Here is a 115343-nt window from a genome sequence, read left to right as displayed (position 1 = left end):
TTTAAACCAAGTAAATATCCGTGTCGCACAGCACGACGCAAGATTCTCCTAAGAACATATCCTCGCCCTTCTTTATCAAAATTTACACCTTGTGCTAAAAGAAAAGCAATACTTCTTGAATGGTCAGCTATGACTCTATGTGAAGCTTTGAATTTGTCATTATATGGTTTATTTGTGATTTCTACACTTTTGTTTATAAGTGGCATAAATAGACTTGTATCAAAATTATTAGTTTTTCCCTCAAGTAATGCAACAATCCGCTCTAATCCCATTCCTGTATCAATACTTGGCTTTGGTAGAGGATGTAGAGTGCCATCTTTATCTCTTTCATATTGCATAAATACAAGATTCCAAATCTCTAAAAATCTATCTCCTTCACCGCCAAAATAGTCTTCTTTTGAGTTAAAATTTTCTTCCCCTTGGTCTATGTATATTTCACTACAAGGACCACAAGGTCCGATATCTCCCATTTGCCAAAAATTATCTTTATCTCCAAATCTTTTAATTTTCTCTTTTGGTAGATATTTTTCCCATATAGCAAATGCTTCATCATCACTTTCATGGACGCTTACATATATTTTTTTAGTATCAAATTTAAGCTCTTTTGTGATAAATTCAAATGCAAAAGAAATCGCATCTTCTTTAAAATAATCACCAAATGAAAAATTTCCAAGCATTTCAAAAAGAGTATGATGCCTTGCTGTATATCCTACATTTTCTAAATCATTATGTTTTCCACCTGCGCGAATGCATAACTGCGAGCTTGTAGCTCTTTTGTTTTTTGGGGCTGGAATCTTGCCTGTAAAAATATCTTTAAATTGCACCATTCCAGCATTTGTAAATAATAAGCTAGGGTCATCAGGAACAAGTGGCATACTACTATAAATCTTATGCCCTTTGTTTTCAAAAAATTTTAAAAATTTGTCTCTTACATCAATCATATCAACTCTTTTTGGCTTTCTTCAAGGAAAGATTTTACAAAAAATGTCCTTAATCTCTAAAATTTATGTTATTAATTATTAATTGCGTTTCATTAAATTTATTTCTAGTAATATTAAACCTTATATCAACATTTTTATTTAACCATTCATTTTTATTATTAAATAAGATTCCATTTCTAATTATTCTATTTTGGCTAAATTTCAATCTTTGGTGTTCTTTGTTTTTACCAAATAAAGTGGAATCTACTATCAAAACATCACTAGCATAAAATTCTATTTTCTCATTTCCAATGCCATATGGCTCATAAGATTCTAAAACTGCTAATAATTCATCATTAATATCGCATAATTTAGTATAAATTTCTTCTTTGTTTTCATTTGCACAATCTATTATGCAATTTTTATCCAATTCTTGCATAAATTTATCTAAATTTTCTAGTGTTAGACTAAGCCCTACAGCTCCACTATGACCACCAAAGCCAAGTAATAAATCTTTGCAATGTTGGATTGAATGTATTAGATTTATCCCACCTCTTGCTCTACCAGAGCCTTTTAAGATTCCATCTTTTAGACTTAGGCAAAATGCACTCATATTGAATTCTTCTGCAAGCTTTGATGCTACGATTCCTAGCACTCCTTCATGCCAATTTTCTCCATAGCTTAAAATAAAGTTTTTATTTTTTTTTGGATTTTTTAGTGCGATTTGCGTGATGTCATTTTGTATATTTTTTCTCTTATTGTTTATCTCTATTAATTGCCTAAATAGCATATCATTCTTTATTAGATTCTGCTCTCTAAAAAAATCTAGTGCGATTTTTGCATCTTCTAATCTACCGACACTATTTAGCGTCGGTGCAATATTAAAGCTAATATTTTGTGTATTTATTTCGCCATAAATATTTTTAAAAGTTTTAAATGCTGCAATGTTTGATTTTTTTATATTTTCAATTCCATGTTTAAACAAGATTCTATTTAGCGACGTTAGTGGCATCATATCAGCTATGATTGCTAAAGATAAAAATGGAGTATAGCTATCAAGCTTGATATTTTTACTAAGTTCATTTTTAATCCCACCACATAGATAAAATGCCACTACTGCCCCGCATATATCTTTTTGTATAAAATTACAATTTTGTTGATTTGGATTTATTATAGCTGCTGCATCTGGAAGTATTTCTTTGCCATTTTCTATTAAAGGTTTGTGATGGTCAGAAATAATTAGAATCTTATTTAAAGATTTGCAAAAATTAGCTACTTCAAATGCACTAATTCCATTATCAACGGTGATATAGACATCTGCATCAAGTTCTTTTACTATATCAATATTTATTCCATATCCATCAATAAAGCGATTTGGAATCTTAAAAATGATATTTTCATATCCCAAATCTTTAAAAAAATTCTCCATTATGCAAATAGAAGTTATACCATCTACATCATAATCCCCAACAACAGCGATTTTTTTATTTTGCAAGATAGAATCTTTTATAATTTTACTTGCTTCTTTCACTCCAAAAAGAGTATCAAAATATGGTATTTGATTTATCTTTTTAAAAGTATTTAAATTTCTACTTTCTAAAATATCAGTAACTTGTTTTAAAACGCTCATCTTTACTATTTTTATATTGTTTTGCTTGTTTTATAAATTCTAATATTATAGGATTTGGATTCTGTAATTTTGAAGTAAATTCTGGGTGGAATTGCACTCCAACAAACCATACATGATCTTTTAGCTCTATTGTTTCAATTAGCCCATTTGATTGACCGCTAATAATTATCCCATTTTCTTCTAGAATCTCTTTATATTTTATATTTGCTTCGTATCTGTGGCGATGTCGTTCATAAATTGTAGATTTGTTATATGCTGCATGGATTTTTGTATTTGGCTTTAAATCGCAAGGATATTCTCCAAGCCGCATTGTTCCGCCCATAGGTGAAGTATGTGTCCTAAACTGCTTTTTACCTTGAAAATCGATAAAATCTTCTATTAGATAAATAACTGGCTCTTTTGTGTTTTTGTCAAATTCTACACTTTGTGCATTCTTCATATCTAATACATTTCTGCAAAATTCTATTATTGCAAGTTGCATTCCAAGGCAGATTCCAAGAAATGGAATATTATTAACTCTAGCGTATTTTGTAGCTAAAATCTTACCTTCAATGCCTCTTTCACCAAATCCGCCAGGTATCAAAATAGCATCAATATCGCCTAATTCAACATTGATATTGCTAGAATCAAGCAGTGAGCTATCAATCCATTTTATATTGATCCTTGTATCAGTGTGTGCTCCGCTGTGAGTTAGGGCTTCTGTTAGGGATTTGTAAGATTCTTTTAAATCAAGATATTTGCCTACAAATGCTATTTTCACATCGCTATTTGGAGAGATTATTCGTTTCACTAAAAAATCCCATTCATCCATCTTAGGAGTTATTTGATAAGTGAGGTTAAAATATCGTGATATTGGGCTAAGGATATTTTCTCTCATTAAATTTAGAGGTACTTTATAAATACTATCACTATCTTCTACTACAATCACGCAATCATCATCTACATCGCAACTTAGAGATAATTTTTGTTTTAAATCTCTTGATAGTGGCTTTTCGCATCTTGCAAGGATTATTTGTGGATTTATCCCTATTCTTCTTAACTCTTGGACAGAATGCTGTGTTGGTTTTGTTTTTAGCTCACCTGCTGCTTTTATAAGTGGTATGAGTGTAACATGTATGCTAATTACCATACCATTTCCAAGCTCGTGCTTTAGCTGACGCATTGCCTCTAAGTATGGCATACCCTCTATATCACCAACTGTCCCACCAAGCTCTACAATTAAAAATTCACTTCCAATACCGGCTTCTTTGATCCTACTTTTGATTTCATCAACAATATGCGGGACTATCTGTATAGTTTTTCCAAGATAAAATCCACTTCTTTCTTTTTCAATGACTGATAGATATACCTGTCCTGTTGTAAAATTATGTTTTTTTGAAAGATTCATATCCAAGAATCTTTCATAATGCCCCAAATCCAAATCTGTTTCTGCACCATCATATGTCACAAAAACTTCACCATGTTCTAAGGGGCTCATTGTTCCAGGATCTACATTTATATAAGGATCGATTTTTAGTATTGAGACTTTATGATTTGCATGTTTTATTAATGTGGCAATAGAAGATGAAGATATTCCTTTACCAAGGGAGCTTAAAACTCCCCCTGTAACAAAGATATATTTTGTTTGCATTTATTTTTGTTTTGATTTTTTATACTCTAAGATTATTGCATAAGCTTCATCTTTTAATCTTAATTTTTCCTTTTTCATTCTATCAATTTCAAATTCATCTATATATATAGCACCTTTTTCAGCTTCTGCGATCTTTTCATCAAGCTCATTGTGTTTATCAAAAATCTTTGTAAAGTGAGCATCTGTCATCTTTAGCTCTGTTATTTCTTCCCTATATTCGTGTAACATAGAATCCTCCTTAAAAATTTATGTGAATTATACTTAAGATTATTTTATGAAATATTTAAACTAGAATCTTTCCTTCTATCCTTGAAGTTTCTACATTGCTTGATGTTACTTTTGCTTTTATTATTGAAAATCTTTGGTATTTTTTAGCTAAAAAGCTTTTGTCTAAAAAGATTCTTGCATTTGAGCCAAGAATCTTTGCTTTTATTTCATCTTTTGTTTGTGTGATTATGCAATCTAATATATCACCTACTTTGTAGAATCTAGCAAATTTTCTATCATTAAATTCAAGCTCTAAATTTGCAATATCTTTTTCTAAAAAATTTAATCTAGCACATATTGCCTCTAGATTTTTGCCTATATAATTTATCTTTTTTTGATTGCAATGTAATATTTCTTTTAAGATTCTATGCACGATTAAATCGCTATATCGTCTAATTGGTGATGTAAAATGCGAGTATGAAGAAAAACCTAGTGCAAAATGTCCGCTATTTTTTGGTGAATATTTTGCTTTTGGCAAATAAGTGATGATTATTTTATCTACAATCTCACTTAAATCTTGTTTTTTTGCGATATTTTGCAATGCGTAGATATTATCTCTTAGGCTTAATTTTTTATTAAACTTAATATTTCCTTCTTTGTCTAAAAATGATAAATCACTAAATAATGATTTTAGGTTGATTTCATCTATTTCATCGTGGATTCTATAGATTCCACAATATTGTTCTAGCATTTTTGCACTCTCTTTATTTGCAAGTAACATACATTCTTCTACTAAATGATTAGAATCTAACTCGCATTTTTGGGTGATATTTTTGATCTCAAAATTAGAATCTAGCTCTAGTTTTATTTCTTTATTTGCAAAATCAAGTCCATTTTTTAGACGATTTTTGCGAATCTTTGAAGTGATAGAAAAAAGCTTAGAAAAAAGATTGTTTTTATCTTTTAATATGTTGTTAAATTCATCATAAGTGTAATTTTTTGATACTTTTATTATACCTTCAAATAGCTCACTTTGTGATACTTGCATAGTTTTTTTGTTGATTTTTAATTTCCAAATAAAGCTTAAGCGATTTTGTCCTTCTTTTAGCGAACATAAATCATTGCTAAGTATATCTGGCAGCATTGGTATTACTTTGTTTGGAAAATACATGCTAAATCCTCTATTGAAAGCTTCTTTATCGATCGTAGAATCTGGTGGGACATAATAGCTTACATCAGCTATTGCCACATAAAGATAAGTGCCATCAAAATACAAAGCATCATCAAAATCTTTTGCATCATCTGGATCAATGCTGATAAATGGCAAATGAGTTAAATCAATCCTATCTGGATAATAGCTAGAATCTAAATTTGATTTAAAACTATTGCAAAAAGATAGAGTTTCATTGCTAAAAGATTCTACTTTGTTGTGCATCAAAAGCACGATTAAAAGATCATTTTTGGCTTCATCTAACATGCCTAAGACATTTAGTATTTTTAGATTTGTCAAATCAATTTCAAATAGGCAATTTAGCGGAAGTGCATTTAGTGATTTTTGTGATACTTTTATAGGAATTATTTCACCATTTTTTAGATTGCATATTTTTAGATTGTTATTAATTTTTTTTAAAATTCCAATACCTTTTGTATTTTCTCTTTTTAGAATCTTAATTATTGTCGCTTTTGGTCTTTTGTCCTTATTTGATTTTTTTCTTGCAAGGACTAAATCATTATTACAAAGATGGGTTTTACCTAGAATCTTATAGTCTTTTTTACTTTCTTTTAATGGCTTTAAAAAATATAAATTTTTATTTTCTATTGCATCGATGTAGCCTATGATAAATTTATCTTTTAGTTTGAATGATTTTTTTGTGTATTCTATTGCATTCATAGAATCTAAGTCTTTAAAAATTTGAATTTTATTTTTTGGTATTTCACTTATTCCAAATATAAGATTTAATAAAAATTTATCCATTTTTATAGCAGCTTTTTTAAAAGTTAAATATCTATGATTTATATCAAATTATTTAAAAAATCTTTTATAAGTGGAATAAAATTTAAAATAAACTATAATCCACGCACATTTACAATATCAATATTAAGGAATATAAAATGGCTTTAATGGTTTATTATGATAAAGATTGCGATTTAAATCTAATCAAAAGTAAAAAAGTTGCAGTTATTGGCTTTGGTTCTCAAGGACATGCACATGCAGAAAATTTACGAGATTCTGGAGTTAGCGTTGTAATTGGTCTTGCAAATAATTCTAAATCAAGGGCAAAAGCAGAGGCTAAAAATTTTAAAGTGCTAAGTGTAAGTGAAGCTACAAGAGAGGCAGATGTCATTATGATTTTAATTCCTGATGAACTTCAAGCAGATGTATTTAATGATGAAATTCTACCAAATTTAGCTCCTAGCAAGACTATTGCATTTGGACATGGATTTAATGTGCATTTTGGGCAAATTGATTTTCCAAAAGATGTAAATATAATTATGGTAGCACCAAAAGCTCCTGGGCACACTGTTAGAAGTGAATTTATAAAAGGTGGTGGAATCCCAGATTTGATTGCTGTTGCAAATGACTATGATGGAAATTCAAAACAATTAGCATTAAGCTATGCAAGTGCTATTGGTGGCGGTAAAAGTGGTATTATTGAGACAACTTTCAAAGATGAAACTGAAACAGATCTATTTGGCGAGCAAGCAGTGCTTTGCGGTGGTGTTACAAGCCTTGTAAAAGCGGGATTTGAAACACTTGTAGAGGCTGGTTATCCTGAAGAGATGGCGTATTTTGAGTGCTTGCATGAGTTAAAACTCATCGTTGATTTGATTTATGAGGGTGGGCTTGCAAATATGAGATATTCTATTTCAAATACTGCAGAATATGGTGATATGGTAAGCGGTCCTAGAGTGATAAATGCAGAATCTAAAAAGGCTATGAAAGAGATTTTGCGCGATATTCAAGAAGGACGCTTTGCAAAAGACTTCATTTTAGAAAGAAAAGCAGGTTATGCAAGAATGAATAGTGAGAGAAAAAATCTTTCTTCCCATAAGATAGAAGAAGTAGGTGGAAGACTTAGAGCTATGATGCCTTGGATTGGTGCAAACAAGCTTGTAGATAAAGATAAAAATTAAAAACTATAACAAAGAAGGGAGAGAGTAAGCATATATGCGGTGGATAATCATAGGCATTGTGCTTTTAGCTATGTTTTTTATATTTAAAATTTCAAAAGTTGATTAAAACAGATATTTGGATTCTTATTGCAAATGAGATTTATATAAAATATTTATATATTCTCTTGCACTTTTTTCCCAGCTAAAATTTTTAGCATTTTTTAACCCCATTTCTATTAGTTTTTCTGCAATATTATTTTCTTCAAATTCTATTATTTTCTCATAAAGACTATTTTTTATATCTGGATTGAAATACAAAGCACATTCTTTGCATACTTCTTTGATACTACTAAATGGAGTTGTTATTACAGGTGTGCCAAGTGCCATAGATTCCAATGGTGGCAAACCAAAACCTTCAAATTTTGATGGATAGATTAGAGCTTTTGCGTGTTTTATTAATTTTTTTAATTCCATCTCATTTACATAGCCACTTTGTGTTAAGATTCCTAATTCCATTGCTTTTTGTGATAAGAATCTAAAATATGGTGAAAAATATCGTATTTCGCCTACAAAAATAATCTTTCTATTTAGTCTAATAAAAGTTTCTAATAAATTATCCAAACCTTTTCTAGGATCATATCCACCCACATAAATATAATAATCACCTCTATTTTTACTTGGTATTTCTATCTTATCTATTCCATGAGGTAATACATGTATTTCTTTAGTAACTTTGAAGTGTTTTTGTATTTGTGTTTTTGAATACAAGCTTGGAGTGAGTATTATTTTTGCTAGTTTTATTTGCTTTTTTATATTTTGTTTATATTTAAAAGTTCGCAATGGATTTTTATCTAGTATTAGTGGCAAAACATCGTGTATCATTAAAACATTATTACTGAAATTTGGCAAGATTCCGCCATTTTGATGATAATGTAAATAATCACAAGATTCTAATGATTTATTCCACCCCCCCCCATTTAAGTCTATAAAAGTGTATTTAAACCCTAAATTTAGATTTATTTTTTTATTATTATTTGTAAATAGGATTATTTCTGCATCTTTTATATGTTTTATTAGATTGATTAAGCTTTTTGCTATGCCTGTATGCGGAGATGTAAGGGCATTTGCTTCAAATGCTATTTTCATTTTGTGCCTTCATTAAGTAAATTTTTTGCATTGTTTGCTATTTCTTTATCTGTTGCTATATCAAAATATTTAAATTGCATGCCACTTTGGCGAATCCCTTTTAAAATATCCCCGCTATTTCTATATTTCAAATCTAGCTCTGCAATCTCAAAGCCATTATTTGTTTTTATAAAATCATTCAACCTTGCTCTTTTTGCTTCATTTGTATATAAAAAGCAGAATCCTTTTGCTCCATTTCTGCTTACCCTGCCTCTTAGTTGGTGTAATGTAGCAAATCCAAGTCTCTCCGCCCCAACAATAATAATTGTTGATAATCTAGGAAGAGAGATACCCACTTCAAATAATGTAGTTGCAATCAAAATATCACCATTATCTCTAAAAGAATCAATGATTTCTTCTTTATTTTTATCTTTGCCATGCGTTGAATAAACATTTTTAAAATTTTTTTGCCAAAATGGCAAGCCTTCTTCTATGGATTGATATGCTATTGTATTGCTTTGTTCTACTAATGGATATATTATTGCAATTTGCATATGTTTTTTAATCTCTTCTTTTATATGTGCTATTAATGTACTAAAGTCATCTTTTGTAATAATTTTGCTTGTGATATCTTTTTTGAATGGTAAATCTTTTATAGTGCAAAAATCAACTATATTAGATTCTATTAATGCCATTGTGCGTGGTATTGGTGTAGCAGAAAATTGAATGCTATGCGGTTTTTTGCCATCAATTTCTAGCATTTTTTCTATCGTCATTCTTTGATTTGTCCCAAATCTATGTTGTTCATCGGTCATAAATAGACTAAAAGATGAAATATCCTTATACAAAAGTGAATGTGTTCCTATCAAAAAATCACAATCTACAATCTGATTGTCCTTGATGGCAAGTCCTACACTGATATTTTTTGGTAAGAATTTTATTGCTTCATTATATATTTGACTTGCAAGTATTGTTGTTGGTGCAAGAAGTATAGATTTTTTTGGATAAGCCATCATTACACAAGAGAGGATTACAATAGTCTTTCCACAGCCTACATCACCCATAACAACACATCTAGTAGCAATTTTAGAATCCAGCTTTTTGCTTAGATAATCAATACATTTTTCTTGACCATTTGTAAGAGAAAAAGGAAGAGATTTTATAAAACTTTTATAATCCCCATTTAAAATACTTGTAGCTTCAAAAAAGTATCTTTTTTTGCGTAATTCACTCATATAATAATATATTTCTACAAATTTAATCGCCTCAAGATATTTACCAAAAAGTCCATTATTTTTATTAAATTCATCTAGATAAAATATATCAGATTCTGGGTGAAAAATGCTAAATATTGATTTTTTTATTTCATCATCAAAATTTAGAGTGTTTAAATTTTCTTGTGAGATAATTTCTCTAAAAATATTATTAAGATTTTTTATTCTTGTTGTAGCAAAATTCAAAGTGATTTGATTGATATTTGTAGTAATTCTTGGCTGGACAATGGTATAGATTCCATATTTGTATTCAAATTTTCCAAAAATATACATTTCTTTATTTTGAATAAAAATTTTATTGTGATATGGTTTTGGATTAAATATTATTATCTCTAGATTCTCATCTAAATCTAGCATATATGCTTGGAATTTAAGTGTTTTACCAAATCCTGCTTTAGAATTTATGATTATTTTTACTGCACCTTCATTTGTAGAATATTTATTTAGAGATTTTAGAATTGTTGTATTTGTATATGATTTTGGAGTGTATAAAATGGCTTCAAATAGGTTGTTTATACCTATTTTAGCTAATCTATTCATTTATCAATCACTATGCTAAAGCTCAAATTATTTATTTCTTTATGTGATTTTATATATTTATTAAGTTCATCTAATGTCAAATCTTTTATTTTTTGTATCAATGTTTTGTCATAATCTAGTGGTAAATTACGATAGAAATTTATATATTTTTTGCTAAGTCTGCTACTTAGTGTCTCATCGCTTAATACTCTTGAGCCAAGAATATATGATTTTGCATCATCTAGCTCTTGTTTTGTTACATTCCCTTTTAAAAAGTCCGCAATAGTTTCTTTTATAGCTTTGATTGCTTCATCTTTATTTTCTAATTTTGTTTGTAAATATCCAAAAGTACTTGAACTAACATTATCTATTGAATTATAAAAATATGCCGAATAAGCAAGCCCTCTTTTTACTCTTATTTCTTCCATCATTCTTGAGCCAAATCCGCTTGCACCCATGATAAAGCTCATTATCTGCGCTTTGTGTAATTCATCTTCATAGTTTTTAAAATCAAATGGTGAGCCAAAATAAATATATGCTTGTTTTGTTGGTTTTGTATCTATTATTTCTTTAGAATCTGCGTTTGGATAGTATTTTGTGCTAGTATATTTTGTGCCATTTTCTAGAATCTCTAGAATCTTTTTTAGTTGTATTTTTGTTTTTTCTATATCCAAGTCACCGCCTATAAGTATTACTGCATTATTTAACAATAATTTATCGCTTAAAAATTCCTCTACATCACTTAAATTTATTTTTTCTATATCATCTATAGTGCCTATTTTTGTTTTAGCAAGCGGTGTTCCTTTGAATAAAATAGATTTTAGATTTTTTTGTGCGATATAATCAAAATCATTTTCTTTAGATAATAAATATCCGCTTAATATCAATTTTGTTTGTTCTAGCGCTTCATTGGTTAGATTTGGATTTGCTATAAGTTCGCCTAATAATTCAATAGCCTTATCTTGTTCTTCTTTCAAAAATTCAATGCTAAGAGATATATTTTCATAGCTATTATTTACATTTAAATTTATTGCTCTTTTTTCTAATTCTTGTGCAAAGCCGTATTCTCCTCTTTTTTTACTACCTCTATCTAACATCGTTGCACTAAATGAGGATAATCCAGTCTTTTTTTCATTTAAACTTCCAGCTCCATTAAATATAATCTCAATAAATCCTATAGGTAAAATATTTGATATTTCTTGAATAATTGGAATCTTGCTATTATTTACTTCCATATAAGTTATTTCATTCATATTATTTCCTTTTGTTAGTCCAATAATTAGTATAAAAATAAATAAAATTCGCAAAAATCGCCCCCTAACACATTTTTAAGATATTATAGGCAGTATCTCTTATGGCAGGTATTTCACCCGCATCTACAATGAGATTTATTAGCTCTTGTGTATTTGCACTATTTTTTGTCCCTGCACTTGATACGACATTTTCTTCCATCATCGTGCTTCCTAGGTCATTTGCTCCAAAATGAAGTGCTAATTGTCCTACAAATTGCCCTTGTGTTACCCAAGAACTTTGAATATTTTTAAAATTATCAAGATAGATTCTACTTGCACTAAGAAGTCTTAAATATCTATTTGATGATGCTTTTTTGATATGTGGAATCTCTCTTTGAAGTGGTGTATTATCTGGTTGAAAACTCCATAAGATAAATGCTCTAAATCCACCGGTTTCATCTTGTAAATCTCTAATCTTATTAAAATGCTCTACTATATCGCTATCATCTTCGATACTTCCAAACATCATTGTTGCTGTTGTTTTCATATCAAGATAGTGAGCTTGTCTATGTATTTCTATCCATTCATCAGAATCTAGTTTTTTTGGTGCAATAACATCTCTTACTCTATCGCTTAATATTTCAGCTCCAGCACCAGGAATCGAGCTAAGCCCAGCTTTTTTTAATGCTTGCAGTGTTTCTTTTATGGATACTTTTGAAAGTTTTGCTATATAATCAATCTCAATAGCACTAAATCCATGTATCGTGATGTTGGGATATTTTTGGTGTATATGTCGGACTAAATCTTCATACCACTCAAGTTTTAGACTTGGATGCACGCCACCTTGGAATAATATCTGCGTCCCACCAATTGCGATTAATTCATCAATCTTAGAATCTATTTCTTCAAAACTAAGTATATAAGCGCTATCTTCATTTATTTTTCGCTTAAAGGCGCAAAACTTGCAATCAACCCAGCATATATTTGTGTAATTTATATTTCTATCAATGATAAATGTAGTAATATTATCGCTATGAAGCTCTTTTTTTATTTCATAGGCTCTTTTGCCTAATTCTTTTAGTGGTGTTGTTTTTATCTCTTGCAATATTTCATCATTATTAACTCTTTTCATAAATATTCCTTGTTATAGCTAGAATCTTGTTCCCATTGTAAATTCAAAGCTAGATGTATTATCACCTTCTTTTGGATTGATGGCAAATGGAAATACAAATACAAGAGGACCTATTGGCGATACCCACTCAAGTGCCAATCCCCATGACATTCTATCTATTTCATTAAATTTATCTCTACCAATCATCCCATAATCAAAAAAGGCAGCAATTCTCATATTTATAGCACTTAAAAATCCATAGCTAGCTTCTATTGAGTTTGCAAAAATATATCTTCCACCAATTCTTAAACCATTTGTATCTCTAGGTGTTAGAGAATATGTTTCATATCCTCTAACCGTGCCAATACCGCCCATATAAAATGTATTTGTAATCGGCACACCTTTTATACCTTTATTACCGATTTCACCAAAGATTCCACCAATTTGTGCTTTATATCTAAGGATCAAATCAAAATCAATTAAATTTTGTAGATGATAATATAATCCAGCTTTTCCAAATAATTTTATATATTTTGCATTTCCACCAAGTCCTGCAAATTCTGAGCTAGCCTCTAGTATCGCACCATTTTTTGGGAAATAATAATCATCTGTATTATCAAAATAAAGTCCAGGTGTAATCGAGCTTTTTAAAACACCATTTATTGGAAAATAATTAGCATATAACAATCCACCTTGTGCTTGATCCTCAAAATCACTAATTCTAGTTTTTGAAAGCTCATATACCACATTTGCAGCTAGAGTGTCTGTAAGATTTCTTCCAAAAGATATATTAAATCCAGTTGAAGTTTCTATATAGTCATAATTATTAAAATAACTTTGATAAAGATTAATAGAAGAGCTATATTCTGAATCTAGGATTCTAGGATTTGTAATTCCAATATTAAATAGTTGTGTATATTTACTATAATTGACATAAAATTGTGTGCTTATTCCTGTGCCAAATAGATTTCTTTCTTTTAGTGAGGCATTTACCATTAGCTTATCATAGCTTCCATAGCCAAGTCCAAACATAATTTCGCCTGTTCGCCCTTCTACTACTTCAACTAATAAATTCATAGAAGTTTCATCAACTCTAATCTCTGATATTTGGACTTTATCAAAAAAACCCGTTCTACGAAGAGCATTTTCACTTTTTCTTATATCTGTTATACTATATATATCACCTGGGGCGATAAGTATTTCTCTTCTTATGATTCTATCTGCACTAACGGTATTTCCTGTGACTATAACATTGTTTATATGGACTTTTTTGCCTATATCTACGCTAAAGATGACTTTGACTTCCGCATTTTCTTCATTTTTATCCAAATCTGGCAGGATTCTTGCATATGCATATCCTTGATCCATTATATGTGATCGTAGAATCTCAATGTCATTTCTAACACTTTCTATATTGAAATATTCACCTTCTTTGATTTTTATTAATTCTTCTAGTGTGGTAATAGGAAAAATATCATCAGTATCGTCATTTTTTCTAATTTCAACACCATTTACTTTATATCTTTTTCCTTCTATTACTTTATATATAAGAGTTGCATCATAATTTAAAAAGTTTGCATTTACTAGGGGATTTGAAATGACTGCGTCAAGATATCCTTTTCTCATATAAACATCTTGGATTCTAAGATTGTCAAATTCTAATTCTTTTAGTTTTAACTCACCATTACTCCACCAAGGAAGCCAGCCTAGCCAACTATGCCTTTCTCTATTTGCACTAAGGGATTCTATTTCATCTTTAGGGAGCGTAGCGCCTTCATAATATGACTTTCTAATGATGATATTTTCACCTTTATTTACATTAAATATAAGACTTATAGAATCTTCGATTTTTATATTATCGACTTCTACTACAGAGCCATATATACCTTTGTCTTCTAGTGTTTTAGTTATGATTTCTTTTGCATATTGTTCTTTGTATATATCATAAGTATCGCCTCTTTTAATATTGATTAATTTTTCAATCTCTGTTGTTTCTTTTTCGTTGCCATAGCCTTTTATTTCTATATTATTAATGGTTGGTTTTTCTTTGAAGTAGAAGTTTAGATTTCCATTGTTGTCATCAAAAGTTACATATATATCATCAAAATAATCTTGTTTATAAAATGCAATGATTGCTTGATTGACTTTTTCTTTATCTAATTCATCGCCAACTTTAATATTAGCAATCTCATTTGCTATTAAATATGACATCCTAATTAAGCCATTGTATGTTATTGACTTTATCTCACTTGCAAATACAATAGAATTTAATAAGCAAATTAGAGTGATAATTCTCATTTAAGTTTTATTTCCTTGAGATGCTAGCATTTATGATATCTAGCTATAAAAATATTGAAAAAAATAATTATAATTTTTAAAAGCTATAATTCTACTACATAATATTTAAGGAATAATTTAAAAGGATTAAAAATGAAAGCAGGAATCATAGGACTTGGTCTTATGGGCGGAAGCTTGGGATTGGCTCTAAAAGAAAGCTCATTATTTAGTCTTATTGTAGGTGATGATTCAAATCCTGTGCATAGAAGACAGGCTATTTATCTTGGACTTGTAGATGAATGCCTTGATTTTAAAGGGATTTTAGATTGTGATGTGATTTTTTTATGCACTCCTGTAGATTCTATTGTAGAGATTATAAAGAATATTAAAAATCTAAGAGATGATCAATTAGTGATTGATTTTGGTGGAGTTAAAAAAGAGATTGTAAAATCTATCCCACAATCATTAAGAAATAATTTTGTTAGTTTGCACCCGATGTGTGGCACAGAAAATTTTGGACCAAAAGCAGCTTTTAAGGACTTATATAAAAATCAAATTATGATTTTTGTAGATATTGCAAAAAGCGGACAATATCAGCTAAATTTAGCTAGAGAAATTTGTATGAAACTTGGTATGAATATAATCAAAATGGATAGCAAAGACCACGATAGACATACAGCATTTATTAGCCACATGCCACATATTTTAAGCTATGCTTTAGCAAATGCAGTTTTAAAGCAAGAGAATCCTCAAGATATTGTAGCTATTGCTGGCGGTGGCTTTAAAGGAATGAGTAGGATTAGTAAAAGTAGCGGAGTGATGTGGTCTGCAATAGCAAAGCAAAATAAAGATAATCTATTAGAATCTATTGATACGATATTAGATGAACTTTGTTATGCAAAAAAATTGATTGAGAATAATCAATTTGATGAATTGAAAGATTGGATGATTAGTGCTAATAAATTAAGAGAGATTCTCTAAAATGCGGAGGTTTTTCTATAATCTGAATGGAATACTTAGATATTTAGCACCAAAAATCTTATTTGATAAACATAAATATTTAGATAAGGTAGAGCAAAGAAGCGATTATAAATACATCATTGATAGAGTGAATTATTACAATAAATTGGATTCTAAAATTGATATGCAAGTAGAGTGGGGTTGTAATAAGAAAATTGCAATTAAAGATTATAAAATACCAAAAAAGCTAATCAATTACTTTTATGATAGTTATGAATATTTGGTATATTTTCCTAAAGATTTAGAATTTATTTTAGAGAGTGGAGATGTAAATTATGATCTTTCATATCCTGCACTTACAAAATCTCGTCCTATAGATTCCAATAATAAAAATAACATACTTTTAAACCTAGATAAAATAAGGCATTTTAGCTTTATAGAAGATAAGATCCCATTTTATAAAAAAGATGATATTTTGTATTTTCGAGGGGGCGTATATCAAGAACATCGTATTAGGTTTTTAAATAAATATTTTCATGATGATAGATGTGATTTAGGACATGTAGGAAGCATTGGAGAATCTAATAAAGATTTTATCAAGCCAAAATCAAGCAAGAAAGAACATTTAAAACATAAATTTATTTTATCATTAGAAGGAAATGATGTAGCAAGCAATCTAAAATGGATTATGAATAGCAATTCTATCGCGGTGATGCCAAAACCAAAATTTGAGACTTGGTTTATGGAGGGGAGATTAAAAGGAGATTATCATTATATTGAGATTGATGATGATTATAATAATGTATTTGAAAAAATTGATTATTATAAAAACAACCCAGAATTAGCAGAAAAAATCATCAATAATGCAAATTCTTATTGTAAAGAATTTATGGATAAAAAGAGAGAAATTATAATATCACTTTTAGTTTTAGAGAAATATTTTAAATTTACTAATTAAGGGTTATTTATGATTTTTCTTATAGCATTTATTGGGGCTATTACACCGGGACCCGATATTTTACTCATACTTCAAACTACGCTTAGATTCGGGATAAAAAAAGCACTAATTACATTGTTTGGTATTGCAAGTGGATGGATTTTTTATCTAGCAATTTTATATTTTGGTTTTGTAAATTTTTTTACAAGCAATTTTGCTCAAATTGTGTTAAGTATATTTGGGGTTATTTATCTTTTGTATCTTAGTTTTTTACTATATAAAAATGATAACAATTTAGATTTCAAAGATTCTAAAATAGTTGGTGGATATAAAAGAGGTTTATTTATAAATCTCTCAAATCCAAAGGCAATTTTATTTTTTAGTATTATTGTTGCTCCATATATGGATAAAAATATGCTATTTAATCTAACACTTTTATTTTTAGGATTGTTTAGTTCATTTTTATTAGTAATTTTTATTGCTTTGTATTTTAGGGGATTTATAACAAACAAATTATTTAATATAATAGATAAAATTTGTGCATTTATTTTTCTTATATTTGTTGTAATTTTACTTATTAGACTTTTTAGGGATTTATTATGAATATATTAATTACAGGCGGAGGCACAGGCGGACATTTAAGCATTGCTAAGGCACTTGCCATCTCTTGTAAAAATCGTGGGTTTAATATCTATTATATTGGTTCTACTAGCGGTCAAGATAGATTGTGGTTTGAAGATAGTGATATTTTTAAAAATTGTTATTTTTTAGAATCTAGTGGAGTTGTAAATAAGAGAGGCTTTGCGAAATTGAAATCACTTTATTTGCAAGTAAAAGCGATATTTTCAAGTATAACAATTCTAAAAAAATATAAAATTGATGCAGTTATTAGTGTAGGGGGCTTTAGTGCTGGAGGAGCTAGTTTTGCTAGTGTTATAAGCAGAATCCCACTTTTTATTCACGAGCAAAATTCTGTGCTTGGCACATTAAATAAGATCTTATCTCCATTTGCAAAAGCAAAATTTTGCAGTTTTGGCTTGGAGGGTTTTATAAAGACTTCATATCCTATTAATAATGATTTTTTCAAATTTGCAAGAGATAGGCAAAATTTAAATACAATTATTTTTATTGGTGGCTCACAAGGGGCAAGTGCTATTAATGCATTTGCATTAAGTATCGCTAGTGATTTAATAGATAGGAATATAAATATCATTCATCAATGCGGAAAGCTAGAATTTAAACATCTTTTTGATGAATATAAAAATATTGGATTTGATGAGATCAAAAAAAATGATGAAGGTGTGAAATTTATCTCTAAAAATGGTGCTACAATAACCCTATTTAGCTTCACTAAAGAATTGATTAAATATATACAAAAAGCAGATTTTTGTATATCTAGAAGTGGAGCTAGTAGCCTTTGGGAATTGTGTGCAAATAGACTTCCTAGCCTTTTTATACCATATCCTTATGCTGCAAAAAACCATCAATATTTTAATGCTCTATTTTTAGGCGATTTATGTAAAATCACTTTACAAGATAAATTAAATAAAGATGATTTTTTTAACTATATAGATAATTTGAATCTATATGAATCTAGCAAGAATCTAAAAAGCATAATTTCGCCAAATGGCGTAGATGAGATAATTGATGTAATTATTTCAAAGATTAATAAAAAAATTTAATAAAATACAAAAATCCCTGTATTGTTAATGCATTAATTAAATCAATAAAAAATGCTCCAACCAAAGGCACAACGATAAATGCCAAATGGCTTGGACCATAATGATTTGTGATTGTTTGTATATTTACCATAGCAGTTGGCATTGCCCCAAGACCAAATCCACAATGTCCTGCAGACAATACCGCTGCATCATAGTTCTTGCCCATAATCTTAAATGTAATAAACATCGCAAATAATATCATCAAACCAACTTGTGCTATTAGAATCACCAAAATTGGCACAGCAAGGGCTACTAATTGTGATAGATTGATAGTCATTAATGCAAGAGCTAAAAACAAAGATAAGCTTACATTTCCAATCACAGAAACCTCTCTATCAAATACTTTATGGACTTTTAGTCCTTGCAAGGTATTTCTAACCAATACTCCAATAAATAAACACCAAACAAATGTAGGTAATGAAAATGCAGTATCTTTTAATGTTCCTGCGATTTGTGTCCCAATAAGTAATGGTATTGCAATAAGTGCTAAAGATTCTATAAATGTATCGCTTGTTATTAGTTTTTGTTTTTTTGGTGTTTCAAATAAGCTTTCATCTTTGTAATCATCATCTTTTATTTCATAATCTTTATTTTCTGCAATATCTGGCTTTAGATTGTTTTTGTTTATCAAATATCTAGCTACAGGTCCGCCAATGATTCCGCCCATAATAAGCCCAAATGTAGCTGAAGCAAGAGCTACTTCTTTTGCAGGAGCAAATAAATATGGCTCTTTAATAAATACATCCGCCCACGCAGCACCGGTGCCATGTCCTCCACTCATTGTAATAGATCCACCAAGCAATCCAAGAAGTGGATTTACACCCATAATTTGTGATAATAAAACACCTATTGCATTTTGTGCAAATAGTAGAATCGTTACACAAAATAGAAATATTACTATGATTTTTCCTTGTTTTTTCAATGAAGCAAAATCAGCACTAAGCCCAATTGAAGCAAAAAAAGCAAGCATTAATGGTTCTTTTATGGATTCATCAAATTTTATTTGCACATTAAATTTTATATTTAGTATAAATAATATAATAGCAGCAATAATCCCACCTACAACAGATTCTGGTATATTGTATTTGTGAAAAAATGCAATCCTTTTTATGATAAATCTACCGATAAGTAGCACAGCAACCATACACACTAAAGTAGCATAAAAATTAAGTTCCATAAATAATTTCCTAACTTAAAATTTATAAAAATAATTATAACTTTATAGAGATTATTTTTGAATTGATTTTAGAGTTTGATATTTTTAGTTATATTAAGTGAGATAATTTTTAATAACAAAAAGTAACAATAAAGATAAATATAAAGTTTTAGATTCTAGCTTAAGCTAGAATCTTTAAGAAGGTTGTTTAGAATTTCACTGCTCCAGTTGTAGCAAGATGGATTATTCTATTTGATCCACTTGGATAAGATTCTTTTAGTGCTTTACAAAATGTCCCAGCATTTCCGTGATTAGATAGATTGATATTTTCAGGTTTAAATTGTAGATTACCAGTTGTAGTATCTAGCACTATTACTGCTCCACAGCCACCAGTTGTATTTGTTGATCCTCCATTTTGTGTTACATTTCCAATTGGTTGGATCCCATTGTTTCCATTTGCACCATTTCCACCAACTTGCCATCTACCTCGATCAAGTCCTCCTGTATCTATCATCCAATCACCCCATGAACTAAATCCAGTAGGAGTTGATGCTGTAGGGTCTAGATTTTCTGCAAAGACTCTTGCAGGGATTGCTTTTAGTGTAGAGGCAATATCACTTCTTGCCATTGCCACTTGTGCATCTGTCCTTGTTGTTACAAATCTAGGCACAGCCACTGCTGCCAAAACTCCTAGTATAACGATAACAAAAACCAATTCAATCATTGAGAAACCACTTCTTTTCATTCTAAACTCCTTGTGAAATAAAATTTCTTTTAACTCTAGTAGAGTAAAAGTAAATAGAATTTAAACATTTTTTTTTTGAATATTTCCTTAAAAGAAAATTATCTATTTGTATATTTTTTTTAGGTATTTGATATTTGAACTAGCATTTAAAAGTAGCATATCAGCGATGATTAATGCAAGCATGGATTCTGCGACTACACTACCACGCACTGCGATACATGGATCATGTCTGCCTTTTAGGTTTAAAATCCTCTCTTCATTCGTTGTTGATATCGTTTTTTGTGGTTTGAAAATACTAGGAGTTGGCTTGAAATGGACTTTTATTATTATTTCATCACCATTGCTAATCCCTCCAAGGATTCCACCGCTATTATTGCTTAGAAAGGCATTTTTTGTAATTTCATCATTATTTTGGCTTCCAAAGATTTTTGAGGATTCTATGCCATTTCCAATTTCAACTGCCTTTACTCCATTTAATCCAAGCATTAAATTACCGATTGCAGAATCTAGCTTGTAATAAAGTGGCTCACCAAGTCCAATAGGTACATTAGATGCACAAAGTAGAGCAACCCCGCCAATACTATCATGATTTTTCTTTGCTTTACTTATCAATTCTTTTTGTTCTTGTTCTGTATCAATATCTAGGCTTTTTATGTCACTTTTTAGGGCATAATCAAAATCTATATTTTTACACTCACACCCACCAATGCTGTATATTCCACTTTTTATTTTTATATTAAATTCATTTAGTAACAATTTTGCAAATGCTCCGCTTGCTACTCTTGCTACGCTCTCCCTTGCGCTACTTCGCCCACCACCACGATAATCTCTAATATCATATTTATAAAAATATGTAAAATCAGCGTGACTAGGGCGGAATAAATCTTTTATATCATCATAATCGCTACTTTTTGTATTATTGTTTTTTATAAAGATTCCAATCGGTGTCCCTGTAGTATATCCTTCAAATACACCGCTTAATATTTCTATTGTGTCGCTTTCTTTGCGTTGTGTTGAATATAGATTTAATCCACCTTTTCTTCTATCTATTTCATGTTGTATAAAGTCTAAATCTACTTTTATATTTGAGGGCATACCATCGATAATACAGCCAATACCGCTTCCATGAGATTCTCCAAAAGTGCTAATCCTTAGCCTCTCTCCAAAAGTATTCATATCTAAAACCTTTCTTTAGTTTTTTTTAGTTTCTCATATGCAGCTTTTGCACAGGCTTGCTCGGCTTCTTTTTTGCTTTTACCATTTTTTGTAGCATATTCTATGCCATTTATTACTATTTTCATTGTAAAGACTTTATTATGGTCTGGACCACTTGAATCTATAAGAATATATTCTGGTATCAAGCTGCAAATGCTTTGTGTTAGCTCTTGAAGTAATGTTTTATAATCTTTAAATAAATTTTCTGGATTTAATTTTTTATATACTTTTTCTATAAGAGCATAACTTATCTTTTTTGCATTATTTATATTGCTATCTAAATATACTGCCCCAATGAGCGCTTCTAGGGCATTTGATAAAATAGAAGGCTTATCTTTACCATTATTTTTGATTTCTGCATTTGAAATAAAGAGATAATCTCCTAGATTTATTGCTCTTGCTAGTTTTGCAAAACTTGCTTCATTTACCATGCTAGCACGAAGTTTTGTCAAATCTCCTTCATTGCTTTTTGGTAGCTTTTTATATACATATTCACCAATTAGCAAATCAAGCACCGCATCACCTAAAAACTCTAATCTCTCATTATTTCTATTTTTATCATAACTTTTATGTGTTAAAGATTCTAATAAGAGATTTTTATTTTTAAAATTATATTTGATACTATTTTGCAATTTCTCTAGTGATTCTTTATTTTCTTCGTATAAGTTTTTCATTTTATACCTTTAATAGAATCTTTTAAAATCAATGCTTGTTCTTTTGCTATTTTATCGCATTGTTCATTTTCTATATGTCCATTATGGCCTTTTACCCATCTAGTTTTTATTTTGTGGAGTTTTGAGATTTGCATATATGAAAGCCAAAGTTCTTTATTTTTTACATTTTTAAAATCTTTTCTTATCCAATTTTCAAGCCAAGAATTGATAGATTCACAAACATATTTAGAATCGCTTACAATCTCCACATCGCAAGGCTCTTTTAATGCTTTTAACCCTTCTATCACAGCAGTTAGTTCCATTTTGTTATTTGTTGTATTTATTAATGAGCCTTTTAGTATTTTTTCATTATTTTTATATCGCAAAATTGCACACCAACCACCAAATCCTGGATTGCCAAGCGATGAACCATCACAAAAGAGAGTAATTTTTTTCATTGTTTAATTCCATGATTTCTAGGATAAGATTGACTTTGCCTAGTTCTGAACAATTAGGACATCTAAATACCTCAAATGGATAAACCCCTTGGCATGAGCTACAACGATATTTAAATCCTAGATTTGCAATTTTATTAGAATATTTATTTATCACTCTAAGAGATTCAAGCTCAAAAATATCACATTTTTCATCATCATCAATAATACCTTTTGCGCGATAAATATCTAGAATCTGTTTATTATTTTTTAGTAAATCTAGAGGTGGATTTTCTATATTCCATAAAATATCAATATAATTAGAAATATTTTTACTCTCAAGCATAATCTCCCAGAATCTTTGAATATTATATGTTTTAAAGTAGTTTAGTATGATTTTTTCTGTGATTTTGCTTGTTTTATTGATATGTAAAATCTCAATCTCTCTTTTGTCTAATGGCATTAAACTATCATTTATTAGTATTAAGATTTGTATATATTTTTTTATTTTATCTACTTTTTCATCAAGTTCTTCAAGGCAAGATATCACAGATAAAGCATTTTTATATTCACCTAGAATCTCATAAGTCTGCACTAATAATAATAATACTTTTGGATTTCGTGGATTATTTTTTAGAATCTCAATAAATATATTTTTTGCTCTTTGCATAAATCCAGCTTTGTAATATGTCATTCCAAGCGATTCTAAAACTTGTATTTTTTCTCCAAGATTCTGTGTTTTATCAAGCATGGTTAGATACATTTTTATTGCTTGCTCAAAATTTCCATTTTGCACATATATATTTGCTATAAAAGTAAGTGTAGAAATAGGATATTTTGATACATCCAATAAATCTCTTATTTTTTCATCAGTGCCATAGTTTTCAAAATTTTTTGCAAAATCAATTAGGTTTTGTTTTTTTGTCTTTTGTTTGTATTTGTTTTTTGTGTAATCAGCAATAGCAACTAAAGTGATTATTGCAATAATAATCATAATGCTAAATAGTGGGTCTTTATAAATTAGTGAAAAATAATCCAAAAAAAGTTATCTCCAATTTATTAAAATTATTGCATTATATCTAAAGTTATGGGGCTTGTTTAATCACTTAAAAGTTAAAGAGAGTTTGTGGCTTTAAAGCCACAATAAAGTTTATAAAGAGTTATTTTGCAGCTTCTAATGCAGCATTATAGTTTGGTTCATTTGTTATTTCATCACAAATTTCTACATAAACTACTTTGCCATTTTTATCCACCACAATAACTGCTCTTGTAAGTAGTCCTTCTAGTGGAGAATCTTCTATTAATAGACCATAAGCTTTGCCAAATTCTTTTTTTGTAAAGTCACTTAATGTATTTAGATTTTTTATATCATTTGTGCTACAGAATCTATCTTGTGCAAATGGTAAATCCATAGAAACTACATTGATTTCTACTCCACTTAATTTTTCAGCATTTTTATTAAATGTTTTTGCCTGAATTGAGCATACAGGTGTATCAAGACTTGGCACTACATTTATAATTTGGATTTTATCTTTTTTGCCTCCAACTTGGATGGAACTTAAATCTTTTGCTTTTAAAAAAATCGCTGGTGCGTTATCGCCTACTTTGATTTGATTTGCAGATAATGTTACTTCATTTCCTTTAAATTTTACCTTCATAATTGTTCCTTTATTGTTGTTTTAGGGTAAGATTATAACTGAAAATATTAGATTTATTAGCAAAGGAAAATACTTTGGGCAAAAAAAGTTACCTTTTGGATACATCTATAATATTAGATGATATAGAAAATTTAATCTATCTTTATGATGGTGGTGAAAATGATATTTTCATTTCAGAGATTGTTTTAGAAGAATTAGATAAGAAAAAAGATCTTCAAAATGAGCTTGGCTATTTTAGTAGAGAATTTTTTCGTGCAATTAATTCAAATGATGCGATTAAGCATCAAAAAGATTCTCTTCAAAATGATATGATTTATAGAATGAATTTTAAAAATAAGTTAGTAGAATTGCCGCTTTATGTGATTTATCGCCCGATATATAAAACAAAAAATCTTGATTATGGTCTAAATGATGGCAGAATCTTAGAGATTGCAAAAGATTATAATTTTATTTTACTTACAAATGATGTATCATTAAAGATAAAAGCCCTTTCTCAAGGTATAAAAGCAGAATCTATTTTTAGAAATATGGTTGAAAATCCAAGTGATATAGAATTTTTGTTTAAGTTAAATTTGCATAAAGATTCTAGTTTGAGCGATTTAGAATCTAGCAAATCTTTTAATACTTTAAAAGATTGGAGCATTATTGAGCTTTTAGAAGAAGATAATACAGATAGTTCGCTTTATCTTACAGGTAAAAAGCATTTTGGTTTTAAGATTGATGGAAAGTTTGAAAGTCAAAATCTCGATTTGATACTAGAAGAAAACTCGCCATATATTCGCCCAATAAACTTAGAACAAAAATTATTATATGCGCTACTTATAAATCCAAAAAATAAAGTAAGTATTGTTACAGGTAGCACAGGTAGTGGAAAAACATTGATGGCATTGCAGGCTGGAATCACTCTAGTAAAAAAGGGTGTTGTAGATGGAATAATTTATATGCGAAATACCATAACTTCAAATGATAAAGAAGCAGAGCTTGGATATAGAAAGGGCGATGAAAGCCAAAAGCTAAATTATTTTATGTATCCGCTTTATAGTGCTATTAATTTTACGATTGATAAACTTCAAGAAAGTTCGCTTGCAAAGAGGATTGAATATAGCGGTGATGTGAATACAATAGAAAAAAGAGATGCTACAGAATATTTTATAAAAAAGCATAATATCGAAGTGATGGATATAGCACATGCAAGAGGTGTGAGCATTGCTAGAAAGTTTGTAATCTTTGATGAAGCGCAAAATGCTCAAGATTCTACCATTAAGCTTATTGGCACTAGGATTGCACAAGATTGTAAAATCGTATTTTTAGGTGATTGGAAACAGATAGACCATCCATATTTAAGCAAGTTTAGAAATGGTGCAGTTACGCTTTTGCAAAAAGCACAAAATAGTGATTTTATAAGTGGAATCCAGCTTAAAAATACGATTAGAAGCGATATTGCACAATGGTTTGAAGAAAATATGTAATTATTCTTTGAATTCTTTAAAATATTCTATTTCTATATCATATAGCTCATATCTTATATTTTTAAATATGAGATAATCACCAAGACTAGAATCTAGCTTTAAGATTTCTTCTATCACTCTTGCACTCTCTTGTGAGCGTTTAAAATTTGCAATACTAATATCTTTTAGATTCTTTCTTGTTGCTTCGCTATTATTACTTTGTTTTGATACATCATTTTTGATATCTCGATAATGTAATAAATCTGTATTTATTCTTGCTTTGTGTCGAAGTTCTTTTAATCTTTTGGAAAGTGTTTTGCTATTTAGAGAATATCGCGTAATATCTTCTACTACGCGTATTCCTTCTCTTAGCCTATTTAAGTTGGCATCGAGGATTCTATATATCATTCTCTATTCAAAGATAGTAATTGCAATAAAGAGATAAATAGATTTAATACATCCAAATATAGACTAATTGCAGCCATTATCGGGCTATCATATCTTCCTCTTATGATATTTTGCGTATCGTATGCGATATATAAGCTAAATACGATAGCACCAACAGCAGCTATTATCACTTGGAGTAGGGGATTGCCTAAAAATATATTTACCAAACTAGCAATAACAATAACAACCAATGCTACAAATAGTATTTTTCCCATATTTGCTAAATCTTTTGTAGTCTTTAATGCAAAAAATGACATAACACCAAAAATAATTGTTGTCATCAATAATGCTTGAGCTACGATACTAGCACCACCTTGCAATCCTAACACACTAGCAAGTAATGGCACAAGTGTGACTCCTGTAATAAAAGTAAATGCAAATAATAGCATCACATTTACAATAGGCTTTGATTTTAGAAAAATAAGCCCTAATAATAATGCAAATTCTACTATGACAAGTCCAAAGAATACGCCCTTAGTCATATAAGATACAAACCCCATTCCAATATAAGCACCGATTGTAGCAAATAGCACTGATGCTGCAAAAAATTTATAAGTTTGTTTTACAAAATTAACAAGAGTATTTTCACTAGTTTCAACCGCTATGTCAGCATCTCTAGTGTAATTTCTATCATATAAAGACATTTAATTCTCCTTTTTTTCAAAACTTTTTGTTTTGGTAAATATTATTATACTATGAATTTAATTAAATTGCCCTATTTAATCTCATTGCATTTACTACAACACTAATTGAGCTTAGACCCATAGCAACCCCTGCAATCATAGGATTTAGTGATAGATTTATTCCAAAGATGTGTGGAATCCCAAGTGCAATAGGAATAGCACAAATATTATAAATAAAAGCAAATGCAAGATTCTCTTTTATATTTAAAATTGTTTTTCTAGATAGCAAAATTGCATTATAAATATTATTTAAATTTGAATTTAGCAGTAAAATATCAGCTTGTTTGATTGCTATATCATTTGCAGCTGCTAGTGAGATTCCAATATCTGCCTTTTTTAATGCAAGTGTATCATTTATACCATCACCAACAAATGCAACTTTTTTATTTTCCTTTTGTAAATTTTCTATAAATTCTAGCTTTTCATTTGGTAATTTTGAGTGATGATAGTTTTTAATGCCACACTCTTTTGCTACCCTTTGCACGCACTCAAATGTATCTCCACTTAAAATAATACTTTGGATATGGATAGATTCTAGGTTTGATATCAATTCTTTTGCATTCTCTCGCATAGAATCTCTTATTTCAAAAATAGCACATAAGATTCCATCTATTGATACAAATACCGAGCTATATTTAGAATCTAGATTACAATCTGCATCTACAAATCTTGCATTTCCTATTTTTATGGTTTTATTGTCTATTATGCCACTTATTCCGCTACCTATCGTAGTTTTTATATCACTTGCTTCTACTTGTTTGTCAATATTTTTAGATGAAATAAAATCTACCAAGGCTTTTGCTATTATATGCTCACTTTTAGATTCTATGGCATAAATGTAAGATAGAAGATCATTAGAATCTATAATATTTTTATTAATGAAATTTACTACTTCTAAATTTCCATTTGTAAGAGTTCCTGTTTTATCAAATACTACTACATCAATCCCGCCTAATTTCTCCAAGCTCTCTCCACTTTTGAAATATATAGCTTTTTTTGAAGCCTTATTTGTAGCTACAAGTATGCTAAGTGGTGTAGCAAGCCCAAGTGCGCAAGGACAAGAAATAAGTAATGTTGAAGTAAGTATGATAAAAGAAAAGTGTAAATCCCCTTTTGTTAAATACCAGCAAATCGCCCCAGCTAATGCAATAAAAATCACAGTAGGCACAAAATAAGCAGATACGATATCAGCTATCCTAGCAATTGGTGCTTTTTTTATCCCTTGCATTAGACTTATGATTTTTCCTATTGTAGAATCTGCAGCTTTTGTGCTTACTTGTAAGAAAAATTGTTCGCCATGATTTATACTACCACTTAAAACTATTTCACCTTTTTGCTTTTCTATCTTTTTGCTCTCACCTGTAATTAGGCTTGTATCAAGAATGCAATTATCATTTAGCAAGATTCCATCAAGGCTTACAAAAGATCCTTTTGGAATAGAGATAATTTCACCTATATTAATATCATTTATATTTGTTTGTATAATTGTGTTATTTTCATATTTTAATGCGCTTTTAGGAGTTAAATTTATAAGAGAATCTAGCACACTTTTTGCATTGGTTGTGGCATTATTTTCAAGCCTTTTTCCTAACATAATAACTGCAATAATTACTCCAGCACTCTCAAAATATATATTATGCAATAGTGAATGAATTTCTTGATTTGAATATAAAATAATCATATACAAGCTATACAAGATAGCAGAACTACTGCCAAGCATGATAAGAGAATCCATATTTGGCACCATTTTTATTAATGATAAGAATCCTCTCTTAAATATTTGTGAGCTTGCATAAAGTATAGGAAGTAGTAATATTATTTCAATAATACAAATTAGTAATTCATTTTCTATATCAAAAAACATACTTCCCATCGAGATGATAAAAAGTGGAATAGCAAAAATGATTGCAAGTAGATATTTGTTATTTTTATCATTATTAGAATCTGTATTTTGTGTTTTATTTGCTTTATATCCTAGTTTTTCTATTTGGTTTATGATAGTTTGTGTATTTGCTAGATTCTCATCATATACGATAAATGCCTTTTTATTTATTAGATCAACTTCAATTTTTTCTATAAAATTTTTTCTATTTAGCGATCTCTCAATTGAGCTAGAACAAGCTGCACAGCTCATCCCATCAATCTTTAATCTTAATTCTTTCATTTTTGTCTCCAAAATTTGCTTATATTTTGTAGCTATACTCTAATGAAAATATGATATTTTTTTTAATAATTACATCTTTTGTGTATATTGTATAAAATGGTATTACAAGTCCTACATCAATAGCGTTTCTTCCAAATTGTTTGCTTAAACCAAGATTTACATTTAAGCCTTGTGATAAAAATTTTTGACTTTTATAATATTCACCACCATATCCAAGTCCAGCATAGATATGAAAAACTTTAAGATTAAGCAAAAAATCAATATTTCCGCTAAAAGTCAATGTATTTGGATTTGAGTTAGCAAGTGGTATTGCACTGCCTATATTAGCATAGATTCTAATTGCATTTAGATTTATATACCTAAAATACCCAAGCTTTGCGTATAAATCTAGTGATATTTGCCTTTTTTCATCATAAGCATATAAGTCTATTCCTCCACCAATTCCAAGTAAAAAATAATCAAGTCTAGTAGGATTTATTTGATAACCACTCAATCTATTATTAGCTTGACTATTTTGTGCGATTTCTCTTCTACTATAATCATACTCTTGTTGTAGTTTAGTAGGTCGTTGCTGCTTGTATATAGATGATGGGTGTAATTTTTTGTGTGGCTCTTGCTTTAATGGAGGGTCTTGTAGCTTATCATAGTTTGTATCATAATCATCCAATCTATAATAACTACTATTTGCATTTAGATTGCTACTAGCAAAAAGAATAAATATAAAAAATATTATTTTATACTTTATTACATTGTCCATTATTTGAACCATATATCAAGCCACTTGGTGATATGCATATGGTGGCTGTTTGTTTTTGTCTTTTTAAAGTGATTTTTATGCTACTACTTAATCTTTGTGGTAGAGTTATATTAGCTCCAGCAACATTTACTTTGCCACAATATGGCAATCCTTTGTTATCAAAATAAACTCTTGCTGTTCCATTTTCGTTGCAATTTTGTGGCAATTCTATGCTATCAATTGTAACATCGTATGTTTCTTGTAATCTTACTTCTTTTGCTATATTGTTTTTACACTCATTTGGTAGATTGTTTTCACTATATCCACTTAAGCATGCTCTATTTTGTGGGTCTTTTGCTATTAGATCCCCACTCATTGGTCTTCCATCAAAATTTGTAGTCCCTGCATTTCTTGCAGTATCTGCATATATACTATAACTATTTTTAACCGTGTTACCATTTAAGTGAAATTGGACTTGCCACATACCTGCTTGCCAATATTGAGCTTGTTGATTTGTGTATGAGGATAAACTACTATCTTGCATAGCAAAGTATCTATCATCAGTTTGTGCTAATGATTTTGCATATTTTATATTTTGTATCATGTAATCAGCAGCTTGTTGAAGCTTTGTTTGTGGTATATACATAACAGACACTGCCGCCATAACACCAAGCATAACCACAACAAATACCATTTCTAGCATAGTAAATGCTTTTCTCATGACATCTCCTTTTTATGATAACAATCTATTATTTTAATATAAATCTTGTAATTATATCCAATTCGTTAATTTATTATTAACTTAATAATAAATTTGTATCTTATTATTATTTTAAAGTATATAAATTCTAAAAATAGGTAGATTTTATTAGTTATTGAAATAACTTATCGTATCATGAAAAGATCTTGAATTTTAAATATGGTGTATTATTTATCTCTGCTTGTAATTCTCTATATTCAAGCATTTGTTTATAGGATTTTGTCACCTCTAAACAACCTGTAAAATCACCATAATCACATGCAAGTTCCATGATATTAATTACTTCTTGTGCTAGATTGCCTATTTGCATATTATGTCCTGCCTCTCTATCGCATTTGTCATCACATCCAATAGCAAGTTCTTCAATAGAATCATATATATCCATATTTAAAGGTGAAATAAGGTTTAATCAACATCTTTATTGTCTATATTGTCATCAAATTCAATTTTATTTACTATACCTAAAAGCGTGCAAGCATACATATCATTTTTATCGCAAGATTTTTTAAGGAGATTAAAGCAGTCTGTATCACTTGTAACTCTAGTGTAAGTTTGTTGTAGATTTATAGAAAAACTCATTAGCCCAAGCCCAAAGATAGAATTTTTATCAATATATTTTTTTCTAACTCTTTTATTGTATTTTCTCTCATGTATTCTTCATATGATATGTCCGCACTAAATACAGAGTTTATACTCAAAAATAAAACTGATATTATGTATAAAAATTTTATTTTTCCTCTTTTATGATGTTGAAATAAAAGTTCGCACATTATAGTTATTTTAGATTTAATGGTAAAGATTCAAATATTTATAAGTATTTGTTACTTTTGTAAAAAGGAGAAATAGATTGCACTAAGCTATGGTGGCGATAAGGTAGATATTGCAGCGGTGTTGCTCGCAAGTAAAATACCAAAAATCTTTGCTTGATTGCACAGCAGTTTTTGAATGCAGTAAAGATCCAGCAGATATATAAAATTTCGATGCTTGATTATATTAAGATTCTAATTAAGCATGATTAAACGCGGCTCGCAGGATATGCCAGAGACACTAACTTTCGCACTCCTTGAGCAAATTGATGCAGAAGTGGAGAAGTTAAAAAAAGAGATAGATGCACTCAATAAGCTAAAAAGGGAGATGTTGGTATTTTGATATTTACACGCCTTTGACTTTAAATTAGATTTTTATATGCATTCAAAAATACTTTTTACACTTGACTTGATATATTCCTCATAACCATATAATGTTTTTTCTTCGTTATAGAAAAAGAGCTTAACACCAATATTTTGATTATTTTTCTCTATTGGAGTTTGATTCTCAAAAATGTTTCTAAATCCTTCAAGCTTTAAGCGTGCAATATCTTGCCCTTGTTTTAAGCCCTTTGGGTCGATAAATATTATAGTATTATCCTTAGTTTCTTTATGTCTTAACCAAAAAATAAAGTCTGGATAGAATCTTTTTTCGCTTTGTGCTTCTTTATCAAAATATGGGATATAAATTTCATCAATATTTTCTATAAGTTTGCTAAAACACCATTCATAAGCTTTTAAAACATTATCATCAAGCTTTATATATTCTTTTAATTCCTTTAAAAACTCAATTTCACTTGGTATTTTAATGCTATAAGAGATTTTATCATCATCTTTTTTAGAAATTAAGGGGCTATAATAATGCTCTTTTAATTCAGCATCAATAGTGTAGTCCATAAATTTAGCCTCTTGAGCTGCTTCTTTGAGTTTTAAGACTTCATCTATGGTGATTTTTCCTGCTTCAAACTCTGCTTTTAACTCTTTATCACTTTTTGCTCTTAAAACTTCTTTTATTTTTTGATTTAATTCCTCAATCATATTATAATCTAGTGTGCTTGTAAAATGATGAAAATGCTTTATCTCATCATTTATTGGTTCAAATTTTTCTAGCACCTTATAGCTTCTTGTAAAAAAGCTATCAAGCATTTTTAGCATTTTTTCATAGTCATGAAACTGCTTTCTGCCTTCTATCACGGCTATATTGCTTTTATTTTTGATTTTTTCTAAAGTCTTAAAGCCCAAAGCTTCACTTTTTAAATTAGCACTTAAAAGCAAAACATCTTCATCATAACTTTGCATAAAATCACAAAGCCCATTATAATCATCTTGTGAAATCTTATAGCTTCTTTCTTGCATAGCTTCTGTCTTATATTTTGGCACATATAAAGGCTTAAAAGTTTGATTTTTTCTAAAGCCTTTTAGGGCTTTTTTTGAGCTAAATTGCTGCATTTTTTCTAAGATATATTTAATCGCTTCTTTATCGCTAGCCATGATAAAAAGCGTTTCAAGCCATTGATTTTTAAAGCCTAGTTTTGAGCTTATATCAAAGCTTTTTAAGCCACATTTTTCAAGTCTTTTACGCAAGTATGCAAAAGGTTCTATTCTCACGCCTCTACCTATGGTTTGTAAAACATATTTTTTTGCTTGTGTGCTGCCTATATTGATAAAATTTATGATATTTACGCGGTTACTATCCCAGCCCTCGCTAAAAACCTTGCTACCCATCATTATATTTATAGGCGAATTTATATCATTAATGCTTGCAAAATATCCCTGCTCTAAATCCTCGCCTATATCAATTCCTAGCTCAAGTATATAATCTTTTTGCCACTCCTTAATATTTCCTATATTTAAAAGTAAAAAGGGCTTGCTTGCATTCTTGCTTTTAAAAACAAGTTCCTTATCATTACCCTTTATCCTGCAAGCCTCAATGCCAGCATTTGCACTTGCATAAAATACACTTTGTTTTACCTCATCTAAGCTTATGTTTTTTAGCTTTTCTATAAGTGCATTATCTAAATAATGCGTCCCAAAATATAAGCTTGCTTTTTCTAAATCCTTGCAAAGTTTTGCTAATAAACCCTCAAAGTCCTTAATCTCGCCTTTAACTATCTTTAATATAGCTTCAAAATACAGCTTTATACCAGCTATTTTCGTATTTACCTTATCTGAAACTGCTATGATTAAAGGATTATGATAAAGCAATTTTTTATGTTCATCTTTCTCAAAAGAATTTTCAAACTGCGTAAAAAGCTCCTTTTTAGCCTTTAAAATAGCCGAAAAGATAATAAAACTTTGCATGATTTTTTCAAGCTGTTCTACCTCGTTTTCCCCACTTGAAAAAGCCTTTAAATCAGAATCTAGCACAGCGATATTTTTACCATAGCCATCAAGATTAAAGCGTTCCAAATTATAATTAAACGCACAAGTTTGCATATCAATTTCATCATCAAAAGTCGCAGAGAAATTAAAGATAAATCCACTTGGTTTAGCATCTTGCCTAAGTCCTTTTGCAAGCTCGTTTATATAACTTTTTCGTGTTGAAAAGCCGCTATCACCCCTATGCGCTTCATCAAGCATGATATACCAACCATTTTCACGTAAATAATTTTTATAATTTAGCCTTTTTGCCTTTTTGCCTTTGCCTACATTTACTTCTTCATCAAGTAAATCACTCCTTGCTATATACAGCTTGCACGCACTTTCAAAAAGATTTGGCATGCTTTGTTTTTCATATTCTTTAAGTTCTAGAATCTGAATGGGCTTTTCTTGAAAATTATTATAAAGCAAGATAGTATTTTTAAATTGTTCTAAAATTTTATCATTGGGAGCAAGGAGCATTATGGGCTTAGATTCTAATTCTTTTTTATGCATAAGCCTAGCTAAAATCGCAATAAGCTTTATCATAACAATAGTTTTTCCACTCCCAGTTGTCATCCAAAAACTCGCGCGATTGATATTCTCAAGTTTTAGCCTACTATCATAACTTTGATAATGTGCTAGCAAGCCTTTTATATCATAAGTTCCTTGAGGAATAGGGCATTCTTTAAAAAGCATTAAAGCAATAATAGCATTTCTAAGCGCTTCACTTTGATAATTTTCAAGCGTGATTTTATCGCTAAAACTAGTAAAATCAATACTTTCTAAAATATCTTGAAAGCTAGTTTTATCAATACCTTGATTAATGATTTCATTGAGTATTAGCGTATCTGCTTTTTGTGTATTGTGCTTTTTGCTCATTTTAATTCCTTAATATTTTCCGCAAATTGTTCATATAAAATCTCTATTTCCTCTTTTGTTTTCTGCTTATAAAGTTTGTATTCAGAATCTACTCTATCCATTGCTAACTCATGACTTATTTTTCCTGCTCCCTGCAAAAGTTCACGATTATTAAATTGTAAAAATTTATTTAATTCATCTATATGCTCTTGCATTGTTTTTGTTTGCTTATTTTTTGCTGCAAGTTCAGCAAAATCAAAATACATGCTAACAATTAAATTTAATGTTTTTAACTCCTCTTCACTCAAATAGTTTTTAGCAATTTGCGCTTCTTTTTTTGTTGGCATTTTGCCTTTAAAATTTGTAAGTCCTAGATTTATTTTTTCGCTACTTATCCTATTGTAAATAACCTCGCTTGCAGTATTTCCATGTGCTGCAAAATGCAATTTATTTTGCACTGTTTTAAAAAGTTCTTGAGTTATATTTGCATTTTTATCATAATCAATCGCTGTGGCATAAATTTTTAATACTTGGGTATAGATTCTAGTTTCACTTGAGCGAATATCACGCAATTTTTCTAATAATTCATCAAAATAATCTTGCTTTTGTCCCTTTAACCTCTCATCATCAAGCACAAAGCCCTTGATAAGATACTCTTTTAAGATTCTACTCGCCCATTGACGAAACTGCGTGGCTCTTTTGGAATTGACACGATAGCCCACAGAGATAATCATATCAAGATTATAATAAAGCGTTTCATAATTTTTGCCATCACTAGCAGTATGTGCAAATTTTGCACATACTAAATTTTCCACTAATTCACCCTCTTCAAAAATATTTTTTATATGCTTAGTAATCACGCTTCTATCTTTATCAAAAAGCTCGGCAATCTGCCTTTGTGTAAGCCATAAGGTTTCATTTTCTAGCTTTATGCTAATTGCTGGAGTATTTGTAGAATCCTGATAAATAATGATTGAATTTGCTTGCTTATCTTGTTTCATTGTGCACCTTTGTATGATTTGCCATCATTGGCAGTATGTAAGTATTCCTTACATACTGAATCCTTTTGCAATTCTCCATCTTTGAGGATATTCCTAATGTGCATCGTGATATTTTGTTTTGAGGTGTCAAAACAAAGTTTCTTTAGAAAAAGTTTTGCCATAGCATCTTGGGCTAAAAATACACTCTCGCCTAGCTCATAAAGCTCAACCTTGACTTTTTTATCTTGTGTGGTGTAGAGGATTATGTTATTTTGCATTTTTGTTCTTTAAATTAGTTTGTCTAAATGCTGTAGCTATTCTTTGTTCTTTATCACCAACTTCTGATGTATAAAAAGCTCCAAATACGATGTGATGCAATGTATCAATATCTTGTGTATTCTTAATAGTAAATTGTCCATTATTCAAAATATCTATTTCATATTTTTTAGAATAATCAAGGTATTCATTTAAGTTTTCTTTTACCTCATCAAGCATATCTACTATTTGAGCTATTTTTCGTAATCTAGTTTTTTGTTTCAAAGTAGTATTCATATCAAACTTAATATCAAGAAAAGTATATTCACCACTTTGAAACTTATTTAAGTCTTCTGTATTCGCCTCTCTATAATATTTAGAAAATTTAGGAAACACATTCTCCAAATCAACAAAATTCGTGAAATATACCTTTTGTTGTTCTTGATTCCAATAGACATTGGTAATATTTGCAATAATTAATCTATTCTTATTTCTTTCAATCTTCAAATTATTCGCACTAATCAGATTTTTACTCAATATTTTTGATGGTGTTATTCTCTGTATGTAAAGATGGATTTTTTGATTTTCTTTTTTAAAAATGTATAGGGTTTCTAATTCTAAAATATCTTGATTATTGGCATTGTTACAGTGTGATGTTTGATTAATGTGTTCCAAATATGGCTCTATATCATCGTCATCTGTTTTAATAAAAAATATTTCATTCCCTTCTAACTTGTGGTTGCAATTATCTATAAAGCTAATCTCTTGATACTCATTTATAGGCAAATCCCAAACACCGCTTAAATCATCTTCCGCAACCAAACAAAAATGTTGCTTTTTTGTTTTGCCATAAATTTTTGTTTTATCCATTGTATTCCCCTTTATCAAGATAAGTAAAATCATTCAATCGTATCAAAGAGTCATGCTGTTTTATATTTTTAATTACCTGCTTTGATATAAGAAATATTTTATATCGAGCATATTCACTTCGTTTACTATCAATTGTAGCTTCATAGAAATTAAAGCCACAAATTAAAAGGTAGGGATTAAAAAATGAAAATTTACCCTTTAATATCAAAAACCAAATAAAAAGATAAGTAATACTAAATAATATCCAACCATGTATGCTATTTTCTTGACTATATGGAATACTCAATGCAATCACAAAATAAGTAATATAAATAGGTATATACTTTGGCTCTGCTATCTCTATTTCTGTGCTACATATTTGCTCGCTTTGCGTGTCTTTATAGCACTGCTGCACAACCACAATATATAACCACGATAGGAAAAGAGAGATGGCAAATATAATCAAGATAATAAGATAATTATTCACCACATAATCCCATATCTCTATGCTAATCTTAATTTCACTATTTTTTAAAATAAAAATTATGGCAAAAGGGGTAATTGCCACAGCTACATATAGATAATAAAATATTTTTAAAAATAATTCCATTTTTCTACTCCCACCAAATGAGATTTTTCAGTTTTGGGTATTTTGCCAAATCAATAGAATCTAGGTTTAGAATCTCTCCATTATCAAACTCACAAGATTCTACGCCTTTAGAATCTAAAAATAATCTTTTGATTTTCCACCCCATTAGATTTGCCATAGTGTGAAAAACATCAAAGCCATCTCTATACTCTGTGTGCATATCAAGGCACACACTCTCGCCTTTACTAAGCCTATCAATGAGTTTGCGGGATTTTCTATAATCAATTATTGCTTCACTCCTAGCATAGTCTTTACCTATGTAGCTATTTGTGTTTTCTACTTTTTGTAGCTCTTTATTGCAATCTAGCACATATTCACAATGGCTTAAAGCTTCCTCATAGGATTCTAATTCATAGTATCTAAATGCACCATTGCCTTTGTAATCGCATTCTTTGCTGATTCCACTTTGGAATCCTGCGATAACTTTTTTAAGACGAGGGAGTATTACCTTATAAAAATGCTCTCCCATTTCCACACCTAGCCATTTACGCCCGAGCTTTTGAGCTACGGCTAAGGTCGTGCCACTCCCTGCAAAAAAGTCAAGCACAATAGGCGTTGTCTTTGAGCGATAAATCGCGGATTCTGCGCCAAAGTCTTGGTCATTTAGACTTACTAAACTCCCTTCGCCTTTGTCTTGAAAACCGCAATTTCTCATCTCAAATACTTCCGCCTTAGAATCTACCTTTGTAGCAATTTCACAAATGCGTTTTAAAAGTTTTTCGGGTTTTGGAGTATCAAAACTTAAGTTTTCAAAATTATCTTTAACATCTTGTTTGCCTTGCTGTGTGTTTCCAACCTCTTTTTGCATTAGCAAAGTATTGTGGATAACTCCGTCTTTTACTTCGGTTAAAAATTTTTTTAACCTCGGGGTATTTTTTTGTTTTCACCAAACCAAAGTCTATTATCATTGTAAAGTTCAATTATTTTTTCTTTTGTAAATCTAGGGTATGTTCCGATTGGAGATTCCCATTCAACACCATTTGGAAAAACAACTTTATAACGCATATTTTCACTGCCACTTTTGGCTTGCAAAGTTATTGAAGTCCATACACCACGCGGGTCATTGTCGGGGTTTTTATATGATTCCAACATTTCATCGGTGCGTTGCAAAAGATTTGGTGTAAAAAAATTTAAATTCTTAGAGTAATTTAAAATGTATTCGTGATTTACACTATAAAACTTCGCATCATTCTGCCTCCCTCCCTTTTTCTCCCACACAAAATTTGCTACAAAATTCTCCTCTCCAAACACCTCATCACACACAAGCTTTAGTCTCGCTTGTTCTTTATCATCAATGCTGATAAACATACTCCCTTTATCATTTAAAAGCTCTTTGGAAAGTTCTAGGCGATTATTCATCATACTTAGCCACGAGGCGTGATTGAAATTATCCGCATAGATAAAGCCATCACTCCCTGTATTATACGGGGGGTCAATATAAATCAAATCCACTTTGCCTTGATATTTGGGCATTAGGGTATTTAGGGCTTGGAAATTATCAGCCTTGATAAGCTCGCCATTGAGTAGCGATTCTAAATTTTCAAAACTACTTAAAATCTTGTATTTTGTCTCTTTGCTAAAATGCTTCGTATCTATGGGGAGATAGCGGTATGTGTTATTACTCAATAAATCCTCTTTGTTAAAATCCTCATCAATGAGATTTAATTCTTGCCATTCTTTGATTTGGGATTCAAAGCCTTTGTCGTTTGTTATTAACCCTAAAAATTCTTTTATGAGAGAGGGGATGGGCTTGAATGTGCAAGTTTGGGTTAGTGCTTCGCACGAACGCGAAGTCGCTCCCTCCCCCCTCTCAAACTCTCCCCCCACCCCGACAACGCTTTTAAGGTTTGCGCTACGCACGATTTGATTTAAAATCACATCAAGGCTAAAAACATACTCTGTCTTTTTAGCAAATTTAGGCTTTAGCCACACAGCCTTTAGCTCATCTTCAAAATCAGCGATTAAATCTATCGTTAGCTTTGCGGCGTCTTTGATTTTTGTAATTTTTGCTAAAGTTTCTTGCGTAAAATCACTTAATTTATCATCTTTATGTAAGTAAGAAAAAAGCCACAAGTCAAACTGCTCGTTTAAAAACTCACGCGCATTTTTATGGATAAAGAAGTCTATTTCGCTTTGTTTTTTGTAACTTCTAAAGATTTTTTTGAGTTCCTCCTCATTGATTTTAATTTTAGAACTTTTAAGGATTTCATTTTGCCTTAAATCCTTTAAAAACTCCTCACTAAACTCATTAGAATTTTGCTTGAAAACATTATTAAGCTCGGGGAATAAGTCTTTTTGGTTGCTAACCTTGATAAGAATCTGCGCTTTACCCTCATCATTTGTTTCACCATTTATACTTTCAACACCCGCAAACTTAAAAATAATTTTGTTTTTAGTGTTATCGGTATTTTGCTTATATTCACTCGCATCAAATTTGAGTATATAATTTTCGCCCTCAAATTCCATGCTTTTATAAAGCTTATCAGATTTTACATAGTATAAATCCTGCGTTTTATAAAATAAGCTTGTATCGCTAGAATTGCTATAAACTCTAGCATAAATGTTTTTATAAATTGGGGTATTATTAAAAAATGGCGTGCCTGTTTCGTTTAGATAAGTATCAAAAAAGGTATAAAGCTTGTTGTAAATGTCTTGATTTTCATGAGTATCTGCACCTATGAAATTTTCTAGTTTTGATTTTAAGTGTTTAAAATATTTTGCCTTAATTTCAAGCAAATTTGTAAAGCCGTTTTTATCTTTTATATCTTTAATTTTTGAGCCGAGATAAGAGCTTTCTAATCTTGAGTAAAATTCGAGTTTATAGTTCATGAGATTGTATACCTTTTAACTTAGTGGTGCTGCTACGATATCAAAAATAGCCTTAAATGCTAATAGTAATCAGCTCTCTAGTGCCAACATGTAAGATTCTCTAAGTTTCTCTAAATTATACCTAGCATTTCGTGGGCTTGTGGAAGGTAATGCGTGGATTTTTAGGTTATTTATGGTGCATGTTTGCTGTGATTGATAGGCTTTAAAAAGCTTTGTAGCAGTTGCGCCATTTAGACAGATGGTGCGGATATTTGTATTTTTGATAATTGTGTAAATATCATTAAACGCGTGGATTTTAAGACTTGCATCATCAGAGTGTGTTATCTCACATTGCTTAGCGATATCCCACAATACAAGCCCATGCTTTGTGAGAAAATCTTGATATATCGCGATATTTGCAGAATCTAGCAGTGGTAACTCTTCATCAAAAATCGCACAGAGTAGCTTCCAAAAACGATTTTGCTTGTTGGCATAATAAAACCCCACTTCTCGCGACACAATAGAAGGAAATGAGCCAAGTATCAAAATCCTAGAATTTTCATCAATACTTGTCGGTGCAAATGGGTGGGTTTGCATATATATCCTTAGATTTATAGAAAATATTTTTTTATTATTGTTTATATTGCTAATGTAGTTTTGTCATGGTTTGTTCCTAGTTAAATTTAGATTCATAATTAATGCTCCGCCTATAACTAAAGCTCCAGCGATTGGTTGCTACCAAGCAAAATCATCAGATTTATAGAAAATATTTTTTTATTATTGTTTATATTGCTAATGTAGTTTTGTCATGGTTTGTTCCTAGTTAAATTTAGATTCATAATTAATGCTCCGCCTATAACTAAAGCTCCAGCGATTGGTTGCTACCAAGCAAAATCATCTAAGCCTATCTACCAAAATTACTTTATTTTATATTTGTAACTTATCTATGATTGTAAGGGATAATTTTGTATTTCACATTATTTTCTTCAACAAATTTTTGTACGCCATAATCTATATTTTTACAGCTTGTCACAAACACACGCTTCACTTTCTTTTTAGCAAAAATATTGTGGTTTTGCTCCAAATATGCTGTGCAATCTCCTAAAAATAATCGCAAGTGCTCTTGTTTGACTTGTGAGTTCTGCCAATTTTTACATTGAATTAAAAGTGCTTCTTTACCCTTATATGCTATCAGAATGCAACAGCAAAACTTTTAAATATAGATGCCATAAATAAAACAACAAAGATAAGAATAAAACTTCTAAATTCCATGCTTTCATTCCCTCCATTTCTCTATCGTCCTGTATTAGTTTAAATCACTGCTTCTATCTAGCTATGGCTATCTTTATCACTCTTTGCACTTATAAATTTCACCTCTATCGAGTACTATATAGAATCTCAAAATAAATTCCAATCTTTCTTTATATTTAATATATAGAGTATCTCCAATTAAATATGAAGTTTTATTCTTTAGAACATTTAATACAAGATTCTCATAATTCAAGCAAACCCATAGATCCTATAGTATCGATGTTTTGTCTGATTTCCCTACCTCATATTTTGCAATTTATTAGCTTTTTACATAAAAGTGCCATATTGCATATTTGAGAATTTAGCCATATATTCTAATACGCTAACTACCAGATACAGTAAAGTATAAATTAAATACTTCCTATCTCCTTCCATCCTCTAGTATTTTTCTCTCGCCTTTAGAATCTATCTCACACACCACATAGGGTAGCCCTTGTTTATTTAGTTCTTCCATAAATGGGTCGGGGTCGTTTTGCTCGATATTCCATATTCCAGCACCGCTATTAGAATCTACGCCCTGTTCTTCCCCGCCTTTTGGCATATCGCTATTTAGTTTTAAACGCTCGGCATTAAAATCTATAGAATCTGAAAAATGTGGATTTTGCTTAAGATTTGCAGGTTGGGCAGAAAAATCTGATTGAGATAAGGCTGATTGCCTATCGATTGAAGATTTTTCAAGCTCCTGTAAAGATTGAGTGAGAGCCACATTTTTAGTCTGTCCAATGCCCCATTTCCCCTCGAATATCAGCTTTGCTCCAATCATCGCTGGCACGCCTGTTGTATAGCTCACACCTTGTGCATTTACCTCACGATAGCAAGCCTCATGGTCGCAAATATTATAAATATAAATTGTGCGCTCCTTGCCGTCCTTTAACCCCTTCATATAGCAGCCAATATGCGTTTGCCCCTTTGTGCGAGGCGCAAGGCTTGCAGGGTCTGGCAAAAGAGTCTTTAACACTTCTATTGGCACGATTTTTTGCCCCTTATGTTCCACACTATCAACGCGCAAAAGCCCAACATTCTCAAGGCATTTCATGTGCGTTAAATAGCTTTCCCCAAAAGTCATAAAAAAGCGGATTTTACGCAACCCTCGGATATTTCGCACAAGAGATTCCAACTCCTCATGATAGAGCAAATATGAATTTTTCACGCCAACCTCTGGGTATTCCCATTCTTTCATTAATTTTAGTGGCACAACATCTCGCCAAGTCCCGCCTGCATAAGGCTCATTACGCAAATCCTGCGTGTTAGAATCTAGCTTAAAATGCTTTTCCTCGCACTCAAATTTGCGATAGATTTTATCCTCTTGTAAGTCGGGGTTTAGGGTTAAGTCGTTGTTGGATTGCTTCGCTTCGCTCGCAATGACGGGTGGCATAGATTGCTTCGCTCGTTCCTCACTCGCAATGACAGTCGTTGCTTCGCCCGCATTCATAGAATCCCGCGTCCAATATCGCGCCTTGCTAGAGACTTCACGTAAATTTATTTCTGGATTGAAATTAGTCGCAAAGGCATAGCCGTGATCCCCTGCGTTGCAGTCCAAAATATCGATGCTGTGGATTTCATCAAAATAATGCTTTTGCGCGTAGGCACAAAAAACATTCGTAACGCCCGGGTCAAAGCCGCTACCAAGTAGCCCAAAAATCCCCGCTTTTTTGTAGCGCGTGTCATACGCCCATTGCTCCTTATATTCAAAATGCGCGGAGTCTGGGTGTTCATAGTTTGCGGTATCAAGATAATGCACGCCTGTGCGCAAACAGGCTTCCATAATGCTTAAATCCTGATAAGGCAGGGCGACATTCACCACCACAAGCGGCTTTGCACGCTCAATCAAAGCCACCAAGCTATCCACATTATCCGCATCAACTTCTGCGATTTCGATTTCTCCCAAGCCCTTTGTGCGGATAGAATCTGCTATTGCTTTGCATTTGCTAAGTGTGCGGCTAGCTAGCACGATATGTGAGAAAACCTCCCTATTTTGTGCCATTTTATGTGCCACAACACCGCCAACGCCCCCCGCTCCGATTTGTAAAACTATATTATTATTTGCCATTTTATTACTCCAAAAAGCTATTTTGTGGATTCTATCAAATTTAGTAGGCTTGATTTATTCTTTTATGTATCTTTGAATTTGTATTGGTAGGTTCTAAGTAATGCTATAAAAAATGAGCTTATAGTAGGACCAATGATAATCCCCCAAAAACCAAAGCTAGCGAGTCCTGCTAAGATTGCAATAAATATTAACATCTCATTAATTTTGACAGGATTTTTTAATACAATCTTATTTACTATGTTTATAATTAGTGGTTTTATTACATTATCAATTATTGTGCCAATAAATATCATAGAATATAGTGCGATAAATATTGCTCCACTTAAATCACCAGCCCAATATATATACAAACTCACAGGCACCCAAATGATAGCACCACCAACGACAGGTATAATTGATGCGATACCATATAACATGCCAAATAAGATTCCACTAAATCCAAAAAATGACGCTATCACTCCAAAGCTAAATCCTTGAAGTATCATTGATATGATTGTGCTAAAAAATACTACTTTTAACACTCCGCTTACTTCTTCTAAAATCTCTTTGCTATCGATTTTATCAAAAGGTATTATGTCAATAATATAATCTCTTAGTAAGATACCATAGTAATAAAATAGATATAGAAATATTAGTATAAAAATAGAATCTGTAACAAAATTTATCCCTACTTTTCCTATCTTGCCACTAAAATTTACAGCATAGCTTATAATTGTATTGATATTAATTGATGTGATAAAGTCTATTGCATTATCTTTTAGGGCTGATGGGAATTGTTCTAGTAATTCTATACTTTTTATTTTTGATTCATTTATGAATTTTGATAGTTCTTCAATATTGATATTTGCAATATCGTGTATCATGTTGTTTATGACTAATGCAAGGGGAAATATGAAGATTCCAAGAAATATTACGATAGTTAGAAATGATGAAATAAAATTGTATTTTATGAATTTATCTACAAATTGTTTTAACCCAAATGTAGCCACACATAATAACAAAGCTACTAATAGATTCATCAAAAATGGTTTATATAGCTGTAATATCCAATAAAATGTAAATGCAAAAATAATCCAAAAAAAATATTTTTGTTTCAATTTTTACTCCTAAAACAAATCATTGTTTGCAATACCTAATAAATCATAAGCTTTTTTTGTAGCAATTCTCCCTTTTGATGTTCGCTCTACATAATTATTTGCTAAAAGATAAGGTTCTATTACATCTTCTATAGTTCTTTCATCTTCACTCAAACTCGCAGAAATAGTGCTAAGACCAAGAGGTTTTCCTCTTGCCTTGACTAATAAATCCAAAAATGCCAAATCTAGCTCATCAAAGCCATTTGCATCGACTTTAAGCTCATTTAGTGCTTTTAATGTAGTATCAATACTTATAGAATCTTCATCATAATATTCACTAAAATCACGAATCCTTTTTAGCAATCTAAGTGCAATTCTAGGTGTCCCCCGCGATCTTTTTGCTATTTCATCACTAGAATCTTGCATGATAGATTTATTTAATTTTTTTGCTGCAAGATTAATTATTTTGGATAATTCACCTTGTTCATAAAACTGCATTCTAAAAGTCATACCAAATCTATCTCTAAGTGGATTACTAAGCATTCCAGCTCTAGTTGTAGCTCCAATTAGCGTGAATTTTTCTATATCTACTTTTATAGTTTGTGCAGCAGGTCCAGATCCAATTATAATATCTAATCTAAAATCTTCCATAGCAGAGTAGAGAATCTCTTCTATATTGCTTCCTAGACGATGAATCTCATCAATAAACAATATATCACCTTTATTTAGATTTGTTAGTATGGCTGCTAAATCGCCACTTTTTTCAATCATAGGTGCAGAAGTGACTTTTATATTTGTATTCATTTCATTTGCAATAACAAAACTTAGTGTAGTTTTACCAAGTCCAGGAGGTCCAAAAAGTAATATATGATCTAAAAATTCACCTCTTTTTTTACTTGCGCTTATTGCTATATGAAGATTTTTTTTGATATTTTTTTGCCCTATGTATTCATTGAAGTTTTGAGGTCTAAGGGAGCTTTCTTCTTTTTCCTCAAAAGATATTTTTTCAACCTCTACTATTCTCTGCATTAATAGCTTTCATCATCATTTGGAAATCGTAAATTTTTGACATCATCTGCATATTGTTTTATTGATTTTTTTAATAGTTCTTTTCCATTTAGATATTGGCGGACAAATTTTGGTTTAAACTCATCAAAAAATCCAAACATATCACTCCAAACTAAAATCTGCCCATCTGTATGATTTCCACTTCCAATGCCAATAGTTGGTATTTTTAAATTCTGTGTAATATCTCTAGCTATATCGCTTTTTGTTCCCTCAATGAGTAAGGAAAACGCTCCTGCATCTTGAAGTTTTAATGCAAGCTCTAGCATAGAATCTTTTTCTTCTTTGCTTTTGCCTTTTATCTTATATCCACCTTCAAACCTATAAAATTGTGGCATAAGCCCTATATGTGGCATAGTTGCTATACCATTATCGCTTAGCATTTTTACCATATCAATCTTGTTTTCATTTACTTCTATTTTGATTGCATCCGCCCCACCTTCTTTATATAGCTTTGTTGCATTTTTTAGAGCAGATTTATTTGTATTGTATGAACCAAATGGCATATCAGCGATCAATAATGATTTTTTGACTACTTTTGATACTGCTTGTGTATGGTATATCATAGAATCTAAGCTCAATGGAATCGTATCTTTATTTCCACCAAAACTCATTGATAAGCTATCACCAACTAATATCATATCAACTTCGCCATCAAAAATTCTAGCAAACAAGGCATCATAAGCGGTAATTGATGTAATTTTGCCATTTCCTTTTAGTTTTTGAAAAGTAGAAATTGTAACTTTCATTTTATTCTCTCTTATTTAGGTGCTATAAGAATCTTAGCTAAGATTCTTATAAAATTTTATAGCACACCTTGATCAATCATAGAATCTGCGACTTTTCTAAATCCAGCGATATTTGCACCAACTACTAAGTTTCCTTCAGCATTAAATTCTTTTGCAGTTTGACTTGCATTATTAAATATATCTTCCATAATTTGATATAGTCTTTTATCAGTATATTCAAAAGTCCATGGTGTCATACTAGCATTTTGTGCCATCTCCAAGCCACTTACTGCTACTCCACCTGCGTTTGCAGCTTTACCTGGACCATAGCATATTTTTGCATTTATAAATTCATGAACTGCATCTATTGTAGAAGGCATATTTGCACCTTCGCTTACACATTTACAGCCATTTTTTAGCAATGCTTTTGCATCTTTTAAATTAAGCTCATTTTGTGTTGCACTTGGAAATGCTGCAAAACAAGGCACATGCCACACTGGGTTTATACCATCTTTGTATTTTGATACAGGTGTATATTGTGCATTTTTCTTTTCTTTTGCGTATGCTTCAAGGCTTAATCTTTTTACTTCTTTTATCTCTTTTAATAATGCTAAATCAATTCCATTTTTATCATAAATCATACCTTTTGAATCACTGATTGTTACCGGAATTGCACCTAATTGTTGTAATTTTTCAATTGTATATATTGCAACATTGCCACTTCCAGAAACGGTGCAAATCTTTCCTTCCAAATCCTCACCTTTTTCTTTTAGCATGTTTTGAGCGAAATATACACATCCATATCCTGTAGCCTCTGTCCTAACAAGGCTTCCACCCCAATTTAGTGCTTTACCTGTTAAGACTCCATCAAATCTATTTGTAAGTTTTCTATATTGTCCATAAAGATAGCCAATCTCTCTTCCACCTACGCCTATATCACCTGCTGGGACATCAGTATGAGCACCAATATGGCGGTAAAGTTCATTCATAAAAGCTTGGCAGAATCTCATAACTTCGCCATCACTTTTTCCTTTTGGATCAAAATCACTTCCACCTTTTCCACCACCCATAGCGAGTGTTGTTAGTGCATTTTTAAATATTTGTTCAAATCCTAAAAATTTAATTATTCCAGGATTTACACTTGGATGGAATCTAAGTCCTCCTTTGTATGGTCCTATTGCAGAGTTAAATTCGATTCTGCAACCTCTATTTACTTGAATCTTACCATCATCATCTACCCAAGTTACGCGAAAAAATATCTCTCTATCTGGTATAACAAGACGTTCTAAAATTGCATTTTGTTCATATTTATTATATTTTTTCAATATTGGTTCTAGAGATTCTGTTACTTCTTTTACTGCTTGATGAAATTCAAGTTGTACAGGGTATTTTTCTTTTATTAAATTATTTATATATTTGATGTATTTCATATTTTACTCCTAATTTTGAAATTACTACAATATTTCTAATCTTCTATATATTTCTTAAGATTCTTACCTACTCTAGGATGTTTTAGTTTTTTTATTGCACTAGATTCTATTTGTCTAACTCTTTCTCGTGTAACATTTAGCTCTTTTCCTATTTCTTCAAGAGTTCTATCGCTTTCATCATCTAAAAGCCCAAACCGCATTTTTATGACGGCTCTCTCTCTTTCATTTAGTTGCATTAATACTTCATCTATCTGTCCTCTTAAATCCTCCTTTAATACTTGTTCCATAGGTCCTATGGTGTTTTTATCCTCGACAAAATCGCCATATTTTCCATCTTCATCATTACCAATTGGTGCATCAAGACTGATTGGTTCTTTTGTCATTTTGATAACATTTTTGATTTTATCTGCTGGAAGTGATACTTCTTTTGCAATGTATTCTATATCTGGTTCTTTTCCATATTTTTGTATGTAATCTCTTTGGGTTTTATTTATTTTATTTACGGTGTCAATCATGTGAATAGGAATTCTAATTGTTCGTGCTTGGTCTGCAATAGCTCTACTTATTGCTTGTTTTATCCACCAAGTAGCATATGTTGAGAATCTATAATCTCTTTTATATTCAAATTTATCCACAGCTTTCATTAATCCAATATTGCCTTCTTGTATCAAATCAAGAAATGGCAAACCTCTATTTGTATATTTTTTTGCATTTGATACAACAAGTCTTAGATTGCTTTTTGCCATTTTATTTTTGGCTTTATCTACTATTAATTTTCCTCTTTTGATTTGTTCTAGAATCTCTTTTAATTTTTTTTCATCAAGATTAAAACTATCTTTTGAAGCTTCTTTTGTTTGAAGTAATTTTTTAATTTCTACATAAGTACTCACCATCGTAGTTTCAGGGACTGCTTGAGCGATATCAGCTTTTGACATATTTAATATATTTGATAATATTTTTTTATGATTTTCAATAAGTGTTTCATTGAATAATGGTAGTCTATATTCAAGTCGTTTCATTTCTTTTTCAAAGCTTTCATCGCCTTTGACTACATTTTCCATAATCTTTACTATTTCTGTAATCAACTTACTTGTTGGTCCAAGTGCTACTAATTTTTCTTTTAATACCTCTTTTTTATGTGCTAGTAATAGTATATGTCCTAAATCATTTGGATCTTGCGGGACTATTTCTAATGCTTTTAATCTTTCTTTTTTAGCTTTATCTAGTTCTTTAAAAGCTGCGATGATAACTTTTACTCTCTCGCTATCTTTTGATGATATTTTTTCATTACTTTTTTCTTCATCATCTTCATTTTCATCACTATCACCATCATCAAAAGAATCTTTATCTTCAAAATTTTTAAATAATTCTTTTACTCTTCTTTCTCTATTAATCAATGCATCTCTATAATTGTAGATAAAATCCGTTAGATATGGCACTGAACATATCGCATCAATGATGATATTTTCACCAGTTTCTATATTTTTTCCAAGTTCTCTTTCTTCTTCTTTTGTAAGGAGCTGGATTTGTCCCATTTCTCGTAGATACATTCGCACAGGGCTATCGCTTCTACTCCATTCTAAAGATTCTCTTTCTTTTGCAAGGTCAAATTCATCTTCTAGATTTTCATTTATTTGTTTTTGTTTATTTTCTTTTTCTAAAACTTTTTCTTCATAGTTGAGTTGTTTTGCTAATTCTGATGAGCTAAGAAATGTTTTTTTATATTTTTTTGCTAATTCTTGAATCTTTTTTATCTGTGCAGCTGTAGCAGGTTTTTTTAAGATTGAAGCGATTTCTTCATATGCTATAAATTCGCCATCTTGTTGAAATAATTCTACTAATTGTTCTGTTGTTGATTTTGCTTCATTGGATCTAGACATTGTCATATTCCTTAATGGAAGTTTTCTAAAGGGGCTCGATTATACTATTTTAATATTAAATATAAACTTATAATATCTAAGTATTATCTAAAACCCCAATTTTGCTTTGCTTCATCAATCATTGTTTTTTTTATCTCGCTAACCATAACACCTTCTTTATTGCCTAGCATATCTCCTAGATTCCCATCAGGCAATGCAATAAAAGAATCTCCATAGAATTTCCAAATAATATTATCTTCTATATAGTTTCCTACTCTATTTACCCTAACTACAAAACAATTATTTAAAAAACTTCTAGTTTGAAGCAAACGAATCCATCTATCATTAGAGCCAAATGTGCTTGCAGTAGGCACTATCACGACATCTACATTTTTCTTTTTTAGTTTTATCCATAATTCATCAAAATGTGTTTCAAAACCAAATAATACGCTTATATTTAATCTATTGATTTTAAAAATTAGTGGTTCTTTTGCTTTCAAATCATTGCTAAAAAAACTCTTTTCATTCCAATGTTCCATTTGCATTAATCTTTGTGATTGATAAAAATTGGTTTTTTTTTCATCAATAACTATGATACTTTTAAAGATTTTATTATCTTTGCATTCATAAATAGGAGCAATAATCGTTGTTTTATATTTTGTAGCAATATTTTTTAGATACGATTCTAGTGCTAAAAAATCCTTATTCAATTTATTATAATTTGGCTTTAGTTCTTTAAAAAATGGATTTAATACATATTCACCAAGCACAATTAGATCTATATCTTTTTTCTTGCAAAAGTTGTTTAGATATTTATTAAAAGATTTATCATTTGGTTTGATATTTTCAAATTGTGAGATTAGAATCTTCATCTAATTCCCTTTTGTCTATATTTTCTTGTTCTATTGAAGAATCTTTTATCTCTTCATATTGCACTTTTGCTTCTTCTAACATTTTTTGTGCTTCTTTTAGATTGTCTATACCTTCTTTGTATAGTTTCATTCCATCTTTTAGGCTTAGTTCATTTTTATTTAGAGATTCTAAGATTTCTTTTACTCTTTGGACTTTTTGTTCAAATTCCATATTTGCTCCTATGAGAAATTTCACTTATAATAATCATATAAATATCGTTTGGCTCTAGGATTCTACCACTTTCAAATATTGTATTTATAAAAATATCATATTTATTTTTCTATTTATCCATGATAATTAGGTGCTTCTTTTGTGATATCAACATCATGCACATGAGATTCTCTAAGTCCAGCACTAGTGATTTGAACAAATTCTACTTTATTCCAAAGACTTGGAATATCTTTACTTCCTAAATACCCCATAGAACTTCTTAACCCGCCTTCAAGTTGGAATATAATATCTGCAATTTTTCCTCTATATGGAACTCTACCTTCAATACCTTCTGGCACTAGTTTTTCTTTTGCAACACCTTCTTGAAAATATCTATCGCTACTTCCTGAAGTCATTGCACCAATACTTCCCATTCCACGATAGCTTTTATATTGTCTTCCTTGATATATCACAATATCACCTGGAGCTTCTTCGCAACCTGCAAGTAAGCTTCCTATCATAACACAGCTAGCACCAAGTGCAATTGCTTTTGCTACATCGCCTGAATATTTTATACCACCATCTGCAATAATAGGAATATTATGTTTTTTTGCTTCACTTGCACAATCCATAATAGCAGAGATTTGAGGCATTCCAACTCCAGCTATGATTCTAGTGGTACATATACTTCCTGGTCCAATACCTACTTTTATTCCATCTGCTCCAGCATTGATTAAATCCCTTGTTGCTTCTTTTGTGACTACATTTCCAACGATAAGTTCAACACTTAATTGTTTTTTAATCAATTCTATAGTTTTTAGCACATTTAATGAATGCCCATGTGCAGAATCTAGCACTATCACATCAACGCCAGCTTCAGCCAATGCCCTTGCTCTTTCTACTTGAAATACTCCAATAGCAGCACCAACTCTAAGTCTTCCAAAATCATCTTTATTTGAGTTTGGATACTCAATTCGTTTTTGTATATCTTTTATAGTGATTAAGCCTTTTAGTATATTGTTTTCATTGACTATTGGAAGTTTTTCAATTTTGTGGCTATGCATAATATCTTTTGCGACTTCAAGACTTGTATTTTCTTTTGCAGTAATTAGAGGTGCTTTTGTCATCACTTCACCTACTTGCTTACTTAAATCACTCTCAAATCTGGTATCTCTATTTGTTAGGATTCCAATGAGTTTGCCATCTTTATCAACAACAGGGACGCCAGAGATTTTATAATTATCAGTTATTAGCTTTGCATCTGCTAGAGTTCTATCAGCTTGAATATATATTGGATCATTTATTACGCCACTTTCACTTTTTTTAACTTTTTTTACTTCATTTATTTGTGCGCTTGTATCCATATTTTTATGAATGATTCCAATTCCACCCATTCTAGCTATTGAGATTGCAGTTCTATGTTCTGTAACGGTATCCATCGCAGCACTCACAAAAGGTGAATTTAATGTTATATGTTTTGTTAGATTTGTTTTTAGATTCACCTCTTTTGGCAATACTTCAGAATATGCAGGAATTAATAAAATGTCTTCAAAAGTTAGTGCCTTTTTGATTTCTTTCATTTATTCTCCTTTTAAGTTAGATTCTACATTTAATGCCAAGTCAAGAATATCTTGTTCTTTAAAATGATTACCGATAAATTGCATACCAATAGGTAAATTTGTAGTGCTTTTATCAACAGGAATGCAGATTCCGCAAAGTCCAGCAAGATTTACACCAATAGTATAAATATCACTTAGATACATTTCTAAAGGGGTGCATTTTTCACCTAGCTTTGGTGCAACATTTGGTGCAATAGGGCTTAAGATGATATCAACGCTTTTAAAAATTTCACTATATTGAAAGCTTATATAATCTCTAACTTTTTGTGCTTTTAGATAGTAGGCATCATAATATCCACTTGATAATACAAAATTTCCTATTAGAATCCTTCGTTTTACTTCTTCTCCAAAACCTTTGCTTCTAGTTTGTATATATAAGTCTTTTAGATTCGTAGCATTGCTTGCCCTATTTCCATACCTGATTCCATCAAATCTCGCTAGATTGGAGCTAGCTTCTGCCATAGAAGTTATATAATAGCTTGATATTGCAAAATTGCTATCTATTAAATCGATTTCTTTTATATTATGTCCCAATTTAGTTAGCTTATCGACTAAATTGCTATATGCTGATGCAATATCATCATTTGCTTCTTTTATAGCATTTTTTAGGATTCCAATAGTGAATTTTCTGTCTTTGTTTAGATTGTTAAATGTGCTATTTGTTGGTGTGTTTTTATTGCTTGTAGAATCCATTCTATCATAGCCTTTTATATAATCAAATAGCAAAGCACAATCTTTTACATCTTGTGTTATTGGTCCTATTTGATCTAGACTTGAGCTATATGCTACAAGTCCATATCTGCTTACACTTCCATAAGTTGGCTTTAATCCTACACAGCCACAATACCCAGCAGGTTGTCTTATAGAACCGCCAGTATCACTTCCAAGTGCAGCGATTGCAAGTTTTCCTGCTACTGCTGCGGCACTTCCACTGCTGCTACCCCCAGGAACTCTTGTATTATCCCTTGGATTTTTTGTAGCTCCATATGCACTAGATTCTCCTGTGCTTCCCATGGCAAATTCATCCATATTTGCTCTACCAAATGGAACTAAATTATTTTGTTTTAGTTTGTTTATCACACTTGCATTATATGGAGACTTATAGCCTTTTAAGATATTGCTTCCACAAGTGATTTCCCAGCCTTTTACATTTATATTGTCTTTTATGAGTATTGGGATTCCGCTATTATTTATATCAAGTGAGGTTTCATCTATTATGTAGGCATTTAAGTTAGAGTTTTTTAAATCTTGCAAGATTTTGCTTTTGATTTCTTTTAATTCTTCTTCTTTTAGTTTGATTGCTTCTCTTAATTTTATCATCATAACTCCATTTTAAAAATGCCATAGAATTATAACTTTTATTTCTATTTTGCTACTTAAAATCAATCTAGTATTTGCATATTAAAATTAGAATCAAATCTATCATAAAATGCAAAATTTGCATAATCTAATCCATCACTAGATTCTAATTCTAAGACATCTAGCATTGCATTGTCTTGTAAATTTCTAGCCAATTTGAATTGCTTTTTGTTATTTACTACGCCAATTTTTATAATATTTTTATTTTTTGATACATAAAGAAAAGTTTTAAAGCTAGTATCATTTAAATCTAGTGCAATTGAATCTGCATTTAAATCTTTAAAGATTCTATCAATTTTGATATTTCTTAGCTGCGTAAATGGCTTTTTTGCATTAAAAAATTTAGAATAGAATCTATCATTTTTTGATTTTTTATAGGATAAATGTATTTTATGTATAAATTTTCCACCACCATTTTTATATATATTATCAATATCGCACAAGATTCCACTAATCCCAACGCTAAAAGCCATATATGCAATATGAGGTGTTAAGCTATTGTGATAAATGATACTTTTGATATTTGTAGGAATTTTTGTAAATAGATAAAAGCAATCATATAGATTTTTGCAATCAATTAAAAATATACAATCATCTAATTTTGCGTATTTTAAATAAGATTCTAAATCATTTTCATCTTTAATCTTTAGTATTTTTGAGCCTTTATATCTATCAAAGAATTCAAAATTTTGATGATAAAATATTTTATAATTATTTTTTGTGTTTATTTCATCACTAATGATATTTATCCCCATATCAAGTAGTTTTTTTGCTTCATTTGTATTGTTTGTTTTGCTAAAGATTATTTTGTTTTCCATTTGTTACCATCAATTTATATTATGAAAACTAACATTATTGTAGAATTTGGTTTTAAAAAATATAAAAGGTTTTATTTGATTATTGTAGTTGTAGTTGATTGCTTTGTAGATAAGAGTAATGGAACAGCAGTTAGTGCAAATAATTTAGTCCAAACACTAAGGCAAAAAGGGCATAAAGTCCGTGTTGTAGCACCATATATTGAAGGTAAAGATGCATATAGAGTAGATGAAAGATACATTCCACTTGTTACTGAAATATCACATAAACAGCATATGCATTTTGGTAAAGCTGATAAAAAAGTATTAAAAGAAGCGTTTAGAGGCGCTGATATAGTGCATTTTTTCTTGCCTTTTAAACTTGAAATTATTGGTGTAAAAATTGCAAAAGAAATGAATATTCCATTTATTTGTGGATTCCACCTCCAACCTGAAAATATCACATACAATGCGCATTTAAGGCATATTCCTTTTATTCATCAATTTATATTTTGGCTATTTAAATATAGAATCTACAAATATACAAAATATATTCATTGCCCTTCAAATTTAATTGCTGATGAATTAAAAAAGCATAATTACAAAGCAAATTTATGTGTAATCTCAAATGGCTTTACCCCTCGTCTTAAAAAAATAGCAAAAAATAAAATTGATGATTTCTTTCATATCACAATGACTGGTAGATACACGCAAGAAAAGCGGCAGGATTTGCTTATTGAAGCAGTGCATTTAAGTAAATATGAAAAACAAATAAAGCTCCATATAAAAGGACTTGGACCAAGAGAAGAAGAATACAAAAAACTTGCCTCAAAGCTTACTTTTGGTGCGGATTTAGGATTTGTAAGTGATGATGAACTCTCAAAACTATATTCTTATACAGATTTATATGTGCATACTTCTGATGTTGATATAGAATCTATTGCTACACTAGAGGCTATTTCAAATGGCATTACACCAATTATATCAGATAGTAAAACTTCGGCTACAAAGCAATTTGCAATAAATGATGATTGTTTGTTTAGGGCAGGAGATGCAAAAGATTTATCAAAAAAGATAGATTATTTTATAGAAAATAGAGATTATTTAAAGGAATTGAGTATTAAATATGAAAGTGTAGCCCAAAAATATGACTTATCATTTTGTGTTGATAAAATGATAGATCTATATAAAGAGGCTATTTTTGATTTTAAAGCATAGTTTTTGTTATTTTGCTTCCCATTTATATTTTTTCCATACATCTTGTGCTTGTTTTGAATTTATAAAATCTATAAATTTTTGTGCTGCATTTTTATTGTTGCTTGTTTTTGTTATGGCAATCTCTGTGGCTCTATAAATTACATTTGATGATTTTAGTGATATAAATTTTGCCCACTTGTCCTGCACCATCTACTACCATTATTTTTATACCTTTTTTAAGTAAGTCATCAAAACTTTTGATATTTTTTGGATTGTTTGGGCGCACTATAATCCCTGCTTCTCTTATATTTAGCACATTTACATCATTGCTTGATAATTGATTTGGCATTGTTTTAATAAAACTATCCATCATCGCAGAACTACCTGAATATATAATATCTGCATCTAATTTTGCCTTTTCAATCCACTGCGATGTAGGACCAGCTATGATTTTGACTTTTTCATTACTGGTTTTGTTGAATTCTTGTGCTAATTCTTTTAAAACTGGTGCTGGACCTCCTGGACCATATACTAATACATCCCTGTATAAAACGCTACTTGTGAGTAATATGATTGGTAAAATAATTTTTTCATTGTTTGCTCCTTGTGTAAAATAGGCTGGAATTGTAATTAAACATTGTTAATATTTTTAGAAGTTACTTTTATAATCTGTAATATTTTTGTATGTGATTAAAAAGCAAGTCGTATTTTTATTTGGATTAAAAGATTCTATTGTATGAAAATATGTGTCAATTAGAACTTTTGTAGAAGAATATTCATCGCAATCTTTATTCTTACTATTTCCAACGATTCCATAATTATCAAGAGCCGATTCACTCCAACTCCAACTATTTTGTAGATTTGGTATTAATCTTGCTATCAGCGGATATTGTATTTTACTTTTTGCAATAACAGGATTTACTCCTGAATGCCCTAATGTTTTTATATTAAATTTAGATTCTACTTCCATATGGCTTGTATCTAAAAATTTGCCTAAATCATTTAGCATGATAGTCCATCTAAAAGTTTCATAATCATTTTGTGCTTTTAAACTTTGTCCATAATAATTTGCAAACATTATTAGATAATGAACAAAAATAATAATCAATATGCTAGAGAGAATCTTTCCTTTGTATATAGAATACAGACTCAAAATCCCTACAAATACTCCAAACCCAATAAAACTTCGTGGATCAAAAGTTGGTGTTATGATGATTAGATATAGTCCAAATGAAAGGATAAAGAGTATTATTAATGTAATTATGCTAAGAAAAAATGCCAAAAATTTATTTATCTTTGCATTTAAGATTGATTTTGCAACAAATATAAAAGCAAATCCAAATACTAAATGCAAATATACTCTACTACCCCCGCCCATATCGCTATATATAGTTTTTATATAATTTGTTATGTGTTTATCAAGTCCAATTAGAAAATACTTAAGTGGCAATATATGTGTATTTGCATAAGTTGCTTCTGGATTGTAAATCATAAGATACAAGATTCCAACAATAAGATATGAAATGCAAAAACAAAGAAGAATCCTAAAAGCCTCTTTTATATCTTTCTCTAAAATCTTTATAAATGCTAGAAAAATAGAGATCATCATATAAATTCCGCTACTTGCTTGATAGCTTGTAAGCATTATTAAAAGTCCAATAATTGATGTAATAACAAAAATCTTTTTGTATCGAATAAAAAGAAAAGGAAATATGCTTGCAAATACACTTAATGCCATGAGAGGGGCATCAAACTTATATGATAGATTCTCTAAATAATAAGGTGAAAGTCCTATGCTTACGCTTGCAAGTAAGGCGATTTTACTATTTAGGAGTTTTTTATCGATTGTTTTTAGAAAAATAATAGATGATATGCTAAGTAGAAAAATACTGATAAATAAACTATATGGAAATGTTACTACAAAATAATCGCTATTTAAGCTAAGTATAGAAGCTGCGATAGTAGAGCTATGTCTATTCCACCAAAAAAATGCAAATGTTCCATAAAGGATTCTATCTCTATCATCTATGTAGTTAAAATTTGCAAGTATTAACGCAGCTAAACCAACCAAATAAATAATAAAAACAAATAATATTTTGTATTTATAGTTTAGTAATTGTTTTAGTTTTGCTAAAAATATTAAATCCAATCTTAGTATTTTTACATTCAAGCTTATAATATCCTTGTTTTAAGAAATATATTCGATGAAATAATGAGGGCGATTTTTGCCTTGCTCGTAGATTCTAGCGATATATTCGCCAATTATTCCAAGTAGCATTATTTGCAATCCTCCAAAAAATGCTATCAAAGTAACGATGCTTGGATATCCTTTTACATCATTTCCAAAGGCAAGTGTATTTATCATGATATGGATTCCATAAATTGATGAGAGGATAAAAATCACAAAGCCAATTAGTGTAATGATTTTTAGTGGGATGGTAGAAAAGCTTACAATCCCTTCAATTGCATATAAAAATAGCTTTAAAAAATTCCATTTAGAATTTCCTTGGTATCTCTCTATATAGTCATATTCTATTGTTTCTTTTTGAAATCCTATAAATTCAAATATAGCTTTTGAGAATCTATGATATTCATTTATTTGCAATATACATTGTAGTGCATCTCTATGAATTAGTCTAAAATCTCTTACACCAGATTCTAATTTTATTGGAGATAAAATATTATTGATTTTATAAAACACTTCGCTAAAAAATGCTCTAAATGCAGAATCTCCACTCCTATCTCTTCTTTTTGCAGTAATTAGCTTTAATTCTCCATTGCTATTTTTGTATTTTTCAATCATCTCTAATAATAATTCTGGTGGGTCTTGCAAATCACAATCCATAATACAAGTCAAGATACTTTTACTTTCTTTTAGTCCTGCGAGCATTGCGGCTTCTTTGCCAAAATTGCGAGAGAATTTTATAAGTTTTATATTTTTGTTATTTGCTTGAAGTTTTTTTATCTCATTTATTGTATTGTCTTTGCTTCCATCATCAATAAATATAAAATAAACTTCATTTAGATCATATTTATAATTAGTCTTCCCCCCCCCATAAGCACATTTTGGACTTTTGTATAAAAGTTTTGTATATTTTGTTCTTCATTAAAGCAAGGAATAATAATGCTTAAATCTATTTTATCCATCATTTTACTCTATGTTAAATTTGACAACATGTAGGCATATCAAAGCTAATCTCAAAATCTCGCTCCTTCCATCCTTTAAATCCACCAATAAGAATTGCTACATTTTCATATCTAAGTTTCTTAGCCCATATTGCAGCAGTTATTGCGACATTTTCTCCATTATCATAAAATATAATTTCTTTTTTTCTATCCCCTAAAAAATCTATAAATTTATCTTTACTTCCTTTTGTATCTTTTTCCCAGATTCCACTAAAGTTGTTGCTAAATTCAAAATTTTTTGCATTTTTTATAAAACCAAGTATATAGATTCCTCTAGGGATTGCAGCAATAATTTGCAAATCACCGCCACTTTCAAGCTTATCTTTTAGCTCTTTTGTAGTTATTAAGCGATAATTATTTTCTTTTGCATGTTTTATTTGCATTTGGGCTATTTCTCTTTCTTGTGAATTTAGAGATTCTAAATGATTGATATTTTCTTCTATGTCTATAAATGATATTTTTTCATCACAGCCAATAAATAACAAAATAGCTACAAATAAAATCAATTTTTGCATAGACAATCAATCTCGCTTTGTATTTTTGCTAATTTTTCTTTTGTTTGATTTAGTGCGTTTTGATTGGATTCTATTAGCTCTTTTGGGGCATTTTTGATGAAATTTTGATTGCTAAGCATAGAATCTAGCTTTTCTATCTCTTTTAAGATTTTTTCTTTCTTTTTATTTAGTTTTGCTTTGATTTCATCAAGATTTATTTTATCTGTTGGGATGTAAATCTCGCAAAATTCACCAATATCAAATATTGTATTTTCTATTTTTTCACCAACAAATTCGATATTTTCACATTTACTTAGTTTTGGAATAAAAGTCTTTAATATGTCTTTATTTACTTCTTTATTTAGTTTGATATAGCAAAGTGGTATGCTTTTGTTTGCAAAATCAATGACGATTTTTGCCCGCCTTATGCTTGTAACTATATCTTTAATCATCTCAAATTCTATTACATCATCTATATTTTTATTATATGTTGGGAATTTCTCTATCATAATAGATTTTGAAGATTCTAGATTTGTGTTATTTATTTTATGATATGCAAATTCGCTCAAAAATGGCATAAATGGATGCAATAATTTCATAGCATCTCTAAAGATTCCACCAAGTTCAAATACAGCATTTTTATCTGCTTTTACAAATTCAATTCCCCAATCACAAAAATCATTAAACAAGAATCTATAAATACAACTTGCTGCATCATTAAATCTATAAGATTCTAGGGCATTCCTCATGTCATTAATACAAAGATTGAATCTATAATTTATATGCATTCCAAGTGGAGAGGTGATATCTTTTGGATTTATAAAAGCTTTATTTTCATCTTGCTGATTTCTATACATTATTAGAAAATTTAGTGCATTTAGAACTTTTGTAGCAAGTGCATTTCCTATGCTCATCGCATTTTTGCTTATCCTTATATCTCTCCCAGCAATGCAATTAAAACTAAGCGTAAAGCGTAAAATATCACTACTATATTCTTGTATAAAGACAAGCGGATCTAAGACATTGCCTTTTGATTTGCTCATTTTTCTACCAAATTCATCACATACCAAAGCATGTAAATATATATCTTTAAATGGCAATTTACCAAGTAGATTTTCTCCGCTAAATAGCATTCTTGCAACCCAGAAAAATAAAATATCAAAGCTTGTTATAAGTAGATTATTTGGGTAAAAATCATTTAAATCATTTTCATTATATAAAGATTCTGCATTATCTTTATTTCCCCAACCAAGTGTGCTAAATGCCCAAAGTCCAGAGCTAAACCAAGTATCAAGCACATCTTCATCTTGTCGCATTTCTTTTCCGCAAGATTTACATATCTCACTATCATTTTGACTTGCTATTTTTATCCCACAAGAATCACAATAAAATATAGGTATCCTATGCCCCCACCAAAGTTGCCTACTAATGCACCATGCTCTAAGTTCATTCATCCATGCATTGAAATTATTTAGCCATTGTTTTGGATAGAATCTTGCATCGCCATTATTTACTTTTTTTATCGTTTCTTTTGCAATATCTTGCTTTACAAACCATTGTTTTGATATGTATGGTTCTACGATATTACCGCAGCGATAGCATTTACCTACTTGATTTGTATAATCTTCTATTTTTTCTATAAATCCATTTTCATTTAGTTTTGATACTATCGCTTCTCTTGCGCTAAGACGTTCCATTCCACAAAATTCACCACAATGTTCATTTAAGATTCCAAATTTATCAAATATGCTTAAAAATTCTAGATTATGTCTAAGTCCTACTTCATAGTCATTTGTATCATGAGATGGGGTGACTTTTACTACACCACTTCCAAATTCCATATCAACATAAGAATCTGCAATGATTTTTATTTCTTTGCCAACAAGTGGGAGGATAACAATTTTACCTATTAAATGTTTGTATCTAGAATCTTGTGGATTTACCATCACTGCTGTATCGCCAAAATAAGTTTCTGGACGAGTTGTAGCAACTACTACATAATCATTACTATCTTTTATAAAATATCGCATGTAGTAGAGTTTTGTTTTATTTTCTTCAAATTCTACTTCTATATCAGATAATGCGCCATCGTGAGTGCACCAATTTACCATATAATCACCTTGATAAATCAGTCCTTTGTTATACCAGGTTACAAATGCTTTTTTTACAGCATTTTGCAATCCTTTATCCATAGTAAAACGCAATCTTTTCCAATTTGGTGAAGCACCTAGTCTTTTAAGCTGTGAGATTATTGTTCCGCCACTTTCTTCTTTCCATTTCCATACAGCTTTTAGAAATTCATCTCTTCCTATGTCTTCTTTTTTTATACCTTTTGCTAAAAGCTGTCTCTCAACTACATTTTGTGTAGCAATTCCTGCATGATCGATTCCTGGTTGCCAAAGCACTCTATATCCATCCATTCGCTTAAATCTGGTGATTATATCTTGAAGAGTGTAAGTTAGTGCATGTCCCATATGCAATGCACCTGTAATATTTGGTGGAGGCATCATGATGCAGAAATTTTTACCATTTTGAATGTCTTTATTTGAATCTAATTCAAAATATCCTCTATCTTCCCATATTTTATAAATTTTCTCTTCTAAAATTTGAGGGTTATATTTTTCTATTTCATTTTTTTCTTGCATATTTTAGAGCCTTAATTTTTTTGGTATAAAAATTGCTTAACTAGATTTGTAATTTTGGAGTTTTTATTTTATCCAAAAATAAATTAATACTAGGAATGCAGTGTGGTTTTTGACTTAGTTTCGCCAATACTTGGCTTTGAAGATGTTAGTTTATTAGAGTTTAATAAAATTGATGATTGTTTTGCAAATATTAATAGTAAAGAGGGTTATACTTGGACTTTGGTAAATCCATTTTTGCTTAAATCGTATTCTTTTGAGATTCCATATTATGCAAAGATTCTGCTAGATTTAAAAGATGACAGTCAAATTGAAATTTATTGTATGCTTGTATTGCAAAATCCACTTGAAGATTCTAAGGTGCAATTTATTGCCCCAATAATTTTTAATCATACAAATAAAAAAGCAATTCAATTAGTGCTATCTCCATTGCATTATCCACAATTTTCAAAACTAGAATCTCTAAAATTGTTTGCTAAATAATTGCCATTAAGTTTATTAAATAAAGAGCAGTTAGATGCTGCTTGTGCTCCTTGTGGATACAATCTAATTATAGCTAGTGCTGGCACTGGAAAAACTTCTACTATAGTTGGCAGGATTGCATATTTATTGCAAAATGGTGTAGAGGCAAATAAGATTATGTTGCTTACTTTTACAAATAAAGCTTCAAGTGAGATGATAAAACGACTAGAATCTTATTTTCCAAAAGATATCTTAAAAAATATCCAAGCAGGCACATTTCATGCTATCGCATATAGGTATCTAAAGGATAATCACAAGATTCTACTAAAGCAACCAAAAGAATTAAAAGTCTTGCTTAGAAGTATTTATAACAATAGAATCTTTAGTGATATTGGCTCATCTCCACCATATAAAGCAGATTATTTGTATGATTTATTTTCACTTTATTTAAATAGCTCTAGTGGTAGTTTTGTTGATTTTATAATAAATTATTCTAGTGAGCATGAAATCTATGCTCCAATCTATGATGATGTATTTATGGAGTTTATGGAATTAAAAAAATATTATAACTACGCATCTTATGATGATTTACTGCTTTTATATCGGGATTTGATAAAAGAAGATTCTATGTATTTTGAGGAGATTTTAGTTGATGAATACCAAGATACAAATTATTTGCAAAATAGCATTATATTCAATACAAAGGCAAAATCTCTTTTTTGTGTAGGCGATTATGACCAAAGTATTTATGCTTTTAATGGTTCTGATATAGGGATAATTGCATCATTTAAAGATAGATGTAGCAATGCAAATATATTTAGTTTGACTAAAAATTATCGCTCAAGTAGCAAAATATTAGATATTGCAAATAAAGTCATTTCAAATAATCCTAGAATCTATCCAAAACATTTAGAAGTTTTAAAAGATGTGAAAGATTCTATAGTTGAAGTGCTAAAATTTGAGGACACAAAAGAGCAATATCAATTTATAGCAAGGCATATTAGAGATTCTAAAACAAATCTAAATAATATTGCAATAATCTTTAGAAACAATGTAAGCTCTGATTATATAGAAGCAGCTTTGCGGGAACTTGGAATTGGTGTGAAGAAAAAAGGCGGTAGAAGCTTTTTTGAGAGTAAAGAAATCAGCCTTTTTATTGATATTTTAAATCTCTTTTTTAATAAGCATGATATGATGGCTTTTGTGCATGTATTGTCCATTGGAAATGGTATAGGGGAGAGTATCGCAAAAGATATTTATGATTGTCTTATCAATCTAGGTGATGGCGATATAAAAAAGGGATTATTTAATCCAAAAAATATAAAAAAGCCATATCAAAATAGATTAAAAAATGCACAACTTGGGCTATTTGATGATATATTTATAGAAGAAGATTCTGCTAGATTTAATAAAGCACTTAGTAAAAATTTTGCTTCTCATCTTTTGTTATCTCATCCAAAGTTAAAGATGGATAGTGCAATATTTTTAGATAAATTTTATAATCTATTTAATATGAAATATAATAGCCTTGATACGCTATTTAATGGTATTTTAAATAGTGATTTTTTTGGTGCAATAAAAGAAAGTGTAAGCATTAGTAGAATCAAAAATAAATACAAAATATTGCAAAAAGAAAAGATTGATGAGGAAAAAAATAATATCGATAGAAAAATAAAAATCCTATATAATCTATCAAAAAGCTATGATGATTTAGGAAGATTCCTCAATTCAATCACATTAAATAGCGCAGAATCTAGCAATGGCGATGGTGTAAATTTGCTTACAATTCATGCTTCAAAAGGTTTAGAGTTTGATGATGTATATGTGATAGATTTGATGGAGGGAAGATTCCCAAATATGAAACTTATATCTAAAAATGGAAGCTTAGAGGAAGAAAGAAGATTATTTTATGTAGCAGCTACTCGTGCCAAATACAATATATATTTTTCATATGCAAATAAAGATTCTATAAAAAATACTAATTATATTCCATCGATATTTTTAAAAGAAGCAGGGCTAGTTATTTAAAAAATCAATATAGCTTTAATTTAATATTTTTTTAAGTGCTTTTATATTTGCTAATTTTTTATAAGAAAATCTAGTGCATTTAAATAGCTCTTTGTTTTAGCTTTGTTTTGGTATGCAATATCAAATGCCACTCCATGATCCACTGATGAGCGTAAGATTGGCAAACCAAGCGTTATATTTATGCTTTCTTCAAAATAAAGTGCTTTTAGTGGAATTAGCCCTTGATCATGATACATTGCTATAAAAACTTGGTATTTTTTTCTATTTTCTTCACTAAATGCAACATCAGGAGAAATTGCACCAAAAAAAATATTTTTATTTAGTTTTTTATTTGTATATTCTATTGCCTTATTTATGATTTTATCTTCATTTCCTAGCACTCCGCCATCTCCAGCATGAGGATTTAGTCCTAGCACCAATGCTTTTTTGCATTTAAAGCTTTTATAAAATCGCTCAAAAAAATTACATAAGCTTTCAAATTCTATTTTGCTTGCCACTTTAGATAATGGAATATGATCACTAAATAATGCTACAAACATCTTTTTACAACCAAGCATCATTATTCCGCTATCATTAAAATAATGACTTAAAAAATCCGTATGCCCAACATAATCTATTCCTGCTAGATTCCATGCTTTTTTGTGTATAGGTAGAGTAAGCAAGGCGTCATTTTGTTTTTGTATAACAGAATCTAATGCACATTTTAAGCTAGTAAAGCTATACTCGCCACTTTCTTTTGTGATTTTTGCAGGATTTATTAGCTTGCAATCTTTATTTTTTATGGAATCTCTAAATTCTTTTGATAGATGTTTTTTGATATTTTTATTTTTAAAATCCTTTGGAATCTCTATTTTTAGAATCTTACTTGCAGCACTTAAAATCTCATCATCTACAAAATAAACAGGCTTGCATAGTTTTGATATTTTTTTATGTGATTTTAAGGCGATTTCTATACCTATGCCATTTATATCGCCAATACTAATTGCAATTTTTTTCATTTTTTTATTAAAGCTAGCATTTCTTTTATTGCATTTTCAAGTCCGCAAAATACTGCTCTTGCAATGATGCTATGCCCAATATTTAACTCTGTGATTTCATCTATTTTTACAATCTCGCCTACATTTTGATAGTTTAGTCCATGCCCTGCATACACTTCAAGCCCTAGATTTTTTGCAAATTTTGCACAATCATTTATATTTTTTAGAATCTCTTGATATTTTTGAAGCGGGTTTTTTATATCTAATTTATTGCAAGTAAGATTTAGATTTGTATTTAGTATCAAATAAAGATTACTAAAAAGCCCTGTATGTAGCTCGATAGCATCAGTGTTGCATTCTTTTGCTTTTTGTATTTCATCATCGCAAGCATCAATAAAAAGCGAAGTTTTAATACCACTATCTTTTATTTTTTTTACTACTTCTTTTATGTTATCTGTGATTTTCAATCCACCTTCTGTGGTGACTTCCATTCTATTTTCTGGCACTAATGTGATTGAATGAGGTTTTAGACTAATTAAATAATCAATGATTTGTTTATTTGTGCTAGATTCTATATTTATTTTTATTTGATGAGATTCTATGATTTTTCGCACATCATCATCATTTATATGTCTTCTATCTTCTCTTAAATGCAAAGTGATTTGGTCTGCCCCTGCATTTTTTACGATAAATATCGCCTCAAGAGGATCTGGATAATTTATCTTTCTTGCTTCTCTTAAAGTTGCTATATGATCTATATTTACACCTAATCTCAAAGCTAATCCTTTAATTTATCTTTTGTATAACTTCCTAGCCATTTTAATTTATTTTTCTTAAGTTCAAAGATTTCTTTTATATTGCAATCATCAATATGCCCTTCAAATTCTATATAAAACCAAAAGCTAAACCCTTTATTTTTATGCAAAGGACGAGATTCTAGCTTTATTAAATTTATATTTTTTTTATTAAATTCATAAAGTAGTTTTGCTAGCGTTCCTGGCTTATCTGAATTGTTTATAAATGCACATAGCGAAGTTTTATCATTATTTGTAGAATTTGTCTTAAAATCACTAATGATAAAAAATCTAGTTGTATTTTCACTGCTATCTTCGATATTTTCAAACATTATTGGTAGATTGCATATTTTTGCAGCGATATTTGAGCATATTGCAGCACTATTTGGTGTAATAGAGGCTGTTTTTGCAGCTTTTGCAGTAGAATCTAGAGGAATTAATTCTACATTTTGAAGTGAGTAATTATTCAAAAAATCTCTACATTGCCCAAATGCAATATCTTTTGAAAATACTTTTTTGATATTTGATATTAATTTTTCATTTGAAGCAAAACTATGATGGATAGAGAGATTTGCTTCTGCTACGATTTTTACATCATATTTTGCTAGATAATCAAGACTTTCGCCTACAATTCCATTGCTATTATTTTCGATAGGAATTACGCCGTATTTTACGCTACCATTTGCTACAGATTTAAAGATGGATTCTATATTGTTGCTTGATATGTATTCGCTTAATTTGCCAAATTTTTCTACTGCAACTTGATGTGTAAAACTCCCAATAGGTCCCAAAAATGCAACTCTTTGTGGCAATTCTAAGAATCTGCTTGTTGCAAATATTTCTTGATAGATTGCCTCAATTCCTTTTTGTGTGATATTTGTTTTGTTTTGCCCTATTAATCGATAGATTATTTCTTTTTCTCTTTTTGGGTGATAGATTGCTACATTTGATTTTAGTTTTAATTGTCCTATTTCTTTTACGATTCCCATTCTTTTATCAAGAAGATTTAGTATTTCATCATCGATTTTATCAATCTTTTTTCTTAGCTCTTTAAAATTCATCATTATCTCCCAAATAAGGCTTTTCTTTCGCGATTAAATCCTCAAAGCTCTCTCTTTTACAAATCAGCTTTTCTTTACCTTCAATCAAAGCTACTTCAGCACATTTTGTTCTTGAATTGTAATTACTTGACATACTAAAACCATATGCTCCAGCAGATTGTATCACTATCAAATCTCCACTTTTTGTAGGTGGTAAAATAATATCTTTTGCTAGATAATCGCCACTCTCACAAATTGGTCCAACAATATCAGCTTTATCTATAAAATCATTTTTTTCACTCAATATTGGTGGAATTTCTAAAGATTTGCTATCTATGCTTATGTGAGTTATGCCATGTTTTGCATTATAAAGCGAAGGTCGAAGCAAGTCATTCATAGCTGCATCAATAATGCAGAATCTCTTGCCTTTATTGTATTTTTCATAGATTACTTTTGATACTAAGATTCCATTATTTCCTACTATATATCGCCCTGGTTCTACAATGATACTTAGATCAAGTCCATTTAGTGCTTTTAAGATTCCTTGTGCATAAGAATATAAATCTATTGTCTCTTCATTTTCATATTTTATGCCTATTCCGCCACCTATATCGATGAATTTTAAATCAATCTTTAATGCTAACAAAAGAAATACTAAATCCACTATTTTTTCCATACTTTGCATGATTGGAGTAGAATCTAATAGCTGACTGCCTATATGAAAGTGTATGCCTATTGGATTTAGATGTTTTGAATTATTTGCGTATATATACATAGCTTTTGCACTCTCCATATCTACGCCAAATTTATTTTCTCTTAATCCTGTTGATATGTAAGGGTGAGTTTTTGCATCTACATCGGGATTTACTCTAATGCTAATTCTTGCATGTTTATTCATCGCTTTTGCAATAGATTCTATCCTTAATAATTCCATCTTAGATTCTACATTTATAAACAATATATCAGAATCTAGGGCTTCTTTTATATCATCATCATTTTTTCCAACTCCGCTATAAATAATCTTGTATTTTGGGATTCCAGCAAGAATTGCTTTTTTTACTTCATTTATAGATACACAATCCGCACCACAATCTAGTTTTGCTAAAAATGATAGCAATGATAGATTTGAATTTGCTTTTAGTGCATAACAAAGTAAAGATTTTCTAGCTTTAAATGCTTGTTTAAATTCCAATACTCTATCTTTTATTCCATCAAAATCATAAATATATAGCGGAGTTTTGTATTTTTGTGCAAGTTGTATAATAGAATCCTGTGTAATCAATCTTTTCTTCCCTTAATTTTAAATATCAAAATATGGATTCTAAAATAAAAAATAACAAATCAAGCTAAATTTTAAGGTAAATGCTATCTAAAAATTTGTGTATATAATTGTATTTGATATTTGTAATGTTAAAATTCAAAAATAGATATAATTACTTTTTGCAAGGAAGTTAATAATAATGCATGATTACAAAAGCGAAGTTGATACTAGATTAGTCTTACCAAAAATGTCAAAAGTCGTGATGTTAAATGACGATTACACAACCCAAGATTTTGTTGTATCTGTATTAAAAGATGTGTTTGATAAAAATACAAGCGAAGCGACAAATATTATGCTTGAGATTCATAATAATGGCAGAGGAATATGTGGAATCTATACATATGATATAGCACAAACAAAAGCAAATATCGCTATACAAAAATCTAGGCAAGCTGGATTCCCACTAAGAATAATAGTAGAGGAAGAGTAGTGAAAAAAATAGATGATAATTTGCATAAAGTGATAAATAATGCATTTACTTTAGCGCAAGAATTAGGACACAATATAATCACAACAGAGCATATTTTTTTATCATTATTAGATGATACTAATGCAAATAATTTTATAAAAAATTTAGGTGGTGATACAGATGAACTTCATATGCAAACATTAAATTATTTACATACTTTTATACAAAAGTCAATCGAACTTCAAAAACCTATATATACAGCACCTTTAGAAAATATTTTTTCTACAATGATAAATCTATCAAATAGCGCAAATAAACCTTTGGTTGATATTTATGATTTACTTATTGCAATTACATATGATAAAAAAGCATATAGCACTATGTTATTAGAATCTCAAAATATTCAAAGAGTAGATATTTTAGAATCTATAACAAATATGGATAAAGACAAGGGAAATCAAATAGATAAAGCAAATAATCCATTAGAGCTATATACTAGAGAGCTTGTTAGTCTTGCAAAAAGTGGCAAAATAGATCCTGTTATTGGTAGAGATGAAGAGATAAAGCGAGTTTGTGAAGTATTATGTAGAAGAAAGAAAAATAATCCCCTTTTAGTTGGTGAGCCAGGCGTTGGTAAAACTGCTATTGCAGAAGGGATTGCCTTAAATATCGCAAATAATGATGTGATAAATGAGATGAAAGATTGCAAGATTTATGCGCTTGATTTAGGCGCTCTTCTTGCAGGGACAAAATATAGAGGTGATTTTGAAAAGCGAATAAAAGATATTTTAAATACATTAGAAAATATTAACAATGCTATTATCTTTATTGATGAGATTCATACGATTGTTGGGGCGGGCAGCACAAGTGGAGGAAGCATTGATGTTTCAAACTTATTAAAGCCAGCACTTGCAAATGGCACACTTAGATGTATTGGTGCTACAACTCATAGCGAATTTAGAAATCATTTTGATAAAGACAAAGCTCTTTCTCGTCGTTTTGCAAAGATTAATGTAGATGAGCCAAGCAATGAAGATGCAATCAAAATATTATCATCACTCTCCCCAATTTATGAAAAATTTCACAATGTTTCATATAGCAAAGAGGCAATAGAATCTTGTGTTGTTTTATCAAATAAATTTATAAATGATAGATTCTTGCCCGATAAAGCTATTGATTTGTTGGATGAAGCTGGCGCTTATTTTAAAATCTATGGCAAAACAAAATCCAAAAAAGAAAAATCTAAAAAAATAAAAATCAATAGAGCTGATATTGAATTTTTAGTATCAAAAAATACAAAATTACCGCTATCACAGAATCTAGATGAAAAAGTATTGTTAAAATCACTAAAAAAACGTTTGCAAAGTAGAATCTTTGGACAAAGCGAAGCAATAGAATCTTTGTATAAAAGCCTGCTAAAGAATAAAGCAGGACTTGGAAATGCAAATAAACCAATCGGTGTATTTTTATTTACAGGTGCAAGTGGTGTAGGAAAAAGTGAGCTAGCAAAAGAATTAGCACTAAATCTAAATATCAATTTTTTACGATTTGATATGAGTGAATATGCAGAATCTCATACTATTTCTAGGCTTATTGGCGCTCCAGCAGGATATGTTGGCTTTGAACAAGGTGGGTTATTAGTAGAATCTATTCGTAAAACTCCACATTGTGTATTGCTTTTAGATGAAATAGAAAAAGCCCATGAGAGTATTTATAATCTACTTCTTCAAGTATTTGATAACGCTACATTGACTGATAATAGCGGCAATAAGGCTGATTTTAGAAATGTGATTATTATAATGACTTCAAATATCACAGCAAAAAATCTTCCAACTCTTGGTTTTGGTATGGATAAAAATTCTTCACATGATAAGTCTATAAAAGATTTATTTTCACCGGAGCTAAAAAATCGAATTGATTGTATTTGTCATTTCAATAATTTAGATGATAATTGTTTGAAACTAATCATCAAAAAACAAATACAAGATTTAAATTCACAGCTAAAAAATGTAACACTTCAACTTAATGCAAATGTGTATGATTATTTGCTCTCACTTAATTTTGACAGAAGTTTGGGTGCAAGAGAGATTGCAAGATTGCTTGATATTCATATCAAAACCCCACTTAGTGAGTTATTGTTATTTGGGAATCTAAAAGATAATGCAAAAATACAGGTATCTTGCAAAGATAATAAATTAGATTTTAGACACTTTTAAGTGTTTTATCTTTGATTGTTTTTTAAAATTGGTATGTTTAAGTTAAGTACAAATATATTTTTATAAAAAGATTAAAATAATCATTAAGATATAAAGCAGATTGCAAAAAAATATAATAGAATATATAAAATTACTTAAAAATTTTTAAGTAGTAAATTAGCAGTTATAAATCTATCTATTAGAGGTGGGTATTTTATGATTAGAAAAATTGATACCAATTGGAAAATATATAATGCTTTTATTTGGCGCGGGGATTATTTTCATCCAATAAAAGAGTTTAATTCATTTGAATTATCTAACTTAATAGGCATTGATGAACAAAAAGAAATACTATTAAGAAATACAGAATCTTTTTTAAATAATAATAATGGCTTAAATGTATTGCTATATGGTCCTAGAGGATGTGGGAAAAGCACTCTTGCAAGAGCTGTATTTACTCATTTTTTAGATTATGGTCTAAAAATCATTCAAGTATCAACTAGAGATATAGATTCTCTTCCATTACTCATAGATGCAATGAGAGAACAGCCATATAAATTTATTGTTTTTTGTGATGATTTGAGTTTTGAACAAGGCGATTTATCATATCAAGCACTAAAAGTCGTGCTTGATGGCTCAATTGAGAAGATTCCAAATAATATTATTTTTTATGCTACATCAAATAGAAAACATATAATGGCTGAATATCAAAGTGATAATTTAAATACTACTATTATAAATGGAGAATTACATTTTTCTGATGCAGTTGAAGAGAGGATTTCACTAAGCGATAGGTTTGGACTTAGTATTCCATTTTATAAGATTAATGCAGAAGAATATTTGCGTATAATTGGCATTTATCTAAAAGAAGATTTAAGCGAAGAATTAAAAGTAAAAGCCTTATCATATGCTACGCAAAAAGGTCAAAGAAGCGGCAGGGTTGCTTATGATTTTTTTAGAGCAATAAAAATTGGTTTAATAAAATAATAAAGGTATTAAGATGATTAAAAAATGTTTATTTCCAGCAGCTGGATATGGCACTAGATTTCTTCCTGCAACAAAAGCTATTCCAAAAGAAATGCTACCTATAAATTCAAAGCCACTTATTCAATATGGTGTTGAAGAGGCACTAGAGGCATCTTGTGATACTATGGCAATTGTAACAGGGCGAGGAAAAAGAGCTATTGAAGATCATTTTGATGTGAGTTATGAACTAGAACATCAATTAAAAAGTGCAAAAAAAGAGCATTTACTGCGTGAAACTATTGATGTGATAAATAATTGTTCATTCACATATATTCGTCAAAAAGAGATGAAAGGTTTAGGACATGCAATATTGACAGGTCAAAAGCTAATTGGTAATGAAGCATTTGGTGTCATTTTAGCGGATGATTTGTGTATAAATGATTCTGGGAAAAATGTGCTTGCTCAAATGGCTGAGATTTATAATCGCTTTCAATGCTCTATTGTTGCAATACAAGAAGTAGAATCTAGTGATTTAGATAAATATGGCGTGATTGATGGCGTTTGTATAGAAGATTCTATATATGAGATTAAAAGCATGATAGAAAAGCCAGAGCCAAAAGAAGCACCAAGTAATCTTGCTGTAATTGGTAGATATATTTTAACTCCAGATATTTTTGAGATTCTAAAATATACAATGCCAGATAAAAGAGGCGAGATTCAAATAACAGATGCCCTAAATAGAGCTGCTAAAAGCACAAGAGTTTTAGCATATAAATTCAAAGGTATTCGATATGATTGCGGTAGTAATGAAGGATTTATCAAAGCAAATGTAGATTTGTATAATAAAATGAAAGATTAGATTTGTATCAAGTATCTTATTTTTTACTTTTTTATATCATTGAAATCTTAACTTTATCTATTTTGCTACTCTTTTTGTTTTTTAGTAATTTTTTTAGCTACACAAAAGAGCCAATAGCCCCAAAGACAACTCTTGATTTATTAATAGATCAAATAAAAAATTCAAATGAGGATAAAGAAGTTTTAGATTCTGTGATGCATGAATTTTATACGCATTTTTACAATATCTCTTCAAAAAGTAGTAATTTTAATACTTGGTTAAAACTAATTCAAGAAATTACTCTACTTGATTATATGAGTGTTGAACAAGCTGCTCAATTTAGAGATGATTTATCAAAGAAGAATCCTAGTATCAAACAAGAAATAAAACAAGCAATAGGAATTAGCTTAAAATATCGAGAAGACAATAAGAAAAAAAGGAAGTAGATTGTGGATTATTTAAGAATCAAACATAGTGATAATTTATATGGTAGTGTTAAAATTAGTGGTGCGAAAAATTCGGCATTGCCACTAATTGCTGCAACAATTTTGTCAAAAAATGATGTAGTATTAGAGAATCTGCCAAATGTTGTAGATGTAAAAGTTCTTATAAAATTGCTTACTATGCTTGGTGCAAGCAGTAAAGATATAAATGAAAATAGTGTTAGCATTAATACAAATAATATAAATAATACACAAGTTGTATATGATATGGTGCGTAAAATGCGTGCTTCTATATTGCTTCTTGGACCTCTTCTTGCTAGATTTAGAAAATGTCAAGTCAGCCTTCCGGGCGGATGTGCAATCGGGGCTAGACCTGTTGATTTGCATATTAAGGCTATGGGAAATATGGGTGCTGATATTCACATCACAAATGGATATATCAATGCAAGTGCGCCAAAAGGGCTAAAAGGAAGCAATATCATTTTTGATAAGATAACAGTAACTGGCACTGAAAATGTGATAATGGCAGCAGCTCTTGCAAAAGGCACAACAATAATAACAAATCCTGCAAAAGAACCAGAAATTATTCAATTATGTGATGTTTTAAGACAAGCAGGAGTTGAGATTAGTGGGCAAGGTAGCAATGAAATTGTGATTGTTGGAAGTGATGGCGAGCTTTTGGATTTTAAAAATATAGAAATCATACCAGATAGAATCGAGGCAGGCACTTATCTTTGTGCCGGTGCTATCACAAATTCTAGTATCACGATAAATAATGTCATACCAAAACATCTTGAGGCGATTACAAACAAACTAAAAGAAATAGGTTTTGGCATAGAAGTAGATTCTAGTAGTATTACGATTTTAAAAGCACGAGAGCTTAGTGGATTTGAAATCACTACAAGCGAATATCCTGGATTCCCAACTGATATGCAAGCACAATTTATGGCTTTGGCTACGCAATGCAATGGTGTAAGCACGATAAAAGAGAGATTATTTGAAAATCGTTTTATGCATGTAAATGAATTACAAAGACTTGGGGCAAATATATCGCTACTTGGCAATGTTGCAAATATTAGCGGTAGAAGCAATCTAATAGGTGCTGATGTGATGGCGACAGATCTTCGTGCTAGCAGTGCTTTGATCCTTGCAGCACTTATTGCAAGTGGAGAAACAAGGATTCATAGAATCTATCATCTTGATAGAGGTTATGAAAAAATAGAACAAAAGCTATCAACAATTGGTGTAAAAATAGAGCGTCTAAAAGGTGATAAAATCTAGATTTTATTTGCTGCAACAAATATAGAAGCTGTTTTTGCACGCATTATCAAAGGATTGTCTATTCCAAATAGCCTATCTTTTAGCAATTCTCTCTCGTTTTTACTAAATCCACCTTCAGCTCCAATAATAAAGCTATTATGATTTTTTATATTAATTCTATTATCATTAAAATCTAGTGCTATAGAATCTCTATAAATATTTAATACTTCGTTTAAATTTTTCATTATTTCTATTTTCATAATACTCAATCTTCCGCATTGCATTGATGAATTTAGTAGAATCTTATGTAATTTTTCGATATTTATTTTTTCATTTCTCTGGCTAAAATCACTATAAAAAAATGTAATTTTTTCTACAAATAATTCATTTAGATATGGAAGGGTTTTGCTAAATTCATTCATATCAATTATTGCTTGAATGATATGTGTTTTTGGGCTATTTTGTTTTATAGATTTAGAATCTATTAGCTCTAGAGTTGCTTGCTTTTTTCCTACTTGTAATATTTTGTAACTATAAAGCTTAGAATCTAACATATTTGCTAATATCAAAATAGAATCTTTTTGTCGCCTTACATTGAATACATGATGGAATGCTTGATTATCTAAGATTATATTTTTTTCTCCAGAATCTTTATGATATAAAAATTGCAAAATATTATCCTAGAAAAAATATCAAAGTAGCAAAAAGATAGATTGTATAAAGGATTCTGCTTTGTTTGATATAGTTTTTTATAAGTGATGGTTTTTTACGCACTATGCGAAGTTTTTTTATTCTTTTTATTTCAAGTGCAATGATTGCAATATTTATAAAAATCATTAACAATATCATAAAATTTATATGAAATTTCATCATCGCAAAAATACTAAATCCACTAATCAAAGTAACTGCCAATATCCCAAATAATACAGGAGTTAAATACCACATATATTTATGCACTTTATAAAAATCATTGATAAATAAAATAATAAGATTTGCTATTATGATTATTAGCAATGATATTCCAATAGCATAGTGGAATCCTATCGCATGGCTTAGTGCTAATGCCTCCATCACCCCTCTTTGTTTGTATATAAAGTTAGAGATTATAACAAAAGGTGGCAAATATATAAAGAGATTCTAAAAATATAGACGCCACAGATTAATCACTTGATAAATATAGATTATATGATGATTTTTAAATGAATGTATTTTTTAATTACAATTAGAATCTAGAAAAATCCTTGCAATAAAAATAAATAGCAATATAAAGAAAAACCGCTAAATACTTTGATTTTTTTTGGGATATTAAAGGTTAATAATAAAATTTATCATTTAAGCATTTAAAAGAATTTTTATTATATTATTTACTTTTTATTTTTATAACCATAGGTAGTATTTTGAGTAATATAAATATTAATACAAATGAGGCGGTAGTCCTACTAAATATGGGTGGTCCAAATAATTTATTTGAAGTTGAAACTTTTTTAAAAAATATGTTTAATGATCCACTCATTTTAACTATCAAAAATTCTTTTATACGTAAATTTACTGCAAATATGATTGTAAATTCAAGATTAGAAAAAGCAAAGAGCAATTACAAGCAGATAGGTTCTAAATCACCTTTAGTTGAGATTACATTTAATTTGACAAAAGTTTTACAAGAATTAGATAATACTAGATTCTATACTTATGCTATGCGATATACTCCTCCATATAATGATTTGGTAATAAAAGATTTGATGGATAGAAATATTACAAAAGTTACGCTTTTTTCTATGTATCCACAATATTCAAATACAACTACACTTTCTTCTGTAAGGGAATTTATGCGTTGTGCAAGAGAGTTAGATTTTAAAGCAAAGATAAATGTGGTTGAAAGCTACCCAACTTATATTGGTTTTATAGAATCTTGCATAGAAAAAATAAAAGAATGTGAAGTAGATTATAGCGATTATGTTTTGTTATTATCAGCTCATTCGATTCCAAAACAAATGGTGCATAATGGCGACCCATACAAAAATGAAATAGAAAAAAGTGCAGCTGCTTTGGAAGAGAGATTGATTAAAGAAGGTATAAACTTTAAAGATATAGCAGTTTGTTATCAATCAAAAATAGGACCAGTAAAATGGCTAGAACCAACTACGATTGATACTATTAAAGAATATAAAGATTATAATATCATGATTTATCCACTTGCCTTTAGCATAGATAATTCAGAAACGATATATGAACTTGAGATTGAAAATAGAGAGTTAGCTAATAAACTTGGAATAAAAAATTATATCGTTTGCAAATGTCCAAATGATTCTCTCACTTTTGCTAAGAGTATTATTGATTTAATTAATTTAAAAGGAAAAAGTATCGATGAAGCAAAGATTTAATATTGTTTTTGTAGTATTATTTAGTTTATTGTTTGTATCTTGCAATGATAATAAAATAGATTCTACTTTGATATCAAGTGGTTCTACGATGGATTCTAATGCAAGAGAATCAGAAAAAAATCTCGATAAAGCAAGTTATGCCGATGTAGCAGATGTATTTTTGGATACAAATGAAATTAATTTCAATAAAGATGTTTTAATCATCTTTGGTAAAAATAATTGCAATTATTGTGATAGTCTAAAAGATATCATCAAAAAAGATGAGAATCTAAAACAAGTAATAAAAGATAATTTTAATCCATACTATGTAAATACTAGCTATCTAAAAATACATTCAATCAATTTTAATGATAGACAAAGCAAGGTAAATACAAGCGATATTGCTCAGCTATTTGCAGTTGATTTTACGCCATCAATTGTATTTTTAAGTAAAAATGGCGATGTGAAATATTTGTTTCCAGGATTTACGCCAAAATTCAAAGATTTAGTATTAGATGTAGTTAGAAAAGATAATGCTATGGGTCAATATGAAGATTTGAATAAAAAAATACATAATTTATAAAAGGCTTATATAATGAAAATTTTTAAGACACTATTTGCTTCTTTATATGCTGCAATTCCACTTATGGGAATCTATGCAGCATTGATTGCAATTGCTACATTTATAGAAAATGATTACGGGACAAATGCCGCAAAAGCCTTGATATATGATGCATGGTTTTTTAATATTTTACATTTGTGGATTTTAATCTGTTTGATTGGTGTTATTTTGCGTTATAAATTATTGCAACAAAAAAAATATGCATCATTTATACTTCACTTTTCATTTATCATCATCATCATTGGTGCAGGTATTACTAGATTTTTTGGGCATGAAGGTTTGATGCACATTAGAGAAGGAGAGAGCACCTCGCTTTATACAAGTAGTGATAATTATCTAAATATCATTGTCCTTGATGGCGACAATAAATACAATCTTCATATTCCAACAAATATCTCTTTTGCTTCTTCAAAAAAATTGGATGAAAAAATCATATTTGGCGATAAAAGCTTTGAGATAAAATCAAATAGTATTTCAAAGATGAATGACAACAAAGGAGATCCTACATCTATACTAGAAGGCTCTATATTTTATAATGGCATAGAATATCCACTAACTTTAATTGGTGGTAGTCAAATTGCAAAAGATTCTGTTATTGACTTAAATGGCATAAAAGCAATAATAAATTGGGGTCCAAGAATGATTGAATTACCATTTTCTATTAAGCTTGATGATTTTATTTTAGAGCGATATCCAGGTTCTATGTCTCCATCCTCGTATGAAGCAAAGGTTGTGCTACTAGATGAGAAAAATAATATTGAAATGCCATATCATATATATATGAATCATACACTTGATTATGGCGGATATAGATTCTTTCAAGCACATTATGATGAAGATGAGTTAGGCACGATTTTGAGTATAAATAATGATCCAGGTAAGATTCCAACATATATAGGATATTTTTTGCTTATTGTTGGCTCTTTTTGGTTGATTTTTGCAAAAAATGGAAGATTTAGAAAACTTGGTAAATTTTTACAATCTCAAAGTATTTATGCTTTAGCATTAGTAGCATTAGTATCGATAAATACGCCATTAATTGCAAATGATACAAATAAAATAGATGATAAGGCGATAGTTGAACGGCTAACAAAATTACGAGAAAATTCAAAAGAGCATGCAGCAATGTTTGGCAAACTTCAAGTGCAAGATTATCAAGGCAGAATTAAGCCTATGGATACTCTAGCAAGCGAATTTGTGCATAAAATGATAAAAAAAGATAATTACAAGAATCTAACAAATATGCAAATTGTCCTTGGGATGATTGTGTATTCAAATGATTGGCAAAATATCAAAATGATAAAAATATCTACACCAAAATTAAAAGAGATTCTAGGTGTTAGCAAAGATAGTGATTATGTTTCATTTAAAGATATGTTTAATGAAGATGGCACTTATAAACTTATAAACTATGTTGAAGAAGCAAATAGAAAAAAGCCTGCTGAACGCGGCACATTTGATAAAGATTTATTGAATGTTGATGAGAGATTAAATATCGCTTATGGAATCTTTACAGCACAATTTATAAAAATATTTCCTATTCCAGAACATGGAGAAACTTGGCTCTCACCAATTGATATTATGACTTTTGGTAATAATGATATATCAATTAAAATTCAGTCAATGCTTTTAACATATTTTGATGGTTTTAATAAAGGTGTAGAGAGTAATGATTGGAGTGAAGCTACAAAAGCATTAGAAGAAATTATTAATTATCAAAAAGAATATTCGGCTAAATCAATTTATCTTGATGAAAATAAATTAAATGCAGAGATTATGTTAAATAAATTAAACTTATTTAAACAACTAATACTCCCTTATATACTTATTAGTATTGTGATGTTTATTATTGTATTTATTTGTATTTTCAAACCAAATGATAAACTACTAAAAATATTAAAAGCATTTTATTATGTAAGCGTGTTGTTACTACTACTTCATTTATTTGCATTATTGCTTAGGTGGTATGTAGCAGGACACGCACCTTGGAGCAATGCATATGAATCTATGTTGTATATAGCATTTGTATCTGCGACATCCGGAATAGTATTTTTTAGAAAATCTTATTTGGCAGTTTGTGCATCATTATTCCTTGCTGGTATTTCGCTTCTTGTTGCAAACCTTGGATTTATGGATCCACAAATTGGAAATCTTGTGCCTGTATTAAAATCATATTGGCTAAATATCCATGTATCTGTTATAACAGCTAGTTATGGATTCTTGGCATTATGCTTTACCTTGGGTATCATTGCACTTATTCTTATGATATTTAGAAGATTTAAATCTGATAAGCTAGATTCTATTATCAATTCAATTACTGTTATAAATGAAATGTCTATGATTTTAGGATTACTTTTGCTTTGTATAGGAAATTTTCTTGGTGGAGTTTGGGCAAATGAATCTTGGGGTAGATATTGGGGCTGGGATGCAAAAGAGACTTGGTCTTTGGTTTCTATTGGAATATATGCTATTATTATACACCTTAGATTTGTTTGTAAAGAGAATTTACAATATATATTCTCAAGTGCTAGTGTAATAGGATTTTTTAGTATATTAATGACTTATTATGGTGTGAATTATTATCTATCTGGTTTGCATTCTTATGCAGCTGGCGATCCAATGCCTATTCCAAAATTTTTATATTTTATGGTTACAGGAATAATTGCAATAGTAGTAGGGGCATTTTTCACAAGAAAGATGCAAAAAATAAAATTATAAAGAGAAGTTTGATATGTTTAAGAAGTTTTTATTATTTTTGCTTGGATTGATTCTTATTATTTTGGTTGCAGCTTTTGTGCTTTTATTTACATCATTTGGTAATAATATTTTAAAACCTCATTTACAAGCTCAAATTGATAAATACTCGCCAATACCGCTTGTTTTAGATTTTTTTTCACTTAGATTTGGAGGCTTTGATATAGTATTAAAATCAAGTGATGATATAAATATTACTTCACATGGGACTTTTTCGCTACTTAGTCAAAATATATATTTAGAATTAAATATATTACTTAAAAATCCATTATTAAAAACATCGCCTACTGCTACGCCAAAAGAGTTATTAATAGAAAATGTAATTAGAGGAAAAATTACTAATTTTGAAATTCATACAGTTAGTAATTCTTTGAAAGGTGAATTTAGAATCGATACAAATATTGTTAATTTTAAACCATTAAAAGTTATTGCAAATATTAAAGATTTGGAATTAGAATCCATCCTTGCTTTACTTGGTGAGAAGCCTTATGCAACAGGTGAAATTGATGTTGTTGCAAATATCATAGGTGATAATAATCTAAAATTCAACGGGCAGGCTCTAGCAAAAGTAAATAATGGTAAGATATCAAAAGATCTTGTCAAAAAAGATTTTGGTGTTAATGTGCCAGATAATTCATTTATAATAAATCTTCTTGCTAATTTTGATGATACAAAAATCGCACATAAATTTGAGTTATTATCAAGTGTTGGCAATATTAACTCAACTGGAAACACGATTATTAAAACATTGCGAACAGATTCAACTTATGATATCAATATAAGTGATTTATCTCCACTTACTCCAATTGTTGGTATGCCACTTAGAGGTGAATTTAGAACAAATGGTAAAGTCATAGGTGATTCAAAATGGATAAATTTGGATGGTAAAAGTGATATAGCAGATAGTGCTACATCGTATTCTATATCATTGCAAAATTATACAAAACCAAAAGATGCGACATTAAAAATCAAAAATTTAAAAATTGAAAAAATATTATATATGCTTGTTAAGCCTATATATGCAAATGGCTTGTTTAATGCTAATGCTAATTTAGGAAATATTAGCTCTGGTATAAATGGTGATTATGATCATACTATGAATGGCACTATCAATGGTAAAGTTGTAAAAAGTGAATTTGATATGGATATGCCAAATATGAAATACAATCATCAAGCAAATATCAATTTTACAAATGGCATTGGTAAATTAAATTTAGATCTAATTACAGATGCAGCAAATCTAAATATAAAAGATGCTTTATTAAATGTAGATTCTCTTGGAATCAGTGCTCCATATAAAATTGATGTTAAAGATTTAAAGAAATTAGTATTTGTTACCAGTAAAGAATTAAAAGGTAGTTTGATTGCTTATGGTGATGTTGTATGGACGCCTATTTCTCTTCGTGGAAATATGAAGAGTGATTTATTTGGTGGAACATTAGATGCAGAGTTAAATAATAATCTAATTAGTGCAACAATAAAAGATATGAATACACTTTCTATCTTAGATATGCTTCAATATCCAAAGATATTTGATTCTACTATAAATGGTGTTTTAAAATATGATAGACAAACACAAATAGGAAATATAGATCTAATATCAACAAAAGGTTCATTTGTTGATAATAAATTGATGTCAATATTAGAAAAAACTCTTAAATTTGATGGAACAAAAGAAGTATATAGCAATATTAAAATCGATGGTGTGATTAATAAAAGTTTAGTTACAGCAAATCTAAATATGCAAAGCAATAATACAAGTATCACCTCAAATAATGTTACTTTAAATCTAGATAATGATGATATAAATGCAAATTTAGCATTAAAAGTGCAGCAATATGAATTAACCGGAATTGTAAGCGGAAAAGTAGCAAATCCAAGTGTAAAAATTGACACTAGCAAGCTTGGTAAGGATATTCTTAATAATGTTATGAAAAATCCAAAAGTCCAACAAGAAGTCCAAAAGATAGAAGATAAAGCAAAAGATATGATAAATAAGGGGCTTAATAATTTATTTAAAAGATGACTAGTTTTTCTCATATCCCAGTTTTGCTAAATGAAGTTCTTGATGAATTTGCAGATTATCAAGGGACTATCATTGATGCGACACTAGGGCTTGGTGGGCATTCTTTTGCATTATTAGAACAAAATAAAAATATTAATATTATTGGAATTGATAAAGATATAGAAGCTATTGCATTAGCAAAAGAGAGATTAAATATATTTGGTGCAAGGTTTAAGGCTTTGCATTCTAGCTTTTCAAATGGCATTAAAGACATCCTATCCAAAAATGATAATATTATTGGAATCTTAGCTGATATTGGCATATCATCATATCAAGTAGATAATCCTAATCGGGGTTTTAGTTTTTATAGTGATAGTCTTGATATGAGAATGGATACAAATTCACATCTAACAGCAAAAATGGTAATTAATTCATACTCAAAAGATGAACTTCATAGAATCTTCATTGAATACGGAGAGATAAAAAATCCAACTTTTATTACAAAAATTATACTTGATTATCGTAAAAATCATACAATAAATACTGCAAAAGAGTTAAGTCAATTAATAGAATCTCATTCTAAGATTAATTCAAAAATTCATCCAGCTACTCTTGTATTTCAATCATTGCGTATAGAAGTAAATGATGAATTAGGAGAGCTTAAAAGATTTCTAAACAATATAGAAAATCTAAAAAAAGCAAAAGTTGCTATAATTTCATTTCATTCGCTTGAAGATAGAATAGTAAAAGAAAAGTTTAAGACTTGGGCAAAATCATGTATTTGTAGTAATGATACTATAAAATGTATATGTGGTAATAATCATAAAAAAGGTGATATTCTATATAAAAAACCAATTATTCCAAGTCAAAATGAAATTAGGGCAAATAAACGTTCGCGAAGTGCTAAGATGAGGTGTTTTAGATTCTATGAATAAAAATGAAGTCAGTTTATATGAAAAACAAAATTTGCTAAATAATTTAGATGATAACAATGAAGGCATAGAGCTTAGACATATATTTTTTGCATATGCAATTTTGTTTCTTTGTATAATCTTTTTTGTTCCAAAGATATATCTATCTAGCAATATTTATTATATAAGTAAAGATATAAATGATTTACAATCAAGAAAAGAATCTCTAAAAGCAGAAAATGCTGAATTACAACAGAGATTAGAGAGTGTAAAATTTAATTTTCTAACGCTTGAAATCGAAGAGATAAAATAAATATTATTTAGCACAAAAGTGCTAAATCTTTAGAATTGGATTCCAGCCTCAATCCCATATATCTTTAGATTTTTGATAGGTGCATTATATGTAAAGAATAGTTGTGCAAATATGTCCATAACATTTCCAAATGAATATGCTGCACCAGCATACACTTTTCCTCCTAGCAAGAATTTCCATCTAAAGCCATTATTAGAATTATCAAATAACATTGCTTTAAGATTTAGCCCATATCTTACTTTAAAATTATTTGCACCTGCATCGTCTTCACCCCAGAATCCAAATGGTAAATATATATAATTTGTTGTATTTTTAATATTATTTACTGTTGTCATGAAGCTTTGGTATCCAAGTCCTAGATAAGCACTTCCTAATAACATTCCAAGCTTTGCCATATCATTATCCATTCTAGTGCCAAATCTATACTCTGCTTCCCAAGTATTATATTTTGATGCAAGATTATTTACTTTTACATTTGATGCAAAAGTATATCTTCCTGCTATTTCATGTGTAAAATTATCAGTAAAAAATATTGCTCTAATCCCACCATCTTGTGCGTTTCCATTTAATTTACCTTGAGCTGTTGGTGTATTCACAAATCCAAATCCATATAACGCTTCAAGGCTAAATGTTTTTGCAAAAATAGGTGAAGTTACCAATATAGCTATAATTAATTTTTTAAGCATAAATCAACCTTTATTTTTAAAGTCTTAATGATGGAGTTATTCTACCATAAGTTGAGATTATTACATAGTATAATTATAGTTTATATCATATTTTTTGGATATTTTTAAAATGGATGATTTAAAGCAGCTACTAGATGATGAATATAAAGCTAGAAATACAACATTTGAATTAAGCCAAGATAAGCCTGATCCGCTTTTTGCTGTGAAAAAATATGTAGATTCTAAATATATTAGCGAGATTGCTGCAATTTGTGCGCTTTTATCATATGGCAATGCAAAGCAGATTCTAAAAACATTATTATCAATAGATTTTAATATTATTGATGATAGAAAGTCTATTTTAAATACTTCTTTTCCTCTATATAGATTCCAAACAAAAGATGATATAAAAAATATATTTTTATGTATGAATGATATTATAGAAAGTGGTGGAATAAAAAATATTTTTTTAGATTCTTATAATAAAGAAAATGATGTCTTATCTGGAATAAATGCAATGATAGAATCTCTTAGAAACAAGGTAGAACTTACAAAAGGGCTTGATTTCTTGATAGGTAGAAAAAGCATAAAGCCAAGCGCTTCATCGCCACTAAAAAGATGGAATATGTTTCTTAGATGGCTAGTTAGAAAAGATAATATTGATATTGGAATCTGGCATGATAAAGTATCTAGCAGACATCTTATTTTGCCACTTGATACACATACATTTAAAGTATCTAAAAAACTTGGATTATTAAATAGAAAGAGTTATGATTTGCAATCGGCACTAGAAATCACAAATAATCTAGCAAAATTTGATGAAAATGATCCTATAAAATATGATTTTGCATTATATAGAATAGGGCAGGAAAAAATCCTCTAAAATCTATTTGCTTAATTGGGCATTATTTTCAATATTATTTAACCATATCAGAATCTGTTCTACACAATGATAAGATTCTTCATTTATTTCATCACCTATATCAAAATTGATAAGAGAATCTACAAGCTCTTTATTTTGAAACATAGGTATATTATATTCTTTTGCTTTTTTAATAATTTCAAATGCAATTTTTTCTCTGCCACTTGCAACTACTTTTGGTATGCTGATATTTTCTCCATATGCAAGTGCTACAGCTTTTTTTGTATTCATTTTAATAACTTGATAATATAGAATCTATTTCTCTCCAATTTGGAGTAGATTCTGGCGTTGTGTGTTTTAATATATGATATATGCTTCTATTTATAATGTCAGTTTCAATATTTACTCTTCTATTTATTTGATATGTATGAAATAGAGTATTGTAAAATGTGTGAGGAATGATTGTAAGCCTAAAGATATTTTTTTGCAAAGAATTTATAGTAAGACTTATTCCATCTATAGCAATGCTTCCTTTTGGCACTATCAAGGGTATTTTACTTTCATCAAATTCGATATAAAAATCAAATCCATTTTCATTTTGCTCTATTTTTCTAATAATCCCTATACAATCAATATGTCCTTGCACAATATGCCCATCTAGTTTGTCATTTAGAGTTAGTGCTTCTTCTAAATGCACTTTATCTTTTAGATTCTCAATTGCAATATTATCTCTACTTTCTTTGCTAAGTATCGCATCAAATTCATTATCTTTATATCTTGTTGCTGTTAGGCAAATACCATTTACTGCGATGCTTGCACCAATTTTTGGTGCTAAGTCACTTTTGATTGTGATTGTTTCATTGCTAAATTGTTTTACAATTCCTATATGTTTAACCAATCCACTAAACATAAAAAACCTCTCTACTTTTAGATTCTGCTATTATTTTAACTTAATTTTTATTATGGAGTTTAGTGTGTATATTGATACGCATTGTCATTTAGACAGTAAAAAATATAAAGAGAATCTTGATACTATCATCACAAATGCTCTAAATCTTGGAGTGCAAAAGATTATTATTCCTGGTGCTGATATCAACGATCTACCTTATGCAGCACAAATTGCAGAAAAATATAGTGGTGTATTTTTTGCAAGCGGGATTCACCCAACAGAAATAGGTGATTTTGATTGTAATATGCAAGCAAAGATAAAAGACATCTTAAGCAATCCAAAATGTATCGCGATAGGTGAAATAGGACTTGATTATCATTATTTTGATTCTAATAATTGTGATGATATAAAATTAGCACAAGAAAGAGCTTTTAGATACCAAATAGAACTTGCAATCTCTAATAATCTACCAATTATAATACATACTAGAGATTCTAATGATGATGTAATTAGAATCTTAAAGGATTATGAAAGTGATATTATAGGTTTGGTTTTTCATTGTTTTGGTGGTGATAAAACTCTAGTAAATGCACTATCATGTCCTACTTATTTTGGTATTGGTGGGGTTGTCAGTTTTAAAAATGCACAAAGTTTGCGAGATTGTCTTCAAGAGTTGCCACTAGAATCTTTGATTTTAGAGACAGATGCTCCATATTTAGCTCCAATGCCACATAGAGGTAAAATAAATACACCAGAATATATACCTATTATTGCAACGCATTTAGGGGAGACTTTGTGCTTGGATTTAGAAATTATTGCTACCAACACGACAAATAATGCTTTGAAATTATTTAAGATTTGATTTGTTTTTATCAAAAAGATAAAAAAATAGTTTAAGAAAAAATAAGTATAATCCATAGTTTTATACAATTTTTATTTTAGAGGTTTTATTGCAAAATAATTTAGCAAAATTTATATTTATTGCCATATTTGTTTCAGTAAGTAATGCTAGTTTTTATGGGAATCAATTCAGTGCAGTAGAGAGTATTTTAAATGCATTTGATATTGATACTTCATTTCAAACTGATACTAGCTTATTTGAAATTCATAATCAAACAATTAGCGGTGAGAGATGGGAATCTTTTGTTGATAGTTTTGAGAGAGGATATGTTTATATACCTATTTTAAAGCAAATGTTAAGTGATGCAGGAGTTCCACAAGAATTTTTATATCTAGCTATGGCTGAATCTGAATTTTCACCAAGAGCATATTCACCAAAAAAAGCATCAGGTATTTGGCAGATTATGCCTAGCACAGGAAAGCAGCTAGGTCTTAGAATAGATGATTTTATAGATGAAAGAAGAGATCCTATAAAATCTACCGCTGCAGCTATAAAATATTTAAAGTTTTTATACAATGCAACTGGAAAATGGTATTTAGCAGCAATGGCTTATAATTGTGGTATAGGACGATTGCAAAGAGCTATAAAAGAAGCAGGAAGCAGTGATGTTTGGGTATTAATGGATGAACAAAAGAAATACATTCCATCAGAAACTAGAAATTATATAAGAATGATTATATCTATGGGGGTTGCATTTAGCGATATTGGAATCTTAAAAAATGAAGAGAAAGAGTATTTTTTAAATCGTGGAGTAACTACTACATTAACATCAATTAAGATTCAAGGTGGGGTTAGCCTGCATTCTATTGCTCAAGGAGCGGGCATTAGCCTAAATGAGCTTAAACAATACAATAGGCAATTTAAATACGATTTTTTACCATTTGATAATGCAGAGTTTGATGTTTATTTACCATATGAATATTTGCTTAGTTTCAAACAAAATTTTGATCCAAAAAAGATAGATTTTGCAAAATATTTTATTACATATAAAGTTGCAAAGGGTGATAGTTTGTATAGCATATCAAGAAAATATGGTGTTAGTATAAAATCTATAAAAGTTGCAAATAACTTGAAAAAAACATTGCTTTCTATTAATCAAAAATTGATAATTCCACTTAAAGATAGTAAATATGCAATGATAAATAATTCATTAAATGGGAGATGAGGTTGAATAAAAATATTTATTTACTTACAACATTATTTATTTTTTTGGCTGGTTGTGCTAGCACTTCTACATATCGTGGAGGTATTGGTGCATTTCAAGATTATGAAGGATTTCAAGATTATTTAAATGGTTATTCACCATCAAAATCTAGCTATTATGAAGATAATACATATAGTAGTAATTATAATCCAAACAATAATACACCTAATAATAGCTCGTATCAAAATCAAAATACTGAAGGCAATGTTTCTACTCTTCCACCTCCAGAGAATATACAATTAGGAAGTGCAAGGGATTCTGAAGCATTACAAAGAGCTACTATGAAGCCATATCAAATTAATGGTAAGTGGTATTATCCACAAAAAGTTAGTATTGGCGAGAGTTATGATGGCATTGCTAGTTGGTATGGTCCAGATTTTCATAATAAAAAAACATCAAATGGTGAAACTTATGATATGCATCTTCATACTGCAGCACACAAAACTCTTCCTATGAATACAATAGTAAAAGTTGTAAGCAAAGATACAAACAAAAGCACAATTGTGCGTATAAATGATAGAGGTCCATTTGTTGAAAATAGGATTATAGATTTATCTGCTGCTGCAGCAAAAGATATTGATATGGTAAAAAGTGGGACTGCTAGAGTAAATATTGAAGTAGTTGGCTTTAATAATGTTGTATCAAATGATATTGCAAATCAATCAACTATAGTAAGAGATATGGTAAATTCAAGTGAATTTAGTGATGAATTTAAAGTAGGAAATGTAGAATATAGTGTATCTGGTGGAAATTTTGCAGTTCAAATTGGTGCATTTAGAAAAGAAAATGGAGCTAATATTTTTAAAGATACTCATAAATATAATGGATATTCAACTATCGTCAAAAGCGGTGAATTAGGTGGAGAAGCTATTTATAGAGTATTTGTAACAGGCTTTAAGAGTGAAGATGAAGCTAGAGATTTCATAAAGGATAATAAAATCGATGGTTTCTTGATAAGAGATTAGGAGTAAAACTCATGAAAGCATTAACTAGGACTACAAAAGAAACTAATATAACAGCAAAGCTCAATCTTTATGGCAATTCAAAGAGCTCTATTGATACGGGTATAGGTTTTTTTAATCATATGCTTGATTCTTTTGTAAGACATAGTTTGATTGATTTAGAGTTGCAATGCAAGGGTGATATAGAGGTCGATTATCATCATAGTGTTGAGGATTGCGGTATTGTAATTGGTGAATTACTGCATCAAAGCCTTTATCCAGTAGGTGGGATTGAGCGATTTGGTCATGCTAGTATTGTGATGGATGAGGCTTGTGTAGAGTGTAGTATTGATGTATCAAATCGTGCTTTTTTTGTATTTGAAGCTCCATTAAGTGGAAAGATAGGGACATTTGATGCTGAATTGATAGAAGAATTTTTTAAAGCATTAGTATTTAATGCAAATCTAAGTGCCCATATAATCTATAAAAGAGGTAAAAATTTACATCACATAAGCGAAGCGGTATTTAAAAGCTTTGCTGTTGCATTTCGAAATGCAATAAAGCCAAATGATAGAATTATTCTTCCAACTACAAAAGGAATATTGTGATTAAATTATTATGTCTTGATGTAGATGGCACATTAAGTGATGGTAAGCTGTATTTTTCATTTGATATAAATTTAGATAAATCTTATGAAATAATGAAATCATTTTGCATCAAAGATGGACTTGGCATAGCATATTGGAATAAAATAGGCAGAAATGTGGCGATTATTACAGGGAGAAATAGCCCTATTATTGAATACAGAGCAAAAGAAATAGGCATTAGTCATGTATTTATGGGGGTAAAAGATAAAGGCAAATGTGTTAGAGAATTGCAACAAAAATTAAATATAGATTCTAGTGCCTGTGCGGCAGTTGGTGATGATTTAAATGATATTTCTATGTTTAATGAAGTTGCACTTAAATTTGCTCCAAATAATTGTGCTAGTGAAATATCAAATATCGCAATTAAGCTAAAAAATAATGGTGGCAATGGTGCTGTTAGAGAGGCTATTGAATATATATTGAAACAAGAAGATATGTATGAAGAGTTTATTAAATATTGGGAATAGCGTTTCATTATTTTTTGCTTTGTTACTATTTTTTAGTATAGTAGTAATTTTTTCATTTGATAAAAATGCAGTTATCCCTTATGCAAATTCTGTTGATATACCAAAGATTGAATTAAACAATTTTACTATTTATCAAATAAGCAATGAGAATCTACTTACAAGATTGTATGCACAAAATGCTAAACAATTTGATAAATTTGAAGAATTTAGCAATGTAACTTTAGAGAGATTGAATAATAATATTATTGATAAGATTACAACAAAAAGTGCTATTAAAAAAGATAATGCCATATTTTTTGATGATGGTGTGAATGATAATAGAGATGGTTATGATTTGTATTCTACAAAAGGTGTATATAGAATAGATAAAAATATCCTAGAGGGAAATGGCTTTTTTAGTATTAATGGTAATTTTCAAGATATAAAAGGTGATGATATATATTATGATGCAAATACAGGATTAGTTAGTGCAAAAAATATTAATGCAAAACTTAATATAAAAAAATATCCAAAGAAGTGAGAAATGATATTTAGAATCATATTTATTTTTATTAGTGTATTTTTATATGCTGATGATACTTTAGAGGTAAAAGCCCTGCATTTTAAGGCTGATGAATTAAAAGGCATTATTGAATTAAACGAAAATGTAGAAATCAAACGAGGTAAAGACGAGCTTTATGCTTCTAAAGTGATTATAAATATAGATAAAGATAGAATGCCTACAAATTATTCTGCATATGGCGGAGTGGATTTTGTTGTTGTTACAAAAGATAATAGAATCTTAAAAGGTAAAGCAAATGAAGTGTATTACAATGCAATAAATGGAGAATATAAGCTAGTTGGTGATAGCAAAGTAATAGAAGATGGCACTACAAATGCTGTTACAGGTGAAGAGATTATTATTAATAATGATATTGGTTATGTAAATATTACAGGCACAAGCAAAAAACCAGCAAAGATAATTTTTAAGCTAGAAGAAGGCAAAACAAAGTGATACAAAATAATCAAATTTGTGTACTTTCATCATCATTTACAAAGTCAATAGAAAATAAATCTCAAGCTCCAAGTGTGCTTTATAGTGAAATTGCAATTTTAGGGCGAAGCAATGTTGGAAAATCTAGTGCAATAAATTTACTTTTAAACAATAAAAATCTAGCAAAATCATCATCAACACCGGGTAAAACAAGACTAATTAATTTCTTTTTATCATCGTGGAGATTGGATGATGTTGTATATGATTTGAGATTTATTGACTTTCCAGGTTTTGGATATGCAAAAGTCTCAAAAGAAGAAAGAAATTTATGGGATAAGAATCTAAGCGAGTTTTTAAAAACTAGAGATTCTATAAAATTATTTATTCATTTAATAGATTCTAGACATACAAATCTAGCAATTGATAATGAAATAAAAAACTTTTTAAATAGCTTATTGAAGCCAGATTCTAAGATTCTTAGTGTTTTTACAAAATGTGATAAATTGAATAAAAATGAATTAATAAAGCTAAAAAAAGAAGATTCTATATGTATTTCTTATAATGACAAACAAAGTATAGAATCTTTACGATTTAGCATATTAAATCATCTTTATGGGGTGTAGGTATGGAAGTTGATAAAGTAGAATTTAAAATTATAAAGCCAAAAATTGCTGATATACCAAATATGCGGAATCTTGTATTAAAAGAAGTTCAAAATGGAGTGATTTTAGATAGAAGTGAAGATGAGATTGCAAATACAATTCGCTCATACAAGATTATTAAAAATGCTAATGATGAGATTATCGCATTTAGTGCACTTTATATTTATTCTATGATTCTTGGTGAGATTAGATCATTAATAGTAAAAGAAGATTTTAGAAGAAAGGGGCTTGCTAGTTTGCTTATAAATGCCCTAATAGAAGATGCAAAAGAGTTAGGATTAAAAGAGATTCTAGTATTAACATATAGAAGAGAGGTTTTTGAAAAATTAGATTTTAAAGAGATTGATAAAGCAAAAATCCCAAATCATAAAATTTGGGCAGATTGTATAAAATGCAAGCGATTTCCTATATGCGACGAGATAGCACTTATCAAAACTTTGTAAAAGCAAGTCTTTTTCAAAGTTTTTTACTTATCTATAATATATTAAGTAGTATATATTTATTTTTACCACCATTATTTGGTGTGCTTTTTTTGTATTTTATTTTATTACTTAGAAGGGAGCGATATTATTCACTCTATTCCTTTATAGCTGTTATGTGTATATTTGAAATTAGCAAAGGATTCTATCCTGGAATCTTATTTGTTACATATGCTTTGGTTTATATATTTTTGTTTCCAAATATTGTAAAAATATTTGATAATTTCAATATTTTTGATATTTTTTATCCACCTATTATTTATGTTTTATACTTTATATTGAATTTCTTTATCTTGCTTTTTTATAACTATGATGTAGATATTTGGAGTTCTATGATTGTTTATTATATATTGATTGAAAGTATTATTATGTTGGTTGCAAGATGGATATTCGATATAAAATAGTTATTAATATTGTTGCTTTAGTATTTTTGATAATATTAGCTAGATTGTATTTTTTATCAATAGTATCACATGAAAAATATGAAAAAGAAGCAAGACATAATATAATAAGAACAGAGATGTTAGTGCCTGCTCGTGGTCAGATTCTCGATAGAAATAATCAACCTCTTGCTATAAATTCATTGGGTTATTCAATATCACTTAGTCCATATTTAGGTAGAAAAAAAAATCTTGATACTTTAGACAAAGAAATATCAAAAATTGTATCTTTATTGCCAAATCTTGATGCAAAGCAGCTAAAAGATGACTATATGAATTCATATTCCTCTTATAATCATAACTACATAAAGGTAGCAAATTATATCCCATATGAAGAGATGTATAAAGCATATACAATACTTACTCAAAGTGACAATATCAAAGTGAGCAATGCTATAAAAAGATACTATCCAAATGATTCTTTGGCATCACATATTATTGGATATATAGGCTCTGCAAATGATGATGATATAAAAAAAGATGAAAGTTTAAAATTTATAGGATTGGTTGGCAAGAGTGGTTTAGAGCGATATTATAATGATTTTTTGCAAGGTGAATTAGGTTATATAAAAACAAAAGTTGATGTTTTAAATCAAACGGTTGAAGTAATTGATGAGAATCTAGCAAATAAAAGACATGATATGACGCTTGGTATTGATATAAGATTGCAAAAAACACTTGATAGCGAGTTTGATGGCAAGGCAGGAGCGGCTATTGTGATGGATGCGCATAGTGGTGAGATTCTATCTGCTGGTAGCTATCCAGAATACAATCTAAACTATTTTATTGATGGTATATCAAATAAGCAATGGAGTGAGCTTATAAATAGTCCAAATAATCCATTTTTAAACAAAATGATTAATGGAACATATCCTCCCGGAAGTGTTATAAAAATGGGAGTTGGACTATCATTTTTGGAGTTTGCAGGAATTAATGAACATACAATTATTGATACACCTGCATATTTAGAAGTTGGAAATAGAAAATTTAGAGATTGGAAAGTAGGTGGTCATGGAAGTGCAGATTTAATAAAAGCCTTAAGAAGAAGTGTAGATGTATATTTTTATAAACTTAGTCAAAAAATAGGTGATGAAAAGATGGCTTCTACACTCTCAACTATGGGTTTTGGAGAAAAAACTGGAGTTGATTTACCAAATGAATCTAGTGGAATCTTGCCTACAAAAGAATGGAAACTCACAAATAGAGGTATGCCATGGCTAATTGGTGATACAATTATTACTTCAATAGGACAAGGTTTATTTTTAGCAACACCTATGCAAGTTGCTAGATATACTGCATTGCTTGCTACAGCAAAATTGCCAACTCCACATTTTGTAAAAAAACTAGGTGATGAGGAAGTGATATTTGAAGCGCAAGATGTGCTTAGCGATTTTCAAAAAAGTAAGCTTAGCAGTATCGCACTTGGTATGTATCAAGTATGCAATGAAAAAGATGGAACTGCATATAAAGTTACTCTATCTTCTCCTATTCCTCTTGCTTGCAAAACTGGAACTGCACAAGTTGTTGGGATTCCACAAGATATAATAAATAGGATTCCAGAAAGTCAAATGGAGTATTATCATAGATCTCATGCATGGATTACAGCATTTTTACCATATAAGAATCCAAAATATGTAATCACTATATTAGTTGAACATGGAGGTAGTAGCGGTAGAGCAACAGGACCAATTATTACAAATATAGTAAAAAAAATGAATGAACTTGGATATTTTAAAAATAATAATATGGATATAAAAAATTAAGTAAAATTAACAAAAAAAGGTTTAATCTTGCTAAATAAAATTGATAACAAAACTATACTAATAACAGGCGGCACTGGCAGTTTTGGCAGGGAATTTGTCAAAACATTATTGCAAAAATATAATCCAAAAAAAATTATTATTTATAGTCGTGATGAATTAAAGCAATATGAAATGGCATTGCAGTTTAATGATAAAAGAATGAGATATTTTATAGGCGATGTAAGAGATTTTAAAAGATTGCTTAGTGCTTTAAATGGAGTAGATGTTTGTATTCATGCAGCAGCCCTAAAGCAAGTCCCTATCGCAGAATACAATCCAATGGAATGTATAAAGACAAATATCAATGGTGCTAGCAATGTAATAGAATCTTGTTTGCAGATGAAAGTAAGTGATATTATAGCTTTAAGCACAGATAAGGCTGCAAATCCAATTAATTTATATGGAGCTACAAAACTATGCAGTGATAAGCTTTTTGTTAGTGCTAATAATATCAAAGGTGCTCTAAATTCAAGATTTAGTGTTGTTAGATATGGCAATGTTATTGGTAGTAGGGGGAGTGTAGTGCCATTTTTCAAACAATTAAAACAAGAAAGTGCAGAGTTTATACCGATTACAGATGAACGAATGACAAGATTTTTTATCACACTAAAAGAAGGTGTAGAGTTTGTATTAAAATCATTAGAAAGAATGCAAGGTGGAGAGATATTTGTGCCTAAGATTCCAAGTGTGAAAATCACCACTCTAGCAAAAGCTATTGCTCCAGAGATTCCACATAAGATAATAGGTATTCGTCCAGGGGAAAAACTGCATGAGATAATGATACCTAGAGATGATTCTAGGCTTTGTTTTGAATTTGAAGATTTTTATATAATAAAACCTAGTATCAATTTTACTTCAAATATAAATTATTCTTTGACTATGTTAGGTGAAAGTGGCGTAGCTGTATGTGATGATTTTGAATATAGTAGCAATACAAATACAAAGTGGCTATCTCAAATTGAATTAGAGTCGCTTCTTTAGCGTTTTAAAATTTTATATAATATAATACAAGATAATACAAATTTAGGCTATAAGGATAAAAGTTTTGACTTTAGGCTATGAAATACCACAGGGTAGTAAAATACATTTTGGAACTAGTGCTAAGATTAAACGAGATATAGAACTAAAGGCAGTTGATATTTTTTATAAAAATGGATTTGAAGAGATTTCAACACCTAGTTTTAGTTTTAGTAATGATAATAAAGTGTCAAGAAATACCATTAGAATAAGCTCTAATAACAATAAACAAATGATTTTAAGAAATGATAATACAACAGATGTCATAAAAATCATACATAGGCATTTAGGCGATATTAGCCACAAAAAATGGTTTTATATACAGCCATTTTATTCATATCCAAGTGCAGAGATTAATCAAATTGGTGCAGAGTTTTTAAATAAAGATTCTTTAGGAAATCTTTTGTGTGTCGCAGTCAGTATTTTTTTAGAATTAAAAATAGAGCCAATTTTGCAAATTTCAAACATGAATATCCCTAGACTTTGTGCAAAAGAAGAGAATCTTGATATAGAAATATTTTCTAGGACAAATATTGATAGCATTTTAAAATCTGCATCATATTTTGCTCCTTTAGTATCAATACAAACAAAACAAGATCTCATATCTTATATCAAAATAGCACCTAGTTTTTTAAAAAGTGAATTAGAAAATCTACTTCATATAGCTAGTTGTTGCCATTATGAAAATACTATATTTTCTCCGCTTTATTATTCACCAAATGGCTATTATGATAGTTTATTTTTTAGAATGTTTGATGGAAATAAAGTATTGCTTCTTGGTGGAAGATATGAGATTGATGAGATTAAATCATGTGGATTTGCAATTTATACAAATGATGTGGTTGATTATATTTTAAATAAGGTTGGTGAATGAGTAAGTGTGATGTTATAGTTGGAATCCAGTGGGGTGATGAAGGTAAAGGCAAGATTGTAGATAATCTAGCTAAAAATTATGATATTGTTGTTCGCTATCAAGGCGGTCATAATGCAGGACATACAATAGTTGTAGATGGTAAAAAAATAGCTCTCCATCTAATTCCAAGTGGAATCTTATATGATAATTGTATAAATCTTATAGGAAATGGCGTAGTTATCAATGTAGAAGCATTTCTTGATGAAATCTCACAATTTAAAAATATAAATGGCAGAATCTACATAAGTCCAAAAGCACATTTAATATTGCCATATCATGAGATTATTGATAAATTCAAAGAAAAAGATTCTAATAGATCTATTGGCACGACTTGTAAAGGTATTGGTCCTGCATATGTTGATAAGGTTGGTAGAAATGGATTTAGAGTAGGGGATTTACTAGATACAGACAGCATGATTGATAAAATGAAAGATTATTTAAAATCAATAGAATTTTATAGTAGTATTTATGATGTCAAACTTCCTAGTATAGATGAACTTGCTTCAAAAATACTTTTTTATTCAAATAATCTAAAACCATTTATAAAAGATACAAATGAAATACTATGGAATGCAATGGATAATAACAAAAAAATACTACTAGAAGGCGCGCAAGGAAGTATGCTAGATATTGATCATGGGACTTACCCTTTTGTTACTAGCTCAAATACGATTTCTGCAGGTGCTTGCAATGGCAGTGGAATCTCACCTCATGATATTGGTGAAGTAATTGGTATTGCTAAGGCATATTGCACTAGGGTTGGAAAAGGATATTTTCCAAGTGAAGATTTTGGAGAAGATGGAAAAAGATTGCAAAAAAATGGCTTTGAATTTGGCACTACGACAGGCAGGACTAGACGATGTGGCTGGTTTGATGCATTTGCTTGCAAATATGCTATTAGGTTAAATGGTGTAACTTCACTTGCATTGATGAAACTTGATGTATTGAGTGGATTTGATAGCATAAAAGTTTGCATTGGATATAAAAAAGATGGAAAAGAATTAAATAGTTTTCCATATAGCCTAGATAAAGTAGAGCCAATTTATAAAGAATTTGAAGGCTTTGATGATGTGAGTGGTATAAGAGAATTTGATAAATTACCAAAAAAAGCACAAGAATATATTTTAAGTTTGGAGCAAATTTTAGGAACTAGGATCTCTATAATCTCAACAAGCCCAGAGAGAGAAGATACTATTAAACGATGACAACGAGATTTAATAGTATATTAAAAATAAAAAAAGACATATTAAACAAGATAGAAAGAGAGCTAATAAAAATCAACCAAGCAATTTCTCTAAAAGAAAATGAAATCATGCTTCTAAAAGAACAGCTAAATAATATGAAAGCACCAAATGTAAGTGTTTATAGAGAATTACTAGCTTTTAAAGATTCTACTTCTGCATTTTTAAATGAGATTATAGAGGAGCAAAATCTCTTAGAGATGATGTATTCAAGTAGAATCGATATAAATAAAAGATATAAAATAGCAATGATTGAATATGAAAAGATTAATTATTTGCACACAGAAGAGTTGAAATTAAAAATAGATAAATTGAAAAAAGAAGAGCAAAAATTCATAGATGAAGTTGGTGGAATCTTATATCATTTAAAAAAATGATACACCAAATATGTAAGATTATGATGGTTGTTAGGAGAGTTTGAATGAAAAGATTATTTTTTCTTTATTTTTTTTGTATTTTATTTGCTAATGGAAATGAAAATCCAAGCAATGTTATAGATTGTAATATCATTTTTGAGCAACGCAAAAGCGAATTGATTAATCAATTAAGAGAAATAGAAGAACAAAAAAGATTAATGACAACTCTTTATAATCAACAGCAAGCACAAAATGATAAAAAGCTTCAAGAGTTAGAGTTAAAGGAACAAAAAGTAGAATCTTTACTAAAAGAGGTAAAAGATAAAGAACAAGAAATTAGAGATTTAATAAAGCAAAATGAAGAGATTCTAGCAAATATCCAAAATGTAAATAGTGAAAAAATAAGTCAGACTTACTCTCAAATGCGAGATTCTAAAGCAGCTCCAATTATAGAAAATATGCCATTAAAAGATGCTGCAGAATTGTTATATTCAATGCAGGCAAAAGATATGGGCAAGATTCTATCAAAGATGACGCCACAAAGAGCCGCAAAGCTTACTGAAATGCTAAGACTTGGACCACCATTTGAAGATTTGGAATAATTAAATATTTCCAAATCTTCTATTTCGCTTTTTAAAATCATCTATAATTTTTTCTAATTCATCACTTTTAAAATCTGGAAATAATGTATCACAAAAATAAAGCTCTGCATATGCACTTTGTAATAATAAAAAATTTGATAATCTTTTTTCGCCACCTGTGCGTATCAATAAATCAACATCTGGAATATTTGCTGTATCAAGATTTGCTTGTATTAGGTTTAAGACTTCATTTTTTGTAATATTATCTGGAATCTTTGTCTTTAATACCGCTCTTGCAATCTCATCTTTTGATCCATAATTTAGTGCTAGAATCTGCGTAAGAGATGTGTTTTTTGATGTTTTTTCTTCTAGTGATAATATCAAATCTCTAAGTTTATTTGAAAAGCCATTCATATCGCCAATCACTCTAAATTTGATATTATTATCCATATATGTTGAAGCTTCTTTGATTAGATATTTTTCTAATAATTTCATCAAAAAATCAACTTCTATTTTTGGACGCGACCAATTTTCTGTTGAAAATGCATATAAACTTAAAAATGAAATATTATTTTTGGCACACCATTTTGTAATATCTCGCACTACATTTACACCTTCTTTGTGTCCTTCTGTCCGTTTCATCTTACGCTCTTTTGCCCATCTACCATTTCCATCCATTATGATTGCAAGATGTTTTAGTTTATTCAATCAAATCCTTTGAAGATACCTCATCTACAAGATATGCGATATTTCTCCATGATATATTACTATAGTCATTTAGCCCAATCTCGCATGTAGTAGAGCTGCTAAAGCCTCTTTTTATTTTTGTTGTATCATAAAAGTTTGTTAATCCTCTGAGGGCATTTTTATTTAATTCTGGAGTAAAAAAGCCTTTATTCCCAGCAAATCCGCAACAAAATATAGAATTTTTTATAATTTTTCCATTTGTGCAAATTTTGCTTATATCTTCTATAATAGAATCTAAATTATTCTTTTTTAATGCACACATAGCATATACTGCTATATCTTCATTTATTTTGTTGATTTTTACTTTTTTTAATATTACTTCATAGATATATTGTGGTAAATCATAAATTTTTAATTTAGAATCTTTTAGTATTTTTACTAGATGCATGCTGCAAGCACTATGATCAAGTATGATTGGTATCGTTCCATTATCGCTTATTTTAAGCAGAATCTCTAATATTGTTTGTGTATTTTCATCATGTAAATCTTTATATTGTGCAAATGCCTTCCCGCAGCACATATTTTGTATTTCTTTTGGATATATTACATTGATATGTGCTTTATCGCATAAAGATTCTACTACTTTGTATAGTGGAGTATCGTTTGTTTTAAAAGTCCTATTTATGCATGTAGTAAAGTATATAACAGAATCCTTATATTGCATTTGTGTGTGATTTGGTATAAATTTATTGCCTTTAGGCAGATTTTTGTATAGATAAGGTATTTTTCTGCTTATATGCCTAGCTTTTGTTGAGAGACTAGAAAATAGATTTGGATTTAGTGTATGGGTGAGATTTAGCCCACTTGATGCACTTTTTGTATAAAAAGACATATTTTTTATTATATGTTTTACAAATTTATTTGTATCTTTTTGTCTTAAATTTAGAGCGATATTTGCAGTATCGATTTCTAAAGGACACAAAGTCGCACACATAGAACAAGCTGCGCAAGTTTCATTCCCTAAATATTCATATTGTTTTTGCAATGTAGCTAGAAGTGCTAGAGATTCTTGTGAATCTAGTTTTCTTAATCGCTCCATTTCACGCCATATTGTAATTCTTTGCCTTGGATTTAGAGTGAGTGCCTCACTAGGGCAAGCTTTTTGACAGAATCCGCATTCCATACATTTATTGATAAAATCTTCTATTTTTGACATTTCTTTGATATTTTTTGTATGTATTAGCGGATCATTTGTGATTATTACATCTGGATTTAATAGATTTTTTTTATCAAAAATATTTTTGATTTTTTTATTTATTTCATAAGCTTTTTTACCCCATTCCATTTCTACAAATGGAGCCATCATTCTCCCTGTGCCATGCTCTGCTTTGATGCTTCCTCCCATGCTAGATACGATTTTTGCCATATCAAATACGAGATTTTCAAAGTTTTCTTTTTCTTTTTTGTTATTTAGATTTGGTGTGATGATAAAATGCACATTCCCACTTAGTGCATGCCCAAAAATAATTCCATTAAAATTATATTTTTTAAATAAATTGGTAATTTCAGTTATTCCATCCCCAAGCTTATCAATCTCAAAACACACATCTTCGGTAATTACGCTACTTCCATCACCTCTTGCCATTGAAGCAATAGGAAGCAAGCCTTTTCTAATCTTCCACCATTTGCTAAATTCATTTTCATCTTGACTATATAGTGCTTCTAGTGCCATATTTGTGTCTTTTAGAGAATCTTTTATTATTCTTAGATTCTCATCTAATTCATTTTGCAAATCACTTTGTGTTTGTATCAAAATACAAGCATATCCCTCTTTTATCTTAAGTAGTATTTCTGGGATATCTTTTAGATTCTGCACACTTTTTAATGAATTATAATCCATAATCTCTGCACTTTGGATGATATCATCATTTTTGGCTAGGATTTTTACTGCTTTGGCTGCCTCTAATATATTTTTATAAAATAACAATCCACAAGCTTTGTATTTGCAATCTTTTACACTATATAATTCAACACTTGATATGAAGCCTAAAGTCCCTTCACTACCTACAAAAATATGATTTAAGATATCTTTTATATCATCAAAATCAAGAAGTGAATTGATAGAATATCCTGTTGTATTTTTTATCTTATATTTTTTATATATCAGCTCTTTTAACATGGAATCTTGCAATATTTCTTCTCTTAAAGCAAGCAAAGAATCCACTATATGCTTGTGAGTTTTAAGAAAAGATTCTATGCTTTGTTTGTTTGAAGTATCAAGAATTGCCCCATCTTGTAAGATAACACGAATTGATTTTATTGTTTGATAGCTATTTTGTTTCACACCGCAACACATTCCACTAGAATTATTAGCTACAATTCCGCCAATTGAAGCCATTGTAATAGTCGCTGGGTCTGGTCCAATTTTTTTATTTTTATCTTTTAGAATTGCATTTGCATCACTTCCAATGACACCGCAATCAAGTCTAATTGAATCATTATTTACTTGTATTTTATTCCAATTTGTTGTTGTGATGACTAATATACTATCGCTTAAACCTTGCCCTGAAAGGGAGCTTCCATATGCTCTAAATGTAAGTGCTAGATTGAATTCATCGCTTAATTTTAATATTTTTATGATTTCATCTTCACTATAAGCCCTAATTACAACTTGTGGAATGTATCTATAACAAGATGCATCAGTCCCTAGTGCAAATCTCCTTAAATAATCAATATAGATTCTATCTTTTAAAAACTCTTTTGCCCTTATATAAAACTCTCTATGTTTTGATGAAATTTCACTCATAATAATCTCCTAGAAAATTAGATTTTCATCCAGGTTGTTTATTATTTGTTTTGGAATCTTTGATTTTATCGTGTAGTAGTAGTTTTTACCATTTACATTTTGCTTAAAGACACCTTCTGGCAAATCAAAACTCCTTTTTAAACCTGGTTCAAATTTTATGATATTGCTAAAGAAATGTGAAAATACAGGCGCAGATACAACTCCACCAGATTCATATTTACCAATAGAAGTATTATCATCTCTACCATACCAAATAACAACTTGCAATGTTGGCGAGAATCCACTAAACCACGCATCAATATTGTCATTTGATGTTCCAGTTTTGCCTGCTAATTCTATACCATTTACTTTTGCTCTTTTTCCAGTTCCATTTTCAACAATATTTTTTAATAAATCGATTGTTAAAAAAGCTTGCTCTTTTGTTGTCATTTCTATTGAATTATTTTCTATTGCATATTTTTCATTATTATCTATATCTATCACGCTTCTTATTAGTTTTGGTTCATTTATAGTGCCATAATTTGAGAATATCGAGTAGTGCCTTGCTGCTTCAAGTGGCGATAAAGCAACGCTTCCTAATATGATTGACATATCTCTTTGAATATTCTTAAAGCCATAATCTATCATTTTATTATAGACATTATAGAATCCAACTAAATCAACAAGATTGATAGTAGCAAGATTTAGCGAGTATTGTAGTGCTTCTTTTAGAGTAACTAAACCGCTAAAGCTTTTATTAAAATTTCTAGGTTTCCATCTTGTGTCTTCTTCTGTAATTTCTCCTGTGATTTCATCTTGATTTGGCATTTCTTGTGTGATTTCTTGATGGATATTTTCATTTATTATTTCTGGATTCTCACTAGATTTTTTCTCATCTTTTTCTACAAGTTCTCCAAAACTTTTTGCTGTATCAGAAATACTGCTTGCAGGGGAATATCCCATATCAAAAGCAATTTGATAAAAGAAAGGTTTTATTGTGCTCCCAAATTGTCTTTGTGATTGTGTTGCGCGATTAAAATTGCTTTTTGTATAGTCTATACCACCAACCAAAGCTAGTATATTTCCGCTTCCATTTTCTGTAACAACTATTGCTCCATTTAGTGTATCAACTTCACCTTCAGCTAGTTCTTTTTGTTCATTTCTACTTTTTAATCTTTTTTGAATATTGTTATAACCATATATAAGTGATTTTTGTGCTATTGCTTGATAATCTAAATCTATATTTGTTTTTACTATGTATCCACCAGTTTTTATATCTTTAATATCACTAAGCTGCCTTAATACTTCATCTACTACATGAGGGGCAAGATTCTGACTTAATGTTTGATTATATACCTTTGGTCTCTCATTTATTGCTACTTGGTATTCATCTTTGTTTATCCAGCCAATTGAATGCATTCTCTCCAATATACTATTTGCTCTTGATATTGAAAATTCAAAGTTTTTTACAGGATCATAATAAGATGGAGCTCTAGGTAGTGCCATAAGCATTGCCATTTCTTTTAGTGTGAGGCTTTGTAAATCTTTATTAAAGTATCCATGTGCTGCAGTTTTTACGCCATAATATCCATGTCCAAAATAAATATGGTTTATATATTTTTCTAGTATTTCTTCTTTTGTAAGCATATTTTCTACTTGCATTGCAAGAACTGCTTCTCTTAACTTTCTATCTAGTGTTTTTTCATTCGATAATACTACATTTTTTACTAGCTGCTGCGTGATTGTGCTGCCACCTTCCATATACCCACCACTTTTTATATTTTTTAATATTGCTCTACTTATTGCATCAAAGTTTATACCACTATGTTCAAAAAACATCGTATCTTCAACTGCAAGCAATGTTTCTATTATCCTTGGTGGAATCTCATCAAAACTTGCAAAATATCTAAATTGATCTTCAAATACATTTGCTATTAATCTATCTTTTCTATCTAGGATTCTAAGTGCGATTTTTGGTTTGTAGTTTTTTATTGCTGATACTTTGCTTTGTGTATCAAAAATAATGATGGTTAATAAAGTAATAATAAAAAATACCGCTAAAAATAAAAATGTAAATAATACTTTTCTAGTGATTGACATAGTGTTTTTTAATCCTTTTATTTATTTTGCTAATAAATCATCTAAAAAGTTGTTATATTGATTTAAAATTTTAGTGAAAATATTTGAGAATCTAATTTAATGTCAAAGATATATTTAGCTTTAAAAATACAAGTATTTTAAATAAATTCTTTTAGAATTTATTTAAAACTTTATATCTATTCAGATTTTATTGCTGTTTGGATTTCTGCCATTGTTGATGATATTTTTTCATTTAACATATCATCGATAGCATTAAATATTTGCGTGCTAGATTCTTCTATAGATGTGATTTTTTCATCAATTATGCTTTTTGGTGTTGATTGTGTATTATCAAGCAATTGCTTAGCAAGTGTATTTGCCTCATTGTGAATACTATCATGAGGAGTTTCAACTTTTTTATACCCCATAGTATTAGAGAATTCTCTTTTGCCAATACCTTCATAATACCATTTTCCAAATCTGCATGAATGTCCATCTACTTGTTTGAACTCATTTGATATTTTAAATATTAATGAATACATAGCTTGTTTGTATGCCACATGATCTACTTTTGCTAAACCGCAGAAGATTCTGTCATTAGAACAAGATATTTTTAATTTTGATAAACGAGCATTGTTTTTAAATTCTTTTACAATATCATGTAATTCATCAATATTGTGTTTTACATTTTCTGTAACTTCATTAATATCTTCTGTGCTTGTTTGTATATCACTTGCTTCTTGTTGCATTGATTTTACAACTATAGCAATTTCTTTTGTAGCTTTTTGAGTTTTTTCTGCTAGTTTTCTAACTTCATCAGCAACAACGGCAAACCCTCTTCCATGCTCACCAGCACGAGCTGCTTCTATAGTAGCATTTAATGCTAGTAAGTTTGTTTGTTCTGCTATATCATCAATTAGTGAAATTACATTTGTGATTTCATTACTTCTTTGAATGAGTGAGCCAACAAGGGTGATTTCACTTTGCATTTTTTCATACAATACATTGATTTGATGCAATGAAGAATCTGCTATATCAAGACCTTTGTCCATTCCTACTTCTGTAGCAATTGCAGAATCAAAGATTTCGCGCAATTCATCTACCAATTTTGCAAGTATTTCTTGTGTGAATTTTGTGCCTATTTTCATACTATCACAATATAGTTTTAAAATATCTACACCTTGTCCTGGTTTTGGTGTAACTCGTGCATTTTCTTCAACCAATGAGAATATTATAATATCTTCATATCTTTTAGAATTTACTAATAAACAATGATTATGAGTGTTTATTCTCGCTACATCTTCTTTCAGTGAAGCTTTGATTTCATCAAAATTGTATAATAATGAAGCACCTTCGTTTTTAAATATAACCTCATTATTTTTCATTGCAATTATTGCTTCATTGTGTGAAAAACTAGCAATAGCTTTATAAGTATTGCATTCTTGTTTTAATTCTTGAATCTCTTTTTTGTATGTATTCAATAACTCTTCTGTGTTATTATCAGTCTTTGAACTAAAAAACATTGTTTATCTCCTTAAAAATTTAGCAACTTTTGTATAGTAACATAAAGTTAGAATTCTAACATAAATCATTGAATAAATAATAAGCCTATATTAATTTACTATATTTAGGTTATAATTAGGTTATTGTTTGTTTTTTAGAAAACTATTTAAATATCAGCGATTTTATTATATTAATAATTATAAGGTTTATATATCATGGTATCAAAATTAAATAATCAAGAGATTAAAAAGACAGAATCTCTAGAAATCATATTAGATAAATTACGGAAGGTCGTAGCAGCAAAAAAATTAAAAACTTCAAAACAAAGAGAAGATATTTTAACAATTATTTATAATAGCAAAGTTCATCTAAGCAGTGAAGGCATCGCTGTTGTTATGAAAAACAATAACAAACATTGCTCCGTTTCATCAATTTATAGAATCTTGCAATTTTTAGAAACATATGGATTTGTAACCTCAATTGATGTTGATAAAAGTGGCAAAAAATATGAAATTGCATCAAAAGAACATCATTATCATATCATTTGCTTAAGTTGTGGCAATATCGTTGAATTTATTGATAATGATATAAAAAATAAACAACTTGAAATTACAAAATCTCTACAATTCCAACTAATCAGCGATAATCTTAGATTATTTGTTCTTTGTGATAAATGCAGGAAAAAACAAAAAGGTTTGCAAACTATTTAGAGATTCTGCTTATTTAAGACTATCCCAAGTAAGTGGCTCTCCAAATTTTAAATCTTTTTTTGCAGTCTTGCCTATTATTTCATTTAGGTATTTTGGGGGCAATCCATTATTTGGGCGAATAGATTTTATATTATCAGCCTTTATTATTTCACCTTTTTTTATATCTTTGCTTACAAATAGACTCCTTGCAAACTCTCTTCCTTGTGGTATTTCATCATTATTTTCTTTTATGTTACTAGAATCTATTTTATAATTAGTATCTCCAATTGCATTTTTTGTATCTTTTATTATTTGGACTAATTGCTTAAACTCATCTTTGTCCATACTAAATTTAGAATCTACTCCGCCATATTTTTTATCTAAAATAAAATGCTTTTCAATCATGCTTGCTTTTAGGCTTACTGCTATGATAGCGGCATGAAATCCAATGCTATGATCTGAGATTCCATATTTGACACCATATTTTTTTTCAAAAATAAGCATATTGGATAGATTGAGTGAATTTAGTGGTGCTGGATACGAACTCGTGCATTTTAATATCGTTATATTATTGTTTCCAACTTGCCTTATTGCCTCTATTGCCTCTCTCATTTCATCGCCTATTGCAATACCACTTGATAAAATGATAGGTTTTTGTTTTTTTGCTATGTATTGAATAAGTGGAATATCTGTTATCTCAAAGCTTGCAATTTTATATATGGGATTATTTAGTGTCTCTAGCAAATCTACACCTTTTTTGTCAAAAGCACTGCTAAAGCATATTAAATCTATTTTTTTTGCTAATTCAAATAATTCTACATTCCATTCTAGCGGCATATATGCTTCTTTGTATAAATCATATAAATATTTATTATCCCAAATTGTATTTGATTTGATTTTAAAAATATCACTTTTGCAATTTAGTGTGAGGCTATCTGGTGTGTATGTTTGAAGTTTGACTGCACTAGCGCCACATTCTTTTATTGCATATAGACTTTCTTTTGCAAGATTTAAATCTTTATTATGATTTGCACTAAGCTCTGCAACAATAAACATTAACTCATTCCTTAAATACTAATTCTACTACATCTATAAGATTATTATTTTTTTTGATATAGTTGGTTTTTATCTCTTTAAAACCTTCTTTTTCATAGAATCTTAATGCTTTGCGATTATCTTTTAGGCATTGTGCAAATAATTGTTTTAATCCAATCTCTTTAAAACCTATGTATTTTATGACTTGCATTAATAAATTTCCATTTGATGTATTTATATTTGGATTTGTATAGATTCCGATATATGCGCTTAGATTTGATATATTTGTTAGTGATATTACGCCTAGTATTTCATCTTTTTTATCTTTGATTGCAAAATAGATTCTATCTCTTGTGGAATCTAGCTTTTTTATAAATTCAAAATGTTCTTTTTTTGTGATTTTTCTATCAAAAAACATATATTTTGAGACTCTTGCATCATTTCGCATATCTAAGATTTTTAATTTATCATTGCAATTTAACTTAGTAAAATTTATAGCAATTATATTTATTGAATCTAGCTGTATTTTGTCTTTAAGCATTGTATCTAGTAATCAATGTATTTATAAATTCATTTATTTTTCCGCCAATTTCAACTTTTGCTAATTTATTTGATAGTTTTTTTCTATCTTTAAATTTTCTTAGTGTTTTTAATAGTCCTTTTATTTGGTGAATATTTGTTGCTATTCGTAAGCCTTCTTTTTGCCATACTCTTAATTGATAGGCTTGATTTGGTGCAATTTGCATAGCAATAGTTGGCGTGCAAGTAGATTGCAATTCTACCATCGTTACACCTCCACCACTTATTGCAAGGTCGCAATCTAACATGAGATTTTTTAATACCCTAGGGCTTAGGTTTTTATGCATACTTGTATGAAAATTGTAGCTAATTGGCTTATGTATTTTGCCTAAAACTACATCAATCATCGCATATGGACATTCTTTTTCCATTATCTCTAATATACTTTGAGTATTATTTGCATAGTCATTACCACCAAGTGTAATTAAGATTCTACTTATATCTTTGTTTATTATTTTTTGTTCTCTTTGTCTAAATTCTTTTCTTAAAATATAATATTCAATCCCTGCAAAAATTTCATTTTTTATATCATTTCTATAGAATCTATCTCCAAGTAATCCACCATTTAATAAAATAGAATCTTGTGGGTAATCTATTCTATTAAAATCATCAAAAAATACGCATACTTTTGCTTTATTTTTTATATATTCGCATAATTCTTTATTTGCATAATATGAATCTACCACAACAAGCTTATTATTTATTATTTCATCAAGATTTGAATAATCATCACTAATCCATTCCATTTGCTTGCAATACTGCGATATATAATCACCTCTACAATAAATACTGACTTCAAAACCAGCATTCTCTAAATAGTCTTTTAGTGCATCACATCTGCTTAAATGTCCAAGTCCAAAGCCACTGCCTGCTTCTGTAAAAATTATTGCTTGCATATTATTTTATATTTCATCTCCGCAATTTTCCAATCATTTTGCGTATTAATATCGGCAACATTAATCTCTGGTAATATAATTAAAGTAGAATCTTCACTAAAAATAGGCTTTTTATCTGCAAAACTTTTTACATATCCAAAGTAAAATGCTCCAGCATCAAAATATATATTTTCTATATCTTGAGTTCTACAGTTTATAAAATTTTTATTTAATAAATAAAGTCTCTCATCTCTAATGTAAAAACCCCTTAATGGATTTGAATTAAACGCACATGCGCTAAAACAATAAGAATCTTTCTTTAGTTTTTTCAACCCTGCTTTTAAAAAACGAGAATCTAGCAATGGTGTTGTAGGATAAATACAACATACAATATCATCATCGCTAAGCCCTAGATTTTTTACCTCATAGCTTATCACATCTAGTGTTGTAGTAAAATCATCACTTAAGTTATTTGGACGAAGTGATGGCACTTCTGCTCCAGATTCTATTGCTATATTTTTTATTTTATTACTATTTGTGCTTACTATAATCCTATCAAATATTTTAGATTCTATTGCAGTTTTTATAGCATATGTAATGATTGGTTTTCCAAAAAATAGCTTTATATTTTTATTTTTAATTCTTTTACTGCCATCTCTTGCAGGTATGATTGCTATATTCATTCTTAGTATGGCCACGCTTGCTCGAGTTCTTTTGAGCCCCATTTTTGATGTCGTTTATTGCTTATATCACCTTCACTTGTGTAATTAAGCTTTAATTCTGAAATAAATTTAGATTCTATGCTATTATCTGATGAAATATCATATGGTCTTATAACACCACTTATTAAAATTACTTTTTTCTCCCCATCAATCATAATCTGTCTAGTGCCTTCTATATAATAATTACCATTGCTTAGGACTTTAATCACCCTTGCAGTAATTTCAAGATTTACATTTTCATCTCTATTTTGTGAGCCACCGCTATTAAAATTTGAATTTCCAGCTCCCAAAGTCATATTAAATGAGCTGCCATCTTTGAAATCTTGTATATTTTGTGCTATTTCTGCATTATTACCTGTATAATTTACAATAGGTGCATTTAGCTCGCCACCTTGCGTGCCATTATATGTTTTTTGTGTGCTAAATGTCGCATTTGAAGATTCATTTACTTTTACTAATAAAATATCATTTACTCTCATTGCCCTTCTATCTGCAAACATAGGACGCTCACCTTGTCCAAATAATGAACCTAATTTTGGAAATTCCTCTATAAAGTCTTTTTCCCCTAACTCCTCCACATATCTTGGCGGACTAAAATCCATAATAGGGTCGGCATATAAACTATATACCAATAAAATAAGAAGTAATAATATTTGTTTTTTTACCACCATTTTTAGTATTCCCTTGCTACATTTGATATACTTAAATCTTTTAAAAAGCAAAGTTTATTCCAAAATATATATTTAAGGATTTGAAGATGAATATAAAAGAACAATTAAAAAATGATCTAAAAGCTGCAATGATCGCAAATAATGTAATAAGAAGAGATACAATAAGACTTATTAATGCTGAATTAAAGCAAGTTGAAGTAGATAAAAGAGTAGATCTTAGCAATGATGATGTTATTTCTATTTTACTTAAGGCAAAAAAGCAAAGATTAGATTCTATTGAAGCTTATAAAAAGGCAAATAGAGATGATTTGGTGAAAAAAGAAGAAGATGAGTTGAATATCATTTTAGAATATTTACCAAAACAATTAAGTGATGATGAATTGAGATTGGAAATAAAAAGCATAATAGAATCTCTAAATGCAAATGGAATAAAAGATTTAGGAAAAGTGATGGCTAAAGCAAAACCACTACAAACAAAAGCTGATGGTGCTAGGATTAGTAAGATTGCAAAAGAATTTTTGGGATAAAAACATTAAATATTTTTAAGATATAATAAGCACTCATTTAATTTAAGGAGATTTTATGAATAAAATATTAGCCATGTTATTTACTATAGGGTTTATCAGTGGGTTACAAGCAGATGGCTTTGAAATAAAAGGTATTATTGGCAATATTGATAATAGTGCAAAAATAATTTCAGTTAATAATATCAATGTCCAAGTTATGCCTCAAACTCATATAAAACTTGATGATTGTGGTATTTTTGGCATGGATATAGATGGTAAATTTAGTGATTTGGCAGTTGGTTCATTTGTAGAAGTTGAAGCTTGGCCAAATTCTGCTGTAAATTCAGGCACTGGAGCTAGTTATATAGCTTCTGAAATTGAACAAAAATGCGTAAGCAATAGAGCTTATTAATAGACTAAAATTTTTAATTTTTGAAGAATCTCTTTTTTAAAGAGATTATTTTTTTTATTGTGAGATTATATGAATTTATTGAATAATATTAATGACTTTAATGAAGCAAAAAGTGTGATTCCAGGGGGAGTAAATTCTCCAGTTAGGGCTTTTAAATCTGTTGGTGGCAATCCAAGGATTATTCGTGATTCAAATAAATGTTATTTGATTGATGAAGATGGCAATAAATATATAGATTTTATCCAAAGTTGGGGACCATTGATTTTAGGACATAAAGATTCTGATGTTATTAATGCAGTAAAAGATGCATTAAATAGGGGTTTGGGCTATGGAGCGCCAACTGTTGGTGAGACAAAAATAGCAAAAGAGATTATCTCTACTTATGATTGCGTTGATAAGATTAGACTTGTAAGCAGTGGGACTGAAGCTACGATGAGTGCTATTAGATTAGCAAGAGCTGCTACAAATAAAAATGATATTATCAAATTTGATGGTAATTATCATGGACATAGCGATAGCTTACTTGTTAGTGCTGGAAGTGGGTGTGCGACATTTGGTTCTCCAAGCTCTCCTGGTGTTCCTAGTGATTTTAGTAAGCATACATTAGTAGCTAGGTATAATGATTTAGATTCTGTTGAATCTTGTTTTAAAGCAAGCGGTGATGTAGCTTGTATCATAGTAGAGCCTATTGCTGGAAATATGGGGCTTGTTCCTGGTGACAGAGAGTTTATTAATGGATTAAGAGTATTATGTGATAAATATGATGCATTGCTTATTTTTGATGAAGTTATGAGCGGATTTAGAGCATCTTTGCAAGGAGCATTAAGCTACTATGATATTATTCCTGATTTAGTTACATTTGGGAAAGTTATAGGTGGTGGATTACCACTCGCTGCTTTTGGTGGTAAAAGCCATATTATGGATTTGTTATCACCACTTGGGAGCGTATATCAAGCAGGCACTCTAAGCGGGAATCCTATCGCAGTTGCAGCTGGATATGCAACATTAAAAAAGATTAAACAAGATTTAAGTATCTATAATAGATTAGAAAAATTAGCCATATTGCTTACTTCTGGTATGGTAAAAAAAGCTAATGATTTTGGTTTTGCTATGCAAAGCTGCGTTCGTGGAAGTATGTTTGGATTTTTCTTTTGTGATAGTGAAGTAAAAAATTTTGATGATGCAAAAAAAGTAGATACAAAATTATTTGCAAGATTCCATCAAAAAATGTTAGAGCAAGGTGTATATTTTGCCCCTTCAAGTTTTGAGTGTGGATTTGTATGTTCTCCTATGAATGAGAATATTATAAATGAAGTTATTGAAAGATGTGAAGTTGTATTTAATGAGTTAGCAAATGAACAATGAAGAACCAAAATATAAAAGAATGCTAAGTGGGATTGCTGGATTGTCCCTTGGAATCTCTATCGTTGTTGCATTATTGCTTGGTGTTGGTGTTGGGATATTACTACAAAAAATATTTAATGTATTTTGGGTATTTTGGATAGGTGTTTTTTGGGGTGTGTGTGCTGCTATCTTAAATGTATATAAAGCGTATAAGTCTCAATTAAGAGAATTTGAAGAGTTCGCTAAAGACCCAAAATATAATCATAAATAATGATAATATTAGTTTTATCTAATATTATAATAGCCTTTATTCTTGCTATTTTTGATATTAGATATTTATATAGTTTTGAAATATCTTTTGTTTGCTCTATGCTTATTTTTTTCTTTTCATTTCAATCTATGCAAAAAAAAGTCCATACGATGACAGAGTTGTTTAAAAATAACCTTAATGATGATGAAGATGTTTCTATGTCGAAAAAAGAGAAATTTTTTATTGGCACTAGAATCTCATTTGGAATATTTAGAATATTGTCTTATGTTTTTTTAGGATTTTGCATTGTTGGTCTGATAAATAATAAATTATTTTTTATTATTCCATTTATAGTAGGGACTGCTACTTCCAGCATAGCCATGGCTTTTTGGTTGCTAAAAGATAAATCTTAAAGATTTATCTAGTTAGAGTGATTTCCATATTTTTATTGTATAGCTTTATTGTTTTGCTATCACCAGATATTTTAAATTCACCATCTAGGTTTTTCAAATAAATATTTTCAAATTGATTATCTTCTTCATTTGCACAATACATTCTAGTTGCTCCAGCAGTGCCAATCATAATGCTATCACTACCTCTGCTAAATCCAGCAAAATAGCTATTACAGCCTGAATTGCCATAGATTCTATCATTATCAATATTGAATGTTGCACTTTTTGCAATCTTTATTTTATTGCCATTGATCTTTATTTCACTAATCTTATATGCACCATTGTTTAGGCTGATTTTTGTATTATTTGGAATCTCTGCACAACCATTAAAAATATATATCATTATAATAAGTGTTAAAAGCTTTCTCATTGTATATTTTTTATCTCCTCTAAGATTTGTATTTTTGATTTTGGTTCAATAAGTCTATTTCCTACTTCTTTGCCATCTTTAAAAAATATTAGTGTTGGTATTCTTTTTATACCATATTCATTTGATAAATTTTCATTTTCATCTATGCTAATTTTTATTATTTTATATTCTTTTTCTAAATCTTTTAAAATCGGCTCAATCCTTACACAATCACCACACCAAGGGGCATAAAAATCTACTATTACAAATCCGCTTGATATTGCATTATTAAAACTTTCCATCACTTTCTCCTATAATCTTACTACTAGAATAAAGCTAAGTATAGCAAGAAAAATAAATAATACAATAGACAAAATAAATATCTTTAAACCAATTTGTTTTATTTTTTTAAAGTCGATTTGTAAGCCTAGTGCAATCATTGCAAATACTAAAAACATATTTGATGTAGTTTTTATGATTTGTAATATATGTATTGGAATCTCTATAATAGAATTGATTATGATTGCAAATAAGAAAAATATTGCAAACCAAGGTATATAAATTTTGCCTGTTTTGTTATCTTTGCTAATTAAAAATGAAATAATTAATAATAATGGCACAAGTAATATTACTCTAATCATTTTTAAAATAATAGCACTCTCTAGTATGGCTTGATTATTTGGGCTTATTATTGCTCCAGCTGCACCTACTACATTTGCTACTTCATGCAGTGCCGCACCCAAAAACAATCCCTTTTCCATATCATCAAGTGGGATTATCCCGCTATTTATTAGTGTTGGAAACAAAAACATTCCAAGTAGCCCAAAGATTACGATACTAGCTAGCGCAGCTACATTTTTATAAGACTGACTTTTTATCACAGATTCTAAAGCCAAAATCGCGGCAGCACCACATACAGCACTTCCTATGCTAATTAGCATTGATATTTGTTTATCTAACTTTAAGATTCTAGTTCCTATAAAATATCCAGAGCTAAAAATCACACTAACAATAATAAGTGCTATAAAAAACCCTTTAAAGCCAAGACTTGCAATTCCGCTTAAACTGATATTAAAACCAAAAAGCACAATCCCTATTCTAAGAAGATTCTTTGCGCTAAAATTTATTCCAGATTCTAAATGTTGCTTATGCCTTAAAAATATAAATGAGCATATTGCACCAAGGCAGATTCCAATAATTAGCACTGATATATGCATATTTTTGATATAGCTTGTATTTGCGATAATAAATGATAAGATAGCAATTATAGCTATAAACCCAATACCAAAATAAGTAGCTTTTATAAAATCAAATATTTTTTGCATAAAACTCCAATCAAAGATTAGAATCATAGCTAAAAAATTGTGTTTTTAAAGATTCCATCATTTTATTTATCTTACAATTTTATCCTTTAAGGTGTGGTGGGTGATTGCTTGATTATTTTAAGAGGAAAGTCCGGACTACAATGAAGCA

Annotated in this window: 113 protein-coding genes, 1 other RNA gene and 3 pseudogenes (2 of these 117 cut by a window edge); 46 read left to right on the top strand and 71 right to left on the bottom strand. The window is 29.6% G+C overall.

The genetic code is table 11. From position 1 onward, the window contains the following. The 5 genes in view from alaS to CQA42_RS03370 are tightly spaced (at most 55 nt apart) and all read right to left on the bottom strand, a layout consistent with a single transcriptional unit that may run on beyond the window. Nucleotides 1–938: the 5' end (the start) of an alanine--tRNA ligase gene (gene alaS, locus CQA42_RS03390; protein WP_181881499.1), read on the bottom strand. It extends 1624 nt beyond the left edge of the window; only the first 938 of its 2562 coding nucleotides appear in the window; it begins with the start codon at nucleotides 936–938; its stop codon lies off the left edge, out of view. A gap of 52 nt (nucleotides 939–990) precedes the next feature. Continuing rightward, nucleotides 991–2550 carry a single-stranded-DNA-specific exonuclease RecJ gene (gene recJ, locus CQA42_RS03385; protein ID WP_115583288.1) on the bottom strand — a complete coding sequence of 520 codons (1560 nt, stop codon included), beginning with the start codon at nucleotides 2548–2550 and terminating at the stop codon, nucleotides 991–993. Further along, the gene (gene pyrG / locus CQA42_RS03380; RefSeq protein ID WP_115583287.1) at nucleotides 2525–4180 is read right to left on the bottom strand and encodes a glutamine hydrolyzing CTP synthase; all 1656 of its coding nucleotides are present in this window, start codon (nucleotides 4178–4180) and stop codon (nucleotides 2525–2527) included. Before pyrG ends, recJ begins: the two co-directional genes overlap by 26 nt. After that, nucleotides 4181–4408, bottom strand: coding sequence for a YdcH family protein (locus tag CQA42_RS03375; protein ID WP_115583286.1), 228 nt, complete (start codon nucleotides 4406–4408; stop codon nucleotides 4181–4183). 55 nt (nucleotides 4409–4463) lie between these two features. Next, nucleotides 4464–6362, bottom strand: a complete 1899-nt coding sequence (locus tag CQA42_RS03370; protein ID WP_115583285.1) for a ribonuclease R family protein — start codon at nucleotides 6360–6362, stop codon at nucleotides 4464–4466. Between the two features lie 137 nt (nucleotides 6363–6499). On the opposite strand from CQA42_RS03370, the gene ilvC reads away from it, so the two are divergent. After that, nucleotides 6500–7522 carry a ketol-acid reductoisomerase gene (gene ilvC, locus CQA42_RS03365; RefSeq protein ID WP_115583284.1) on the top strand — a complete coding sequence of 341 codons (1023 nt, stop codon included), beginning with the start codon at nucleotides 6500–6502 and terminating at the stop codon, nucleotides 7520–7522. 123 nt (nucleotides 7523–7645) lie between these two features. On the opposite strand, the gene CQA42_RS03360 is transcribed toward ilvC, so the two are convergent. The 5 genes from CQA42_RS03360 to bamA all read right to left on the bottom strand — a co-directional run bounded on the left by CQA42_RS03360 (nucleotide 7646) and on the right by bamA (nucleotide 15060). Then, nucleotides 7646–8647, bottom strand: coding sequence for a glycosyltransferase family 1 protein (locus tag CQA42_RS03360; RefSeq protein WP_115583283.1), 1002 nt, complete (start codon nucleotides 8645–8647; stop codon nucleotides 7646–7648). Continuing rightward, the gene (recG, locus tag CQA42_RS03355; protein ID WP_115583282.1) at nucleotides 8644–10440 is read right to left on the bottom strand and encodes an ATP-dependent DNA helicase RecG; all 1797 of its coding nucleotides are present in this window, start codon (nucleotides 10438–10440) and stop codon (nucleotides 8644–8646) included. Before recG ends, CQA42_RS03360 begins: the two co-directional genes overlap by 4 nt. Continuing rightward, complete coding sequence (locus CQA42_RS03350) at nucleotides 10437–11672, bottom strand: pitrilysin family protein (protein ID WP_115583281.1); 1236 nt, start codon at nucleotides 11670–11672, stop codon at nucleotides 10437–10439. Before CQA42_RS03350 ends, recG begins: the two co-directional genes overlap by 4 nt. A 64-nt stretch (nucleotides 11673–11736) precedes the next feature. Next, nucleotides 11737–12783 carry a dehypoxanthine futalosine cyclase gene (locus tag CQA42_RS03345; protein WP_115583280.1) on the bottom strand — a complete coding sequence of 349 codons (1047 nt, stop codon included), beginning with the start codon at nucleotides 12781–12783 and terminating at the stop codon, nucleotides 11737–11739. 18 nt (nucleotides 12784–12801) lie between these two features. Beyond that, entirely contained in the window at nucleotides 12802–15060 is a 2259-nt protein-coding gene (gene bamA, locus CQA42_RS03340) for an outer membrane protein assembly factor BamA (RefSeq protein WP_115583279.1), read from the bottom strand. Nucleotides 15061–15192: 132 nt separating this feature from the next. On the opposite strand from bamA, the gene CQA42_RS03335 reads away from it, so the two are divergent. From CQA42_RS03335 to CQA42_RS03320, 4 genes are read left to right on the top strand one after another with little or no spacing between them, the layout of a single operon-like run. Next, the gene (locus tag CQA42_RS03335) at nucleotides 15193–16020 is read left to right on the top strand and encodes a prephenate dehydrogenase (RefSeq protein ID WP_115583278.1); all 828 of its coding nucleotides are present in this window, start codon (nucleotides 15193–15195) and stop codon (nucleotides 16018–16020) included. Nucleotide 16021: 1 nt separating this feature from the next. After that, nucleotides 16022–16957, top strand: a complete 936-nt coding sequence (locus CQA42_RS03330) for a glycosyl transferase family 90 (RefSeq protein WP_115583277.1) — start codon at nucleotides 16022–16024, stop codon at nucleotides 16955–16957. Nucleotides 16958–16966: 9 nt separating this feature from the next. After that, the gene (locus CQA42_RS03325; protein ID WP_115583276.1) at nucleotides 16967–17539 is read left to right on the top strand and encodes a LysE family translocator; all 573 of its coding nucleotides are present in this window, start codon (nucleotides 16967–16969) and stop codon (nucleotides 17537–17539) included. Next, complete coding sequence (locus tag CQA42_RS03320) at nucleotides 17536–18618, top strand: UDP-N-acetylglucosamine--N-acetylmuramyl-(pentapeptide) pyrophosphoryl-undecaprenol N-acetylglucosamine transferase (RefSeq protein WP_115583275.1); 1083 nt, start codon at nucleotides 17536–17538, stop codon at nucleotides 18616–18618. Before CQA42_RS03325 ends, CQA42_RS03320 begins: the two co-directional genes overlap by 4 nt. On the opposite strand, the gene gltS is transcribed toward CQA42_RS03320, so the two are convergent. The 7 genes from gltS to tpx form a co-directional block, all read right to left on the bottom strand. Further along, entirely contained in the window at nucleotides 18602–19834 is a 1233-nt protein-coding gene (gene gltS, locus CQA42_RS03315; protein WP_115583274.1) for a sodium/glutamate symporter, read from the bottom strand. The genes CQA42_RS03320 and gltS overlap by 17 nt on opposite strands. A gap of 187 nt (nucleotides 19835–20021) precedes the next feature. Further along, nucleotides 20022–20558 (bottom strand): type II secretion system protein, encoded by a 537-nt coding sequence (locus CQA42_RS03310; protein ID WP_115583273.1) that lies wholly within the window; start codon nucleotides 20556–20558, stop codon nucleotides 20022–20024. 102 nt (nucleotides 20559–20660) lie between these two features. Next, nucleotides 20661–21734, bottom strand: coding sequence for a chorismate synthase (aroC, locus tag CQA42_RS03305; protein WP_115583272.1), 1074 nt, complete (start codon nucleotides 21732–21734; stop codon nucleotides 20661–20663). A 2-nt stretch (nucleotides 21735–21736) separates the two neighbouring features. Beyond that, on the bottom strand, nucleotides 21737–22447 hold the full coding sequence (rnc, locus tag CQA42_RS03300) for a ribonuclease III (protein ID WP_115583271.1): 711 nt from the start codon (nucleotides 22445–22447) through the stop codon (nucleotides 21737–21739). Continuing rightward, nucleotides 22444–22884: a ribonuclease HI gene (rnhA, locus tag CQA42_RS03295; protein WP_115583270.1), complete on the bottom strand. Its 441-nt coding sequence runs from the start codon at nucleotides 22882–22884 to the stop codon at nucleotides 22444–22446. The genes rnc and rnhA overlap by 4 nt, the downstream gene beginning before the upstream one ends. Further along, entirely contained in the window at nucleotides 22859–23899 is a 1041-nt protein-coding gene (locus tag CQA42_RS03290; RefSeq protein ID WP_115583269.1) for a lipopolysaccharide assembly protein LapB, read from the bottom strand. The genes rnhA and CQA42_RS03290 overlap by 26 nt, the downstream gene beginning before the upstream one ends. 121 nt (nucleotides 23900–24020) lie before the next feature. Continuing rightward, nucleotides 24021–24521, bottom strand: coding sequence for a thiol peroxidase (gene tpx / locus CQA42_RS03285; protein WP_408941434.1), 501 nt, complete (start codon nucleotides 24519–24521; stop codon nucleotides 24021–24023). 92 nt (nucleotides 24522–24613) lie between these two features. Between tpx and CQA42_RS03280 the strand changes: the two genes are divergently transcribed. Then, nucleotides 24614–25987 carry a PhoH family protein gene (locus tag CQA42_RS03280; RefSeq protein WP_408941430.1) on the top strand — a complete coding sequence of 458 codons (1374 nt, stop codon included), beginning with the start codon at nucleotides 24614–24616 and terminating at the stop codon, nucleotides 25985–25987. On the opposite strand, the gene CQA42_RS03275 is transcribed toward CQA42_RS03280, so the two are convergent. The 7 genes from CQA42_RS03275 to CQA42_RS08265 all read right to left on the bottom strand — a co-directional run bounded on the left by CQA42_RS03275 (nucleotide 25988) and on the right by CQA42_RS08265 (nucleotide 31335). Next, nucleotides 25988–26374: a thiamine-phosphate pyrophosphorylase gene (locus CQA42_RS03275; RefSeq protein ID WP_115583266.1), complete on the bottom strand. Its 387-nt coding sequence runs from the start codon at nucleotides 26372–26374 to the stop codon at nucleotides 25988–25990. Beyond that, a complete protein-coding gene (locus CQA42_RS03270) occupies nucleotides 26371–27057 on the bottom strand; it encodes a Bax inhibitor-1/YccA family protein (RefSeq protein ID WP_115583265.1) in 687 nt (228 codons plus the stop codon). Before CQA42_RS03270 ends, CQA42_RS03275 begins: the two co-directional genes overlap by 4 nt. 61 nt (nucleotides 27058–27118) lie before the next feature. Further along, nucleotides 27119–29260, bottom strand: a complete 2142-nt coding sequence (locus CQA42_RS03265; protein WP_115583264.1) for a cation-translocating P-type ATPase — start codon at nucleotides 29258–29260, stop codon at nucleotides 27119–27121. 19 nt (nucleotides 29261–29279) lie between these two features. Beyond that, complete coding sequence (locus tag CQA42_RS03260) at nucleotides 29280–30017, bottom strand: hypothetical protein (protein WP_115583263.1); 738 nt, start codon at nucleotides 30015–30017, stop codon at nucleotides 29280–29282. Next, on the bottom strand, nucleotides 29995–30717 hold the full coding sequence (locus tag CQA42_RS03255; protein WP_115583262.1) for a Tfp pilus assembly protein FimT/FimU: 723 nt from the start codon (nucleotides 30715–30717) through the stop codon (nucleotides 29995–29997). Before CQA42_RS03255 ends, CQA42_RS03260 begins: the two co-directional genes overlap by 23 nt. A 172-nt stretch (nucleotides 30718–30889) precedes the next feature. Beyond that, entirely contained in the window at nucleotides 30890–31141 is a 252-nt protein-coding gene (locus tag CQA42_RS03250; protein WP_115583261.1) for a hypothetical protein, read from the bottom strand. Between the two features lie 20 nt (nucleotides 31142–31161). After that, nucleotides 31162–31335 (bottom strand): hypothetical protein, encoded by a 174-nt coding sequence (locus CQA42_RS08265; RefSeq protein WP_181881484.1) that lies wholly within the window; start codon nucleotides 31333–31335, stop codon nucleotides 31162–31164. Between the two features lie 432 nt (nucleotides 31336–31767). Here CQA42_RS08265 and CQA42_RS03245 point away from each other — a divergent pair, with 432 nt between their 5' ends. Then, nucleotides 31768–31905, top strand: a complete 138-nt coding sequence (locus CQA42_RS03245) for a DUF2443 family protein (RefSeq protein ID WP_115583260.1) — start codon at nucleotides 31768–31770, stop codon at nucleotides 31903–31905. A 32-nt stretch (nucleotides 31906–31937) separates the two neighbouring features. Here CQA42_RS03245 and CQA42_RS03240 read toward each other — a convergent pair whose 3' ends face one another. The 19 genes and pseudogenes from CQA42_RS03240 to CQA42_RS03150 all read right to left on the bottom strand — a co-directional run bounded on the left by CQA42_RS03240 (nucleotide 31938) and on the right by CQA42_RS03150 (nucleotide 54699). After that, entirely contained in the window at nucleotides 31938–34802 is a 2865-nt protein-coding gene (locus tag CQA42_RS03240; protein WP_115583259.1) for a DEAD/DEAH box helicase family protein, read from the bottom strand. Beyond that, nucleotides 34799–35782, bottom strand: a complete 984-nt coding sequence (locus CQA42_RS03235; protein WP_115583258.1) for a virulence RhuM family protein — start codon at nucleotides 35780–35782, stop codon at nucleotides 34799–34801. Before CQA42_RS03235 ends, CQA42_RS03240 begins: the two co-directional genes overlap by 4 nt. Beyond that, on the bottom strand, nucleotides 35779–36039 hold the full coding sequence (locus tag CQA42_RS03230; protein ID WP_258865550.1) for a hypothetical protein: 261 nt from the start codon (nucleotides 36037–36039) through the stop codon (nucleotides 35779–35781). The genes CQA42_RS03235 and CQA42_RS03230 overlap by 4 nt, the downstream gene beginning before the upstream one ends. After that, nucleotides 36029–36886, bottom strand: a complete 858-nt coding sequence (locus CQA42_RS03225) for a hypothetical protein (RefSeq protein ID WP_115583257.1) — start codon at nucleotides 36884–36886, stop codon at nucleotides 36029–36031. The genes CQA42_RS03230 and CQA42_RS03225 overlap by 11 nt, the downstream gene beginning before the upstream one ends. After that, nucleotides 36879–37475, bottom strand: coding sequence for a hypothetical protein (locus CQA42_RS03220; protein ID WP_115583256.1), 597 nt, complete (start codon nucleotides 37473–37475; stop codon nucleotides 36879–36881). Before CQA42_RS03220 ends, CQA42_RS03225 begins: the two co-directional genes overlap by 8 nt. Before the next feature lie 4 nt (nucleotides 37476–37479). After that, nucleotides 37480–38283, bottom strand: a pseudogene (locus CQA42_RS08260) (DNA methyltransferase); the annotation flags it as partial. A gap of 89 nt (nucleotides 38284–38372) precedes the next feature. Beyond that, complete coding sequence (locus CQA42_RS03215; protein ID WP_181881483.1) at nucleotides 38373–40343, bottom strand: site-specific DNA-methyltransferase; 1971 nt, start codon at nucleotides 40341–40343, stop codon at nucleotides 38373–38375. 69 nt (nucleotides 40344–40412) lie between these two features. Beyond that, on the bottom strand, nucleotides 40413–40919 hold the full coding sequence (locus CQA42_RS03210) for a DNA-deoxyinosine glycosylase (protein WP_115583255.1): 507 nt from the start codon (nucleotides 40917–40919) through the stop codon (nucleotides 40413–40415). 1075 nt (nucleotides 40920–41994) lie between these two features. After that, complete coding sequence (locus tag CQA42_RS03200; RefSeq protein ID WP_115583254.1) at nucleotides 41995–43683, bottom strand: saccharopine dehydrogenase family protein; 1689 nt, start codon at nucleotides 43681–43683, stop codon at nucleotides 41995–41997. A gap of 62 nt (nucleotides 43684–43745) precedes the next feature. Next, entirely contained in the window at nucleotides 43746–44780 is a 1035-nt protein-coding gene (locus tag CQA42_RS03195; RefSeq protein ID WP_115583253.1) for an AI-2E family transporter, read from the bottom strand. Nucleotides 44781–44789: 9 nt separating this feature from the next. Continuing rightward, on the bottom strand, nucleotides 44790–45788 hold the full coding sequence (ruvB, locus tag CQA42_RS03190) for a Holliday junction branch migration DNA helicase RuvB (RefSeq protein WP_115583252.1): 999 nt from the start codon (nucleotides 45786–45788) through the stop codon (nucleotides 44790–44792). Continuing rightward, nucleotides 45788–46573: a 3-methyl-2-oxobutanoate hydroxymethyltransferase gene (gene panB, locus CQA42_RS03185; RefSeq protein ID WP_115583251.1), complete on the bottom strand. Its 786-nt coding sequence runs from the start codon at nucleotides 46571–46573 to the stop codon at nucleotides 45788–45790. Before panB ends, ruvB begins: the two co-directional genes overlap by 1 nt. A gap of 56 nt (nucleotides 46574–46629) precedes the next feature. Further along, nucleotides 46630–47982 (bottom strand): NADP-specific glutamate dehydrogenase, encoded by a 1353-nt coding sequence (gene gdhA / locus CQA42_RS03180; protein WP_115583250.1) that lies wholly within the window; start codon nucleotides 47980–47982, stop codon nucleotides 46630–46632. 35 nt (nucleotides 47983–48017) lie between these two features. Continuing rightward, nucleotides 48018–49862 carry an RNA polymerase sigma factor RpoD gene (gene rpoD / locus CQA42_RS03175; RefSeq protein WP_258865549.1) on the bottom strand — a complete coding sequence of 615 codons (1845 nt, stop codon included), beginning with the start codon at nucleotides 49860–49862 and terminating at the stop codon, nucleotides 48018–48020. 83 nt (nucleotides 49863–49945) lie between these two features. Then, entirely contained in the window at nucleotides 49946–50713 is a 768-nt protein-coding gene (locus CQA42_RS03170) for a carbon-nitrogen hydrolase family protein (RefSeq protein ID WP_115583248.1), read from the bottom strand. After that, nucleotides 50688–50924 carry an exodeoxyribonuclease VII small subunit gene (gene xseB, locus CQA42_RS03165; RefSeq protein WP_181881482.1) on the bottom strand — a complete coding sequence of 79 codons (237 nt, stop codon included), beginning with the start codon at nucleotides 50922–50924 and terminating at the stop codon, nucleotides 50688–50690. The genes CQA42_RS03170 and xseB overlap by 26 nt, the downstream gene beginning before the upstream one ends. A gap of 113 nt (nucleotides 50925–51037) precedes the next feature. Continuing rightward, entirely contained in the window at nucleotides 51038–52483 is a 1446-nt protein-coding gene (gene guaB, locus CQA42_RS03160; protein WP_115583247.1) for an IMP dehydrogenase, read from the bottom strand. After that, entirely contained in the window at nucleotides 52484–53842 is a 1359-nt protein-coding gene (gatA, locus tag CQA42_RS03155; RefSeq protein WP_115583246.1) for an Asp-tRNA(Asn)/Glu-tRNA(Gln) amidotransferase subunit GatA, read from the bottom strand. 62 nt (nucleotides 53843–53904) lie between these two features. Further along, nucleotides 53905–54699 carry a hypothetical protein gene (locus CQA42_RS03150; RefSeq protein ID WP_115583245.1) on the bottom strand — a complete coding sequence of 265 codons (795 nt, stop codon included), beginning with the start codon at nucleotides 54697–54699 and terminating at the stop codon, nucleotides 53905–53907. Between the two features lie 75 nt (nucleotides 54700–54774). On the opposite strand from CQA42_RS03150, the gene CQA42_RS03145 reads away from it, so the two are divergent. Continuing rightward, entirely contained in the window at nucleotides 54775–55893 is a 1119-nt protein-coding gene (locus tag CQA42_RS03145; protein WP_115583244.1) for a glycosyltransferase, read from the top strand. A gap of 6 nt (nucleotides 55894–55899) precedes the next feature. On the opposite strand, the pseudogene CQA42_RS03140 reads toward CQA42_RS03145, so the two are convergent. From CQA42_RS03140 to CQA42_RS03120, 6 genes and pseudogenes are all read right to left on the bottom strand, one after another. Then, a pseudogene (locus tag CQA42_RS03140) lies at nucleotides 55900–56458 on the bottom strand (substrate-binding domain-containing protein). A gap of 63 nt (nucleotides 56459–56521) precedes the next feature. Beyond that, nucleotides 56522–58042, bottom strand: a complete 1521-nt coding sequence (locus CQA42_RS03135) for a glucosyltransferase domain-containing protein (protein ID WP_181881481.1) — start codon at nucleotides 58040–58042, stop codon at nucleotides 56522–56524. A gap of 18 nt (nucleotides 58043–58060) precedes the next feature. Continuing rightward, nucleotides 58061–58873 carry a glycosyltransferase family 2 protein gene (locus CQA42_RS03130; protein WP_258865565.1) on the bottom strand — a complete coding sequence of 271 codons (813 nt, stop codon included), beginning with the start codon at nucleotides 58871–58873 and terminating at the stop codon, nucleotides 58061–58063. Nucleotides 58874–58893: 20 nt separating this feature from the next. Beyond that, a complete protein-coding gene (locus CQA42_RS08440) occupies nucleotides 58894–59019 on the bottom strand; it encodes a hypothetical protein (RefSeq protein ID WP_258865548.1) in 126 nt (41 codons plus the stop codon). A 14-nt stretch (nucleotides 59020–59033) separates the two neighbouring features. Then, on the bottom strand, nucleotides 59034–59573 hold the full coding sequence (locus CQA42_RS03125) for a rhodanese-like domain-containing protein (RefSeq protein ID WP_147289252.1): 540 nt from the start codon (nucleotides 59571–59573) through the stop codon (nucleotides 59034–59036). Next, entirely contained in the window at nucleotides 59561–62197 is a 2637-nt protein-coding gene (locus CQA42_RS03120; protein ID WP_115583240.1) for a valine--tRNA ligase, read from the bottom strand. Before CQA42_RS03120 ends, CQA42_RS03125 begins: the two co-directional genes overlap by 13 nt. 102 nt (nucleotides 62198–62299) lie before the next feature. Between CQA42_RS03120 and fliW the strand changes: the two genes are divergently transcribed. Next, nucleotides 62300–62677 (top strand): flagellar assembly protein FliW, encoded by a 378-nt coding sequence (fliW, locus tag CQA42_RS03115; RefSeq protein ID WP_115583239.1) that lies wholly within the window; start codon nucleotides 62300–62302, stop codon nucleotides 62675–62677. Continuing rightward, complete coding sequence (locus CQA42_RS03110) at nucleotides 62678–64684, top strand: ATP-dependent helicase (protein ID WP_115583238.1); 2007 nt, start codon at nucleotides 62678–62680, stop codon at nucleotides 64682–64684. It begins immediately after the preceding gene. Between the two features lie 50 nt (nucleotides 64685–64734). Here the strand turns inward: CQA42_RS03110 and pdxA are convergent, their stop codons facing one another. From pdxA to lysA, 4 genes are read right to left on the bottom strand one after another with little or no spacing between them, the layout of a single operon-like run. Then, nucleotides 64735–65682 (bottom strand): 4-hydroxythreonine-4-phosphate dehydrogenase, encoded by a 948-nt coding sequence (gene pdxA / locus CQA42_RS03105; RefSeq protein WP_115583237.1) that lies wholly within the window; start codon nucleotides 65680–65682, stop codon nucleotides 64735–64737. Then, complete coding sequence (locus tag CQA42_RS03100; protein WP_115583236.1) at nucleotides 65679–66437, bottom strand: pyridoxine 5'-phosphate synthase; 759 nt, start codon at nucleotides 66435–66437, stop codon at nucleotides 65679–65681. The genes pdxA and CQA42_RS03100 overlap by 4 nt, the downstream gene beginning before the upstream one ends. A 2-nt stretch (nucleotides 66438–66439) precedes the next feature. Next, nucleotides 66440–67516: a bifunctional chorismate mutase/prephenate dehydratase gene (locus tag CQA42_RS03095; RefSeq protein WP_115583235.1), complete on the bottom strand. Its 1077-nt coding sequence runs from the start codon at nucleotides 67514–67516 to the stop codon at nucleotides 66440–66442. Continuing rightward, a complete protein-coding gene (gene lysA / locus CQA42_RS03090) occupies nucleotides 67506–68774 on the bottom strand; it encodes a diaminopimelate decarboxylase (RefSeq protein WP_115583525.1) in 1269 nt (422 codons plus the stop codon). The genes CQA42_RS03095 and lysA overlap by 11 nt, the downstream gene beginning before the upstream one ends. A gap of 181 nt (nucleotides 68775–68955) precedes the next feature. Between lysA and CQA42_RS03085 the strand changes: the two genes are divergently transcribed. The 6 genes from CQA42_RS03085 (at nucleotide 68956) to murA (ending at nucleotide 74948) form a co-directional block, all read left to right on the top strand. Next, complete coding sequence (locus tag CQA42_RS03085) at nucleotides 68956–69246, top strand: ATP-dependent Clp protease adaptor ClpS (RefSeq protein ID WP_115583234.1); 291 nt, start codon at nucleotides 68956–68958, stop codon at nucleotides 69244–69246. Continuing rightward, nucleotides 69246–71441 (top strand): AAA family ATPase, encoded by a 2196-nt coding sequence (locus tag CQA42_RS03080; RefSeq protein ID WP_258865546.1) that lies wholly within the window; start codon nucleotides 69246–69248, stop codon nucleotides 71439–71441. Before CQA42_RS03085 ends, CQA42_RS03080 begins: the two co-directional genes overlap by 1 nt. Before the next feature lie 195 nt (nucleotides 71442–71636). Then, nucleotides 71637–72407: an ATP-binding protein gene (locus CQA42_RS03075; RefSeq protein WP_115583233.1), complete on the top strand. Its 771-nt coding sequence runs from the start codon at nucleotides 71637–71639 to the stop codon at nucleotides 72405–72407. Between the two features lie 13 nt (nucleotides 72408–72420). Beyond that, nucleotides 72421–73245, top strand: coding sequence for a UTP--glucose-1-phosphate uridylyltransferase GalU (gene galU, locus CQA42_RS03070; RefSeq protein ID WP_115583232.1), 825 nt, complete (start codon nucleotides 72421–72423; stop codon nucleotides 73243–73245). Nucleotides 73246–73319: 74 nt separating this feature from the next. Next, a complete protein-coding gene (locus tag CQA42_RS03065) occupies nucleotides 73320–73670 on the top strand; it encodes a hypothetical protein (RefSeq protein ID WP_147289251.1) in 351 nt (116 codons plus the stop codon). Nucleotides 73671–73673: 3 nt separating this feature from the next. After that, nucleotides 73674–74948 carry a UDP-N-acetylglucosamine 1-carboxyvinyltransferase gene (murA, locus tag CQA42_RS03060; protein ID WP_115583230.1) on the top strand — a complete coding sequence of 425 codons (1275 nt, stop codon included), beginning with the start codon at nucleotides 73674–73676 and terminating at the stop codon, nucleotides 74946–74948. On the opposite strand, the gene CQA42_RS03055 is transcribed toward murA, so the two are convergent. After that, nucleotides 74945–75598, bottom strand: coding sequence for an RsmE family RNA methyltransferase (locus CQA42_RS03055; RefSeq protein WP_181881480.1), 654 nt, complete (start codon nucleotides 75596–75598; stop codon nucleotides 74945–74947). The genes murA and CQA42_RS03055 overlap by 4 nt on opposite strands. A gap of 4 nt (nucleotides 75599–75602) precedes the next feature. Further along, nucleotides 75603–75998: a hypothetical protein gene (locus tag CQA42_RS03050; RefSeq protein ID WP_115583228.1), complete on the bottom strand. Its 396-nt coding sequence runs from the start codon at nucleotides 75996–75998 to the stop codon at nucleotides 75603–75605. Between the two features lie 326 nt (nucleotides 75999–76324). On the opposite strand from CQA42_RS03050, the gene hemH reads away from it, so the two are divergent. The 6 genes from hemH to CQA42_RS03020 are packed head-to-tail and all read left to right on the top strand — an operon-like array spanning nucleotide 76325 to nucleotide 83892. Next, nucleotides 76325–77308, top strand: coding sequence for a ferrochelatase (hemH, locus tag CQA42_RS03045; protein ID WP_258865545.1), 984 nt, complete (start codon nucleotides 76325–76327; stop codon nucleotides 77306–77308). Then, nucleotides 77292–77870, top strand: a complete 579-nt coding sequence (locus tag CQA42_RS03040; protein ID WP_115583227.1) for a thioredoxin fold domain-containing protein — start codon at nucleotides 77292–77294, stop codon at nucleotides 77868–77870. Before hemH ends, CQA42_RS03040 begins: the two co-directional genes overlap by 17 nt. A gap of 12 nt (nucleotides 77871–77882) precedes the next feature. After that, a complete protein-coding gene (ccsA, locus tag CQA42_RS03035; protein WP_115583226.1) occupies nucleotides 77883–80627 on the top strand; it encodes a cytochrome c biogenesis protein in 2745 nt (914 codons plus the stop codon). 13 nt (nucleotides 80628–80640) lie between these two features. Beyond that, the gene (locus CQA42_RS03030; protein WP_115583225.1) at nucleotides 80641–82689 is read left to right on the top strand and encodes a hypothetical protein; all 2049 of its coding nucleotides are present in this window, start codon (nucleotides 80641–80643) and stop codon (nucleotides 82687–82689) included. Continuing rightward, nucleotides 82686–83603 (top strand): 16S rRNA (cytosine(1402)-N(4))-methyltransferase RsmH, encoded by a 918-nt coding sequence (gene rsmH, locus CQA42_RS03025; RefSeq protein ID WP_115583224.1) that lies wholly within the window; start codon nucleotides 82686–82688, stop codon nucleotides 83601–83603. Before CQA42_RS03030 ends, rsmH begins: the two co-directional genes overlap by 4 nt. Further along, the gene (locus CQA42_RS03020; protein WP_115583223.1) at nucleotides 83596–83892 is read left to right on the top strand and encodes a hypothetical protein; all 297 of its coding nucleotides are present in this window, start codon (nucleotides 83596–83598) and stop codon (nucleotides 83890–83892) included. The genes rsmH and CQA42_RS03020 overlap by 8 nt, the downstream gene beginning before the upstream one ends. A 29-nt stretch (nucleotides 83893–83921) precedes the next feature. Here the strand turns inward: CQA42_RS03020 and CQA42_RS03015 are convergent, their stop codons facing one another. Then, on the bottom strand, nucleotides 83922–84578 hold the full coding sequence (locus CQA42_RS03015; RefSeq protein WP_115583222.1) for a hypothetical protein: 657 nt from the start codon (nucleotides 84576–84578) through the stop codon (nucleotides 83922–83924). 109 nt (nucleotides 84579–84687) lie between these two features. Here CQA42_RS03015 and CQA42_RS03010 point away from each other — a divergent pair, with 109 nt between their 5' ends. Beyond that, entirely contained in the window at nucleotides 84688–85440 is a 753-nt protein-coding gene (locus tag CQA42_RS03010) for a TIGR02757 family protein (RefSeq protein ID WP_115583221.1), read from the top strand. 3 nt (nucleotides 85441–85443) lie between these two features. Here CQA42_RS03010 and CQA42_RS03005 read toward each other — a convergent pair whose 3' ends face one another. Together CQA42_RS03005 and ribE are read right to left on the bottom strand one after the other, a co-directional pair. Then, nucleotides 85444–85710, bottom strand: coding sequence for an EscU/YscU/HrcU family type III secretion system export apparatus switch protein (locus tag CQA42_RS03005; protein ID WP_115583220.1), 267 nt, complete (start codon nucleotides 85708–85710; stop codon nucleotides 85444–85446). 1 nt (nucleotide 85711) lies between these two features. Continuing rightward, a complete protein-coding gene (gene ribE / locus CQA42_RS03000; protein ID WP_115583219.1) occupies nucleotides 85712–86329 on the bottom strand; it encodes a riboflavin synthase in 618 nt (205 codons plus the stop codon). Between the two features lie 64 nt (nucleotides 86330–86393). On the opposite strand from ribE, the gene CQA42_RS02995 reads away from it, so the two are divergent. The 16 genes from CQA42_RS02995 to CQA42_RS02920 all read left to right on the top strand — a co-directional run bounded on the left by CQA42_RS02995 (nucleotide 86394) and on the right by CQA42_RS02920 (nucleotide 98953). Next, nucleotides 86394–87170 carry a TatD family hydrolase gene (locus CQA42_RS02995; protein WP_181881479.1) on the top strand — a complete coding sequence of 259 codons (777 nt, stop codon included), beginning with the start codon at nucleotides 86394–86396 and terminating at the stop codon, nucleotides 87168–87170. Nucleotides 87171–87258: 88 nt separating this feature from the next. After that, nucleotides 87259–88374 carry a lytic transglycosylase domain-containing protein gene (locus CQA42_RS02990; RefSeq protein WP_115583217.1) on the top strand — a complete coding sequence of 372 codons (1116 nt, stop codon included), beginning with the start codon at nucleotides 87259–87261 and terminating at the stop codon, nucleotides 88372–88374. Continuing rightward, nucleotides 88371–89378 carry a septal ring lytic transglycosylase RlpA family protein gene (locus CQA42_RS02985; RefSeq protein ID WP_115583216.1) on the top strand — a complete coding sequence of 336 codons (1008 nt, stop codon included), beginning with the start codon at nucleotides 88371–88373 and terminating at the stop codon, nucleotides 89376–89378. The genes CQA42_RS02990 and CQA42_RS02985 overlap by 4 nt, the downstream gene beginning before the upstream one ends. Before the next feature lie 11 nt (nucleotides 89379–89389). Then, complete coding sequence (hisB, locus tag CQA42_RS02980; RefSeq protein ID WP_115583215.1) at nucleotides 89390–89962, top strand: imidazoleglycerol-phosphate dehydratase HisB; 573 nt, start codon at nucleotides 89390–89392, stop codon at nucleotides 89960–89962. Further along, nucleotides 89959–90468, top strand: coding sequence for an HAD family hydrolase (locus tag CQA42_RS02975; RefSeq protein ID WP_115583214.1), 510 nt, complete (start codon nucleotides 89959–89961; stop codon nucleotides 90466–90468). Before hisB ends, CQA42_RS02975 begins: the two co-directional genes overlap by 4 nt. Beyond that, a complete protein-coding gene (locus CQA42_RS02970; RefSeq protein ID WP_115583213.1) occupies nucleotides 90440–90988 on the top strand; it encodes a hypothetical protein in 549 nt (182 codons plus the stop codon). The genes CQA42_RS02975 and CQA42_RS02970 overlap by 29 nt, the downstream gene beginning before the upstream one ends. A 3-nt stretch (nucleotides 90989–90991) precedes the next feature. Further along, nucleotides 90992–91462 (top strand): LptA/OstA family protein, encoded by a 471-nt coding sequence (locus CQA42_RS02965; RefSeq protein ID WP_115583212.1) that lies wholly within the window; start codon nucleotides 90992–90994, stop codon nucleotides 91460–91462. Beyond that, nucleotides 91462–92064: a ribosome biogenesis GTP-binding protein YihA/YsxC gene (gene yihA / locus CQA42_RS02960; protein WP_408941433.1), complete on the top strand. Its 603-nt coding sequence runs from the start codon at nucleotides 91462–91464 to the stop codon at nucleotides 92062–92064. The genes CQA42_RS02965 and yihA overlap by 1 nt, the downstream gene beginning before the upstream one ends. Before the next feature lie 2 nt (nucleotides 92065–92066). Continuing rightward, nucleotides 92067–92546, top strand: coding sequence for an N-acetyltransferase (locus CQA42_RS02955; RefSeq protein WP_115583211.1), 480 nt, complete (start codon nucleotides 92067–92069; stop codon nucleotides 92544–92546). Beyond that, nucleotides 92495–92986 carry a hypothetical protein gene (locus tag CQA42_RS02950; RefSeq protein ID WP_181881478.1) on the top strand — a complete coding sequence of 164 codons (492 nt, stop codon included), beginning with the start codon at nucleotides 92495–92497 and terminating at the stop codon, nucleotides 92984–92986. The genes CQA42_RS02955 and CQA42_RS02950 overlap by 52 nt, the downstream gene beginning before the upstream one ends. Further along, nucleotides 92965–94785 (top strand): penicillin-binding protein 2, encoded by a 1821-nt coding sequence (gene mrdA, locus CQA42_RS02945; protein WP_115583209.1) that lies wholly within the window; start codon nucleotides 92965–92967, stop codon nucleotides 94783–94785. The genes CQA42_RS02950 and mrdA overlap by 22 nt, the downstream gene beginning before the upstream one ends. A 27-nt stretch (nucleotides 94786–94812) precedes the next feature. Next, complete coding sequence (gene pseB, locus CQA42_RS02940) at nucleotides 94813–95805, top strand: UDP-N-acetylglucosamine 4,6-dehydratase (inverting) (RefSeq protein WP_115583208.1); 993 nt, start codon at nucleotides 94813–94815, stop codon at nucleotides 95803–95805. 64 nt (nucleotides 95806–95869) lie between these two features. Continuing rightward, nucleotides 95870–96715, top strand: a complete 846-nt coding sequence (locus tag CQA42_RS02935) for an ATP phosphoribosyltransferase regulatory subunit (RefSeq protein ID WP_115583207.1) — start codon at nucleotides 95870–95872, stop codon at nucleotides 96713–96715. After that, nucleotides 96712–97959 (top strand): adenylosuccinate synthase, encoded by a 1248-nt coding sequence (locus CQA42_RS02930; protein WP_115583206.1) that lies wholly within the window; start codon nucleotides 96712–96714, stop codon nucleotides 97957–97959. The genes CQA42_RS02935 and CQA42_RS02930 overlap by 4 nt, the downstream gene beginning before the upstream one ends. Next, nucleotides 97956–98372, top strand: a complete 417-nt coding sequence (locus CQA42_RS02925; RefSeq protein WP_115583205.1) for a flagellar export protein FliJ — start codon at nucleotides 97956–97958, stop codon at nucleotides 98370–98372. The genes CQA42_RS02930 and CQA42_RS02925 overlap by 4 nt, the downstream gene beginning before the upstream one ends. 44 nt (nucleotides 98373–98416) lie before the next feature. After that, nucleotides 98417–98953 carry a MotE family protein gene (locus tag CQA42_RS02920; RefSeq protein WP_115583204.1) on the top strand — a complete coding sequence of 179 codons (537 nt, stop codon included), beginning with the start codon at nucleotides 98417–98419 and terminating at the stop codon, nucleotides 98951–98953. Here CQA42_RS02920 and CQA42_RS02915 read toward each other — a convergent pair whose 3' ends face one another. The 5 genes and pseudogenes from CQA42_RS02915 to CQA42_RS08530 all read right to left on the bottom strand — a co-directional run. Continuing rightward, nucleotides 98954–99640, bottom strand: a complete 687-nt coding sequence (locus CQA42_RS02915) for a di-trans,poly-cis-decaprenylcistransferase (RefSeq protein WP_115583203.1) — start codon at nucleotides 99638–99640, stop codon at nucleotides 98954–98956. Further along, nucleotides 99633–102416, bottom strand: a complete 2784-nt coding sequence (locus CQA42_RS02910) for an FAD-binding and (Fe-S)-binding domain-containing protein (RefSeq protein ID WP_408941432.1) — start codon at nucleotides 102414–102416, stop codon at nucleotides 99633–99635. The genes CQA42_RS02915 and CQA42_RS02910 overlap by 8 nt, the downstream gene beginning before the upstream one ends. Nucleotides 102417–102434: 18 nt before the next feature. After that, nucleotides 102435–104498 carry a transglycosylase domain-containing protein gene (locus tag CQA42_RS08255; protein ID WP_408941431.1) on the bottom strand — a complete coding sequence of 688 codons (2064 nt, stop codon included), beginning with the start codon at nucleotides 104496–104498 and terminating at the stop codon, nucleotides 102435–102437. Nucleotides 104499–104680: 182 nt separating this feature from the next. Then, a complete protein-coding gene (locus tag CQA42_RS08535) occupies nucleotides 104681–105043 on the bottom strand; it encodes a CZB domain-containing protein (protein WP_258865564.1) in 363 nt (120 codons plus the stop codon). 135 nt (nucleotides 105044–105178) lie between these two features. Then, nucleotides 105179–105472 (bottom strand): annotated as a pseudogene (locus CQA42_RS08530) (methyl-accepting chemotaxis protein); the annotation flags it as partial. Between the two features lie 729 nt (nucleotides 105473–106201). Here CQA42_RS08530 and CQA42_RS02895 point away from each other — a divergent pair. Then, nucleotides 106202–106696, top strand: coding sequence for a Fur family transcriptional regulator (locus CQA42_RS02895; RefSeq protein WP_115583200.1), 495 nt, complete (start codon nucleotides 106202–106204; stop codon nucleotides 106694–106696). Between the two features lie 9 nt (nucleotides 106697–106705). Here CQA42_RS02895 and pseI read toward each other — a convergent pair whose 3' ends face one another. From pseI to CQA42_RS02870, 5 genes are read right to left on the bottom strand one after another with little or no spacing between them, the layout of a single operon-like run. Then, nucleotides 106706–107731 carry a pseudaminic acid synthase gene (gene pseI / locus CQA42_RS02890; protein WP_115583199.1) on the bottom strand — a complete coding sequence of 342 codons (1026 nt, stop codon included), beginning with the start codon at nucleotides 107729–107731 and terminating at the stop codon, nucleotides 106706–106708. A gap of 4 nt (nucleotides 107732–107735) precedes the next feature. After that, nucleotides 107736–108251, bottom strand: coding sequence for a UDP-4-amino-4,6-dideoxy-N-acetyl-beta-L-altrosamine N-acetyltransferase (pseH, locus tag CQA42_RS02885; RefSeq protein ID WP_115583198.1), 516 nt, complete (start codon nucleotides 108249–108251; stop codon nucleotides 107736–107738). Further along, nucleotides 108244–109185, bottom strand: a complete 942-nt coding sequence (locus tag CQA42_RS02880; RefSeq protein ID WP_115583197.1) for a hypothetical protein — start codon at nucleotides 109183–109185, stop codon at nucleotides 108244–108246. The genes pseH and CQA42_RS02880 overlap by 8 nt, the downstream gene beginning before the upstream one ends. Continuing rightward, complete coding sequence (gene pseF / locus CQA42_RS02875; RefSeq protein ID WP_181881476.1) at nucleotides 109173–109847, bottom strand: pseudaminic acid cytidylyltransferase; 675 nt, start codon at nucleotides 109845–109847, stop codon at nucleotides 109173–109175. Before pseF ends, CQA42_RS02880 begins: the two co-directional genes overlap by 13 nt. Before the next feature lie 2 nt (nucleotides 109848–109849). Continuing rightward, the gene (locus tag CQA42_RS02870; RefSeq protein ID WP_115583195.1) at nucleotides 109850–110557 is read right to left on the bottom strand and encodes a flagellar basal body L-ring protein FlgH; all 708 of its coding nucleotides are present in this window, start codon (nucleotides 110555–110557) and stop codon (nucleotides 109850–109852) included. An 86-nt stretch (nucleotides 110558–110643) separates the two neighbouring features. Here CQA42_RS02870 and CQA42_RS02865 point away from each other — a divergent pair, with 86 nt between their 5' ends. The 5 genes from CQA42_RS02865 (at nucleotide 110644) to CQA42_RS02845 (ending at nucleotide 113482) form a co-directional block, all read left to right on the top strand. Then, the gene (locus tag CQA42_RS02865) at nucleotides 110644–111084 is read left to right on the top strand and encodes a GatB/YqeY domain-containing protein (protein WP_115583194.1); all 441 of its coding nucleotides are present in this window, start codon (nucleotides 110644–110646) and stop codon (nucleotides 111082–111084) included. 55 nt (nucleotides 111085–111139) lie between these two features. Beyond that, nucleotides 111140–111475: a DUF5666 domain-containing protein gene (locus tag CQA42_RS02860; RefSeq protein ID WP_115583193.1), complete on the top strand. Its 336-nt coding sequence runs from the start codon at nucleotides 111140–111142 to the stop codon at nucleotides 111473–111475. 69 nt (nucleotides 111476–111544) lie between these two features. After that, nucleotides 111545–112840 (top strand): glutamate-1-semialdehyde 2,1-aminomutase, encoded by a 1296-nt coding sequence (gene hemL / locus CQA42_RS02855; protein WP_115583192.1) that lies wholly within the window; start codon nucleotides 111545–111547, stop codon nucleotides 112838–112840. After that, nucleotides 112830–113090 (top strand): AtpZ/AtpI family protein, encoded by a 261-nt coding sequence (locus CQA42_RS02850; protein ID WP_115583191.1) that lies wholly within the window; start codon nucleotides 112830–112832, stop codon nucleotides 113088–113090. The genes hemL and CQA42_RS02850 overlap by 11 nt, the downstream gene beginning before the upstream one ends. Beyond that, complete coding sequence (locus CQA42_RS02845; protein WP_115583190.1) at nucleotides 113090–113482, top strand: hypothetical protein; 393 nt, start codon at nucleotides 113090–113092, stop codon at nucleotides 113480–113482. The genes CQA42_RS02850 and CQA42_RS02845 overlap by 1 nt, the downstream gene beginning before the upstream one ends. 4 nt (nucleotides 113483–113486) lie before the next feature. Here the strand turns inward: CQA42_RS02845 and CQA42_RS02840 are convergent, their stop codons facing one another. The 3 genes from CQA42_RS02840 to CQA42_RS02830 are packed head-to-tail and all read right to left on the bottom strand — an operon-like array spanning nucleotide 113487 to nucleotide 115195. After that, nucleotides 113487–113891, bottom strand: coding sequence for an META domain-containing protein (locus tag CQA42_RS02840; protein ID WP_115583189.1), 405 nt, complete (start codon nucleotides 113889–113891; stop codon nucleotides 113487–113489). Then, the gene (locus tag CQA42_RS02835) at nucleotides 113888–114172 is read right to left on the bottom strand and encodes a co-chaperone YbbN (RefSeq protein ID WP_115583188.1); all 285 of its coding nucleotides are present in this window, start codon (nucleotides 114170–114172) and stop codon (nucleotides 113888–113890) included. Before CQA42_RS02835 ends, CQA42_RS02840 begins: the two co-directional genes overlap by 4 nt. Nucleotides 114173–114181: 9 nt before the next feature. Continuing rightward, a complete protein-coding gene (locus CQA42_RS02830) occupies nucleotides 114182–115195 on the bottom strand; it encodes a YeiH family protein (RefSeq protein WP_115583187.1) in 1014 nt (337 codons plus the stop codon). Nucleotides 115196–115283: 88 nt separating this feature from the next. Here CQA42_RS02830 and rnpB point away from each other — a divergent pair. Beyond that, nucleotides 115284–115343, top strand: an RNA gene (rnpB, locus tag CQA42_RS02825) — RNase P RNA component class A; it runs 275 nt beyond the window's last position.

This window comes from Helicobacter sp. MIT 99-5507 (assembly GCF_003364295.1).
Taxonomy (GTDB): domain Bacteria; phylum Campylobacterota; class Campylobacteria; order Campylobacterales; family Helicobacteraceae; genus NHYM01.
The sequence above is the reverse complement of the archived record's forward strand: the minus strand, read 5'-3'. Positions and strand labels throughout refer to the sequence as shown.

Excerpts from the sequence above, each read along its gene's own strand:
- recJ (WP_115583288.1), bottom strand. The coding sequence starts at position 2,550 with ATGAGCGTTTTAAAACAAGTTACTGATATTTTAGAAAGTAGAAATTTA.
- pyrG (WP_115583287.1), bottom strand. The coding sequence starts at position 4,180 with ATGCAAACAAAATATATCTTTGTTACAGGGGGAGTTTTAAGCTCCCTT.
- CQA42_RS03375 (WP_115583286.1), bottom strand. The coding sequence starts at position 4,408 with ATGTTACACGAATATAGGGAAGAAATAACAGAGCTAAAGATGACAGAT.
- CQA42_RS03370 (WP_115583285.1), bottom strand. The coding sequence starts at position 6,362 with ATGGATAAATTTTTATTAAATCTTATATTTGGAATAAGTGAAATACCA.
- ilvC (WP_115583284.1), top strand. The coding sequence starts at position 6,500 with ATGGCTTTAATGGTTTATTATGATAAAGATTGCGATTTAAATCTAATC.
- CQA42_RS03360 (WP_115583283.1), bottom strand. The coding sequence starts at position 8,647 with ATGAAAATAGCATTTGAAGCAAATGCCCTTACATCTCCGCATACAGGC.
- recG (WP_115583282.1), bottom strand. The coding sequence starts at position 10,440 with ATGAATAGATTAGCTAAAATAGGTATAAACAACCTATTTGAAGCCATT.
- CQA42_RS03350 (WP_115583281.1), bottom strand. The coding sequence starts at position 11,672 with ATGAATGAAATAACTTATATGGAAGTAAATAATAGCAAGATTCCAATT.
- CQA42_RS03345 (WP_115583280.1), bottom strand. The coding sequence starts at position 12,783 with ATGAAAAGAGTTAATAATGATGAAATATTGCAAGAGATAAAAACAACA.
- bamA (WP_115583279.1), bottom strand. The coding sequence starts at position 15,060 with ATGAGAATTATCACTCTAATTTGCTTATTAAATTCTATTGTATTTGCA.
- CQA42_RS03335 (WP_115583278.1), top strand. The coding sequence starts at position 15,193 with ATGAAAGCAGGAATCATAGGACTTGGTCTTATGGGCGGAAGCTTGGGA.
- CQA42_RS03330 (WP_115583277.1), top strand. The coding sequence starts at position 16,022 with ATGCGGAGGTTTTTCTATAATCTGAATGGAATACTTAGATATTTAGCA.
- CQA42_RS03325 (WP_115583276.1), top strand. The coding sequence starts at position 16,967 with ATGATTTTTCTTATAGCATTTATTGGGGCTATTACACCGGGACCCGAT.
- CQA42_RS03320 (WP_115583275.1), top strand. The coding sequence starts at position 17,536 with ATGAATATATTAATTACAGGCGGAGGCACAGGCGGACATTTAAGCATT.
- gltS (WP_115583274.1), bottom strand. The coding sequence starts at position 19,834 with ATGGAACTTAATTTTTATGCTACTTTAGTGTGTATGGTTGCTGTGCTA.
- CQA42_RS03310 (WP_115583273.1), bottom strand. The coding sequence starts at position 20,558 with ATGAAAAGAAGTGGTTTCTCAATGATTGAATTGGTTTTTGTTATCGTT.
- aroC (WP_115583272.1), bottom strand. The coding sequence starts at position 21,734 with ATGAATACTTTTGGAGAGAGGCTAAGGATTAGCACTTTTGGAGAATCT.
- rnc (WP_115583271.1), bottom strand. The coding sequence starts at position 22,447 with ATGAAAAACTTATACGAAGAAAATAAAGAATCACTAGAGAAATTGCAA.
- rnhA (WP_115583270.1), bottom strand. The coding sequence starts at position 22,884 with ATGAAAAAAATTACTCTCTTTTGTGATGGTTCATCGCTTGGCAATCCA.
- CQA42_RS03275 (WP_115583266.1), bottom strand. The coding sequence starts at position 26,374 with ATGATATATAGAATCCTCGATGCCAACTTAAATAGGCTAAGAGAAGGA.
- CQA42_RS03270 (WP_115583265.1), bottom strand. The coding sequence starts at position 27,057 with ATGTCTTTATATGATAGAAATTACACTAGAGATGCTGACATAGCGGTT.
- CQA42_RS03265 (WP_115583264.1), bottom strand. The coding sequence starts at position 29,260 with ATGAAAGAATTAAGATTAAAGATTGATGGGATGAGCTGTGCAGCTTGT.
- CQA42_RS03260 (WP_115583263.1), bottom strand. The coding sequence starts at position 30,017 with ATGGACAATGTAATAAAGTATAAAATAATATTTTTTATATTTATTCTT.
- CQA42_RS03255 (WP_115583262.1), bottom strand. The coding sequence starts at position 30,717 with ATGAGAAAAGCATTTACTATGCTAGAAATGGTATTTGTTGTGGTTATG.
- CQA42_RS03250 (WP_115583261.1), bottom strand. The coding sequence starts at position 31,141 with ATGGATATATATGATTCTATTGAAGAACTTGCTATTGGATGTGATGAC.
- CQA42_RS08265 (WP_181881484.1), bottom strand. The coding sequence starts at position 31,335 with ATGAGTTTTTCTATAAATCTACAACAAACTTACACTAGAGTTACAAGT.
- CQA42_RS03245 (WP_115583260.1), top strand. The coding sequence starts at position 31,768 with ATGATTAAACGCGGCTCGCAGGATATGCCAGAGACACTAACTTTCGCA.
- CQA42_RS03240 (WP_115583259.1), bottom strand. The coding sequence starts at position 34,802 with ATGAGCAAAAAGCACAATACACAAAAAGCAGATACGCTAATACTCAAT.
- CQA42_RS03235 (WP_115583258.1), bottom strand. The coding sequence starts at position 35,782 with ATGAAACAAGATAAGCAAGCAAATTCAATCATTATTTATCAGGATTCT.
- CQA42_RS03230 (WP_258865550.1), bottom strand. The coding sequence starts at position 36,039 with ATGCAAAATAACATAATCCTCTACACCACACAAGATAAAAAAGTCAAG.
- CQA42_RS03225 (WP_115583257.1), bottom strand. The coding sequence starts at position 36,886 with ATGGATAAAACAAAAATTTATGGCAAAACAAAAAAGCAACATTTTTGT.
- CQA42_RS03220 (WP_115583256.1), bottom strand. The coding sequence starts at position 37,475 with ATGGAATTATTTTTAAAAATATTTTATTATCTATATGTAGCTGTGGCA.
- CQA42_RS03215 (WP_181881483.1), bottom strand. The coding sequence starts at position 40,343 with ATGAACTATAAACTCGAATTTTACTCAAGATTAGAAAGCTCTTATCTC.
- CQA42_RS03210 (WP_115583255.1), bottom strand. The coding sequence starts at position 40,919 with ATGCAAACCCACCCATTTGCACCGACAAGTATTGATGAAAATTCTAGG.
- CQA42_RS03200 (WP_115583254.1), bottom strand. The coding sequence starts at position 43,683 with ATGGCAAATAATAATATAGTTTTACAAATCGGAGCGGGGGGCGTTGGC.
- ruvB (WP_115583252.1), bottom strand. The coding sequence starts at position 45,788 with ATGCAGAGAATAGTAGAGGTTGAAAAAATATCTTTTGAGGAAAAAGAA.
- panB (WP_115583251.1), bottom strand. The coding sequence starts at position 46,573 with ATGAAAGTTACAATTTCTACTTTTCAAAAACTAAAAGGAAATGGCAAA.
- gdhA (WP_115583250.1), bottom strand. The coding sequence starts at position 47,982 with ATGAAATACATCAAATATATAAATAATTTAATAAAAGAAAAATACCCT.
- rpoD (WP_258865549.1), bottom strand. The coding sequence starts at position 49,862 with ATGTCTAGATCCAATGAAGCAAAATCAACAACAGAACAATTAGTAGAA.
- CQA42_RS03170 (WP_115583248.1), bottom strand. The coding sequence starts at position 50,713 with ATGAAGATTCTAATCTCACAATTTGAAAATATCAAACCAAATGATAAA.
- xseB (WP_181881482.1), bottom strand. The coding sequence starts at position 50,924 with ATGGAATTTGAACAAAAAGTCCAAAGAGTAAAAGAAATCTTAGAATCT.
- guaB (WP_115583247.1), bottom strand. The coding sequence starts at position 52,483 with ATGAAAGAAATCAAAAAGGCACTAACTTTTGAAGACATTTTATTAATT.
- gatA (WP_115583246.1), bottom strand. The coding sequence starts at position 53,842 with ATGATAAAATTAAGAGAAGCAATCAAACTAAAAGAAGAAGAATTAAAA.
- CQA42_RS03150 (WP_115583245.1), bottom strand. The coding sequence starts at position 54,699 with ATGGAAAACAAAATAATCTTTAGCAAAACAAACAATACAAATGAAGCA.
- CQA42_RS08440 (WP_258865548.1), bottom strand. The coding sequence starts at position 59,019 with ATGGATAAAATAGATTTAAGCATTATTATTCCTTGCTTTAATGAAGAA.
- CQA42_RS03125 (WP_147289252.1), bottom strand. The coding sequence starts at position 59,573 with ATGCAAAAATTGATTTTATTTGTAGCTATTTTGTTATTTATTGGCTGT.
- CQA42_RS03120 (WP_115583240.1), bottom strand. The coding sequence starts at position 62,197 with ATGCAAGAAAAAAATGAAATAGAAAAATATAACCCTCAAATTTTAGAA.
- pdxA (WP_115583237.1), bottom strand. The coding sequence starts at position 65,682 with ATGAAAAAAATTGCAATTAGTATTGGCGATATAAATGGCATAGGTATA.
- CQA42_RS03095 (WP_115583235.1), bottom strand. The coding sequence starts at position 67,516 with ATGAATTTTAAAGAGCTAAGAAAAAAGATTGATAAAATCGATGATGAA.
- CQA42_RS03085 (WP_115583234.1), top strand. The coding sequence starts at position 68,956 with ATGCATGATTACAAAAGCGAAGTTGATACTAGATTAGTCTTACCAAAA.
- CQA42_RS03075 (WP_115583233.1), top strand. The coding sequence starts at position 71,637 with ATGATTAGAAAAATTGATACCAATTGGAAAATATATAATGCTTTTATT.
- galU (WP_115583232.1), top strand. The coding sequence starts at position 72,421 with ATGATTAAAAAATGTTTATTTCCAGCAGCTGGATATGGCACTAGATTT.
- CQA42_RS03050 (WP_115583228.1), bottom strand. The coding sequence starts at position 75,998 with ATGGAGGCATTAGCACTAAGCCATGCGATAGGATTCCACTATGCTATT.
- CQA42_RS03040 (WP_115583227.1), top strand. The coding sequence starts at position 77,292 with ATGAAGCAAAGATTTAATATTGTTTTTGTAGTATTATTTAGTTTATTG.
- ccsA (WP_115583226.1), top strand. The coding sequence starts at position 77,883 with ATGAAAATTTTTAAGACACTATTTGCTTCTTTATATGCTGCAATTCCA.
- CQA42_RS03030 (WP_115583225.1), top strand. The coding sequence starts at position 80,641 with ATGTTTAAGAAGTTTTTATTATTTTTGCTTGGATTGATTCTTATTATT.
- rsmH (WP_115583224.1), top strand. The coding sequence starts at position 82,686 with ATGACTAGTTTTTCTCATATCCCAGTTTTGCTAAATGAAGTTCTTGAT.
- CQA42_RS03020 (WP_115583223.1), top strand. The coding sequence starts at position 83,596 with ATGAATAAAAATGAAGTCAGTTTATATGAAAAACAAAATTTGCTAAAT.
- CQA42_RS03015 (WP_115583222.1), bottom strand. The coding sequence starts at position 84,578 with ATGCTTAAAAAATTAATTATAGCTATATTGGTAACTTCACCTATTTTT.
- CQA42_RS03010 (WP_115583221.1), top strand. The coding sequence starts at position 84,688 with ATGGATGATTTAAAGCAGCTACTAGATGATGAATATAAAGCTAGAAAT.
- CQA42_RS03005 (WP_115583220.1), bottom strand. The coding sequence starts at position 85,710 with ATGAATACAAAAAAAGCTGTAGCACTTGCATATGGAGAAAATATCAGC.
- ribE (WP_115583219.1), bottom strand. The coding sequence starts at position 86,329 with ATGTTTAGTGGATTGGTTAAACATATAGGAATTGTAAAACAATTTAGC.
- CQA42_RS02985 (WP_115583216.1), top strand. The coding sequence starts at position 88,371 with ATGAGGTTGAATAAAAATATTTATTTACTTACAACATTATTTATTTTT.
- hisB (WP_115583215.1), top strand. The coding sequence starts at position 89,390 with ATGAAAGCATTAACTAGGACTACAAAAGAAACTAATATAACAGCAAAG.
- CQA42_RS02970 (WP_115583213.1), top strand. The coding sequence starts at position 90,440 with ATGAAGAGTTTATTAAATATTGGGAATAGCGTTTCATTATTTTTTGCT.
- CQA42_RS02965 (WP_115583212.1), top strand. The coding sequence starts at position 90,992 with ATGATATTTAGAATCATATTTATTTTTATTAGTGTATTTTTATATGCT.
- CQA42_RS02955 (WP_115583211.1), top strand. The coding sequence starts at position 92,067 with ATGGAAGTTGATAAAGTAGAATTTAAAATTATAAAGCCAAAAATTGCT.
- CQA42_RS02950 (WP_181881478.1), top strand. The coding sequence starts at position 92,495 with ATGCAAGCGATTTCCTATATGCGACGAGATAGCACTTATCAAAACTTT.
- mrdA (WP_115583209.1), top strand. The coding sequence starts at position 92,965 with ATGGATATTCGATATAAAATAGTTATTAATATTGTTGCTTTAGTATTT.
- CQA42_RS02930 (WP_115583206.1), top strand. The coding sequence starts at position 96,712 with ATGAGTAAGTGTGATGTTATAGTTGGAATCCAGTGGGGTGATGAAGGT.
- CQA42_RS02925 (WP_115583205.1), top strand. The coding sequence starts at position 97,956 with ATGACAACGAGATTTAATAGTATATTAAAAATAAAAAAAGACATATTA.
- CQA42_RS02920 (WP_115583204.1), top strand. The coding sequence starts at position 98,417 with ATGAAAAGATTATTTTTTCTTTATTTTTTTTGTATTTTATTTGCTAAT.
- CQA42_RS02895 (WP_115583200.1), top strand. The coding sequence starts at position 106,202 with ATGGTATCAAAATTAAATAATCAAGAGATTAAAAAGACAGAATCTCTA.
- pseI (WP_115583199.1), bottom strand. The coding sequence starts at position 107,731 with ATGTTTATTGTTGCAGAGCTTAGTGCAAATCATAATAAAGATTTAAAT.
- pseH (WP_115583198.1), bottom strand. The coding sequence starts at position 108,251 with ATGCTTAAAGACAAAATACAGCTAGATTCAATAAATATAATTGCTATA.
- CQA42_RS02880 (WP_115583197.1), bottom strand. The coding sequence starts at position 109,185 with ATGCAAGCAATAATTTTTACAGAAGCAGGCAGTGGCTTTGGACTTGGA.
- pseF (WP_181881476.1), bottom strand. The coding sequence starts at position 109,847 with ATGAATATAGCAATCATACCTGCAAGAGATGGCAGTAAAAGAATTAAA.
- CQA42_RS02870 (WP_115583195.1), bottom strand. The coding sequence starts at position 110,557 with ATGGTGGTAAAAAAACAAATATTATTACTTCTTATTTTATTGGTATAT.
- CQA42_RS02865 (WP_115583194.1), top strand. The coding sequence starts at position 110,644 with ATGAATATAAAAGAACAATTAAAAAATGATCTAAAAGCTGCAATGATC.
- CQA42_RS02860 (WP_115583193.1), top strand. The coding sequence starts at position 111,140 with ATGAATAAAATATTAGCCATGTTATTTACTATAGGGTTTATCAGTGGG.
- hemL (WP_115583192.1), top strand. The coding sequence starts at position 111,545 with ATGAATTTATTGAATAATATTAATGACTTTAATGAAGCAAAAAGTGTG.
- CQA42_RS02850 (WP_115583191.1), top strand. The coding sequence starts at position 112,830 with ATGAACAATGAAGAACCAAAATATAAAAGAATGCTAAGTGGGATTGCT.
- CQA42_RS02845 (WP_115583190.1), top strand. The coding sequence starts at position 113,090 with ATGATAATATTAGTTTTATCTAATATTATAATAGCCTTTATTCTTGCT.
- CQA42_RS02840 (WP_115583189.1), bottom strand. The coding sequence starts at position 113,891 with ATGAGAAAGCTTTTAACACTTATTATAATGATATATATTTTTAATGGT.
- CQA42_RS02835 (WP_115583188.1), bottom strand. The coding sequence starts at position 114,172 with ATGGAAAGTTTTAATAATGCAATATCAAGCGGATTTGTAATAGTAGAT.
- CQA42_RS02830 (WP_115583187.1), bottom strand. The coding sequence starts at position 115,195 with ATGCAAAAAATATTTGATTTTATAAAAGCTACTTATTTTGGTATTGGG.